General features: G+C 44.5%; 107 protein-coding genes and 1 tRNA gene (2 of these 108 running past the window's edge). 60 read left to right on the forward strand and 48 right to left on the reverse strand.

The window, feature by feature from the left end:
* A protein-coding gene (gene tkt / locus AC6R00_RS02190; RefSeq protein WP_500639194.1) for a transketolase crosses the window boundary here: on the forward strand, window positions 1-1,421 show its 3' portion. 574 nt of this gene lie to the left of the window's left edge; the window shows 1,421 of its 1,995 coding nt (coding positions 575-1,995); its start codon lies off the left edge, out of view; its stop codon occupies window positions 1,419-1,421.
* 121 nt (window positions 1,422-1,542) lie between these two features.
* On the opposite strand, the gene AC6R00_RS02195 is transcribed toward tkt, so the two are convergent.
* Window positions 1,543-1,779, reverse strand: a complete 237-nt coding sequence (locus AC6R00_RS02195; RefSeq protein ID WP_500639195.1) for a hypothetical protein — start codon at window positions 1,777-1,779, stop codon at window positions 1,543-1,545.
* A gap of 199 nt (window positions 1,780-1,978) precedes the next feature.
* Here AC6R00_RS02195 and epd point away from each other — a divergent pair, with 199 nt between their 5' ends.
* The 4 genes from epd (at window position 1,979) to mscS (ending at window position 6,757) form a co-directional block, all read left to right on the forward strand.
* Window positions 1,979-3,019 (forward strand): erythrose-4-phosphate dehydrogenase, encoded by a 1,041-nt coding sequence (gene epd / locus AC6R00_RS02200; protein WP_500639196.1) that lies wholly within the window; start codon window positions 1,979-1,981, stop codon window positions 3,017-3,019.
* Window positions 3,020-3,175: 156 nt separating this feature from the next.
* Window positions 3,176-4,336, forward strand: a complete 1,161-nt coding sequence (locus tag AC6R00_RS02205) for a phosphoglycerate kinase (RefSeq protein WP_038163979.1) — start codon at window positions 3,176-3,178, stop codon at window positions 4,334-4,336.
* 153 nt (window positions 4,337-4,489) lie between these two features.
* Complete coding sequence (fbaA, locus tag AC6R00_RS02210) at window positions 4,490-5,566, forward strand: class II fructose-bisphosphate aldolase (RefSeq protein WP_394145729.1); 1,077 nt, start codon at window positions 4,490-4,492, stop codon at window positions 5,564-5,566.
* 324 nt (window positions 5,567-5,890) lie between these two features.
* Window positions 5,891-6,757: a small-conductance mechanosensitive channel MscS gene (gene mscS / locus AC6R00_RS02215; RefSeq protein ID WP_500639197.1), complete on the forward strand. Its 867-nt coding sequence runs from the start codon at window positions 5,891-5,893 to the stop codon at window positions 6,755-6,757.
* Window positions 6,758-6,802: 45 nt separating this feature from the next.
* On the opposite strand, the gene AC6R00_RS02220 is transcribed toward mscS, so the two are convergent.
* Both AC6R00_RS02220 and AC6R00_RS02225 read right to left on the reverse strand, forming a co-directional pair.
* Window positions 6,803-7,285, reverse strand: coding sequence for a YbaK/EbsC family protein (locus AC6R00_RS02220; protein WP_500639198.1), 483 nt, complete (start codon window positions 7,283-7,285; stop codon window positions 6,803-6,805).
* 7 nt (window positions 7,286-7,292) lie between these two features.
* The gene (locus tag AC6R00_RS02225) at window positions 7,293-7,919 is read right to left on the reverse strand and encodes a LysE/ArgO family amino acid transporter (protein ID WP_500639199.1); all 627 of its coding nucleotides are present in this window, start codon (window positions 7,917-7,919) and stop codon (window positions 7,293-7,295) included.
* Window positions 7,920-8,044: 125 nt separating this feature from the next.
* Between AC6R00_RS02225 and AC6R00_RS02230 the strand changes: the two genes are divergently transcribed.
* From AC6R00_RS02230 to AC6R00_RS02240, 3 genes are all read left to right on the forward strand, one after another.
* Entirely contained in the window at window positions 8,045-8,941 is an 897-nt protein-coding gene (locus tag AC6R00_RS02230; protein ID WP_500639200.1) for a LysR family transcriptional regulator ArgP, read from the forward strand.
* Between the two features lie 118 nt (window positions 8,942-9,059).
* Window positions 9,060-9,755: an oxidative stress defense protein gene (locus AC6R00_RS02235; RefSeq protein ID WP_500639201.1), complete on the forward strand. Its 696-nt coding sequence runs from the start codon at window positions 9,060-9,062 to the stop codon at window positions 9,753-9,755.
* Window positions 9,756-9,879: 124 nt separating this feature from the next.
* Window positions 9,880-11,763 (forward strand): sensor domain-containing diguanylate cyclase, encoded by a 1,884-nt coding sequence (locus tag AC6R00_RS02240; RefSeq protein ID WP_500639202.1) that lies wholly within the window; start codon window positions 9,880-9,882, stop codon window positions 11,761-11,763.
* A gap of 37 nt (window positions 11,764-11,800) precedes the next feature.
* Here the strand turns inward: AC6R00_RS02240 and AC6R00_RS02245 are convergent, their stop codons facing one another.
* Together AC6R00_RS02245 and pykF are read right to left on the reverse strand one after the other, a co-directional pair.
* Complete coding sequence (locus tag AC6R00_RS02245; protein WP_500639203.1) at window positions 11,801-12,469, reverse strand: GntR family transcriptional regulator; 669 nt, start codon at window positions 12,467-12,469, stop codon at window positions 11,801-11,803.
* Window positions 12,470-12,643: 174 nt separating this feature from the next.
* Entirely contained in the window at window positions 12,644-14,056 is a 1,413-nt protein-coding gene (gene pykF, locus AC6R00_RS02250) for a pyruvate kinase PykF (RefSeq protein ID WP_004742539.1), read from the reverse strand.
* 431 nt (window positions 14,057-14,487) lie between these two features.
* Here pykF and AC6R00_RS02255 point away from each other — a divergent pair, with 431 nt between their 5' ends.
* The gene (locus AC6R00_RS02255) at window positions 14,488-15,249 is read left to right on the forward strand and encodes a DeoR/GlpR family DNA-binding transcription regulator (RefSeq protein ID WP_500639204.1); all 762 of its coding nucleotides are present in this window, start codon (window positions 14,488-14,490) and stop codon (window positions 15,247-15,249) included.
* An 82-nt stretch (window positions 15,250-15,331) separates the two neighbouring features.
* Window positions 15,332-17,164, forward strand: a complete 1,833-nt coding sequence (gene glmS, locus AC6R00_RS02260; protein ID WP_004749095.1) for a glutamine--fructose-6-phosphate transaminase (isomerizing) — start codon at window positions 15,332-15,334, stop codon at window positions 17,162-17,164.
* A 61-nt stretch (window positions 17,165-17,225) separates the two neighbouring features.
* On the opposite strand, the gene AC6R00_RS02265 is transcribed toward glmS, so the two are convergent.
* The 7 genes from AC6R00_RS02265 to ispB all read right to left on the reverse strand — a co-directional run bounded on the left by AC6R00_RS02265 (window position 17,226) and on the right by ispB (window position 26,713).
* Window positions 17,226-17,870 carry an HAD family hydrolase gene (locus AC6R00_RS02265; RefSeq protein ID WP_500639205.1) on the reverse strand — a complete coding sequence of 215 codons (645 nt, stop codon included), beginning with the start codon at window positions 17,868-17,870 and terminating at the stop codon, window positions 17,226-17,228.
* A gap of 55 nt (window positions 17,871-17,925) precedes the next feature.
* Window positions 17,926-18,456 carry an MltR family transcriptional regulator gene (locus AC6R00_RS02270; protein ID WP_069667632.1) on the reverse strand — a complete coding sequence of 177 codons (531 nt, stop codon included), beginning with the start codon at window positions 18,454-18,456 and terminating at the stop codon, window positions 17,926-17,928.
* Between the two features lie 59 nt (window positions 18,457-18,515).
* A complete protein-coding gene (locus AC6R00_RS02275) occupies window positions 18,516-19,664 on the reverse strand; it encodes a mannitol-1-phosphate 5-dehydrogenase (RefSeq protein ID WP_500639206.1) in 1,149 nt (382 codons plus the stop codon).
* Window positions 19,665-19,778: 114 nt separating this feature from the next.
* Window positions 19,779-21,731 (reverse strand): PTS mannitol transporter subunit IICBA, encoded by a 1,953-nt coding sequence (locus AC6R00_RS02280; protein ID WP_500639207.1) that lies wholly within the window; start codon window positions 21,729-21,731, stop codon window positions 19,779-19,781.
* Window positions 21,732-22,238: 507 nt separating this feature from the next.
* Window positions 22,239-23,318, reverse strand: coding sequence for a TRAP transporter substrate-binding protein (locus AC6R00_RS02285; protein ID WP_500639208.1), 1,080 nt, complete (start codon window positions 23,316-23,318; stop codon window positions 22,239-22,241).
* A 269-nt stretch (window positions 23,319-23,587) separates the two neighbouring features.
* A complete protein-coding gene (locus AC6R00_RS02290) occupies window positions 23,588-25,348 on the reverse strand; it encodes a bifunctional lysophospholipid acyltransferase family protein/GNAT family N-acetyltransferase (protein ID WP_500639209.1) in 1,761 nt (586 codons plus the stop codon).
* A gap of 393 nt (window positions 25,349-25,741) precedes the next feature.
* The gene (gene ispB / locus AC6R00_RS02295) at window positions 25,742-26,713 is read right to left on the reverse strand and encodes an octaprenyl diphosphate synthase (RefSeq protein WP_069667627.1); all 972 of its coding nucleotides are present in this window, start codon (window positions 26,711-26,713) and stop codon (window positions 25,742-25,744) included.
* A 268-nt stretch (window positions 26,714-26,981) separates the two neighbouring features.
* Between ispB and rplU the strand changes: the two genes are divergently transcribed.
* The 6 genes from rplU (at window position 26,982) to folA (ending at window position 30,905) form a co-directional block, all read left to right on the forward strand.
* Window positions 26,982-27,293 carry a 50S ribosomal protein L21 gene (rplU, locus tag AC6R00_RS02300; protein WP_000271393.1) on the forward strand — a complete coding sequence of 104 codons (312 nt, stop codon included), beginning with the start codon at window positions 26,982-26,984 and terminating at the stop codon, window positions 27,291-27,293.
* A 20-nt stretch (window positions 27,294-27,313) separates the two neighbouring features.
* Window positions 27,314-27,571 carry a 50S ribosomal protein L27 gene (gene rpmA, locus AC6R00_RS02305; protein ID WP_004409945.1) on the forward strand — a complete coding sequence of 86 codons (258 nt, stop codon included), beginning with the start codon at window positions 27,314-27,316 and terminating at the stop codon, window positions 27,569-27,571.
* A gap of 306 nt (window positions 27,572-27,877) precedes the next feature.
* Complete coding sequence (gene cgtA, locus AC6R00_RS02310; protein ID WP_171324753.1) at window positions 27,878-29,050, forward strand: Obg family GTPase CgtA; 1,173 nt, start codon at window positions 27,878-27,880, stop codon at window positions 29,048-29,050.
* Window positions 29,051-29,166: 116 nt separating this feature from the next.
* Window positions 29,167-29,934, forward strand: coding sequence for a threonine/serine exporter family protein (locus AC6R00_RS02315; protein WP_239826785.1), 768 nt, complete (start codon window positions 29,167-29,169; stop codon window positions 29,932-29,934).
* A complete protein-coding gene (locus tag AC6R00_RS02320; RefSeq protein WP_500639210.1) occupies window positions 29,931-30,404 on the forward strand; it encodes a threonine/serine exporter family protein in 474 nt (157 codons plus the stop codon). The genes AC6R00_RS02315 and AC6R00_RS02320 overlap by 4 nt, the downstream gene beginning before the upstream one ends.
* An 18-nt stretch (window positions 30,405-30,422) precedes the next feature.
* Window positions 30,423-30,905, forward strand: coding sequence for a type 3 dihydrofolate reductase (folA, locus tag AC6R00_RS02325; protein ID WP_500639211.1), 483 nt, complete (start codon window positions 30,423-30,425; stop codon window positions 30,903-30,905).
* Window positions 30,906-31,074: 169 nt separating this feature from the next.
* Here the strand turns inward: folA and apaH are convergent, their stop codons facing one another.
* From apaH to lptD, 6 genes are all read right to left on the reverse strand, one after another.
* Window positions 31,075-31,890: a bis(5'-nucleosyl)-tetraphosphatase (symmetrical) ApaH gene (gene apaH / locus AC6R00_RS02330; RefSeq protein ID WP_500639212.1), complete on the reverse strand. Its 816-nt coding sequence runs from the start codon at window positions 31,888-31,890 to the stop codon at window positions 31,075-31,077.
* Window positions 31,891-31,899: 9 nt separating this feature from the next.
* On the reverse strand, window positions 31,900-32,277 hold the full coding sequence (apaG, locus tag AC6R00_RS02335) for a Co2+/Mg2+ efflux facilitator ApaG/CorD (RefSeq protein ID WP_239850798.1): 378 nt from the start codon (window positions 32,275-32,277) through the stop codon (window positions 31,900-31,902).
* A 67-nt stretch (window positions 32,278-32,344) separates the two neighbouring features.
* Window positions 32,345-33,151: a 16S rRNA (adenine(1518)-N(6)/adenine(1519)-N(6))-dimethyltransferase RsmA gene (gene rsmA, locus AC6R00_RS02340; protein WP_171324741.1), complete on the reverse strand. Its 807-nt coding sequence runs from the start codon at window positions 33,149-33,151 to the stop codon at window positions 32,345-32,347.
* Window positions 33,152-33,163: 12 nt separating this feature from the next.
* Entirely contained in the window at window positions 33,164-34,156 is a 993-nt protein-coding gene (pdxA, locus tag AC6R00_RS02345; RefSeq protein ID WP_500639213.1) for a 4-hydroxythreonine-4-phosphate dehydrogenase PdxA, read from the reverse strand.
* Window positions 34,146-35,444, reverse strand: a complete 1,299-nt coding sequence (gene surA, locus AC6R00_RS02350; RefSeq protein WP_500639214.1) for a peptidylprolyl isomerase SurA — start codon at window positions 35,442-35,444, stop codon at window positions 34,146-34,148. The genes pdxA and surA overlap by 11 nt, the downstream gene beginning before the upstream one ends.
* Window positions 35,445-35,497: 53 nt before the next feature.
* The gene (gene lptD, locus AC6R00_RS02355; RefSeq protein WP_500639215.1) at window positions 35,498-37,867 is read right to left on the reverse strand and encodes an LPS assembly protein LptD; all 2,370 of its coding nucleotides are present in this window, start codon (window positions 37,865-37,867) and stop codon (window positions 35,498-35,500) included.
* Between the two features lie 147 nt (window positions 37,868-38,014).
* Here lptD and djlA point away from each other — a divergent pair, with 147 nt between their 5' ends.
* From djlA to AC6R00_RS02410, 11 genes are all read left to right on the forward strand, one after another.
* Entirely contained in the window at window positions 38,015-38,869 is an 855-nt protein-coding gene (gene djlA, locus AC6R00_RS02360) for a co-chaperone DjlA (protein WP_500639216.1), read from the forward strand.
* A 251-nt stretch (window positions 38,870-39,120) separates the two neighbouring features.
* On the forward strand, window positions 39,121-40,260 hold the full coding sequence (locus tag AC6R00_RS02365; RefSeq protein WP_500639217.1) for an HD-GYP domain-containing protein: 1,140 nt from the start codon (window positions 39,121-39,123) through the stop codon (window positions 40,258-40,260).
* Window positions 40,261-40,548: 288 nt separating this feature from the next.
* Entirely contained in the window at window positions 40,549-41,784 is a 1,236-nt protein-coding gene (locus tag AC6R00_RS02370; protein WP_500639218.1) for a site-specific integrase, read from the forward strand.
* A 9-nt stretch (window positions 41,785-41,793) separates the two neighbouring features.
* A complete protein-coding gene (locus tag AC6R00_RS02375) occupies window positions 41,794-42,774 on the forward strand; it encodes a hypothetical protein (RefSeq protein WP_367938034.1) in 981 nt (326 codons plus the stop codon).
* A 214-nt stretch (window positions 42,775-42,988) separates the two neighbouring features.
* Window positions 42,989-43,468, forward strand: a complete 480-nt coding sequence (locus AC6R00_RS02380) for a TetR/AcrR family transcriptional regulator (RefSeq protein WP_367938033.1) — start codon at window positions 42,989-42,991, stop codon at window positions 43,466-43,468.
* Window positions 43,469-43,592: 124 nt separating this feature from the next.
* The gene (locus AC6R00_RS02385) at window positions 43,593-44,471 is read left to right on the forward strand and encodes a hypothetical protein (RefSeq protein ID WP_367938032.1); all 879 of its coding nucleotides are present in this window, start codon (window positions 43,593-43,595) and stop codon (window positions 44,469-44,471) included.
* 506 nt (window positions 44,472-44,977) lie between these two features.
* Complete coding sequence (locus tag AC6R00_RS02390; RefSeq protein ID WP_367938084.1) at window positions 44,978-46,036, forward strand: carbohydrate porin; 1,059 nt, start codon at window positions 44,978-44,980, stop codon at window positions 46,034-46,036.
* Between the two features lie 122 nt (window positions 46,037-46,158).
* The gene (locus AC6R00_RS02395) at window positions 46,159-46,401 is read left to right on the forward strand and encodes a helix-turn-helix transcriptional regulator (protein ID WP_038509602.1); all 243 of its coding nucleotides are present in this window, start codon (window positions 46,159-46,161) and stop codon (window positions 46,399-46,401) included.
* A gap of 228 nt (window positions 46,402-46,629) precedes the next feature.
* Window positions 46,630-48,183 (forward strand): replication endonuclease, encoded by a 1,554-nt coding sequence (locus AC6R00_RS02400; RefSeq protein WP_367938031.1) that lies wholly within the window; start codon window positions 46,630-46,632, stop codon window positions 48,181-48,183.
* Between the two features lie 391 nt (window positions 48,184-48,574).
* Window positions 48,575-48,895 (forward strand): hypothetical protein, encoded by a 321-nt coding sequence (locus AC6R00_RS02405; protein ID WP_171382757.1) that lies wholly within the window; start codon window positions 48,575-48,577, stop codon window positions 48,893-48,895.
* A complete protein-coding gene (locus AC6R00_RS02410) occupies window positions 48,885-49,331 on the forward strand; it encodes a hypothetical protein (RefSeq protein WP_099607692.1) in 447 nt (148 codons plus the stop codon). The genes AC6R00_RS02405 and AC6R00_RS02410 overlap by 11 nt, the downstream gene beginning before the upstream one ends.
* Before the next feature lie 415 nt (window positions 49,332-49,746).
* Here AC6R00_RS02410 and qatD read toward each other — a convergent pair whose 3' ends face one another.
* The 9 genes from qatD to rpsU all read right to left on the reverse strand — a co-directional run bounded on the left by qatD (window position 49,747) and on the right by rpsU (window position 59,416).
* Window positions 49,747-50,478 (reverse strand): Qat anti-phage system TatD family nuclease QatD, encoded by a 732-nt coding sequence (gene qatD / locus AC6R00_RS02415; protein ID WP_099607691.1) that lies wholly within the window; start codon window positions 50,476-50,478, stop codon window positions 49,747-49,749.
* On the reverse strand, window positions 50,475-51,752 hold the full coding sequence (gene qatC / locus AC6R00_RS02420) for a Qat anti-phage system QueC-like protein QatC (protein WP_099607690.1): 1,278 nt from the start codon (window positions 51,750-51,752) through the stop codon (window positions 50,475-50,477). The genes qatD and qatC overlap by 4 nt, the downstream gene beginning before the upstream one ends.
* Window positions 51,749-52,573 (reverse strand): Qat anti-phage system associated protein QatB, encoded by an 825-nt coding sequence (gene qatB, locus AC6R00_RS02425; RefSeq protein ID WP_218963523.1) that lies wholly within the window; start codon window positions 52,571-52,573, stop codon window positions 51,749-51,751. Before qatB ends, qatC begins: the two co-directional genes overlap by 4 nt.
* Window positions 52,574-52,575: 2 nt before the next feature.
* Window positions 52,576-54,423, reverse strand: coding sequence for a KAP family NTPase (locus tag AC6R00_RS02430; protein WP_099607689.1), 1,848 nt, complete (start codon window positions 54,421-54,423; stop codon window positions 52,576-52,578).
* A 269-nt stretch (window positions 54,424-54,692) separates the two neighbouring features.
* Window positions 54,693-54,768 (reverse strand) — tRNA-Ile (locus tag AC6R00_RS02435).
* 151 nt (window positions 54,769-54,919) lie between these two features.
* Window positions 54,920-56,776, reverse strand: coding sequence for an RNA polymerase sigma factor RpoD (rpoD, locus tag AC6R00_RS02440; RefSeq protein ID WP_171324730.1), 1,857 nt, complete (start codon window positions 56,774-56,776; stop codon window positions 54,920-54,922).
* 98 nt (window positions 56,777-56,874) lie between these two features.
* Window positions 56,875-58,632 carry a DNA primase gene (gene dnaG, locus AC6R00_RS02445; RefSeq protein ID WP_500639219.1) on the reverse strand — a complete coding sequence of 586 codons (1,758 nt, stop codon included), beginning with the start codon at window positions 58,630-58,632 and terminating at the stop codon, window positions 56,875-56,877.
* Between the two features lie 98 nt (window positions 58,633-58,730).
* Window positions 58,731-59,174, reverse strand: coding sequence for a GatB/YqeY domain-containing protein (locus AC6R00_RS02450; RefSeq protein WP_500639220.1), 444 nt, complete (start codon window positions 59,172-59,174; stop codon window positions 58,731-58,733).
* Window positions 59,175-59,200: 26 nt separating this feature from the next.
* Entirely contained in the window at window positions 59,201-59,416 is a 216-nt protein-coding gene (gene rpsU, locus AC6R00_RS02455; RefSeq protein ID WP_001145625.1) for a 30S ribosomal protein S21, read from the reverse strand.
* A 229-nt stretch (window positions 59,417-59,645) separates the two neighbouring features.
* Between rpsU and tsaD the strand changes: the two genes are divergently transcribed.
* Both tsaD and AC6R00_RS02465 read left to right on the forward strand, forming a co-directional pair.
* Complete coding sequence (tsaD, locus tag AC6R00_RS02460; RefSeq protein WP_004742576.1) at window positions 59,646-60,665, forward strand: tRNA (adenosine(37)-N6)-threonylcarbamoyltransferase complex transferase subunit TsaD; 1,020 nt, start codon at window positions 59,646-59,648, stop codon at window positions 60,663-60,665.
* Between the two features lie 107 nt (window positions 60,666-60,772).
* Window positions 60,773-61,588, forward strand: coding sequence for an alpha/beta fold hydrolase (locus tag AC6R00_RS02465; RefSeq protein ID WP_500639221.1), 816 nt, complete (start codon window positions 60,773-60,775; stop codon window positions 61,586-61,588).
* A 32-nt stretch (window positions 61,589-61,620) separates the two neighbouring features.
* On the opposite strand, the gene plsY is transcribed toward AC6R00_RS02465, so the two are convergent.
* Window positions 61,621-62,232, reverse strand: coding sequence for a glycerol-3-phosphate 1-O-acyltransferase PlsY (plsY, locus tag AC6R00_RS02470; RefSeq protein ID WP_500639222.1), 612 nt, complete (start codon window positions 62,230-62,232; stop codon window positions 61,621-61,623).
* Between the two features lie 156 nt (window positions 62,233-62,388).
* On the opposite strand from plsY, the gene folB reads away from it, so the two are divergent.
* From folB to rpoS, 11 genes are all read left to right on the forward strand, one after another.
* Window positions 62,389-62,742 carry a bifunctional dihydroneopterin aldolase/7,8-dihydroneopterin epimerase gene (gene folB / locus AC6R00_RS02475; RefSeq protein ID WP_500639223.1) on the forward strand — a complete coding sequence of 118 codons (354 nt, stop codon included), beginning with the start codon at window positions 62,389-62,391 and terminating at the stop codon, window positions 62,740-62,742.
* Entirely contained in the window at window positions 62,739-63,224 is a 486-nt protein-coding gene (gene folK / locus AC6R00_RS02480; RefSeq protein ID WP_500639224.1) for a 2-amino-4-hydroxy-6-hydroxymethyldihydropteridine diphosphokinase, read from the forward strand. The genes folB and folK (AC6R00_RS02480) overlap by 4 nt, the downstream gene beginning before the upstream one ends.
* Before the next feature lie 33 nt (window positions 63,225-63,257).
* A complete protein-coding gene (locus tag AC6R00_RS02485; protein ID WP_500639225.1) occupies window positions 63,258-64,061 on the forward strand; it encodes an undecaprenyl-diphosphate phosphatase in 804 nt (267 codons plus the stop codon).
* Window positions 64,062-64,175: 114 nt separating this feature from the next.
* Window positions 64,176-64,454, forward strand: a complete 279-nt coding sequence (ftsB, locus tag AC6R00_RS02490) for a cell division protein FtsB (protein ID WP_004742582.1) — start codon at window positions 64,176-64,178, stop codon at window positions 64,452-64,454.
* Complete coding sequence (gene ispD, locus AC6R00_RS02495) at window positions 64,455-65,162, forward strand: 2-C-methyl-D-erythritol 4-phosphate cytidylyltransferase (protein WP_500639226.1); 708 nt, start codon at window positions 64,455-64,457, stop codon at window positions 65,160-65,162.
* A gap of 3 nt (window positions 65,163-65,165) precedes the next feature.
* Window positions 65,166-65,642, forward strand: a complete 477-nt coding sequence (gene ispF / locus AC6R00_RS02500) for a 2-C-methyl-D-erythritol 2,4-cyclodiphosphate synthase (protein WP_004742584.1) — start codon at window positions 65,166-65,168, stop codon at window positions 65,640-65,642.
* 53 nt (window positions 65,643-65,695) lie between these two features.
* The gene (gene truD / locus AC6R00_RS02505) at window positions 65,696-66,742 is read left to right on the forward strand and encodes a tRNA pseudouridine(13) synthase TruD (protein ID WP_500639227.1); all 1,047 of its coding nucleotides are present in this window, start codon (window positions 65,696-65,698) and stop codon (window positions 66,740-66,742) included.
* Window positions 66,739-67,497, forward strand: a complete 759-nt coding sequence (surE, locus tag AC6R00_RS02510; RefSeq protein ID WP_367938015.1) for a 5'/3'-nucleotidase SurE — start codon at window positions 66,739-66,741, stop codon at window positions 67,495-67,497. The genes truD and surE overlap by 4 nt, the downstream gene beginning before the upstream one ends.
* 2 nt (window positions 67,498-67,499) lie before the next feature.
* Window positions 67,500-68,126, forward strand: a complete 627-nt coding sequence (locus AC6R00_RS02515; protein ID WP_239850750.1) for a protein-L-isoaspartate(D-aspartate) O-methyltransferase — start codon at window positions 67,500-67,502, stop codon at window positions 68,124-68,126.
* A 2-nt stretch (window positions 68,127-68,128) separates the two neighbouring features.
* Window positions 68,129-69,040, forward strand: a complete 912-nt coding sequence (gene nlpD / locus AC6R00_RS02520) for a murein hydrolase activator NlpD (RefSeq protein ID WP_367938014.1) — start codon at window positions 68,129-68,131, stop codon at window positions 69,038-69,040.
* 69 nt (window positions 69,041-69,109) lie between these two features.
* On the forward strand, window positions 69,110-70,084 hold the full coding sequence (gene rpoS, locus AC6R00_RS02525; RefSeq protein ID WP_004742589.1) for an RNA polymerase sigma factor RpoS: 975 nt from the start codon (window positions 69,110-69,112) through the stop codon (window positions 70,082-70,084).
* Window positions 70,085-70,150: 66 nt separating this feature from the next.
* Here rpoS and AC6R00_RS02530 read toward each other — a convergent pair whose 3' ends face one another.
* Both AC6R00_RS02530 and AC6R00_RS02535 read right to left on the reverse strand, forming a co-directional pair.
* The gene (locus tag AC6R00_RS02530) at window positions 70,151-71,422 is read right to left on the reverse strand and encodes an HlyC/CorC family transporter (RefSeq protein WP_239850746.1); all 1,272 of its coding nucleotides are present in this window, start codon (window positions 71,420-71,422) and stop codon (window positions 70,151-70,153) included.
* A 128-nt stretch (window positions 71,423-71,550) separates the two neighbouring features.
* Complete coding sequence (locus AC6R00_RS02535; protein WP_239850743.1) at window positions 71,551-72,345, reverse strand: cytochrome C assembly family protein; 795 nt, start codon at window positions 72,343-72,345, stop codon at window positions 71,551-71,553.
* Window positions 72,346-72,553: 208 nt separating this feature from the next.
* Here AC6R00_RS02535 and ffh point away from each other — a divergent pair, with 208 nt between their 5' ends.
* From ffh to rplS, 5 genes are all read left to right on the forward strand, one after another.
* Window positions 72,554-73,942: a signal recognition particle protein gene (gene ffh, locus AC6R00_RS02540; RefSeq protein ID WP_004742592.1), complete on the forward strand. Its 1,389-nt coding sequence runs from the start codon at window positions 72,554-72,556 to the stop codon at window positions 73,940-73,942.
* A 207-nt stretch (window positions 73,943-74,149) separates the two neighbouring features.
* Entirely contained in the window at window positions 74,150-74,398 is a 249-nt protein-coding gene (gene rpsP / locus AC6R00_RS02545; protein WP_004742593.1) for a 30S ribosomal protein S16, read from the forward strand.
* 29 nt (window positions 74,399-74,427) lie between these two features.
* Window positions 74,428-74,976, forward strand: coding sequence for a ribosome maturation factor RimM (gene rimM / locus AC6R00_RS02550; RefSeq protein ID WP_004742594.1), 549 nt, complete (start codon window positions 74,428-74,430; stop codon window positions 74,974-74,976).
* A gap of 27 nt (window positions 74,977-75,003) precedes the next feature.
* Window positions 75,004-75,747: a tRNA (guanosine(37)-N1)-methyltransferase TrmD gene (gene trmD / locus AC6R00_RS02555; RefSeq protein WP_004742595.1), complete on the forward strand. Its 744-nt coding sequence runs from the start codon at window positions 75,004-75,006 to the stop codon at window positions 75,745-75,747.
* A gap of 41 nt (window positions 75,748-75,788) precedes the next feature.
* Window positions 75,789-76,142, forward strand: coding sequence for a 50S ribosomal protein L19 (gene rplS, locus AC6R00_RS02560; RefSeq protein WP_004742596.1), 354 nt, complete (start codon window positions 75,789-75,791; stop codon window positions 76,140-76,142).
* 359 nt (window positions 76,143-76,501) lie between these two features.
* Here the strand turns inward: rplS and yacG are convergent, their stop codons facing one another.
* From yacG to nadC, 8 genes are all read right to left on the reverse strand, one after another.
* Window positions 76,502-76,696 (reverse strand): DNA gyrase inhibitor YacG, encoded by a 195-nt coding sequence (yacG, locus tag AC6R00_RS02565; RefSeq protein ID WP_171324696.1) that lies wholly within the window; start codon window positions 76,694-76,696, stop codon window positions 76,502-76,504.
* Between the two features lie 70 nt (window positions 76,697-76,766).
* Complete coding sequence (gene zapD, locus AC6R00_RS02570) at window positions 76,767-77,507, reverse strand: cell division protein ZapD (RefSeq protein ID WP_004742598.1); 741 nt, start codon at window positions 77,505-77,507, stop codon at window positions 76,767-76,769.
* A 34-nt stretch (window positions 77,508-77,541) separates the two neighbouring features.
* Window positions 77,542-78,150: a dephospho-CoA kinase gene (coaE, locus tag AC6R00_RS02575; protein ID WP_239850742.1), complete on the reverse strand. Its 609-nt coding sequence runs from the start codon at window positions 78,148-78,150 to the stop codon at window positions 77,542-77,544.
* Between the two features lies 1 nt (window position 78,151).
* Window positions 78,152-79,021 carry a prepilin peptidase gene (locus AC6R00_RS02580; RefSeq protein ID WP_500639228.1) on the reverse strand — a complete coding sequence of 290 codons (870 nt, stop codon included), beginning with the start codon at window positions 79,019-79,021 and terminating at the stop codon, window positions 78,152-78,154.
* Between the two features lie 58 nt (window positions 79,022-79,079).
* Window positions 79,080-80,303, reverse strand: a complete 1,224-nt coding sequence (locus AC6R00_RS02585) for a type II secretion system F family protein (protein WP_500639229.1) — start codon at window positions 80,301-80,303, stop codon at window positions 79,080-79,082.
* 10 nt (window positions 80,304-80,313) lie between these two features.
* On the reverse strand, window positions 80,314-82,005 hold the full coding sequence (gene pilB / locus AC6R00_RS02590; RefSeq protein ID WP_500639230.1) for a type IV-A pilus assembly ATPase PilB: 1,692 nt from the start codon (window positions 82,003-82,005) through the stop codon (window positions 80,314-80,316).
* Between the two features lie 6 nt (window positions 82,006-82,011).
* Window positions 82,012-82,425 carry a pilin gene (locus tag AC6R00_RS02595; RefSeq protein ID WP_500639231.1) on the reverse strand — a complete coding sequence of 138 codons (414 nt, stop codon included), beginning with the start codon at window positions 82,423-82,425 and terminating at the stop codon, window positions 82,012-82,014.
* Between the two features lie 232 nt (window positions 82,426-82,657).
* On the reverse strand, window positions 82,658-83,545 hold the full coding sequence (nadC, locus tag AC6R00_RS02600) for a carboxylating nicotinate-nucleotide diphosphorylase (protein ID WP_500639232.1): 888 nt from the start codon (window positions 83,543-83,545) through the stop codon (window positions 82,658-82,660).
* A gap of 131 nt (window positions 83,546-83,676) precedes the next feature.
* Between nadC and ampD the strand changes: the two genes are divergently transcribed.
* On the forward strand, window positions 83,677-84,222 hold the full coding sequence (gene ampD, locus AC6R00_RS02605) for a 1,6-anhydro-N-acetylmuramyl-L-alanine amidase AmpD (protein ID WP_500639233.1): 546 nt from the start codon (window positions 83,677-83,679) through the stop codon (window positions 84,220-84,222).
* Between the two features lie 219 nt (window positions 84,223-84,441).
* Here the strand turns inward: ampD and fldB are convergent, their stop codons facing one another.
* A complete protein-coding gene (gene fldB, locus AC6R00_RS02610) occupies window positions 84,442-84,963 on the reverse strand; it encodes a flavodoxin FldB (protein ID WP_004742606.1) in 522 nt (173 codons plus the stop codon).
* A gap of 163 nt (window positions 84,964-85,126) precedes the next feature.
* On the opposite strand from fldB, the gene xerD reads away from it, so the two are divergent.
* From xerD to lpdA, 7 genes are all read left to right on the forward strand, one after another.
* Window positions 85,127-86,023, forward strand: a complete 897-nt coding sequence (gene xerD, locus AC6R00_RS02615; protein WP_239850833.1) for a site-specific tyrosine recombinase XerD — start codon at window positions 85,127-85,129, stop codon at window positions 86,021-86,023.
* A gap of 40 nt (window positions 86,024-86,063) precedes the next feature.
* Window positions 86,064-86,816 carry a thioredoxin fold domain-containing protein gene (locus AC6R00_RS02620; protein WP_500639234.1) on the forward strand — a complete coding sequence of 251 codons (753 nt, stop codon included), beginning with the start codon at window positions 86,064-86,066 and terminating at the stop codon, window positions 86,814-86,816.
* 96 nt (window positions 86,817-86,912) lie between these two features.
* Complete coding sequence (gene recJ / locus AC6R00_RS02625) at window positions 86,913-88,649, forward strand: single-stranded-DNA-specific exonuclease RecJ (protein ID WP_500639235.1); 1,737 nt, start codon at window positions 86,913-86,915, stop codon at window positions 88,647-88,649.
* Window positions 88,650-89,311: 662 nt separating this feature from the next.
* Window positions 89,312-90,079, forward strand: coding sequence for a pyruvate dehydrogenase complex transcriptional repressor PdhR (gene pdhR, locus AC6R00_RS02630; RefSeq protein WP_004742610.1), 768 nt, complete (start codon window positions 89,312-89,314; stop codon window positions 90,077-90,079).
* Window positions 90,080-90,135: 56 nt separating this feature from the next.
* A complete protein-coding gene (aceE, locus tag AC6R00_RS02635) occupies window positions 90,136-92,799 on the forward strand; it encodes a pyruvate dehydrogenase (acetyl-transferring), homodimeric type (protein WP_171324685.1) in 2,664 nt (887 codons plus the stop codon).
* A gap of 19 nt (window positions 92,800-92,818) precedes the next feature.
* Entirely contained in the window at window positions 92,819-94,708 is a 1,890-nt protein-coding gene (gene aceF, locus AC6R00_RS02640) for a pyruvate dehydrogenase complex dihydrolipoyllysine-residue acetyltransferase (protein ID WP_500639236.1), read from the forward strand.
* A gap of 268 nt (window positions 94,709-94,976) precedes the next feature.
* Entirely contained in the window at window positions 94,977-96,404 is a 1,428-nt protein-coding gene (gene lpdA / locus AC6R00_RS02645; protein ID WP_004742613.1) for a dihydrolipoyl dehydrogenase, read from the forward strand.
* Window positions 96,405-96,524: 120 nt separating this feature from the next.
* Here the strand turns inward: lpdA and AC6R00_RS02650 are convergent, their stop codons facing one another.
* Entirely contained in the window at window positions 96,525-97,145 is a 621-nt protein-coding gene (locus tag AC6R00_RS02650) for a LuxR/HapR/OpaR family quorum-sensing transcriptional regulator (protein WP_004742614.1), read from the reverse strand.
* 303 nt (window positions 97,146-97,448) lie between these two features.
* Between AC6R00_RS02650 and hpt the strand changes: the two genes are divergently transcribed.
* Window positions 97,449-97,979, forward strand: coding sequence for a hypoxanthine phosphoribosyltransferase (gene hpt / locus AC6R00_RS02655; protein ID WP_004742615.1), 531 nt, complete (start codon window positions 97,449-97,451; stop codon window positions 97,977-97,979).
* An 81-nt stretch (window positions 97,980-98,060) separates the two neighbouring features.
* Here hpt and can read toward each other — a convergent pair whose 3' ends face one another.
* Complete coding sequence (gene can / locus AC6R00_RS02660; protein WP_004742616.1) at window positions 98,061-98,729, reverse strand: carbonate dehydratase; 669 nt, start codon at window positions 98,727-98,729, stop codon at window positions 98,061-98,063.
* 414 nt (window positions 98,730-99,143) lie between these two features.
* Here can and AC6R00_RS02665 point away from each other — a divergent pair, with 414 nt between their 5' ends.
* From AC6R00_RS02665 to AC6R00_RS02675, 3 genes are all read left to right on the forward strand, one after another.
* Window positions 99,144-100,814, forward strand: coding sequence for a SulP family inorganic anion transporter (locus tag AC6R00_RS02665; protein ID WP_500639237.1), 1,671 nt, complete (start codon window positions 99,144-99,146; stop codon window positions 100,812-100,814).
* A 167-nt stretch (window positions 100,815-100,981) separates the two neighbouring features.
* Window positions 100,982-101,899: an ABC transporter ATP-binding protein gene (locus tag AC6R00_RS02670; protein ID WP_500639305.1), complete on the forward strand. Its 918-nt coding sequence runs from the start codon at window positions 100,982-100,984 to the stop codon at window positions 101,897-101,899.
* A gap of 1 nt (window position 101,900) precedes the next feature.
* Window positions 101,901-102,671: an ABC transporter permease gene (locus AC6R00_RS02675; protein ID WP_004742619.1), complete on the forward strand. Its 771-nt coding sequence runs from the start codon at window positions 101,901-101,903 to the stop codon at window positions 102,669-102,671.
* A 306-nt stretch (window positions 102,672-102,977) separates the two neighbouring features.
* Here AC6R00_RS02675 and panC read toward each other — a convergent pair whose 3' ends face one another.
* The 7 genes from panC to sfsA form a co-directional block, all read right to left on the reverse strand.
* A complete protein-coding gene (gene panC / locus AC6R00_RS02680) occupies window positions 102,978-103,880 on the reverse strand; it encodes a pantoate--beta-alanine ligase (protein ID WP_500639238.1) in 903 nt (300 codons plus the stop codon).
* Between the two features lie 11 nt (window positions 103,881-103,891).
* The gene (panB, locus tag AC6R00_RS02685) at window positions 103,892-104,686 is read right to left on the reverse strand and encodes a 3-methyl-2-oxobutanoate hydroxymethyltransferase (RefSeq protein WP_069667577.1); all 795 of its coding nucleotides are present in this window, start codon (window positions 104,684-104,686) and stop codon (window positions 103,892-103,894) included.
* Between the two features lie 22 nt (window positions 104,687-104,708).
* Entirely contained in the window at window positions 104,709-105,194 is a 486-nt protein-coding gene (gene folK, locus AC6R00_RS02690; RefSeq protein ID WP_500639239.1) for a 2-amino-4-hydroxy-6-hydroxymethyldihydropteridine diphosphokinase, read from the reverse strand.
* On the reverse strand, window positions 105,191-106,558 hold the full coding sequence (gene pcnB, locus AC6R00_RS02695; protein ID WP_500639240.1) for a polynucleotide adenylyltransferase PcnB: 1,368 nt from the start codon (window positions 106,556-106,558) through the stop codon (window positions 105,191-105,193). The genes folK (AC6R00_RS02690) and pcnB overlap by 4 nt, the downstream gene beginning before the upstream one ends.
* Before the next feature lie 81 nt (window positions 106,559-106,639).
* On the reverse strand, window positions 106,640-107,530 hold the full coding sequence (gluQRS, locus tag AC6R00_RS02700; RefSeq protein WP_500639241.1) for a tRNA glutamyl-Q(34) synthetase GluQRS: 891 nt from the start codon (window positions 107,528-107,530) through the stop codon (window positions 106,640-106,642).
* Window positions 107,531-107,600: 70 nt separating this feature from the next.
* Window positions 107,601-108,047 (reverse strand): RNA polymerase-binding protein DksA, encoded by a 447-nt coding sequence (dksA, locus tag AC6R00_RS02705; protein ID WP_171324669.1) that lies wholly within the window; start codon window positions 108,045-108,047, stop codon window positions 107,601-107,603.
* Between the two features lie 139 nt (window positions 108,048-108,186).
* Window positions 108,187-108,900 (reverse strand): DNA/RNA nuclease SfsA, encoded by a 714-nt coding sequence (sfsA, locus tag AC6R00_RS02710; RefSeq protein ID WP_272786292.1) that lies wholly within the window; start codon window positions 108,898-108,900, stop codon window positions 108,187-108,189.
* A 55-nt stretch (window positions 108,901-108,955) separates the two neighbouring features.
* On the opposite strand from sfsA, the gene hrpB reads away from it, so the two are divergent.
* The 3 genes from hrpB to AC6R00_RS02725 form a co-directional block, all read left to right on the forward strand.
* Window positions 108,956-111,409, forward strand: coding sequence for an ATP-dependent helicase HrpB (gene hrpB / locus AC6R00_RS02715; RefSeq protein ID WP_500639242.1), 2,454 nt, complete (start codon window positions 108,956-108,958; stop codon window positions 111,407-111,409).
* Entirely contained in the window at window positions 111,406-113,769 is a 2,364-nt protein-coding gene (gene mrcB, locus AC6R00_RS02720) for a penicillin-binding protein 1B (RefSeq protein WP_500639243.1), read from the forward strand. Before hrpB ends, mrcB begins: the two co-directional genes overlap by 4 nt.
* 87 nt (window positions 113,770-113,856) lie before the next feature.
* Window positions 113,857-115,343 carry the 5' portion of a patatin-like phospholipase family protein gene (locus AC6R00_RS02725; RefSeq protein ID WP_500639244.1) on the forward strand. It continues 802 nt past the right edge of the window, so the window shows 1,487 of its 2,289 coding nt (coding positions 1-1,487); it begins with the start codon at window positions 113,857-113,859; its stop codon lies beyond the right edge, outside the window.

Consider the following 115,343-nt stretch of genomic DNA (forward strand, 5'->3'; position numbering starts at 1 on the left):
AAGTTGAAGGTTGGTTCTCTGACGACACTCCTAAGCGTTTTGAAGCGTACGGCTGGCACGTAATCCCAGCAGTAGACGGTCACGATCCAGAAGCGATCAATGCCGCTATCGTTGCAGCGAAAGCTGACCCACGCCCAACTCTAATCTGTACTAAAACGATTATCGGCTTTGGTTCTCCAAATAAATCTGGCTCACACGACTGTCACGGTGCACCACTAGGCGCTGAAGAAATTGCAGCTACACGTAAAGAACTAGGTTGGGAGCACGGTCCTTTTGAAATTCCTGCTGACGTATACGCAGAGTGGGATGCAAAAGAAGCTGGTGCAGCTAAAGAAGCAGCTTGGAATGCTAAGTTCGATGCTTATGCAACGGCATACCCAGCAGAAGCAGCAGAGCTTAAGCGTCGCCTAAACGGTGAACTACCAGCACAGTGGGAAGAGAAAGCAAACGCAATCATTGCTGACCTTCAAGCTAACCCAGCAAACATCGCATCACGCAAAGCGTCGCAAAATGCGCTAGAAGCGTTCGGTGCTATGCTACCAGAATTCCTAGGCGGCTCTGCTGACCTTGCGCCTTCTAACCTAACTATGTGGTCTGGTTCTAAGTCTGTGTCTGCTGAAGATGCGTCTGGTAACTACATCCACTACGGTGTACGTGAATTCGGTATGACAGCTATCATGAACGGTATTGCTCTGCACGGTGGTTTCGTACCATACGGTGCAACTTTCCTAATGTTCATGGAATATGCTCGTAACGCAATGCGCATGGCTGCTCTGATGAAAGTTCAGAACATCCAAGTTTACACGCACGACTCTATCGGCCTTGGCGAAGATGGCCCAACTCACCAACCGGTTGAGCAAATGGCTTCTCTACGTCTAACGCCAAACATGAGCACATGGCGTCCATGTGACCAAGTGGAATCTGCAGTCGCTTGGAAACTGGCTATCGAACGTAAAGATGGTCCAACATCGCTAATCTTCTCCCGTCAAAACCTTGCACAGCAAGAGCGCAGCGAAGAGCAAGTAGCTAACATCGCTCGCGGTGGTTACATTCTGAAAGATTGTGAAGGCAAGCCAGAGCTAATCCTTATCGCAACTGGTTCTGAAGTTGAATTAGCGGTTAACGCTGCAGCTGAGCTAACTGCTGAAGGCAAGAAGGTACGCGTAGTATCTATGCCTGCAACTGACGCATTCGACAAGCAAGACGCTGAGTACCGTGAAGCTGTACTTCCATCTGACGTAACGGCTCGTATCGCTGTTGAAGCTGGCATCGCTGACTTCTGGTACAAGTACGTTGGCTTCGGCGGCAAGATCATCGGTATGACTACATTCGGTGAATCTGCGCCAGCAGGTGAATTGTTCAAGATGTTCGGTTTCACTGCGGAAAACGTAGTAAAAACAGCAAAAGAGCTTCTTGCTTAATATGCTCTTGATAGTTGAAGCTGCAGCGTAATTGCAGCTCCAATAATTTGAGTAGCTGGACAATGAAAACCGAGCCTAGTGGCTCGGTTTTTTATGCGTTCAATCTGAGGATAAGTAGCGACTACTCAAACTCGTTACCCCAATTATCCTTCTCTTTGCGGCCGCAGATTTTACACGTGACATATCTGTCCATATCATAGTAGTGACCGCCATTAATAAAGGCATGAGCCATCAGTTTGACTCTACCTAACAAAGAAGTATCCGTGTCGTAGCTGCTGGTCTTTCTTACAAGCACTTCACTGTGAGGTGTCTCTTGGTTGCATTTTTTACAAAAGTGAGTTGCTGGGAACCCAGACATAGTTATTTCCTTTGGTTGATGAAACTAGAGAAGAAACAGCTATAAGAAAACAATTGCTCACAGGTCGACTATGCATACAGCTCTCATATTAATCAAGTTTTATAAAATCAAATACTCGGCGCATATCACTAACTTAATGCGATTCTTCTCACTATCGGGTAGTATTTGTGACACGAAAATGATGTAGGGCGATGGAGTTATGCTGAAAGTTGCGATCAACGGTTTTGGACGTATTGGCCGTAATGTTTTGCGAGCGGTATATGAAAGTGGGAAAAACCAACAAATTAAGGTAGTGGCAGTTAATGAACTGGCGCAACCTGATGCTATGGCTCATCTACTTCAATATGATACTAGTCATGGTCGTTTTGGTAGAAAGGTGACCAACGATCAAGAGCATGTCTATATCCACCATGATACTCCTCATCAAGGCACTGGCGAGTTTGATTCCATCCGAATACTTCACCTTAATGATATTGAGTTACTGCCTTGGCGTGATCTTGAAGTGGATTTAGTTCTCGACTGTACAGGTGTATTTGGCACTCAAGCTGATGGTCAGGAGCACATCAAAGCAGGAGCCAAGAAAGTCTTGTTTTCACACCCAGGTGCCAACGATCTAGATAACACTATTATCTATGGCGTCAATCATGAGACGCTCAGAGCGGAGCATAATGTAGTTTCGAATGGTTCCTGTACCACCAACTGTATTGTTCCCATCATCAAAGCGTTGGATGATGCATTTGAGATTGAGTCTGGCACCATCACTACTATCCATTCTTCCATGAATGATCAGCAAGTCATAGACGCCTACCATTCAGATTTAAGACGTACCCGTGCAGCGAGCCAATCGATCATTCCTGTGGACACTAAGTTGCATAAAGGGATTGAAAGAATCTTCCCGAAATTTTCCAACAAATTTGAAGCAATTTCTGTAAGAGTACCGACAGTAAACGTCACGGCGATGGATTTAAGTGTCACAATTAATACAAATGTGAAAGTTAATGACGTAAATCAAACCATTGTTAACGCATCTCAGTGTACATTACAGGGCATTGTTGACTATACTGAAGCGCCGCTCGTTTCGATCGACTTTAATCATGATCCCCATAGTGCGATTGTCGATGGTACACAGACTCGAGTGAGTAATGGCCACTTAGTAAAAATGCTCGTTTGGTGTGATAACGAATGGGGCTTTGCGAACCGTATGTTGGATACAGCGCTCGCAATGCAATCTGCTGAGTAAGTTGTAAAGCAGAAGCTGGGAGAAATGTTTATTTTAACCCTTGAAATAAATATTGAGCATCTCCACTATACCAACAGCGTTTGAAGAATTAATAGGTCTGGCAGGGTTGCCGGGCTACTGAAAACTTTACTTATTGAAAATTTGAGAGGACACAACATGTCTGTAATCAAGATGACTGACCTGGACCTAGCAGGTAAACGTGTATTTATCCGTGCGGACCTAAACGTACCAGTAAAAGAAGGCAAAGTGACTTCTGATGCACGTATTCTAGCGTCTCTACCAACAATCAAGCACTGTCTAGAAGCGGGCGCGAAAGTTATGGTTACTTCTCACCTAGGTCGTCCTACTGAAGGTGAATACGCAGAAGAGTTCTCTCTACAACCTGTTGTTAACTACCTAAACGATGCTCTAGATTGCGAAGTTAAACTAGCAAAAGATTACCTAGATGGCCTAGAGCTAAACACTGGTGAGCTAGTTGTTCTTGAAAACGTTCGCTTTAACAAAGGCGAGAAGAAGAACGAAGAAGAACTATCTAAGAAATACGCTGCATTGTGTGACATCTTCGTAATGGATGCATTCGGTACTGCTCACCGTGCTCAAGCATCTACTCATGGTGTTGGCATGAACGCACCTGTTGCGTGTGCGGGTCCTCTACTTGCTGCTGAACTTGAAGCACTAGGCAAAGCAATGGACAACCCAGAGCGTCCACTTGTTGCTATCGTAGGTGGTTCTAAAGTTTCTACTAAGCTAACAGTTCTAGAATCTCTATCTAAAGTTGCTGACCAACTTGTTGTTGGTGGTGGTATCGCAAACACATTCATCGCAGCTGATGGCCACAACGTAGGTAAGTCTCTATACGAAGCTGACCTAGTTGAAACAGCGCAAAAGCTAATGAAAGAGTGTTCAATCCCAGTAGCAACTGACGTTGCATGTGCGAAAGCATTTGATGAGAACGCAGAAGCTGAAATTAAGCACGTTTCTGAAGTGGCTGACGACGATATGATCTTCGACCTAGGCCCAGAGTCAACAGCGGCTCTAGCTGAAATCATCGGCAACGCGAAAACTATCCTATGGAATGGTCCTGTAGGCGTGTTCGAATTCAAGAACTTCGAAGCAGGTACTAAAGGTATCTCTGAAGCAATCGCTCAGTCTGCAGGTTTCTCTGTAGCAGGTGGTGGTGATACGCTAGCGGCTATCGACAAGTTTGGTATTAAAGCTGACGTTTCTTACATCTCTACTGGTGGCGGTGCATTCCTTGAGTTCGTTGAAGGTAAAGTACTACCAGCGGTTGCGATGCTTGAAGAGCGCGCTAAGTAATTAAACGAAAGCGGGGGAGTGACTCTCCCGCTTTCTTGTTTGCTGCACATCACACTTTTTTGCTAGAATAGCGCGAGTTGTGAGCAAACGTTTGCAAGAATTTAAACTTAACAAGTTTTATTTTTAAAACGACAGATAAATAGGATTAAATCCATGTCTAAGATCTTCGATTTCGTAAAACCAGGTGTTATCTCTGGCGACGACGTACAGAAAGTATTTGAAGTAGCAAAAGAGAACAAATTTGCACTTCCAGCAGTAAACGTTGTTGGTACTGACTCTGTAAACGCAGTACTAGAAGCAGCAGCGAAAGTTAAATCTCCTGTTGTTGTTCAGTTCTCTAACGGCGGTGCAGCTTTCTTCGCTGGTAAAGGCGTTAAACTTGAAGGTCAAGGTGCTCAAATCCTTGGTGCTGTAGCGGGTGCTAAATACGTTCACGCTGTTGCTGAAGCTTACGGTGTGCCAGTTATCCTACACACTGACCACGCTGCTAAAAAACTTCTTCCATGGATCGACGGTCTACTAGACGCTGGTGAAGAGTTCTTCGCTCAAACTGGTAAGCCTCTATTCTCTTCTCACATGCTAGACCTTTCTGAAGAGTCTCTAGAAGAGAACATCGAAACATGTGCTAAGTACCTAGAGCGCATGGCTAAAATGAACATGACAATCGAGATCGAACTTGGTTGTACTGGTGGTGAAGAAGACGGCGTAGATAACTCTCACATGGACGCATCTGAGCTATACACTTCTCCAGAAGACGTTGCTTACGCATACGAGAAGCTAAACGCTGTTTCACACCGTTTCACTATCGCAGCATCTTTCGGTAACGTACACGGCGTATACAAGCCAGGTAACGTTGTACTAACTCCAACTATCCTACGTGATTCTCAAGCATACTGTGCAGAGAAGTTCGGTATTGCACCTAACGCTCTAAACTTCGTATTCCACGGTGGTTCTGGTTCTACTGAAGCAGAAATCCAAGAGTCTATTGGCTACGGTGTTATCAAAATGAACATCGATACTGATACACAGTGGGCAACTTGGGATGGTATCCGTCAGTACGAAGCTGACAACCGTGACTACCTACAAGGTCAAATCGGTAACCCAACTGGCGAAGACGCGCCAAACAAGAAGTACTACGATCCACGCGTATGGCTACGTGCTGGTCAAGCTTCTATGGTTACTCGCCTTGAGAAAGCATTTGCTGACCTTAACGCAGTAGACGTACTATAATTCGTCTTTACTAAGTTAAATAAAAAACCCGCTCCCTGAGCGGGTTTTTTATATTTGTCATTTACTCGCGCTAACCAAGTGAAGTATTAAAACTATGGCACAACAGAGATTTGTTGCGTAACCTGTAATATGCCGATATCAGAGAATTCTGATAAGCTTTTGTTTTTGCTCTCTTTGCATAAACATAGCTTTGCGAATAGTCAAAAATGAGATATCGTGCCAAAAAGCTGACATTGCTTCAGTGAATGTATAGGGATGTTGTTTCTGATTGGTAATTTAAAGCAGTTTGGTTCATAGAATCATTTAATTGAGAGGATAGAAATTATGGCAGGTGAATCAGCAGGGATTGAAACTCCTTTAGTTGATGGTTTAGGTCATGCCGAGCAGTGGTTGACTAACAATTCCGATCTTTTGGTGCAGTATGGCGTGAACATTATTTCCGCTATTCTGATCTTATTTATCGGTAACATTATCGTGAAAGCGGTAGCCAATAGCGTAGCTAAGGTACTGAACAAGAAAAAAATGGATAAGGCGGTTGTCGAATTTATTCATGGCTTAGTTCGCTACCTTCTATTTGTTATTGTGCTGATTGCTGCACTAGGTCGCTTAGGTGTGCAAACTGCTTCTGTCGTTGCTGTTATCGGTGCGGCTGGTCTAGCAGTAGGTTTAGCTCTGCAGGGGTCACTATCTAACTTTGCTGCTGGCGTGCTTATTGTTGCTTTCCGTCCGTTTAAGTCAGGTGACTACGTGGAGATTGGCGGTGTAGCAGGTTCGGTAGATTCAATTCAGATTTTCCAAACCGTTCTGACAACACCTGACAACAAAATGGTCGTCGTTCCTAACGGCAGTGTCATCGGTAGCCCAATTACCAACTATTCACGTCATGAAACACGTCGAATTGATTTGATGATAGGTGTTTCGTACAGCGCTGACTTGCAGAAAACTAAGCAGCTACTAACAAAGATTTGTCAGTCAGATGAGCGCATTCTTAAAGAGCCTGGTGTACAGGTTGGCGTGCATACTCTCGCTGATTCTTCAGTGAACTTTGTAGTACGCCCTTGGGTTAAAACTGCTGACTACTGGAGTGTCTACTTTGATTTGATGCAAGCGATCAAAGAAGGCTTAGATAAAGAAGGTATCGAGATTCCATTCCCACAAATGGATGTTCACATGAACAAAGTGGACGCATAACCTCTAATCGTTGATTGAACAAAGCGAGGCAAACTGCCTCGCTTTTTACATTTCGAGTACTTTATTATTCAGCGAGTTTAAGACGGTTTTTAATTGGTTAGCTGGGATACCGATAGTCACCTCTGGCTTGCCAGGAGTGTAAAGAATCTCATTGTGTTGATACAGTTTGCTATCGACAATAATTTCTACTTCAGTGGGCAAACCGAAAGGGCACACCGCCCCCGGTACACAACCAATTTGCTCGATCATCTCTTCGTTGCTGACTATCGACGGTCGTTTCCCGGTTAGGGCTTTAATCCCTTTGGTGTCCAAGCGGCTATCTTTGTCGGTTAAGAGTAACGCATAACCTGAACCTTTAAACTTGAGAAATAGGCTTTTACTATGGGTGCCTGTCCAACCTAATTGTTCCGCTACCTTCTCGTCGGTGGCAAAATCCAGTATGGGTTCGTGCTGCCATTCTTGATAATCAACGTTTAACTGTTTTAGTAGTTGTTTATTGAATTGATAGATTTCTTCAAGCTTATTCATTCCCCACCTACGCTAATTGATTGAGTAACTCTTTTGCCAGCAATGCGGCAATCACGTACATCATAATCGCAACCACAATATCAATACCTTGTTTGACTCGAGGTTGTGACAATGTCGGCCCCAGTTTTGCCGCGCCAATAGAAAGAGAGAAGAACCACACCAGTGAAGCCATCATGGTTCCGATGGCAAACGCGATTCGATCTTGGCCTTCAAATTGGCCGCCTATTGAACCGAGAATCACCACAGTATCCAGATAGAGGTGAGGGTTAAGTACCGTCACTGCTAGCGCGCCTAGAATGACAGCACGCTTGCCTCTTAGCGTTTGATTGAGCTGAGTTTCTTCCTCTTGAGGTGTAAATGCGCTTTTGAGTGATAATGAGCCATACACTGCAAGAAAAGCAATGCCGCCGATAGTGACCAACATGAGCAAGGTTTCATTTTGTGATAGCAGAGCGCCACCGCCGAAGATCCCCAAAGAAATAAAAACAATATCAAGCACACTGCAGATCGTCGCGGTTGTAAGGTGGTGTTGGCGCTTAATACCTTGATTGAGCACATATGCGTTTTGAGCGCCAATAGGGATGATCATGCTTGCGCCTAGGCCAAAGCCTTGTAGTAATAGCCAAAAGTTCATAGCTTTATCTCCAACAAATTAACTGATATGGCGAGAAGATAAGTAAACTGTCAAAATAAGTATATTTAATAATTTTTATACTATATTAGATCTTCTAATGAAGTGAACATTGAGAGGAATAAAAGATGCGTGGCTTGGATTATCGATGGATAGAGGCTCTAGAGGCGGTGATCAGTAGTGGGAATTTTGAGCGTGCCGCTGAAGCATTGTTTGTCTCTCAATCGGCAGTTTCGCAACGACTAAAACAGCTAGAAAAGTTTCTAGCTCAACCCGTTTTAGTGCGCGAGCAACCACCACGACCTACCCCTATTGGGCAAAAGCTTCTTGCGCTCTACCAACAAGTTCAGTTGCTTGAATCTGAACTGATACCAGAGCTAGATAATGAGACGGCTGAGCGCTTACAAACCGCAGCGATTGCGACTAATGCAGACAGCTTAGCGACATGGCTGCTGCCCGCTTTAGCGCCAATTATGAAGTCACGCCGGGTCCAGTTTGAACTTGAGGTTTATGGTGAAGCGAGAACGTTAGATAAATTGAAAAATGGCGAAGTCTTGGGCGCTTTAAGCATGGAGCCCAAAGCTATGGTCGGCTGCGAGGCGAAATACATTGGTCGGATGGATTATGTGTGTGTGGCAAGCCCAGAGTTTGCTCAGGAGTATTTTCCAGCAGGCGTCACACGAGAAGGGCTAAAACAAGCACCTGCCGTCTCTTACGATCAACATGATGAATTGCATCGTGACTTTCTTAAGCAGCATTTCAATATATCCCCTAACTCTGTGCCGCATCATCATGTCGCAAGCTCAGAAGCGTTTGTAAACTTAGCTTTGATGGGCTGTGCTTACTGTTTGATCCCTAAGCTGCAAATAGAACAGGAACTTGCCTCCGGAAAGTTAGTGGATTTGATGCCGGGCTTTTTTATGAGTTTTCGTATTTACTGGCATCATTGGCAACTTGAAACTGGTCTGCTAAAACAGGTGACGCAGGCGATTGTCGAATACACAGAGGATTTACTGCCGAAATAGCCGATATGTAGCCACGTAAATGCTCAGTTAATTCTCTGTCAGAACTGATGGCGATATCTTGGTGTCTTTTTATTCCATGCCTATGATGTATTGAGTTAATGGCATATGGTAATTGAGTATGAAAGCTATCTCTTCAGTTGTTGCAGCTTTATCGCTGTCTTTAAGCAGTTTTGGCGTGTTGGCCAATAGTCCCGATTTTCCACATTTATCAACAACAGGTTATGGTGAAGTGATCGCCAAGCCAGATATGGCGCAGTTCTCGGTTAAGGTTGTAGAGTCAACCATGACGGCAGAGCAAGCAAAGCAGTCGGTTGATAAAGTTGTCCGTACATTTCTCGATGCATTAAACAAAGAAGGCGTAGAGAAGCAGGATGTGACTAGTTCAAACCTCTATATAACGCCTCAATATCATTATCCTAAAGACGGTAAGCCGGAGCTGGTTGGTTACCGAGCTTCACGCAGTATCACAGTGACGGTCGAAGACTTAGCCGACTTAAATCAATACTTAGATCTGGCCTTAAACTCAGGGATTAATCAAGTTGATAACATTCAACTAAAAGTCAAAGACCAAGCTAAGTATCAACAGCAGGCACGAATGGCGGCCATCAAAGATGCCAACAGCAAGGCTGAGTCGCTCGCAGAGGGCTTTGGTAAAGATCTCAACGGTGTTTGGCGTATTGATTATAAAATGTCTGGTCACCAACCTGTTTTGATGCGCTCTATGGCTATGGATGCGCGTTCAGAATCGAATAGTTACCAAGACTCTACCATTGTTATCCGCGATAGCGTTGATGTGATTTATAAGATCGACTGATCAGACAAACGATTTCATTACTGATCAAGCCGCCCCTATTCTACTTCTTTCGGTAGGGGCTTTAATCCTATTTCGATTAAATGATATACTGCTCAGCCACATCGACCCGAGCCTTTTTCACCTAATGCAGCGTAAATCCGTATTCTCATATCTGTTCATCACTACGCTGATCTTCTTTTCACTTGTCACTATTTACTATTTCAAGAAACATCAACAACTTGAAAAAGATATCATAGCTCAAAATGCTGAGTTGGCGATTCATCAGCTCGCCTACAGTGAGCGTGAATATCAAAGCGTTCGTAGCCAGTTTATCTCAATTATTGAGTTGCTTTCACACAGTCGTAACCTTTATGAGTATGTGCTTGAGCCGACGCAAACAAATAAAGACGTTGTTGAAGAGGTTTGGTCTTCGGTTGCGAGCAATCAAAAGTGGTATACCCAGATTCGTTTTTTAGACGTCAACGGAATGGAGAAGATTCGCTTTAACTACACCAATGGTGACGCTGAGGTAGAGAGCGATAAAAATCTTCAAGATAAGTCACAACGAGATTATTACCAGTATGCCCAAACTCTGAATGAGAATGATATTGGCGTATGGGGAATCGATCTAGAATACGAACATGGCAAACTTGTCGAGCCTTATCAGCCTGCATTACGCTTGCTTACGCCCGTTTATGTTGCCGGAAGCCGCGCTGGATACTTGGTCCTCAATATTGACGTTCGTTACCTTTCATCTCGTTTAAATTACTCACCCGATGAGCGATTTAGCCCTGAGCTCATTGGTGAACAGGGGTTTTATTTAGCAGGTGCAAGCCTAAACGAGTTATATGGTCACCTGGTCAAAGAGCGTAATGAGCATAATTTTGCGCGCACTTTCCCTGTAACCTGGCAGATGATGCAGCACAATAAGTCAGGTTACCTGATGGAGAATGGGGGACTGATTGTCTTCAATCAGATTTACCTTTCGCCGCAGCAGACCTTGTATCTGGTGATCGAGCTTGAAGGGCATGAGCTAGCGACGATAACTAAGCATGAAAGTGAAGCCTTGATGCAAGAGGCGACTTTGGTGTTTGTCTTGATACTTGCGTTTGTGATTCCAGGCACCTTGCTTGTGGTTCACTACCGTAAGCGCAGTATTGAGAGTCAATTAGCCCGTGCAGCACTAAGTGGTATGTCTGCGGTGATTATCTCCGATCGTAATCACCGTGCGATTATGGTTAATGACCAATTTTGTGCGCTCACCGGACTTGCACATCGTGATATTCAATCACGTAATATCATTAAGCAATTACTTGGCGAGGAACAAATTGAGCTCTCGCTAGAGATTTTTGAGCAAGTGGCCCACCAACAGCTATGGGAAGGTGAAATTAGCATTCACAGAACAGGTGATGAGCGAGTTGTCACTGCTTTGCTCAGGGTCCAAAGTGTGTTGGCAAAATCAGGTCGGGTTAGCTATTACATTACTTCAATTGTCGACATTAGTGATCGCAAGGAACTGGAAGAGCGCCTGCGTATTTTAAGCGAAAGAGATGAGCTCACTCAGCTGTGGAATCGCCGTAAGTTTGAGTTAGAGCTGCGTCGTTATGCCCGTCTTATTGAGCGCTATCCATCAACCTCGAATGCCTGTTTAGCTTTACTTGATATCGACTTTTTTAAACGTATCAATGATGAACTTGGTCATGATGAAGGAGATCGTGTGATCACCAACGTGGCTAAGATGCTTGAAGTTGCCTTACGCGAGACGGATTTTGTGGCTCGAATTGGTGGTGAGGAATTTGCGATTATTATGCCGCATACATCGATAACAGAAGCCGAACTTGCATTGGAGCGCTTACGTATAGCGATCGATTTAGCAGTTTATATACCAGTGACGGTTAGTATTGGTGTGACCGATTTTATTGCTGATAGCACACGTTGCTATAAGTGCGCCGATATTGCGTTGTACGACTCAAAGTCTTCCGGTCGCAATCGAGTTTCGGTCTGTTTTAGCTCCGAAGAGGTGGCATAAAAATCGAGCCTATAGGCTCGATTGTTGTTTAGCTTCGTTACGCAGCGACGGCTTGTTGATCAATAATGGCTTGGATTTTTTGTCGATTCTGCTCTAAGTGATTATCTAGTGTCTCAGCGGCCTTTTCTCCATCTTTGGCTAATACCAGCTTCATAATTTGCTCATAGTCATCTAGACAAGATCTGCCATATTCTAAACCGTTAACGATTGCGTAGTAGCGATAACGCTTAATTTGAGTGATGAGATCGCTGAAGAAACCAAGCATGTTTTTCGAACGCGCACCCTCTAGCAGGGAAATATGGAACTGATGCTGACGCTCTTCCCACTCTTGCCAATCAAAGCCTTCTTTAGCGTGTTGTACGCGCGACAATTTATGAAATGACGTCAGTACTTCTAACTCCCAGGCTTCATCGCCAGTTTCAATCGCTTGCATGAGGAGAATGGAAGAGATAAAGCGTAAGCTTTCATAGAGATCGTTCAGTTCATCGATAGAGACAGGCGCAACCCAGCAACCTTTTTGCGGTTGTAAGCTGACATACTTGCTCCAAGAAAGTTGTACCAGCGCCTCCCTGATAGGAGAGGCACCGACGTCGTATCTCTGTTTAAGCTCTGCAACCACCAGTTTCTCATCTGGTTGAAGTTGCCCATTCAAAATATCTTGCACAATCATTTTAGCGACTTTGTCTGTTAACGTCGGGCTAGACACGATGCATTCCTCACTACTTACACTACTGCTAAGACACCACTAATAATTATTAAACGGTATGTGGTACTGAATTTTGGTTGATAATACAGCGTACGGAATGGGTGGGCAAGAAAAATATATAAAAAAAGAGGGCATAAGCCCTCTTTAATAGAATGTGCAATTGTATGCGTTTTATTATAGAACGTGTACAGATGCAGTGTTTGTTGTACCAGAAGCCACAAGTGCACCAGATACCATAACAACGATGTCGCCTTTGTTACCTAGGCCAGACTCTAGAGCAAGTTCTTTACCTGCTACGTAGAACGCGTCTGTGTTCTCGATAGAGTCAACAACAACTGGAGTAACACCTTTAGTTAGAACTAGCTGTGCTGCTGTCTTAGTGTTAGTTGTAAGCGCTAGAATGTTCGCTGTTGGGAAGTACTTACGTACTGAACGCGCTGATTTACCACCTTCAGTCGCAACAACGATTAGAGGAGCCGCTAGCTTCTCAGCTGTATCAACTGCGCCTTTACATACTGCTTCAGTGATGCGTAGACGTGGGCTGTCTAGGCGAGAACCAAGCTCAGCTTTTAGTGCTGAATCAGTACGGTTGGCGATTTGAGCCATGATAGTTACCGCTTCAACAGGGTACTTACCTTTTGCAGTTTCGCCAGAAAGCATCACTGCGTCAGTACCGTCCATTACTGCGTTTGCAACGTCGCCAGCTTCCGCACGAGTAGGACGTGGGTTGTTGATCATAGAATCAAGCATTTGAGTTGCAGTGATAACCATCTTACGTGCACGGTTACATTTCTCGATCATCATCTTCTGAGCGAAGATTACTTCTTCAGCTGGAATTTCAACACCTAGGTCACCACGAGCAACCATGATGCCGTCAGAAAGCTCTAGGATCTCATCGAAGTTATCAACACCTTCTTGGTTTTCGATCTTAGAGATGATGTGGATGTTCTCGCCACCGTTTGCAGCAAGTACTTCACGGATTTCTTGAACGTCAGAAGCTTTACGGATGAATGAAGCCGCAACGAAGTCAACGCCTTGCTCACAACCAAACTTAAGGTCGTTCTTATCTTTTTCAGATAGAGCTGGTAGGTTTACTGAAACGCCAGGTAGGTTAACACCTTTGTTTTCACCTAGTGCACCGTTGTTAAGAACTTTACACTTAACTTCAGTTTCAGAAGTAGCAAGTACTTCCATTTCGATTAGACCGTCGTCTACTAGGATAGTGTTACCAACGTTTAGGTCTGCTGCGAAACCAGCGTAAGTCACTGCTACTTTATCTTTGTTGCCTACAACTGAGATATCAGTTGTGAAAGTGAACTCTTGACCAGCTACTAGATCAACGTCATCGCCGTTTTCTAGTTTGATAGTACGGATTTCTGGACCTTTAGTATCTAGAAGGATAGCAAGCTGCTTACCAGACTCTTCCATTACTTTGCGGAAGTTCGCGATACGAGTGCCGTGCTCTTCGTAGTCACCGTGAGAGAAGTTCAGGCGCATTACATTCATGCCTGCATTTACTAGTTCAGTTAACTTCTCTACAGATTCAGTTTTAGGGCCAATCGTACATACGATTTTGGTCTTTTTCATGGAAGATACTCTCCGGTCGATATAGTTACAATTTGAAAGTCGGTTATTGGTCTGAAACCAAGGCTGTCGAATAGGCATTTTGTGCCTGCCAACTCTTCATGACAGCATTACATCTAGTTGGCTCCAGAACTGAAAGTCTTTCACATAGTTTAGTCATTTTATGACCAACTTAATGCCGTTCAACGCCGTATTTTTGTGACAACACTAGGATATAGTGGCTAGATTGCAAAAAAATAACGGTCAATTCTGTAATTTTTTTTCTTTTAGGGTGCGAATTCTACCACCTAATGATTTCAATATCACTGCTTAAGAATTGTCTTAGGACAAGGTTTTTGCGCTAAATATTAATTTTTTGGATCGAAATAAATGGACATAAATGTTTCGACTTGACTATAATTTCTTTCAGTTCGAAACTTGAATGTATAAATTAAATGTCGAAACGAAACACTCAACTAAGAAGACACGCTATTTCTAATCTAGTTAATGAGAAAGGAGAGGTCAGCGTAGAAGCACTCTCTGTTCAGTTTGAAACCTCTGAAGTAACGATTAGAAAGGATCTCGCTTCGCTAGAAAAAAATGGTCAACTTCTTCGTCGCTATGGTGGTGCGATTGCCTTACCGAAAGAAGTGGTAAGCGATGAAATGAACGAAAATGTTTCGATTCGAAAGAACGAATTGGCGGGGGCGGCGGTCAAGCTGATCCGCGAGCATAACCGTATTGTGATCGACAGTGGCAGTACAACTGGTGCTTTAATCAAAATGCTCGATGGCATGCGTGGTTTGGTGGTGATGACCAATTCTTTAAATGTCGCCAACGCGCTCAATGAGCTTGAGAGCGAGCCGACTCTATTGATGACAGGCGGAACTTGGGATGCTCATTCCGAGTCGTTTCAAGGTCAAGTTGCAGAATCTGTTCTACGCTCATATGACTTCGACCAGTTATTTATTGGTGCAGACGGTGTGGATCTCGAGCGCGGGACCACCACGTTCAATGAGCTCGTTGGCTTAAGCAAAGTGATGGCTGAGGTGTCACGCGAGGTCATCGTCATGGTTGAGTCCGAAAAAATTGGCAGAAAGATCCCTAACCTAGAATTAGCCTGGGATGCCATCGATATATTAATTACTAACAAAGACTTAGACCCAGAGTTAAAAACAAAAATTGAATCTCATGGCGTCAAAGTGCTTTGTGCATAACGTTAAACAAATTTTTTAATCTTACTTCTCCGAATCTGGCCTTTGCTTGCTGCCTATCGGAATCAACAAATTGGAGTTGAATATGTGTGGAATCGTCGGTGCAGTTGCACAACGAGATGTCGCTGAAATTTTAGTAGAAGGATTACGTCGCCTTGAATACCGCGGTTATGATTCTGCGGGTGTGGCGATTGTTGATGGTGAGTCAAACCTAACTCGCGTTCGTCGCCTTGGTAAAGTGCAAGAGCTAGCAGACGCGGTAGATTCGGCACAAGTTGTCGGCGGAACAGGTATTGCTCACACTCGCTGGGCTACTCATGGTGAACCTTCTGAGGCGAATGCCCACCCACATATGTCAGGCGACATCGCAGTGGTGCACAACGGCATTATTGAAAACCACGAAGAACTACGTGAGCTACTTAAGTCTCGCGGTTACGTTTTTGAATCTCAAACGGATACTGAAGTGATCGCTCATATGGTTGAGTGGGAGCTGCGTAGCTCAGAAACACTGTTAGAAGCAGTACAAAAGACCGCAAAGCAACTTGAAGGTGCCTACGGCACAGTGGCTCTGGATCGTAAAGATCCTTCGCGTATTGTCGTTGCTCGTTCAGGTAGCCCAATCGTGATTGGTTTTGGTGTTGGTGAGAACTTCCTTGCCTCTGACCAGCTTGCTCTGCTTAATGTGACTCGCCGCTTTATGTATCTAGAAGAAGGTGACGTTGCAGAAATCACTCGCCGCGAAGTAACTGTATTTGATGCTTCAGGCGAGCGCGTAGAACGTGAGATTACCGAGTCTAACGCTGAACATGATGCGGGTGACAAAGGCCAGTACCGCCACTTTATGCAAAAAGAGATTTATGAGCAGCCAACGGCACTGATCAACACCATGGAAGGCCGTATTACGGCAGACTCTGTAGTAACCGAAGCCATTGGTGTTAACGCGGCGGAAATCCTAAGCAAAGTCGAGCATGTACAAATCGTTGCTTGTGGTACTTCTTACAATGCAGGTATGACCGCTCGTTATTGGTTTGAAGATCTTGCTGGCGTAAGCTGCGACGTAGAAATTGCTTCTGAGTTCCGTTACCGCAAATTTGTGACGCGTCCTAACAGCCTGTTAATCACGCTTTCTCAATCGGGTGAAACGGCTGATACCTTGGCAGCTCTGCGCCTAGCCAAAGAGAAAGGCTATATGGCTGCAATGACTATCTGTAACGTTGCTGGCTCTTCGCTGGTTCGTGAGTCTGATTTTGCCTTTATGACACGTGCTGGCGTAGAAATTGGCGTGGCGTCAACCAAAGCCTTTACCACTCAGCTTTCAGCTTTGCTGATGTTAGTGACTGCGTTAGGTAAACAACAAAACCGTATCAGCAAAGAAAAAGAGCAAGAGATTGTTGAAGCGCTGCATGCGCTACCTAAGCAAATCAACGCTGCTCTGTCTTTTGAGAAAGACATTGAAGAGTTGGCGACAGATTTTGCTGACAAGCACCATACACTGTTCTTAGGTCGTGGTGAGTTTTATCCAATCGCGATGGAAGCCTCGCTCAAACTAAAAGAGATCTCTTACATCCACGCTGAAGCATACGCAGCTGGTGAACTAAAGCATGGCCCACTGGCACTGATTGATGCAGATATGCCAGTTGTTGTGGTCGCGCCAAGTAACGAGTTATTAGAGAAGCTAAAATCGAACGTTGAAGAAGTTCGTGCACGTGGCGGTTTACTGTACGTGTTTGCCGATGCAGATGCTGGCTTTGAAGCTGATGAGACAATGAAGATTATCACTATGCCGCATGTTAGCGAGATCACGGCACCGATTTACTACACTATCCCGATGCAACTACTCTCTTACTATGTTGCCTTGATTAAAGGGACTGATGTTGACCAACCACGTAACTTAGCGAAAGCGGTCACGGTAGAGTAAGAGTCTAAATAACGATATTAAGCCGAGGCAATGTGCCTCGGCTTTTTGTTATTGGTGAAGATTAAAATGAACCAAGCAACGGGATGAGTTGTTCCAAGCTCTCTACTACGGTTATCTTATCGATGATTTCTGTCTGGGGTGGTAACAGATCTGGCACCATGACCACAGGACAACCCGCTGCCAGTGCTGCTTTTACTCCGTTATTTGAGTCCTCTAAAACTAAGCATTCTTCAGCTTTAAAACCGAGACGAGTGTAAGCCATTTGGTAGCAGTCAGGGTAAGGTTTACCGCGCTCTACATCTTCTGCTGTGATGACTAAATCAAATTGAGGCAGGTAGTCGCTGGTGGTGAAATTGTATTTGACCTCAGCAAGGTGTGAGGAGGTGATAATGGCTGTTGCGAGTCCACGTCGCTTAATGTCTTGGAAAAGTTGGTCAAAACCGGGTTTGAAAGCGATGCCATTGGATCTTAAGCGATGAAAATGGTCGTCGCGAACCTGTTTATAGCGAGATAGATCGAGTGAATCTTGAAAGAACTCAGCGAGAATCCGTTCGCATTCAGGGTCTTGAACACCGATGAATTGCTTATAGAAGTCGTCGCTTAAGTCGAGATTTTGTTCACTAGCGGCATACTGCCAGCTCAGTTTGTAGATAGACTCGGTATCAAAGATAAGCCCATCCATATCGAAAAGAACCGCTTTTAACATGATGTCTCCTGTTGTAAGTCAATAGGAGGCTGACAATGGTAAGTCGTCGTTGTTATTAGAATGGGCTCTCTTTGCCGAGTTCATTGCATATCTCGACAATTGCCAGTGAGAGCCCTGACTTTATGATCTGTTGTTGACGTTGAAGCTGTAGCTGGTAGAAATCAAGATCTATGTCGTCATCAGGTTCGGCGACTTCAAGCTGTACCATGCCCATTTTTTTAACCAAGTTGAGCTTTTTGATTGGTTGTAAAACGTTAGGGTCAGTGAACTGATAATCAGCAGCGTCACTGTTAAGTTCATTTTTAATTTTAATGATGTCTTCTATGTCGTGATAGACATCATTAGGTAGAACACCTAAGCCAAACAGTAGCTTCAAGCGGACAGATAAATCGCCTAATGGACCTGAGTCATGGAGCAACGGACCAACAACCGACTGCACCGCAAAGTTGTCTTTCTGAAAGATTCTTTGCATCAGTGCATCAATTGAGTCATTAAATACGTCAACGGCAGCAATAAAAAAGCCGCGTACCGATGGGGCGCTATTTAATCGCTCTATAATGTCGGTTTCATTAATTTTGTCTGCCATATACTGAACTAAAACTTTTTGTTGATAGAGGAGGAGAGTACTCCTCCCCGTATTTGTTGTTATAGTGCCGCGAAGAAGGATTCGATTTGCGCGACTTCTTCGCTGTTTTCATCCAAACCTGTGTACCTTGCTAGCGTGTGGCGAATGCCATGTTCTTGCAAAGAGGTTTGTAGCTCAATTGCTTGCGGATCATCCTCACTCTTATACTTGAGAGCTGCGGCGATACCCTTTAAAAGCGTTTGATTTTCAGTGCCATACTCAATTGTACCTAGTAATGGCTTCACTAATCTATCATTTGCGCCTAATTTGCGAATTGGTTGACGGCCGACTCGGTCAACTTCATCGACCAAATATGGATTAGCGAATCGACTTAGAATTTTTTCGATATAAGCATTGTGTAATTCGCGATCAAAGCCATAGCGACGAATCAGGACTTCACCACTTTCGAACATTGCTTGTTTTACATCCGCTTTAATTTCTGGGTCTTCAATAGCCTGACGAATGGTTTGGTGACCTTTCAAGCAACCTAAATAAGCCGTAATGCAGTGACCAGTATTGAGAGTAAACAACTTACGCTCAACGAAGGCCATTAGGTTATCGGTTTTCTCCATTCCAGAAATGTCGGGAATTTCACCTTTAAACTGCTGCTCGTCAACAATCCACTCGCTAAAGCTTTCAACAGTGACTTCGAGTGGATCATCGTTGGCGGCTTCTGCGGGTGGCACAATGCGGTCAACGGCTGAATCGACAAAGCCAACCAACTCATCAGCTTTACCATGCAGTGAGCTATCTAGGTGTTTGTATACTTCACCTTTGAGGTGAGTGGTGCCACGAACCATGTTTTCGCAGGCGATAATATTCAGCGGAGATTCATTACCAGATTCAAAGCGCTTTGTGATACCTGTTGCGATCGTTTTCGCAATAATATCCAACACATTTGGACCAACGGCTGTGGTGACCAAATCGGTTTTCGCTATACGCTCAATCACATCTTCACTTGCTGAGTTGACCGCTGTCACGTGAGTAACGGTCTCGATTTGGCACTCAGTGCCCACAACTTTAACTTTGTACTCTTGTTTGTGACTGAGTTGATCGACAAGCGGAGTATCAACATCGGCGAACGTGACTTCAACATCCGCGTCAGCAAGTAGCTTTCCAATAAAACCGCGACCGATATTGCCTGCACCAAAATGAACTGCATTTTTCATAATTTACCTACCAAATAAAAGAATAAAAACTAACGACTCTAGGGTGAGGTCAACTGCATAGGGGGTGACAGTCGACCTCGTTTGCTCTCAGGAGCAAAGGTTTCGAGTGAAGGATTAAGCGGCTTGTGGATTCCCTAAAATATTCAGAATCTTAGCCACATCTTGAGTGCTGGTTAGCGTTTCAATCGCTTCAGGCTCATCGAGTGCATTAGTGATGGTAGTGATCACTTGAATGTGTTCATCATTTTTAGCGGCAATACCAATAACCAGTTTGGCGACATCGTCTTGGTCATCAGTAAATTGAATACCTGCTGGATATTGGCAGATGACAATACCGGTTTTCTTTACTTTGTCTTTTGCTTCAATGGTACCGTGAGGGACAGCAATAGACTCACCTAAATAAGTTGGGACCAATTTCTCACGTTCAAACATGGCATCAACGTATTCTGGCTCTACGTAGCCCATTTCAACCAGTTTGTTACCTGCAAAACGAATCGCATCTTCTTTGTTGCTAGCGCTTAAGCCTAGGTGGATGTTTTCTGGTGCGATTTGGAATACAGAAGGTTGCTGCGGCTCATAGCTGTCATCATTGGCTGCGAGGACAGAGGCTTTGACATTTTGATCGTCATTTGCGGCTGCCCCTTTTTGAGCGGCAAGAAGCTTAGTGACAAGTTGGTTGTACATTTCGCTGTCTAAGAAGTTAGTCAGAGAAATATGGTGGGCATTAGGAGCATGCTTGCGAGCACGATCCGTTAGATCTTTGTGGGTAATCACGATATCAGCGCTCTCAGTTAGGCTATTAATGGCTAGATTGTTTACATCAATGTTTAGACCTGAATCTTGGACTTTTTTACGCAGCATGCTCGCGCCCATTGCGCTAGAGCCCATGCCTGCGTCACAAGCGACAATAATGCTAGTTACGTTTGCAAGATCGATGTTGCCTTTGTTTTGAGCGTTGACTGTTGAATCTGATTTTGCGCCAGACTTCATTTCTTTCATTTGTGAAGTGGCTTTTTCTAATGCCGCTTTGTCGCCATCTTCTTCCGTTGAAGTTTGAGTCTTCATCAGCAAGGCAGCAACTGTAAATGAGACACCAGTAGCGGCTGCAATAGAAGCTAATACACCAACGATAGAGCCTTTCTGCGTCATCAACAGGATGGCAAAGATAGAACCTGGAGAAGCTGGAGAGACGATGCCCGCATTAAACATGACGAGTACGAATACGCCTGTCATACCGCCAGCAATTGCGGCTAGGATAAGACGCGGGTTCATTAGGATATACGGGAAGTAAATCTCGTGGATACCGCCAAAGAAGTGAATGATTGAAGCGCCACCTGCAGTTTGACGAGCAGTCCCTTTACCGAAAACCATGTAAGCCAACAGAATACCCAAACCAGGACCTGGGTTTGCTTCGATTAGGAAAAAGATCGACTGACCGGCTTCAGAAGCTTGCTGAATACCTAGTGGTGAGAAGATTCCGTGGTTAATTGCATTGTTGAGGAACAGAATCTTCGCTGGCTCAACAAAAATAGAGGTCAAAGGAAGAAGGTGTGCTGAGACTAGGAAGTTAACGCCAGCCGCTAGGCCACCAGAAAGAACTTTGACAAAAGGTCCAATGAACATGAATGCCAAAATTGCACATAGCATACCGATGATGCCAGCAGAGAAGTTGTTGACCAACATCTCAAAGCCGCTTTTCACTTTGCCATCAATGTAGTTGTCAAATTTCTTAATTGCCCAACCACCGAGAGGGCCGACCATCATCGCGCCCATAAACATTGGTATATCAGTACCAACGATGACGCCCATGGTCGTGATGGCACCAACAACCGCACCGCGATCGCCACCAACAAGTTTACCACCGGTATAACCGATAAGGAGCGGTAGTAAGTAAGTGATCATTGGGCCAACCATAGCTGCTAGCGTTTCATTAGGTAGCCAGCCAGTTGGAATAAAGAGTGCCGTGATAAAGCCCCATGCGATAAACGCACCGATGTTCGGCATTACCATGTTAGACAGAAAACGACCAAAATTTTGTATCTTGATCTTAGCATCTGGTGATATCATAAGAGTTCCCCGTTCGATGTTCTGATGAATATTGTAGTAGTACGGTTCGCCAAAACCGCTTGATTGCTTAGTACCCAATCAATTTACCACACAAATTCACTTTGGAACTGACAACGGGTTTTTTGTGATTAGTCGCAAATAAAACACTTCTACCTAATAGTATTTAAGCGATCTAGTTCAAGTATTTTGGGTGTAACTTTTTTACAAATTAGTACTTGCTCTTTTGTCAATAAATATTAGTCGATCAATGTCTTTTTTTTTATTTTTTGATATCTCAATACTTGGTGATCTAGATCACCTTGTGTCTTCTTTGATTATTCGAATTAACGATTAATGTGATCTTTGTATGATTTTCCCGTGAGGGTGTAAAGGGTTATGTTGTGACTTTGATCGCAATAAGGCGGTTTCTGTAATTAAGTGACACACCAAACCCTCCGTCTAGCCAAGTAAGCTTGTCGTTATTTAAGACAGATTACGTGGCAGAGTCTCCTCTGCCACAAAGTTGCGTTAGTTGGTATCTAGGTAAGCTTTAGAAGAGATGTCAGTCCATGCACGTACTTTAGTTAAGTACTGTTTTTGTGACTCAATAATTTCTTTCGCTAAAGCGTCACTGCTAGCTTGCTGTTCAAGTAATTCGGCGGTTGCCGTTTGCATCGCTTTTAACACTTCTGGTGGGAAGTCCCTTACTTTTATATCTGGGTACTCCGCACTCATTGTCGCCCAGCTATTTGCATTAGCATCGACTGCCTGAGTGTACATATCAAATGCTGCCACTCGGAATGCTGTTTCTAATATTGTTTGTAGGTCTTTAGGTAATGAATCCCACTTCTTTTTATTTACTAAGAACTGGGTTTCCGAGCCTGGTTCATGCCACGCTGTGTAGTAATAAGGTGCGATTTTCTGAAAGCCCATTCTAAGATCAAATGCAGGGCCAACCCATTCTAGTGCGTCAATGGTTCCCCGCTCTAATGAGGTATAGAGTTCACCTGGAGCGATGTTGGTCGGTTTTGCACCTACTTTTGCCATCACTTCACCAGCAAAGCCAGGAATGCGAATTTTAAGTCCTTTTAGATCTGCTACTGAGTTGATCTCCTTTTTAAACCAGCCGCCCATCTGAATGTCAGAGTTACCGCCTGGGAAAGAAAGAAGGTTGTGTGGTGCATAGACTTTTTCCATTAACTCCATACCGCCACCGCGATAAAACCAAGCATATTGCTCAGTAGAGATCATGCCAAATGGCATAGAGGAGAAGTATAACGTGTTAGGTACTTTGCCTTTCCAATAGTAGGAGCTTGAATGGCCCATGTCGTATTGACCAGACTTGACCATATCGAATATCCCTAATGGGGCTTTGTGTTTATTAGCGGAATCAATACGAATTTTTAGGCGACCGTTTGACATCTCTTCGGCAAGCTTGGCCATGTTCTTGGTGGCATCACCTAAGATGGGGGTATTCGGTCCCCAAGTTTCGGCAAGTTTTAAGCGGTAGACTTTTTCTACTGCAAGTGCAGAGAATGAACTAAGAGCAAGTGATAATGTTAGCGTTCCTGCTAATAGTGAGCGCAGTTTCAGCTTGGATGGCAACATAACTAAGCGACTTCCTTATTGTTGTGTTTTGTTATCTCACCTAGCTTTTATCTTGTTGTTTTTTTCGTCAATCTCATTTTTAACTGATCCTGAAAATATTCTTGGGTTTTACCTCTATTACTACATTTTTAACCAGTTTATTTCCCTAGATGTAAAGGTCGTTTCTATTGCAATCGAGCGATTAGTGAGGTGTTGTAAGCAGATAATCTGGATAACAAAAGTGCTGCCTTGGTCACGCAGCACTTAGGGGATAGGGAGGTGATGATTTTCTAGATCTCAATATGATGGGATTTTAAGTAAGCCTCAGCTTGGTTAGCACCCATATATCTCGCTAAGGTTTTGAGTGGAACATCTCTAAGATCAACCATGATCAAGCCATCAAGTGCGTTATTAAAGGCAGGATCAACGTTAAAGGATACTAGCTTTCCATTTAGTCCAAGGTATTGCCTCAATAGAACAGGCACGCCTTTGCCATCATCGATTCTGGCAATGACTCGTGACAAGAGCTGCAGATCGGCAAGGGCTGTGAGCATGCTTGTATTCCAGCTCGGAGCGCAAGTTGATAATGGGTTAGAAGGGGTGACGTACTCGGCTTTTTCGGAGTCATAGTGATGAAGGGTCATGGTCTCTGCGAGTAATTGCCGTGTTTGTTCACTGTAATCATTGCTGATACTGACCGGACCAAACAGGTGAGTATATTCTGGGTTCCTATCTACATAGGCGGCAATGCCCTTCCAAAGCAGCAGTAGTGGCGCCATACTCTTCTGATACTTTTCATCGATTACAGAGCGCCCCATTTCTATTGATTGACTCATGGTATCGATAAAAGGCTGTTCAAAGTTAAACAAGGTTCTTGAGTAAAGCCCCTTAATTCCATGCTTACTAATGAGTTGATCTACCAGCCCTAGTCGATAAGCGCCGACGAGGCTTCGATGCTCTCTATCCCAAATAAAGAGATGTAAGTAATCACGATCAAACTCGTCGAGATCAAGGTCTAGACCTGTTCCTTCCCCAACTTGGCGAAAGTTGTGTTCTCTCAGGCGTCCGATCTCGTGCAGCATTGAAGGGATATGCTCGGCGGTTGTACAGTAGACGTCAAACTCCGCGCTCGAAAGCAACAAATGATCTTCGGGCATGGTGCTGAGATCCGCTTCGAGATCATCAATGGGGAGTTGAGTGGCGATAGGTAGAAATGAGCTAGATGATAAGTTCTGTTTTTGCTGCGTCAGTGTTTTGCTTTGTAATAAGTAGGTGTTTAAGCGCAGGTAGTTGACGATTTGAGTGTCTGTGAGTCCATTGACTTCCTTGTATTTGATCGCCGAGCCAATAGAGATTTGAATCTTCTGATGCGTTTTATTGAGCAACTCTCGGCCAAGCATCAAGGTGCGTAGTAGAGGATGTACTTTCCCCGCGAGATAAAAGCGCTGAGAGTTTTGGCCATCGATAAACACCGGAATGGTGGTTGCTCTTGATTTGCGAATCAAACTACTGACTGAGCGACTCCACTCTTTGTCTTCAAGGCGCTGCGCTTTTCTATCGACTAACTGTGAGACCTCTCCCGCAGGAAATAGCAGCAACAGACCGCCTTGTTCTAAATGCTGGTGGGCTTTACGAAGTGCTTTTAGGTTGGACTTGTGAGCGTTTTGTCCTTCGAATACATCCACACCAATAAAGAGTTCATCAAGTTCAGGAACCGTTTTTAGGTATTGATTGGCGAGGATCTGAACGTCACTTCTTATTTGAAGGAGTAGCTCGGCAAGAATCACGCCTTCGACACAACCTAGAGGATGGTTGGCGACAATCACAGTAGAGCCCGATTGTGGGACATGGCTGAGCGAACCTTTACATACCTGATAGTCGATACAGAGTACTTCAAGAGTGAAGCGAAGAAAGGTTTGGGTATCGCAGCCAGCAGGGCGCTGGGCGTAAAATTTATCGAGCTTATTAAGACCAGTTGCCCACTCAGTAAAGCTCTCTCCTAAGCGAAATGGGGTCTTTTTCGGTAAACGAAACGGACTAGAAACTTCCATAGCATCCTCAAAATGGTAGTGGTTCGAAATGAGGATAGGTATGGGATGTTGCAGAAAGGCTTCAGCGAGATGAGAGTTAGATGATCACCTTATGACGTTTTGATGACCAAAGGCTAATTTGAGAAGGAATTTGCTAAAGCATGTAACAATGAATTATTTAGGTATACTAAAAAAAATATTGCTCACAAAATGTACTAAGGTCATGTTAAAGATCAACCTTTAGTGCTAGGTTTTAATAGCGGGTGAGGTTATTAAAGCTTTGGAGCGCAAAGACTCTAAGCATAGTAACCAGTCAATTTACCTTCGATTTGCTGAGCTGGAACTCTCTAATAAAGAGAGAAACGGGAACCTAAAGGTTCCCGTTGTTGTATGCGCTGCATATTATCGCAAAAATTAGCTCGTGCGATGAACAGCCATATGAGCAAGCGTGACGAGTGCTTGCTTATATTCAGACTCTTCCAATACCTTGAGCTCAGCAATGGCTTTATCTGCTTCTTGGTAAGCTTTTTGGCGTGTGTACTCTAAAGAACCAGTTTGTTCCATCGCTGCGAGAATATCGTTCAAGCGCTCCATGCCATTGGATTTTTCAATCGCTTCACGAATCATCTCCGTTTGTTCTGCACTACCGTTACGCATTGCATAAAGAAGAGGTAAGGTCGGTTTACCTTCAGCAAGGTCATCGCCAACATTCTTGCCCATCTCTTTACCATCAGAAGTGTAATCCATCACGTCATCAATTAGCTGGAATGCGGTTCCGAGGTATTTGCCGTAATTCTGTAAGGCAAGTTCTACCTCTTCAGGTGCTTCATTTAGGATGGCACCAATCTGGGTTGCCGCTTCAAACAAGCGAGCCGTCTTAGAGTAGATCACTTGCATGTAGCTTTCTTCGGTAGTGTCAGGGTCGTTGCAGTTCATCAGTTGTTGAACTTCACCTTCTGCAATGACGTTTACCGCGTCACTCATTAGCTTCAGGATCTTTAATGATCCTAGCTCCGTCATCATTTGGAATGAGCGCGTGTATATAAAGTCGCCCACCAAAACGCTCGCGGCATTACCAAAGGCAGCATTAGCTGTTGCTTTACCACGTCGCATGTCTGATTCATCGACGACATCATCATGTAGTAGAGTCGCGGTATGAATAAACTCAATAAAAGCGGCTGCGGTGGTATGAGCCTCTCCTTTATAGCCAAGTGCTTTAGCTGACAGAACAGCTAAAAGAGGACGTATACGCTTGCCACCACCGCTAACGATGTAGAAACCCAGTTGATTGATTAAAGAGACATCAGAGTTGAGTTGTGCGTGAATTGTTTCATTCACTTTTGCCATGTCATCGGCGGTGAGTGCTTGGATAGCTTTAAAATCCATTGTAATTCCGGCTGAAGTTAGAACTAGTAAGGTATTCTTATCTGTTTTAATTGCTGAATAATACACTAAAAAACGTTGATTAATACATGGTTAAAGGGCATCATCTGGGCACTTTTCATTGGCGATTAGCTTTTCGCCAATTTTTTCAAAATATGGCTTGTCATAGGTGCGACCTTTCTGTAGAATCTGCGCCCTATTGATGATTAGTTTAGCGCACACCCTTGATGCTCAAATAGCATACGGCTGTGCGGAAAAAGCGGAGTAAGATATGTACGCTGTTTTCCAATCTGGTGGTAAACAACACCGTGTAAGCGAAGGTCAAACTCTTCGTTTAGAGAAATTAGACGTTGAAACTGGTGCAACTGTTGAATTTGATAAAGTTCTTCTTGTTGCTAACGGTGAAGACATTAAAGTGGGTGCTCCTCTAGTAGAGGGCGGTAAAGTAGTTGCTGAAGTTGTACAACACGGTCGTGGCGATAAAGTTAAAATCGTTAAGTTCCGTCGTCGTAAGCACTCTCGTAAGCAACAAGGTCACCGTCAGTGGTTCACGGAAGTGAAAATCACTGGTATCAACGCTTAATCGATTAGGAGAGTTTAACAATGGCACACAAAAAAGCTGGTGGTTCTACTCGTAACGGCCGCGATTCAGAAAGCAAACGTCTAGGTGTTAAGCGTTTCGGTGGTGAGTCTGTTCTTGCAGGTAACATCATCGTTCGTCAACGTGGTACTAAGTTCCACGCTGGTACTAACGTTGGTATCGGTAAAGACCACACTCTATTCGCTCTTACTGAAGGTAAAGTGAAGTTCGAAGTGAAAGGTCCTAAAAACCGTAAATTCGTTAGCATCGAAGCTGAGTAATTTAAACCTAGTTTAAATCGCTTATTAGCTTTCAAGCTGAATTCAAAAGCCCTGCCGATTCGGCGGGGTTTTTTATTTATGGTAGCTCAAGAGAGAGCTTTGAAGCGTGGAATCTATACTAAGGCACTTTGAAAAAAGTCCCTCAATATGTATTCCTAGTTAGCAGAACGATCGAAGATCAAGGTGATCGATCTGAAAATGGAATCTGCTAGAATTTATATCATTCACTTCTCCCTAAGAGGTTGGGTGTTTTGAGATGATATTTGCAACGCAGCTACGATAAGTAGCACAAGGGCGGAGTAAGAGATGAAATTCGTTGATGAAGCGGTAGTAAAAGTTCAAGCCGGTGATGGCGGTAACGGTGTAGTGAGTTTCTGGCGTGAGAAATTCGTTGCGAAAGGTGGCCCTGATGGTGGCGACGGTGGTGACGGTGGTGATGTATACATCCAAGCTGATGAAAACCTTAACACGCTAATTGATTATCGCTTCCAGCGCTTCTATGAAGCTGAGCGTGGTGAAAATGGTCGTGGCGGTAACTGTACGGGTAAGCGTGGTAAAGACAAAGTGCTTCGCGTGCCTGTTGGTACTCGTGCCGTTGACATTCACACCAATGAAATCGTTGCTGAAGTTGCTGAACATGGCAAAAAAGTCATGGTGGCGAAAGGCGGTTGGCACGGTTTGGGTAACACCCGCTTTAAATCGTCAGTAAACCGAGCACCGCGTCAAAAGACGTTAGGTACTAAAGGTGAAATTCGCGAAGTTCGTTTAGAGCTGTTGCTACTTGCTGATGTGGGTATGCTTGGATTGCCGAATGCAGGTAAGTCGACATTCATTCGCTCAGTATCTGCAGCGAAGCCAAAAGTGGCAGACTACCCATTTACGACTCTTATCCCGAGTCTAGGTGTAGTGAGTGTTGTTCCAGAGAAGAGCTTTGTTGTTGCGGATATTCCAGGCTTGATTGAAGGTGCTGCTGATGGTGCTGGCCTTGGTATCCGTTTCTTGAAGCACTTAGAGCGTTGTCGCGTTCTGCTGCATATGATCGACATTATGCCTATTGATCAAAGCGATCCTGTGCAAAATGCCCTAACCATCATAGATGAGCTAGAGCAGTACAGTGAGAAACTGGCAGACAAGCCGCGTTGGCTGATCTTCAACAAGGTTGACCTGATGCCTGAAGAAGAAGCGAACGAAGTGATCCAAAACATTATCGATGCTTTAGGCTGGGAAGAGGATTACTACAAGATCTCTGCAGTGAATAAACAGGGCACCAAAGAGCTTTGTTATAAACTGGCTGATTTTATGGAAAGTCTACCGCGTGAAGAGGAAGAAATCTCTGAAGAAGAAAAAGTCGACTTCATGTGGGATGATTACCATAAAGATGCGATCGCAGGTGATGATGTTATCACTGAAGATGATGACGACTGGGATGATTGGGACGATGAAGAAGATGACGGCCACGTTGTCTATGTCCGTGAATAACAGTACATAAAATTGGTAGCCGCAATATCTATTGCGGCTTTTTTGTGTCTAAATCAAATCACTACAGCAAATTTCTCTGCACAATAAAGAGCATTCTAAAGGAGTAGGATAGAATCATGGCATCTAAACAACGGGCGGTGTCTCGTTTAATCGCCCAAGCAGGGCAAATGCTTTTGGCGCATGGTGCTGAAAGTACCCTCGTTGGCGATCTTATGCGCCGCTTCGGTTTCGCCGCTGGCATGGATGAAGTCGAAGTTTCATTATCTGCAAGTTCATTAGTCGTCACCACCGTTTACCAAGAACACTGTATTACCACCGCCCGTCGTTGCCCTGATCGCGGTATTAATATGCGAGCAATTACTCAGGTGCAACGAATCTGCATTATGCTCGAACGTGGCATTATCGATTACTCTTTAGCGCAGCAGCAGCTGGATAAGATTAGCCCTGAACGATACAACCGCTGGTTAGTTGTGTTTATGATCGGGTTGTCATGCGCTGCATTCAGTCATTTAGCTGGTGGTGACTGGGTTGTGTTTGCGATGACTTTTATTGCTTCATCGGTCGGCATGGTGGTAAGACAAGAAATTGGTCATCGCCATTTCAATCCATTGATGAACTTTACCGCGACGGCATTTGTGACCACTGTAGTTTCAGCGCAAGCTGTTATCTACGAGCTGGGTAACTCTCCCTCATTGGTGATGGCCTCTTCGGTTTTGATGCTCGTTCCCGGTTTCCCTCTAATTAACTCAGTCGCAGATATGCTTAAAGGCTATATTAACATGGGCATAGCACGCTTTGTGATGGCCAGTTTACTGACTTTGGCGACAAGTCTCGGTATCGTCGCAGCGATGAGTTTAGTTGGTGTATGGGGGTGGGTGGCATGATCTTATTCGATCTCATGTTGGGCTTACTCAATGACATGTTGTTTGCTGCTATCCCAGCAGTAGGTTTTGCCTTGGTGTTTAATGTTCCACAAAAGGCCTTAGTCTATTGCGCTTTAGGTGGAGCCATTGGTCATGGCTCGCGTTATTTGATGATGCATTTTGGTATTCCCATTGAATGGGCAACTTTCTTTGCGGCTATGATCGTGAGTATGGTCGGTATTCATTGGTCAGCGCGCTTTTTGGCTCACCCGAAAGTGTTTACTGTCGCGGCTCTGATTCCAATGGTACCTGGTGTATTTGCTTTTAAAGCGATGATTGCCTTGGTTGAGCTGAATCATCGAGGGTACAGTCCTGAGCTTGTGGCGATGTTGATGGAAAATTTCCTTAAAGCAATGTTCATTATCGCAGGATTAGCAGTTGGCTTAGCCATGCCAGGGTTGCTATTCTATCGCCGCAAACCTATCGTTTAGAATCCAAGGAGTTATTCAATGATCATCAGCATGATCGCCGCAATGGCCAATGATCGTATTATCGGCAAAGACAATCAGATGCCATGGCACTTACCGGCTGACTTCGTTTGGTTTAAGCGCTCAACAATGGGTAAACCAGTTGTGATGGGACGTAAAACCTATGACTCGATTGGACGTCCGCTGCCAGGTCGACAAAATATTGTGATTAGCCGTGATGCATCTTTAGAGATTGAAGGCGTTGATACGGTAACTTCTATTGAAGAAGCACTGCAAGTGGCAGGGGATGTTGAAGAGGTGATGATCATTGGTGGCGGTACTATCTATGAGGCTTGCCTGCCTAAAGCCAATAAGTTGTATGTCACTCATATTGAAGCAGATATTAAAGGCGATACCCAGTTCCCATCATGGGGTGATGAGTTCTCTGTAACCTACTCAGAAAGCTATGCAGCGGATGAGAAGAATGCTTACGATATGCGTTTTGTAATTCTAGAGAGAAATTGATAGGAACGGGCTACGCCCTGCGAGATGCGAGAACGCTTTGCTCCTAGATCGGGCTTCGCCCTTCGAGAGGAGTGAGTCGAAAGTTTCAGGTAGTGCAGGCTGCTATCTGACATTAACTAACTGAATTTAAAAAAGGTTGGCAACCTACATTGTGCCAACCTTTCAAGGATTAATCGTTACTTGCTAACGATTTTTGAGAGAAAAACTGCTTATCTTCCCATCGCAGCATAGTCAGATGACCGCCCCAGACACAGCCGGTATCTAAACCAACCACCTCTTCTCCGGCATAACCTTCAAGCGCTGCCCAATGACCAAATAGTACTGTTTTTTCGAGCTGCACTCTGTCTTTCACTTTGAACCAAGGCACGAGATTGTCGTTATTTATTTCGCTCGGTGGAAGTTTGCAGTCCATATCTAATCGGCTATCAGCCGAGCAAAAACGCATCCGGGTAAAGGCATTAATAATGTATCGATAACGCTCGATACCTTGTAAAGAGTCTTGCCAAAGATCAGGTCGATTGGAGTACATGTTTTCAATCAGCCAAGGCCATTTTTCGCTACGCAATATGGTTTCCACTTCACTTGCTGCTTGGCGTGCTTGCTCCAAAGACCACTGGGGGGAGATGCCTGCATGACACATAACAAACTCATCGTGCTCGGCTAACAGAGGTTGCTCTCTTAACCAGTCAAGCAGTTGTTGTTTATCATCGGCAGCAAAAATAGGTGCAGTTTTGTCTTTGTTTTTAACTTTGAACAACCCTAGCGAGACTGCAAGAAGATGCAAATCATGGTTGCCTAAAATGACCTTAGCAGACGAACCTAAAGAACGAACAAAGCGCAATACCTCAAGCGATTTTGGCCCTCTGGCAACGAGATCGCCAGCAATCCACAGCGTATCTCGCATCGAGTCGAAGGCGACTTTATCTAACAGTAGTAAGAGCTCATCAAGGCAACCTTGTAGGTCACCGACAATGTATGTGGCCACGGATGTACCTTAGTTAAGAATATTGGGGATGGCGAGCCTAAATGGTTCAATCTCAGCGATGAACTCATTGCCATCTTGGTCATGCATAATGTATTGACCTTGCATCACGCCAACAGGAGTCTCGATAACCGTACCACTGTTATAAGTGTACTCGTCACTAGCTGAGATGACGGGTTGCTGGCCAACCACACCTTCCCCTTCAACGGTCATTTGTTTGCCATTGGCATCAGTAATCAGCCAGCGTCGGCTAATAAGTTGTACGGTTTGTTGGCTGAGGTTTTTGATCGTAATGATGTAGGCAAAAACGTAGCGTTTTGCATCGGGTTGAGATTGGTCGGGAATATATTTGGTATGGACTTGGACTTTAATACAAGGGGTAGCTTCCATGTAAACTCCTATGCAAAGCCAAAAAAGGGTGATAAATCTGCGATTTATCACCCTTAATATATAGCGCTTATTTGTGGTTGGCGTCTAGCCAGTTTGCCATATCGACAAATTGTTCTAGGGTGAGATTCTCTGGACGCATACTTGGGTTAACTCCGAGTTGCTCAAGAATCTCAGCACTAAGTAGTGCTTTATAACAGTTGCGAACTGTTTTACGGCGTTGGTTAAAGCCTTCACGACACACGCGATCAAGCCATTTTAAGCTTGTCACTGGGTGAGGGATCTCCTCGTAAGGAACAAGGCGTACCACTGCGGAATCTACTTTTGGTGGCGGAACGAATGCAGTTGGTGGTACTTCTAGCACCGGAACAACCTTACAGAAGTATTGAGCCATCACAGTTAAACGGCCGTAAGCTTTAGTTCCAGGGCCTGCTGCTAAACGGTTAACTACCTCTTTTTGCAGCATAAAGTGCATGTCTTGCACATCTTTATGAAACTCAAATAGATGGAACATCAATGGCGTAGAGATGTTGTACGGTAGGTTACCAAAAATACGCAGCTTGTTGTTTGGCTTTACTAGCTGAGTGAAGTCGAATCGCATTGCATCGCCTTCATGAATAGTCAGCTTGTCACCTAAATCAGGGTGGTTGCGTAGACGTTCTGCCAGATCGCGGTCAAGCTCAATAACCGTAAACTTGTCGACTTCTTTACCTACAGGCTCAGTTATAGCACCTAGACCAGGACCGATCTCAACTAGGTTCTGACCAGGTTTTGGGTTGATTGCAGAGACAATTCCATCAATGATGTAAGGATCATTTAGGAAGTTTTGACCAAAGCGTTTTCTTGCTTTGTGTCCTAAGTGGACATCGTTTCTCATAGTATTCTCAAATTAATTCGATTTCTTATCGACTAGCTCTATCGCATGAGCCAAAGCCGTTCTAAAGCTTCCTGTATCCGCATTGCCAGTCCCTGCAAGGTCAAGTGCGGTGCCGTGATCAACGGAGGTCCTTATAAACGGCAAGCCCAAGGTGATGTTCACCGAGCGGCCAAAGCCTTTATATTTTAATACAGGAAGTACCTGATCGTGATACATCCCGAGCACTGCATCGGCATCTTGCAAATATTTTTCATTGAAGATGGTATCTGCAGGTAGTGGGCCAATGAGGTTGATACCTTTCTCTTGGCGCAGTCTGTTTAGGGTTGGGGTGATGGTTTCAATCTCTTCCATGCCGAGCACACCATCTTCTCCTGCATGCGGGTTCAAGCCACATACGTAGATTTTAGGCGAAGATATCGCGAATTTTTCCACCAAATCCTTGTTTAGGATGTTGATGATCTTCTCTAATCTTTCTTTTGTAATTGCCTGCGATACATAAGCAAGTGGGATATGCGTGGTGACCAAGGCCACTCTGAGCCCTTCGGTCGCTAACATCATTACCACAAGTGGTGTGTTGGATTTCTCAGCGAAGAATTCTGTATGGCCGCTAAATGCTACACCAGCGCGATTTATCACCCCTTTATGCACAGGGCCGGTGACAATAGCATCAAATTCATTATTCATACAGCCTAATGCGGCTCTTTCTAATGTTTTTAATACATATTGGCCGTTAGCTTCATCGAGCTGACCTGCAATGGCAGGGTTAGCTAAAGAGATATGGTCAACCACTAGTGTTCCAGCTCTTTGAGCGACTACTTCACTATCGGCTTGATAGTCGATCAGTTCGACACAAATACCAAGCTGAGCAGCGCGCTCAGCTAGCATCTGTTTGTCTGCGCAGACCACGATTTGATGGCTCCAATTTTCTTTGGAAAGAGCAAGAACCAAGTCGGGCCCAATGCCTGCAGGTTCACCTGCAGTAACAATAATGCGCTTAACGGTCATCTTGATCGTCTTCCTCAACCACTTCGACGAAGGCACTTGCTCGAATCTCTTGCAGCCACGCACTCGCTTCTTCATTGAACTTGCGGTTAAACAGAATTCGGTAAGCTTTGTTCTTTAGAGCTGAGTCAGTACGGTCAACCTCACGGCGATCGATAACTTCAACAATGTGCCAACCATGAACCGTCTTAAATGGTTCACTAATCTGGCCGACAGGTAAAGTATCAACTTGGTGTTTAAACTCAGGGACGTAGAGATCAGAAGTTTGGTAGCCTAGCTCACCATCTTGAGCAGCAGAACCAGGATCTTGGCTGTATTGTTGCGCCATTTCACCAAAGGTTGTTTCACCAGCTTTAATGCGACGGATTATCTCGTTGAGATCGTTTTGTACTCCCTCATCGCTAAGAATGACGGTTGGCTTGATAAGAATATGGCGGGCATTGACTTCAGTGACAGCAACAGTTTCTAGACCTTTAACATCTTCGATCTTGATGATATGGAAACCAACGCCGCTTCGAAATGGACCAATAATGCTGCCTTTGTTTTGTAGATTAATTTGATCAGCAAAGATGGTTGGCATTTCTTCTTTACGCATCCAGCCCCAATCACCACCTTGCAGTGCTTTAGGGCCTTTTGAGTAGGTGTAAGCCATAGTGCTAAAATCAGCGCCGTTTTTCAGTTCATCTACTAGCTTATTGGCTTCTGCTTCAATCGCTGATTTATCGTCACCATCATTTACACGTAGTTGAATGTGACCGATCTTGTATTGAACCGTTGCATTAGTTTCTTGAGCAAGAATATTCGCTAGGTTGTCCACTTCCGCAGGTAAGATATTAATGCGGCGACGTACCAGTGCATTACGTGCTTCACTGGCCGCGATTTCTTTACGAATTTGTTCCCTAAATTCCGCGTAGCTTAAGCCCTCTTCTGCAATCGAAGCGCTTAGCTGTTCAACTGTTTGATTGTTGTTCTTAGCTATCTCAGTGATCGCTTCATTGAGGCGGTTGTCATCGATGCGTACACCAATACGTTCCGCTTCCTGTTGTTGAATCGTATCAACGATAAGCTTCTCGGTAACTTGCTCGATCAACACATCTTCATCAGGCAGCTGTTGGCCGTTCTTCTTTGCATTGGCTTTGAGCGTTTTAATTGATACATCGATATCACTTTGCAGTACCACGCCTTCGTTAACGATCACCGCCACTTTGTCTAGAGGAACAGGCTCGGCGTGTACTGGGCTGATTGCACTCGCCGTTAGCAGGGTAAGTAAAGTGTGTTTCCAAAATTTCATTGAAAATCCTATAAAGTAAATAGCTCGCTTGGGTTAGACTGCGAGCCAATCAATTAGTTGTTTAAGAAGAATGGGCGTCCGTAACCAAGGGAATTACCTGCATCATCAAGCCCTGCTAGACCAGAACCCGCTCCAATTCTTGTACCGAAGCCAATAATACCAAAGTTTAAGGTGAAATTATTCTCATACTGCGGTTGTGGGGGGCTTGATATCAGCCCACCTTGAAGTTTATTGCTGTAGGTAAAGCCTATATACCAACAATCTGAGGTGTAATTTATTCTACCTAGCCACTCTAAAGAGTTGTCAGTTGTTAGATCATAAAAGTATTGCGCGCTGGCGTTCCACTTACTGGTAAATTGGTAGCCTGCTAAAAGGCCTGCTTGGGAGATGCCGTCCTTAGTAATACTATCTAAATCACCAATACTATTACCCAAAGTACTTTCAATATACTTTCTTGTTACGTATCGGTAATTGCCTTGAATATATCCGCTACTAAAGCGATATTCTATAGTACTGTTCCCGAGTTGGAGTTCGCTAGAATCAATATCGTATTGGATACCACCATGATAAAACAGGTAATCTGCAAAGTTAAAGTCCATCTCCACGGCCCATGCTGAGTAGTTAGATGGAGATGAATTGTTGCTATCGCTAATCGAGGACTGGTTCTTAGTATCTTTATCGAGATAAAAAATCTGACCAAATGAGATATTTAGGCGTTCCTTATAGGCGCTGTCGAAAAAACGTGTTGAAGCTCCATAACTAAATTGGTTTGCTGCTGCTATCTCATCTACGCCACTATATTTTCGGCTTCGGAAAAGACCATAGTAGTCTGTTTGAAGTAGAGTAGTATCGTATTTACCGATATTAGACTGATCTTTTTCTGGTACGTAAAGATATTGAATTTGTGGTTCTAAAGTTTGGGTGTAGTCATCAAATACGACGGTGCCGCGTTCTAAGACAATACCAGCATGAGATCGAAACTCTGGTATTAGGCGAGATACGCTTTCCTCTAAACCTTGGTATGGGTTAGTGGAACCGTCGTTTAAAGTGGCTGAGCTAGTATCTACTCCTTCTAACTCTTGCTGATAGTAGGTGCCTAATAAGCGTGCTTCAGTAGTCCAAGTTCCCCAAGTAGTGCCTACAGGGATCTTAATTCCGGGCTCGATGTGAACGCGAGTGGCTGACGGCTTTCCTTTCCCATCAGTATCAAAACGAGAAATATGGCTTATCATATTGAAGTCTAGGTACCTCATTAGCTCTGGAGTATAGTAATTAAACTCAACTTGAGGCAACAAACGATATGGTGTACTACCTACAGATAAAACTTGGAAATCACGAGCTAGTAGTGATACATCCCAGTTATCAGAGCGGTAAGATGCGCGACCTTCTTGGATTAGCTGACCATCTTCTTGTTTACCAATGCTGGAGTCCATGTCAGCAAAATAGCTGATATCACTAACTTTTGAGTAGTCAATTTCAAATTTCCAGTTTTGCTGGAAAATGCCTGAATGTTGCCATTGAAAACCCCAACGGTCGCCAAGCTCTGGCTTTTTCTTATCATCGATCAGGTATTCAGACTTAATCGTGCTATAGCCCAAGTCTGATAAATAGCGGAACTCACTATCTATTTGGTTACCGCGATTTTGCATATGTTTGAAGGTGGTTTTTAAATCGTAATTAGGCGCTAGGTTCCAGTAGACTGGAACCTCCATCTCAAAGCCATCTTTTGAACCGTAGGAGACTTTCGGGTATAGGAAGCCCGTTTTACGTGTATCACCAATCGGCACTGTTAAGAAAGGTAGATAGAAAACTGGGACATTGACGATCTCAAATCTCGGATTGTAGAAAATCGCTTCTTCTTCATTTTGGTCGATATCGATGCTCGATGCACGCATTCGCCATGAGCTATCCCCTTCAGGACAAGAAGTTATAGTGCCATCTTCAATTTCGTATACTGCTTTGCCCGTTTTCGCAACGTATACTGCTTCACCGCGACCCGGTTCACATAGGAACTTATAGTTGGTATTTTCTAGCGTGACTTCTTCGGTGTTGAGGTTATTGGTGGCTTTCTCTGAGATGGTTTTAACTTCACCATCACTAAAGGTTACGTTCCCTTCTGCGACAACAATGTTTTCTTTTTGATGCATGGTGACATTATCAGCCAACATGCGTTTTTTGCCTTGAACGACAACCACATTGCCACGATAGGTCGCTTTGTCGCCGTTAATGGCTTCTAAGCTGTCTGCTTCAACGTTAACAGGCAGTTGATTTGGATTTTCTGCTTCAGGTTCGTTGATCAAACATTGATCTATAGTGGGCAGTTCCTGCACACTATCGTCTGATATAGTTTCTGCTTGAGTCTGAGGCACTACGAAAGCTGCACTGATTGAAGCGGCTAGCAAGGTGCGGGGAAAACGTAACATCGAGTTTTACTATCCTGTTGAACTTGATATATCCGGTGAATAGGGACCGAACGTAAAATAAATCGGCCCTTATAATAAAGTAATTTACAGCTTACGGCACTATCAGACCGCGACACGAAGAAAAAATTCAGAGATTGAGAGCACATAATGCATATTTTTGGCAAAATTCTCGGCACATTCTTTGGTTTCCTATTTGGAGGCCCATTTGGTGCTGTATTCGGTTTATTTATAGGCCACCAATTCGATAAAGCGCGCCGTTTACGTCAAGCTGGCTTTAATTCCAGCTTTGGCAACGGGCCAAGTCAGGCTGAGCGACAGGAAGAGTTTTTTAAAGCTGCATTCGCAGTGATGGGCCATGTCGCAAAAGCGAAAGGGCAAGTGACGCGAGAGGAAATACAGCTTGCGACAACTATGATGGAGCGCATGAATCTGCATGGTCAGCAGCGAAAAGCTGCTCAAGATGCTTTCAGAGAAGGCAAAGAAAGCGACTTCCCGCTTGAGACTGTATTGGACAGAGTGCGAATTTCATCCGCTGGTCGATTCGACCTTATGCAATTCTTCTTAGAACTACAAATTTCTGCAGCCTTCGCCGATGGTGATATTCACCCAAGTGAGCGTAATGTACTGCATAAAATTGCTCGCGGGCTTGGCTTTTCCTCAGAGCAACTTGAGCAACGTTTACGTATGCAGGAAGCGGCGTTCCGATTCCAACAAGGTGGATTTGGTGGTCAATCGGGGGGCGGACACTCTCATCACTCAGGGAGCAGTTGGCAACAAGCTTCTACCGCAGATCAACTCAGCGATGCCTTTAAGTTGCTGGGCGTGGACGGCAGTGCAGATTCGAAAACAGTTAAACGAGCGTATCGTAAGCTGATGAATGAACATCACCCAGACAAACTGATGGCAAAAGGTTTACCACCTGAGATGATGAATGTTGCTAAAGAAAAAGCGCAAGAAATTCAGAACGCTTATGATTTGATTAAGAAAGCGAAAGGCTTCTGAACGCTGCTAGTTTATACTCATAAAATGCCCCCAGAGAGTACGAATTAGTACTCTCTTGTTCCCTTCCTCACAGTAATATCGTCGAATATACAGATGTTTTAATCGGTTAGATGGTTAGTTATTGAAACTGTTTCTATGACGCTTTTTGTGTTGGATCAATTTAGTCTAAGAATTGGCAATATCTTCTTGGTAAGGAGCAGAAAACTGCATCTACACTTACCTTTGAATGGAAGTTAGAGCGGTTAGAAACAATGGAAGTTACATCTAGGGAAGTCGAGGCAAACATCACTTGTCATCACCTGCTTAATCGGCAGTTAGCTCACATCCAGGAGCGAATAAAAGTCCATCTACCAAAATTAGATAAAATCTGTTTTGCGCTTTATGATACTCGAGAGCATCTGCTTAGAAGTTATGCCGATAGTTCTTCTCTGTCGTTGAGCTTGATACATTTTGAAGCTCCACTGAGTTCACTACCGTATCTTAAGCAGTGTATAGAAAGTAGAACAGCGACGATCTTGCCTGACATCGATTGTTTGCGTTCTTCCCCTTATATCAATTCACTTATCGAAGACGGTTATCAATCTTCAGTCGCTATCCCTACGTTTAATGCTCAGCAATTTAGAGGCTTTGTGTTCCTTAACTCTCATTACAAAGACGCATTTAATGAAAGTGGGATTGAAGCTGTTAAGCCTTACCTTAACATGCTTGAAGCGACCATATTTTCAGAGTATCAGCTAGTTGACCGGTTAGTTGAAAAAGCTAACAAGCTGGTGGCACGCTCTCCTGTGTATCAAAGAGAATCAATTAGCCATAAACAGCGTGTTTCAAGCTACGCTAATGTCATTGCTTTAGAGTTGGCGGATAGATATGACTTTGACGATGAGTTTGTAGAGCACTTAACTTTGCTCTCTCAATATCATGACTTGGGTAAAGTGATGATATCACCTGAATTACTTTGTAAGCAGCAAGCGCTTGCAGCGGAAGAAGTCGCTGAGTTACGTCGCCATGTTATCTATGGTGAAGATTTAGTAGCGAAATTTATCACTGAGCTTGAAGCAGAGAATCACCGCAGTGCTCAGTTGTTTCGCGATATTGTTTCTTTTCACTACGAATTTTTAGATGGAAGCGGTTATCCTCATCAATTGTGTGCTGGAGCGATTCCTATCAGTGCGAAGATAGTGTGTGTTGCTAACATATTTGATGCCCTTACTACCCATAAACCCTATAAACAGGCTTGTTCCGTGCCTTACGCTCTTTTAGAGCTGGAGAAAATGGTTTTTGATAGCAAGCTTGATGCGGACTGTGTTAATGCTCTACGTAAGCACCAAATCCAACTTGATACGATCATCCAGCGTTATCCTGAGAGAGACCCATTAGAAGGGCTGTATTAGAGAATGGTACTTACTGGAAAAATGAAAAAAGGCGTAGTAGGAATTAACCTGCTACGCCTTTTCTAATATGGTGGCCCCTCGCAGACTTGAACTGCGGACCAATCGATTATGAGTCTATAATTTAGCGAAATTACGGTGAACGACCATGTTACATGGTGATGTTTAACGTGTTGTTTTTGCTTTTGTTTTTTATAAATTAATATTCATTAGTATTCACTGAAGTACATCACTTTTTATTATTTCTGCTACATATTTGCTACACAGAAAACGTGTCCAAGGAGTAGTTGCATGGTGATGAACCAGAAAATTACTACAAAAACGATTAAGGAGCTTAGTCCTGAAGATAAGCGTCTTAACGATACAGTGGTTAGTGGTTTTCACGCCAGAATTTCAAAAAGTGGTGCTGTTAAATATTATCTCTACTATCGAATACAAGGAAGACAGGTAAATTACTTTCTTGGCCCAGCCTCAGTTTTGACTCCAACACAAGCAAGAGATCTTGCAACAGAAAAGTTAGCCGAGGTTGTCAAAGGGGTTGATATTCAACGTCTAAAATTTGAAGAGAAAGCGATTCTAAACCAAAAGAGAGTTCTAAAGTTAAGTAGCTTTCTCTCTGAAAGGTATCAACCATTCCTGCTCACACGTAACTCAAAGACCGCAGAGAAAATTATTAAAGATATCCGCTCCTCTTTCAGAGATTTCCTCGATAAAGAGCTGACAGCTATTACTGCATGGGACATTGAATTGTGGCGGAATAAGAAAACCAAACAGGGTAGAGCTCCTGCAACAATCAACTATGCAGTTAACTCTTTGAAAGGTGCTTTATCAAGGGCTGTTGAATGGCAGATTATTGAAAGCCACGAGTTAACGAAAGTTAAGTCTCTGAAGTTTGATAATACGAGAATTCGCTACTTATCTGTTGAAGAAGAGATGAGGCTCTTATCTGCTATCCAGCTACGAAATGAAGAGATCGTTAGAAAGCGCGAGTCAGCGAACCAGCATAGAAGCATTCGAAGAAAGAAACTATTTCCACCTTTTAACGCTCAAGAGTTTGTTGATTATGTTGAACCTCTGGTTTTAACCGCGATGAATACAGGACTGCGAAGAGGAGAGCTATTACAACTCGTCTGGAGTGACATTAATTTGGAGCAGCGATACCTTTCTGTAGCGTCTAAAAACTCCAAAAGTAAGAAGACTCGTATTGTCCCTCTTAATGACTCGGTCTATTCAGCATTGATGCAATGGCGTAGCCAAAACCTCAACAAAACTTTTGTTTTTCCAAGCCACGTTGATGCTCCACTGAGCGACATCAAAAAACCATGGCTGCGATTGCTTAACAAAGCTCAGATATCAGATTTTAAGTTTCATGATTTGCGGCACCATTTCGCAAGCAAATTGGTAATGGCAGGAGTGGACTTGAATACAGTTCGGGAACTGTTGGGGCATTCTGATCTCAAGATGACATTGAGGTATGCCCACCTAGCTCCCGAACATAAACATGCTGCTGTAAACCTAATAGGTTGAGAGGCTACGATGAGAAACAGAGCTTACTATCGAATTGATGAGTTATCAGATGTTGCCCAGATAACATTGGGCGACTTGAAGCATGCAGTAGAGAATGAAGGGTTATCTCTTCATGCATGGATAAAAGCGGAAAACTTAGGCTACGTCCATTTCTGGACTAAGAAAGGAGTAGGCCAAAGTGTGGTACTTCGAGGTCACTTCACATACAAGGGGTTAATCAAGCTAAGTGCAGAAAACTCATTTGATCTATTAGTTCGTGAGAAAAAATCACGTGTTAAGTATTTTTTAATTGAAGAACCTTGGCGTTGCTCAAGCTTCAGAAAGCCGTATTTAGCCCTTGAGGAATACTCTAGATCTGATTTTGAATTTGTTCAGGATAATTATTTATTACCTGAAGAGCCCTTTTATGCATGTGGAGAAGTTCAGGTTGGTAAAGATTTGTTCGGCGCTCTTAAACGTGCGACTAAAAAGCCAGCAGGGACATTTAGTGATTTTTTCGAAAACGTAAATACTGATGATAAGCAGTCTGTTCATATAATGCAGATGGTTTTAGAACCGCAAAACCTTCGCTTTAAACTAGATGAGTTAACCGAGCATTTCGGTTTAGACATAGGTTTAGTTAATGGTTTAGAAACCGACCACCTTCGGTTAACTAACCGTTTAACAAGTAGTTTATTAACCGAAGATAAGCAGTTACCAAACCTAAAAGGTTCTGAGGAAAGAATTGTCACGAATCCGATAGAGCAGATCATGGTGCGTATTCTCAAGGATAAAGGTAAGGACTTGTCGTCAGATCAGGTATGGAGATGTTTGAGGGTTGATGTCAAAAATGAGGATGAGCGGATTTACGACACTGACTTTGTTATAGAGTGCATGGATCAAAATGAGATTGTAAGGCGCTCTTTGGATGGAGAAAGTACTGTTACTACAGGTAGGAGACGATTTAGAAATTTACTTGTGGAAGTGAAGAAAAATTTTAAGTTCTACTAGGTCAATCAAAAGCTGGCAGCGTTGATATTGCATGGTGGTCTAATGTACGCAATTCAATCCGGTATAACTTCCAGTTAACCCACTATTGTCCAATAGTTTGCTATTCTGTCACATTACAACAGGCATGATTATTTATTGAATAAATGTACTAGGACTTCACAATGAAGACCATTTTTTATACTGTTGCGTACAAGTATGAATGTAGGAGTTTGAAATGGCGTATATATCTTCTGAGCAGAGGGAAGCAAACAAGCAAAAGTATGATGAAGTTGTTTATCAAATTTTCATAACAGAGGGTTGGGATGCCGTCACATACCAAAATGTAGCAAACAAGTTGAGTGAGGGCGGAAAGAAACTGCCTAGGTCAACGCTACAGCGCTATTACCCATCGCGTATTGATTTCGGTCGCTCGTTGCAGGGAAAGGTTGCCCCCCACTTAATCAAACAACTAGATCTATCCTCGAAGGAGGCTTTTATTCAATCATGGATGAAAGCATTGGATGATAAGTTGTTTATGATGGTCGTTCGTATGTTAATTGAGAATGCCTTTGCATCAGGAGAAAAACAAGGTGCAAAAATTGGTGTAGGGAACTTTATGAGGTTGATGTCAGAGAGAATATCAAAAGAAGAAGTACAAGAAGCATTAGAAATTTGTCTAGGAAAATCAATACTGTATGTATTGGAGAAAAAATAATCAAAAAAAAGCTTGCGTACATGTATGAATTAAGTAAGATGCGCTATGTCGAAGGGGAGCTGCAAAGCAAGCGGTTCCCCAAAATTTTAAACTTTATGCGTACATGTATGCAGCGGTGGGTGTGATGAATAAATCTCTTTTTGCTTTAGCATTTCTTTCTGTATCTTCACTATCGATGAGTGCAGACCTTAAAACAACAGAGACTGTCGGTGAGTTTGGTAGTGAGGGCTGTCCAACTGCCACTTATTACACAGACGTTTGTTACGCTCTCGTAGGTGAAGAGTTAATTGCATACAATGCTAAAGGTTCGCTTGTTTTTCCTATGAGTATTTCTGATAACAATTCAAGCGACAAAGCTAGGTCTAAGCCAAAGCCAACGTTACCTGTACCAGTTCAGCCAGGTCTACCGAATGACCCAGAACTGCCACCGCGTGAAGAAATTATAGTGGGAATCGTAAAGGGGTACGTAAAGTTAAACAATGGAGATGTAGGTGGTGTTCCACTTGAACACGAACTAGATCTAAAACCTCTTTTGTCAAAAAAAGACAAAGAAGCATATGAACAGTTAGCAGATTTGGGTTGGGATGTAACTCGCGTTCAAGAGTTTCATGACATTATGGAAAAGCAGGGTGAGTATGCTGATCCAAATGTTGATCGCAATGCAGCGCTTAAGGAGCTAATGCAGGGCTTACAAAAAGACATTAGTTCTATGTCCAGCGGTGACAAAATCAAAGCGTTTGGCGCTCTGAACAACATTAGTGTTAACAATAAATATGGTGGTTATGATTCAGTCCTAGACCAATTGGTTAATGGTTGGGGGTTAGGTACTAAGGAACAAAAAACAAAGTTCAACACGTTTAATGATATGTCGGGTAAACAAAAGGCTAATGCAATCAAAAATAGTGACTACGCAAAAAAACGTGATAAATCACTCGATGGCAAACGTGTTTCAAAGCAAACTCGCGAACGCATAAAACGTGAGTACCTAAAACGCAACGGTTAATCTCTAGAAATTTAAATCCAGAGTCTCGACGATAGAACTCCAATCAGAAATGGTTGGTGTTCTGTTGAACGTCATTGAACTGAAATTAGTAAATTTAACCACTCAACTAGGGTACTTCCCAACACTTGACTTTATTTGTGTATTGCTAAGTTAGTAATGTACCTAGAGTGCTTACGCCTAGTACCTAGCTAGCCGAAATTTTAAAAATAGAAGATTATTTTCTTAAACAACTCCAATAGAGCCCTGCAAAAGCCTTTTATAGATATCGTTAAACTCTGATGAACCCCGATGATTAATTATGAATTAATTAAGGGATTTACGCGCCTATCCAAATTCTAATGTTCTCTCCTTTTGCTCGTTTGCAAAATGGTCCTCCTTTTTATTCAAACAATACGGTTGAGCTAAGTCGTACAACTCAGTAGCTAATATGGGAAGCTATTGAAATGAGAGAATATTTATTGTCAAAGCCGCAGTTGCTGACGACCTTCATAGCTGCAAGTGCGCTAATGATTTCCAATGAAACTTATTCCTCGGAGCATAAAACAGTCGATGTTACCGGTGATTACTACGTATTTGGATTAACGTCCAATGAGACTCTTTCAGGAAAAGATAGTAGTGCCGCGGCTGGTATTGCTCGGGTAACTATCGATTGGTGGGCTTATCAGGATGAAACTGACTTAGATACAGGGTCATTAAGGTTGAGGGTCGATCATAAACATGATTACACCGACGATGCTCCCTCTAAGTTTGTAATGGGGAATATCGGTGGGTTTGGCTTAATACAGCCCGCCTTTAGTGATATAGGTTTAAGGCTTACCAACCTATATTGGAAGCAGGAGTTTAATGCGCAAGATACAGAAATGATGGTCGGATTTTTAGATAGCACAGACTACATTGATACTTACGCTCTTGGTAATCCGTATTCTGGCTTTTCTAACATACAGTTTAGTACGGGCTCTGGTTCTATTGCTATTCCTGACGAATCGACACTCGGGGTTTCTGTTCGGCACATGATGTCCGAAAACTATTACGCCTACTTAAGTTTCTCTGATGCGAAAGCAGACTCAACTGAACCGTTTGAAGGGTTCGAAAACTTCTTTAGCGACAACCAGTATTTTAAATCACTCGAAATAGGGTGGGTGCCCAGCAAAGATTCATTTTATATGCAGAACTCTCACTTGACGGTTTGGCATAGTGACGGGCCTAAAGCTCAATCCACTGAGAACTATGGGGCCAATTGGTCAACGATTTATAAAGTGGGGAATTGGGTTCCCTTCTTCAGAGCAGGTGTTGCAAAAGGGCCAGAAGCGCTCTATAAATCGTCTGTTGTAGCTGGGACGGGATATCTGGGGTTAGGACCGGGTACTCTTGGCTTTGCAGTCGGTTGGGCTAAGCCCAATGCACAGTTTGATAACACTTATAATTCAGAGCTTTATTATCGATTGAAGTTTGGACCTTTCTCGGTAACACCCAATGTTCAATATCTAAACACACTTCCGTTCAACTCTCAGGCGGATAGTGCTTGGGTATTTGGTATCCGAGGAAACATCAAAATGAGTATCTAAGCGCTAGTTTTTAGCTCCCAAGTAACTCAAAGAAAAAAATGTCACGCTGAGGGTCACGCTCAGCGTCACGTGACGTTTTCAATGTTCTAAGGTGTCTTTCGTAGTCAAACGGAGGACACATTATGACAACTATCAACTTAGATAAGCGTGTATTAAACGAAGAAGAAACTTCGGAATATATTGGCATGAGCCGTTCCTATCTGCGCCAAGCAAGAATGGAAGGTGTTAGGAAGAATCGTAAGATTGCCCCACCATTTATAAAGATAGGACGAGCAGTCCGATATCTGCGTGAAGACCTTGATCAATGGTTAAGCGAGCAGGTTAAGTTGCAGCACCTCCCATGCAATGGAGGTGAGCATGCTTAGTCCTAAACAGCAAGCCATCTTAATTTGGCTTCAAAAGGGAAACTATTTTGAAGTTTGTAGTGAACATTGCAGTCATTGGGGAAAACTTTATTGTTCTTCTCCACCTCCTCATAGAATCTTTGAAAAGACACGATGCAAACTCATCAAAGAAGGTTTTGCTGAATACACCACTCAAAGAAAACACGGCATAAGGTGGGATAGGTTTTCCCTGACAGAAAGGGGAAGAGCATGGAAAAAGTAGCAATTCTGTTAGCTCAAGTTGATTGGGATGATAAGGGGTTTGTTCGAGACATGATCAATCCATTTCCCCAAGAGTTAAGGCTCTTGTTACTCAAAGAGTATCTTTCTATAGCTAACAAGTTCGAGCGTAATTGTCATTTGAGAGAAACGATTCGAGCCATAGAAAGTAAACTAACCCTGCCTTTGAAAGAGCTCTCACTGGATTGGTCAGAAGAAGAGCTACGAAAAGAAGCAAAAAGGTGTGTTGATACATGCCTTTCTCTTCGACGTTTATACTCTGACGGTAGTGACTTGTTATTTCAGGGAATCACGGCCCTTCTTCGCAAAAAGGGAATTCCTGCGAAAAAGTTGGAAAGCTTTTCCCATAGAGGTCAGATAGGAAGGCTATCTGATGAGCAATGGTGGTTAAGACAGATTCGACGAACTCAGAGAAGGCACGTTGAAACGGTTTTCCATCTCATGAACCAAATTAGTCGGATTAAAGGGCTATATTGCTCGCGGCATACACTTCGTGCTCGAATTAGACAAAAGGAGTTTCAAAAAGAATTTTTAGGGGCCTCTTATGTTACTAACCAGTTCGGGCAAACTTTTTCCTTGCTCGAACTATCTGAAAAGAATGTCTCCAATCCTAAGTTACGTAAATCAGAGCTTATGGTAAGAGCGAGAGGCTTTGAAGATTTAGCGAAAGAGCTCGGACACATGGCGACGTTTTTAACTATCACATGCCCGTCCAAATACCATCGGTGTTATTCATCGAGTGGTGATATGAACCCTTCATGGGACGGTATGAATCCACTAGATGGGCAAAACTACCTAAATACGCTTTGGCAGCAAATACGTGCGAAGTTAGATCGGCTTAAAGTTCGATTTTATGGCTTTCGTGTCGCCGAACCACAACATGACGGTACGCCTCACTGGCATTTGTTACTTTTCGTTGAGCAAGAAAACTATCAAAAGCTGGTGGAAGTTATCCGGCATTACTCATTGCGCGAAGACCGTGAAGAATTAGGTGCTAATGAGCATCGATTCAAGGAAGTGAAAATAGATCCAGACAAGGGTTCGGCTACAGGTTATATCGCTAAATATGTCTCGAAGAATATTGATGGTGAAGGGTTAGATTTTGGAGTGTATGGAGAGGATCCAACTGATGCTGCGGCTAGAGTTGACGCTTGGGCTTCGTGTTGGGGAATAAGGCAGTTCCAGCAACTAGGCGGTTGTTCAGTAACAGTTTGGAGAGAGCTACGACGACTCAGAGAACTTATGCAGCTACCAGAGCCAGCTCGTAAGGTAGTTGAGGCTGCTGATAAAGGTGATTGGTGCGAATTCACCAAAGGCATGGGAGGAGTATTTTGCCTTCGAAAACAACAACTATTCCAACCGTATTATGAGTTATCGGTTGATACAGACACTGGGCTCGTTAAAACCTCTCGTTACTGTTCAGAAGAACTCATACGTTCTTTAAAAGGCGTTGTAGTTGGTGGCTTGGAGTTAATGACAAGAATGTTTGAGTGGCGCGAGTGCATACAACGTGAAGCTCTATAGGCACCTAAGTGCGATAAATAATAATTACTTATTAGTTTTATATGCACTCTAGCTCATAAATGGTTTGGTCAAAGGTTTAGTATTTTATCGTTCATGTAATGTAGGAACGGTGAAAAGTTATGACTGTAGCAAAGAGAGCTTCAGAGCGGGTCGCTTTTAGTGCGCAATACCTACCACTTGCTTGGTTTGTTCTTCTCGTTGTCTTCCATTAACTACGATTGGTTAGACCATAAATATAAACACCCCGCATCATTGATGAGGGGTGTTTTACTTGGAGTTCTGTGAATAAGTGTACGTACGCATTGTGAGCTATAGCCAAGGAATAATAGCTTATATGCAACTAGATTTGCTTTCGTAGTATTGTCTACGCAAAGATTAATAAGGAGTCACAATGGCTTGTAATTTTAACGTTAAGTTTGGTTCTGATAGCAAGAGAGCTATCAGAGAGATTCAAGATAAACAAGACATGGCAAATGTTTTGTCAGGTTTACTCGGGATGTCCGTAATGCTCGACATTTTTGCTCGTAATGGTGTGATTGGGTCGTCGTACAAGGTAGTTACTACAGATTTTGAATTACTAGGTAAATCGATGCATTCAAGTAATCCTATATTGGTTCGTCAGGTAGAAAATATCGCCTATCGCATGGCTACTCATTCTTCCATAACAAACCAAGAGAGAATGTTTTGGAGGTGTTTGTACAATGAAATGTAATGCTAAAGCGATATTCGTATCGGCCCTTTTAATGACTTTGTCTCAAGTTGTATTTGCCAATAGTTATGAGGAATATAAGGTCAAAGTTAAAGAGTGTATCGCAGTGGAAGAGCAAAAAGCCCCATTGACCGTCAGTGATATTAGTGATCTTAGCGTTGATGATGTCGAAAAGTATGTATTGTTTCTAAAAGATATTCGAATCCAACGTTGCTCTGCCAATGAAGAATTAGCCGCTTTAGCTGACGAAATCAGTTCAACGGAATTGGTGGAGTCTAAGTTGATGGAACAAAGATACTTATCGGTTTATCTGAAAACACAGATGCATGGCCTCTCATCTGAAGAAAAGCTTAAGCTAACTCAGCTAGATAGTCGTCTTCAGCAAAAGGGGTTAGAAGTAAATATGTTGAAAATCGTTGATGAGTTAAAAAATCAATAGTGCAGCTGCGAAAGCCACAATTATTCCCGATACACCAATGCCCCTAATCACTGATTCGGGGTACTTTTCTAAATAATGGGGAAAGATGCAGAGTAAGTATGAGGCTGTTGGGACTCCGATATAGAAGCTCCCTATTCTGGAACTATAGGGTAAGTCTAAAAAGCAGTTAATTGTAATTGAATATGCGATATAGAGTAGTGTGACTAACCATTCGTTTCTACCAAACTGCCGATAGCAGAGAAATATTACTATTAAAGGGGAGAAAATAAGTTCCAAACTGTACCTCAGGGCTTAATTAACTCAAAATAATCATACATCAATGAGAGATAGCTCCCTTATTCACAAGAACGTTACTACGTAATAATCAACAAGTACTAGTGGTATTTGTTGAGTTCATTTCAAGCGGCCTAAATCTCTACACAGAAGATACTAATGTTTTCAAGTTTTCATGTACTTGAGTATTTGCAGTGTTAAAGTCTACTTTCCAAATTTGAGATAGTTTTTCAACCACTAAGTTCGAATCCCACGGCATTAGTACGTTATTGTTTAACTTGGCAAATGGGCCATCTGTCTCTGGTAAAACTCTATTTTTAGGTAGCATTGAGATCAGTTCGACGGATTTCTTGGAGTTAAGCATAGCTGGTCCAATGCTGAACCAGCAGCCTATGTTTATAGCCGCGCGTAATTGACTCTTTGTACCGGAAAACCAGTGCAAAACAGGCTTTCCAGCATCAGGCTGCCTTTGTAAAAGGCCTACAACTTCAGAGGCAGCTCCACGGCTGTGTATAGACATTATTTTTCCACCAGAGCTTTTACAAGTTTGTAAAATTGTATCAAAGACTACTGATTGTTTTTTATAGTGCTGACGAAACTCTTTTGAACCATCTAACCCAATCTCTCCTACATACCTAGTATCAGATATGTATTTTTCAAATATTGGTAGCTCACTAATTCGTTCATGCGCTAACTGGGGATGTAGCCCTAAAGCAGTTCTTATTCTACTGTTATTTCCTTCTAACAACTTGGTTCCCACATATGCGCTAGGCGTAGTGGTTACTGACAGAAGATAGATTTGTCTTTTTCTAACTTCATCTGCAACTTGATTAAAACTAGTGTACAGATCTAAGTGGTTATGAAAATCAATCACTTTGCATTGAGCTTAATAAGTAGTGCTTCAATTTCTTCTAACCCTCTTTCTATCATATGAGCTAGATCTTCTTTACTCTGAATTCGAGGAGAGCTTAGAGCAGAGCTTAGCCATCGTTTAGTTCCTTTCTCTCTTCGTTCATAGATAGCTATCAATGCTGATCTCACATCATCGTAACCAGAATGCTCATCGTTTTTGATTCCTAGATTATGGTATTTATATATAGTTAAATCTTTTTGATTCCATGCGTTAAATGCAGCTCTTCGAACCATACATGGAACACAGCGCCCACAATGTTGATGTCCATGGATTAAGTACCTACCACAACTGGTTGTATCAGGAGCTAGTTGTTTGAGCTTGCTTTGGTCTGCGCACTCTCGTAGCATCTCGCCTTTTGTCTTGTGTTTGTATGGGTTTTCAACTAATACTCGAATTCCTGCATCATTTAAAATTTCTTGAAAAAGAGAAAGGACAACTGGATGGGTTGTTCTAGTGCTAAGGCTACCCAATCTAATTTGTGTCAGGGGAGGGTTTATCGAAATGAAGCCATTTTCACATACATACAACTTTACCTCCTCACCTTCATGATATTTTCTTAAAGAGGTTGCTATAAGCACTCCATAAGCTAGAAAAATGATCGAGCGCGCTCTTTGAGATGAAGGTGTCTCTGGTTTTGGTACCGTTGCGTTGTGGTTGGCCTTGAATTGACGTAGGCCATCGCCTATTGATGCTGCGAACGTTTTTTGTTGATACCCGTCTCCACGGACAGTCTGAGTAACAACAAAAGGTAAATGCCCATTTGTAACTAAGTCAATATTACCTATTAAACTATCCAATCCGCCAGAAAGTAAAGCTACACAATCTTCATCAGGTAATTGCTTATCTTCTGCTGATATGGGATTAAAGCCGCCATCAATGAAATTTAATCTCCATATATCTGTCGTTAGAAAAGAGAGTAAAGATTGAAGCTTTTCTGCATGTAAGTTCCAAAAAGTACTATCGTTAACTGCAATGTCGACTTCAAAGCTCCTCGTCCAACCGTCAGGGCTTTTCTTTCGATGTCCTGCTAAGTCTGCGCAGATGACCGAAAGTGCTATTGAAAGTAAGTCCCAAGCTTTAGTACATGGAGCCAGCTTCTGTTTCTTTATTGCTTCATAAACAGCAGCTCCTGCGAAGCCATGTTTATCTGCATCTGCTTTCCCGAATAGTAAAACGTTGAGAGTATCGTACTCAGAACTAAAGCCTGACTTGGTAGGAGTACAATTTAGCTTCATGATCCGTATGCCTCAAATATTTCGAAAGTATCTCTAATAGTATTTTTAGCGATATTGTTTATTGTTTTTGATGATATAGCTTGCCCGCTTTCTTTAATTTTTCTGAAGGATGCGAATATGGTTTGTTTCACGTAGTCCTTAACTTCTTTGAGTCTTTTCATACCAGTAGAAGCATTTGGAGCACTCTCTCGAATGTCCTTTCCTAAATCCAAATCGATACGTCGGAACACATCTCCCGCCATAAAGTGCATTATAGCTAGCTCTCTTTGCTCTCCAGATAACTGCATTAAATCAGCTTGAGGGTTTTCGTCTAATACCTCGGACAAAGCATCTTTTATGGAAGCTCTACTCGATTCTGCATCTAAAGTGCCATCTATAGGGCTAACGGCTTCTACAATAGCGTCCATAATTTCATCTGCAGAGCGCCCAGAAATTAAAACAGGATCAAGTGGTCCACCTGTTTCTGTAAGTGGATTTTGATTTCCCGGAAGCAATGCTGAATAAAGAGCTCCTGCTTTAAGAACAGTGCCCCCCATTCTTTTCGTAGCACCTTTACTACCGCCATATCCTCTCTTTACATAGTGCTTTAAACCGCCATCTCGATTTGAACTACCACCCTCGGAAGCGTATTTATTTAAGCTACTTCTTGCAGGTTTAAAGCGACCTTGTGGCGCTAATGATGGGGGGACGCTAGGTTCGGTTGCAGGTGATTTGTCATTATCTAACTGCAAGTCATCGGTTTCTGGATTAACGTCAGGTACCCAAGGCGGAACCATAGGAACTCCAGAAGGAGAGCCATTGCTTGATTGTGAAGTTCCCACTTTTAATTCTCCAAATGTTTTCGTACGGCTTTTCTAACTGGACCACTAACTTCTTCATCATCACTCCAATAGTCGAAGACACTCTTGGACCAGTATTCATCGGAGATTTTAGGTATGATGCTAGGCTGTATTTGTGAGCCTGGGCGGTCTTTGAGGAAGCTAGCAATCCTTTCCCCTTGTGAAGCATCGACTTGCGAAAGAACTATACAAGCGTCTAAAATTTTTGGGGCTCCCCACTCTTGCTCTTGTCGAGCTTTATCTAGAGTTCTATCCATCATCACTGAAATCTCGCTTCTTGGTAAAGCTGATAGCTTTTCCTTGTAACTAGAGGCCATTTCAGGCAGCTCAAGTAGCGCTTGGAGCATATCTATTGCCTCTGGTGACAACTGATCCTCAGGTAGTATCAGAGGGGCGTGCTCCCGGCTTACATATAACGCTCCCCTGAGGTCAATTCCACCAACTAATGGAGGGAGTTTAAGCCACTGAACTATAAAGTCTTGATCCCATGGTTGGTCGAGAGCTGTATGTATGCCTGAAGAAACTTGCTCCTCTAGATTTGCAATCAAGTTAGACTTTCCATCCTCGCTTTCAGTAACTGTTCTAACTAATTCTGCGTAAGCTTTCGGATTTCCACATCTTTCAAAAAGTAGAATTTTTGCCAAAACTGATTCGTCTACACCAACTCCTTGCGTTCTTGACATGGCCATTCTTATAGAAAGAGCATTTAGGAATCTTTTGATTAACCTAGGGTTCCCAGATATACCAGAGGCCGTTGTCATAAGAGGGGCTAGCCTATCTGCTGTATTCAATTGATTGATTAGACTTTCGGGTAGCTCTGAATCTTCTTGACGAACAAATTTAAGATCCACTCGACAACCTTGCCAGCTTTTGCTGAGCTGTTTAGCTACAGCTAATCTGATAGATTCTTTTCTTTCGTCGGATATGTCACTATTTTGTATAAATAGGAGCATCATGTATGAACGAACTTCTTGAGTACCCAGTGGTGGGACTCGGATAGGTACTTGAATCAGCTTGTCAAAGTAACTAGTAACCAGATCATCTTCTACATTGTGAAAATGCTTTTTCACGGCGTGCTTAATCATTTGATCATCGGCGGCGATGACGAAGGCCGTATTTTTTAGAAACAGAAGCAACCTAATGGCTTCGAGGGTTGAAATAGTAGTTTCGGGCAAACATCTATCAAGATCATCAATTAAAACAACTAGAGTTACGTTCATCTCTCCGAGTATGCTTTCAAAACTTTTCCTAAGCTCTTCAATTTCTTTAGGTGGGGTTTTGTTTGTCGGAGCCAAAAGGCCTTGAGTTTGTTTAGAAGCTCGCTTGCTAATCTGTTGGGCGTTGTCGAAGTCCTCTTGAGTGATTTCACCATCTCCCAAACGTTTTGCAGCGCCGTATATTTCCGATAAAAGCCCTGTTGGAGGTAGCCCAAAAGCCAAAGATGCCGTAGTGGAAGCAGTTAGCTTTAGTGCTCTAAACCAATTAACTCTGTCCATAAGAGAAGAGACTTTATCTAGGCAAGTCTCTCGCTTTTTAGCTTCCTCCGCTAAGGTTGAGGCCACAACTTCAATTAATGCAGCTCTAGCGTCATCGTAACCTTGATAGAGCCACGCATTGAATTTTACGAATAAATATTTGTTGTTATCTTCTGAATCTCTGTTTTGCAGGTCGTTCTCAATTAGTTTGATCATAGAAGACTTACCTACACCCCAAGCTCCTGATACTCCAATTGAGATAGGGCGAGAGTTAGCCTGGACTATTATCTCTGAAACGGTTTTAGCTACGCTTCCAAAGTTTAAGTAGTCCTTTTCTGCTTCATTATCTGTCCACATACAACCCTCCGTATAAGCAATTGATTTTATACAAGTCGGTTTTCTAAGAAGGTGATTGAAGTCCTATTAATAGATATTGTCCATAAGGTATTTATGGATATTTTCTTACGTTATGAGAAACAAGGTGTTGAAGAGAACATTTTGAGGGGAAAAGTATATGAGGGCTTTTCTTGATGAGATTTAGTAAAAATCTGCTACATATTTGCTACACAGAGGCTGAAAAAGCAAAAGGCCTGAGAAGCGGATTCGCTCTCAGGCCTTTCTGTATATGGTGGCCCCTCGCAGACTTGAACTGCGGACCAATCGATTATGAGTCGACTGCTCTAACCACTGAGCTAAGGGGCCGTGTAGGGCAATGATTATAGGGGATGCAGATCTAGCTGTCTAGACGCGATCTAGGGTAAATGCGCTTAGATTTTATCCACTTAAATCGATAGGCAATAAAAAAGGTGAGCCAGTGCTCACCTTTTCATCAATCTTAGCAAAGCTGAAGAGTTTACTCGTCTAGGAAGCTGCGCAGAGTTTCTGAACGGCTAGGGTGACGAAGTTTACGTAGTGCTTTGGCTTCGATCTGACGGATACGTTCACGTGTTACGTCAAATTGCTTACCCACCTCTTCTAGAGTGTGGTCAGTGTTCATATCGATACCGAAACGCATGCGTAGTACTTTCGCTTCACGTGGTGTAAGACCCGCAAGAACGTCTTTGGTTGCTACTTTTAGACTGCCTGCAGTTGCAGAGTCTAGTGGTAGCTCAAGCGTCGTATCTTCAATGAAATCACCTAGATGCGAATCTTCGTCATCACCGATTGGTGTTTCCATTGAGATCGGCTCTTTGGCGATCTTGAGCACTTTACGGATTTTGTCTTCCGGCATTTGCATGCGTTCAGCCAACTCTTCCGGTAGCGGCTCACGACCCATCTCTTGCAACATTTGACGAGAGATACGGTTAAGCTTGTTGATCGTTTCGATCATGTGTACTGGGATACGAATCGTACGAGCTTGGTCTGCGATTGAGCGAGTGATTGCCTGACGGATCCACCATGTCGCGTAAGTCGAGAACTTGTAACCACGACGGTATTCGAACTTATCTACCGCTTTCATCAGACCGATGTTACCTTCTTGGATCAGATCCAAGAACTGTAGACCACGGTTGGTGTATTTCTTCGCGATAGAGATTACTAGACGTAAGTTCGCCTCAACCATCTCTTTCTTCGCACGGCGAGCCTTTGCTTCACCGATAGACATACGACGGCTGATGTCTTTGATGTTCTGAACCGTTAGTGATGTCTCTTCTTCGATCACTTTCAGTTTCGCGATAGAGCGACGGATATCGTCTTCGCTACGACGAATCTTTTCAGCGTATGGCTTATCAGAAGATAGGATTTCGTCTAGCCATGCTTCGCTTGACTCATTGCCAGTGAATAGAGTGATGAACGATTTCTTCGGCATCTTGCCGTACTCAACAGACGCTTTCATTATTAAGCGTTCTTGAGTACGTACACGTTCCATAGAAGTGCGTAGCTCTTCAACTAGGTAGTCGAACTGTTTAGGCGTTAGACGGAACTCTTTGAAGACGTCGATAACCATCTCATGAGCCAGTGTCGCTTTCGGGCTTTCATTGCCGTACTCGTTACAAGCAAGCTGGTAGTTCTGGAATGTGTTACGTAAAGCCGTGAACTTCTCTAGAGCAAGCTCAGGATCGATGCCTGTATCTTCCTCTTCTTCTTCATCGTCTTCAGACTCTTCCGCGTCTTCTTCTTCAGCATCTTCATCTTCAAGATCTGATTCAGCAAGCTCAGAACCGATGTGAGTTGCTGTTGGAGCAGCCGTCTCATCAGCATCTGGGTCTACGAAACCTGTAATAAGGTCGGTAAGACGTAGCTCTTCAGCCTGAACTTTATCAAATTGCTCAAGGATGTATGGGATAGTGCCTGGATACTCAGCTACTGAGTTTTGAACTTGGTTAATACCGTCTTCAATACGTTTTGCAATATCGATCTCGCCTTCACGAGTCAATAGCTCAACGGTACCCATTTCACGCATGTACATACGTACTGGGTCAGTAGTGCGGCCGATTTCGTTCTCTACGCTTGAAAGCGCAGCAGCAGCAGCTTCAGCTGCATCTTCATCGGTAATTGTATCGTCATCGTTCAGCGCTAGATCATCAGCATCTGGAGCAGTTTCTACTACTCGAATGCCCATGTCATTAATCATCTGAATGATATCTTCGACCTGCTCTGAATCTACGATTTCTGCTGGCAGGTGGTCGTTTACTTCTGCGTAGGTCAGATAGCCTTGTTCCTTGCCTTTAATGACAAGTTGTTTTAGCTGTGACTGCGGATTTTGATCCATAGACGGTATCCAACTTAGTATCTGGTGAAGGAATTAGTATGCGAGTTGCAAACCACACATCTTAACAAATTTATTTATTGCTGACTATTCGAACAGGGTTACGCTTTTAAATCTAGCATCAAAGCTAGCAGCTCCCTTCTTTCTTCGGTTGATAAACCGACACTTCTTTCTCTGGCCTGCAGGTTTTCAATTTGCTTTTCGACGCATTGGGCAAGAATCTTGTCCAATGAATCTAAAAATATATCTTGTTCATTATCTTCGTCGAGGGGGATTTCCCACCCAGCGAGACGAGATAAAAGTGCCTCATGGCTACTATTTCGCCAGCGTTCTAATAACTGACCCGTAGTGATATTGGGATGCTGATGACAATAATCAAGCACCTCAACAAATAAACTTAGTCCCGGTACTGTTAACTCTCTCACAGTAGAGAGGTCTGGTACCATTTCAGCATAGCTCGGATTTTGAATAAGCAAAGCGATCACTTCGCGCATAGGCGTACGTTTGATCTCTTTATGCGGTTGAGGTCGAGTTTCGCTGGTTTTCTTACGTGTCTGGCGTAGACGATTGTCAAAGCCAGTACGCTCATCCAATAGTTTTTCGAGCAGTTCTTGGAAGTAAGGATCAGGAATTTTATCAATCAATGCACTGGCGTGAGCTCGAAGTGCGGATTTACCTTCATTGCTTCCAAGATTCAGATTGTGAATTTCAATCAAGTTGTCGAACAAGTAGCTCGAAAGCGGCGTCGCTTGTTCTATTTGTTGTTCAAACGCTTCTTTGCCGTACTTACGAACATAGCTGTCAGGATCTTCGCCATCAGGTAAGAACAAGAATTTAAGCGTATTGCCGGTTTTTAGGTATTGCAGTGCGTTCTCTAACGCTCGCCATGCGGCTTCTTTACCTGCTCGGTCACCATCGTAGCAACAAACCACAGTATTGGTTTGACGGAACAACAGCTGAATATGATCACCTGTGGTTGAAGTACCCAATGAGGCAACTGAATAGTCGACGCCATATTGCGCCAACGCAACCACGTCCATGTAGCCTTCCACAACAAGGACTTGCGTAGGCTCGCGGTAGGCTTGCATAACTTCATACAAGCCATACAGTTCTTTACCTTTGTGGAAAATAGGCGTTTCAGGAGAGTTAAGGTATTTTGGTGTACCGTCACCAATCACTCGACCACCAAAGCCAATCACTCTACCGCGACGATCACGGATAGGGAACATCACACGACCACGGAAACGGTCGTAGCGGTTACCTTTGTCATTCTCAATCAGCATACCGCCAGAGACTAACATCTCTTGCGTTTGCGGTGTTTGACCAAAGTTCTTGCGTACAAGGTCCCATTCATCGGCTACATAGCCAATTCCAAACTTCTGTACGATTTGACCAGACAAGCCACGCTCTTTGAGATAATCAATCGCGACTTTGCTTTTAGGCTGCTTAAGTTGGTCACGGTAGAACTGACCAATGCTGCCCATTAAGTCATACAGATTACGTTTCTGCTCAGAGTTTGCTTTGGGTTGGTTGGATTGAAAACTGCCACCTTGGCGCTGCTCTCGCGGAACTTCTAAGCCCAGGTGAGAAGCCAGTTCTTCAATCGCTTCAACAAAATCGAGTCGTTCATACTCCATCATAAAGTCGATGGCGTTACCGTGTACGCCACAGCCAAAACAGTGATAGAACTGCTTTTCTTGAGAAACGCTAAATGATGGAGTCTTTTCGTTATGGAATGGGCAACAAGCGCCGTAGTTTTTGCCTTTTTTCTTAAGTTTTACGCGAGCGTCAATAATGTCGACGATATCAAGTCGAGCAAGGAGATCATCAATGAAACTTCGAGGGATGTGTCCTGCCATAAAACCTTAGAAAAATGCACTAACAATAAGAAAGGGTAGATACAAACAAGCCGCGCATTCCGAAGGATAGCACGGCTTGTTGCAATTGGGTTGGGTTATTAAGCCAGTTTAGCGCGAACTAAACCGCTAACTTTACCCATATCTGCGCGCCCTTGAATTTGAGGCTTAAGAACGCCAATCACTTTACCCATGTCTTGCATGCCCGCAGCACCAGATTCAGCAATTGCACTATCAATTAGCGCAGCGACTTCTTCGTCAGTAAGCGGTTGAGGCATAAAGTCCTCAAGTACAGTGATTTCAGCCTTCTCAGCATCTGCAAGATCTTGACGACCTGCTGATTCAAATTGAGCCACAGAGTCGCGACGTTGTTTAACCATTTTGGTCAACACAGCAAGAATGTCATCTTCGCCCAGAGTGATCCGTTCGTCGACTTCACGTTGCTTAATTGCTGACAGAGCTAAACGAATAGTGCCAAGGCGCATTTTGTCCTTGGCTTTCATCGCTAATTTTTGCTCTTCTTTGAGTTTGTCAATCAGAGCCATAACTATAATCCTTTAGGACTTAGTTATTAGTACAGGCGAACGCGACGAGCGTTTTCGCGAGCTAGCTTCTTAGCGTGACGCTTTTGAGCTGCTGCTTTAGCGCGTTTGCGAACTGTAGTTGGTTTTTCGTAGTGCTCACGACGACGCACTTCAGAAAGGATACCTGCTTTTTCGCAAGAGCGTTTGAAACGACGTAGAGCAACGTCGAACGGTTCGTTTTCACGTACTTTAACTACTGGCATATGCCTTTCACCTCAGGGGTTAATTCGTTAATGCTGACTTCACAGTACTTAGCTTAGCAGCTAGGTCTACAATCAGCTTGATCAAAAATGGTGCGGAATTTTAATCTGATCACACTGGCTTTGTAAAGTATTTTGTTGGGTAGAGTTTGCACAAAATTTGTTTGAGAAGCGAAGGCGCGGTAAGATTGCGCCAATTTTGAATACTAGACAGAGACATCCAAGGTAAACCATGCGCATTATTGGTATCGAAACCTCTTGTGATGAAACAGGAATTGCTATTTACGATGATGAGAAAGGACTGCTTTCGCATCAATTATATAGTCAGGTAAAACTGCACGCTGATTATGGTGGTGTAGTGCCAGAACTGGCTTCACGCGATCACGTTAAAAAGACGATTCCGTTAATTAAAGCGGCAATGGCGGAAGCGAATCTGACGCCAAAAGATATTGATGGCGTCGCTTATACCGCAGGTCCTGGTCTTGTGGGTGCCCTGTTGGTTGGTGCCACCATAGGCCGCAGTATCGCTTACGCTTGGGGTGTGCCTGCGGTGCCTGTCCATCATATGGAAGGGCATTTATTAGCACCAATGCTTGAAGACAATCCACCACCTTTCCCGTTTGTTGCGGTCTTGGTTTCTGGTGGTCACTCGATGATGGTTGAAGTGAAAGGTATTGGTGAATACAAGATCCTTGGCGAGTCTATTGATGATGCGGCTGGTGAAGCATTTGATAAAACTGCTAAGTTAATGGGCTTAGATTACCCGGGCGGCCCTTTGCTGTCTAAATTAGCGGAAAAAGGTACGCCTGGTCGCTTTAAGTTCCCACGTCCTATGACGGACCGACCTGGACTTGATATGAGTTTCTCAGGTCTAAAGACGTTTACTGCCAATACGATTGCCGCCAATGGTGATGATGAGCAGACCCGCGCGGATATCGCGTTGGCGTTTGAAGAAGCCGTATGTGCGACTCTAACGATCAAATGTAAGCGAGCGCTAGAGCAAACAGGTTTTAAGCGTATTGTGATTGCTGGGGGAGTGAGCGCCAACCGTCGTCTGCGCGCTGATCTTGAGCAGCTAGCAAAGAAAATTGGTGGCGAAGTTTACTACCCACGCACGGAATTCTGTACAGATAATGGGGCAATGATTGCGTATGCAGGTATGCAGCGACTAAAAAATGGTGAAGTGGCCGATCTTTCGGTTCAAGCGACACCACGTTGGCCTATCGATCAACTAGAACCAATTGCCGAATAAGAGCAGAGTCGCCCAGTAAGGCGACTTTTTTGTATCTAAGCTCCGAGCTGTTAACGATGTAAAAAGTGCTACGCTTTGGACTTTATAAAACAAATGGATAAATAGAGATGAATAAGTTTGCGATCGACGGGCGTGAAATGGCGTACCAAGATATTGGTCAAGGTCCAGTGATTGTTCTCGGCCACAGTTATCTTTGGGATAGCGAGATGTGGGCGCCACAAGTCGCTGCATTGAGCCAAGATTACCGCTGTATCGTTCCAGAGCTATGGGCGCATGGCCAATCAGACTTTGCACCAGAGTCGACGCGTTCTTTAACGGATTACGCTAAGCAGATAGTGGCATTGATGGATCATCTTGATATCGAATCCTTCTCAATTGTTGGTCTGTCGGTGGGTGGAATGTGGGGCACTGAAGTGGTTAGCCTAGTACCACAACGCGTTCAGTCGCTAGTATTGATGGATACTTTTGTTGGTCTTGAGCCTGAAGTTACCCATGCCAAATACTTCGGTATGCTTGATACCATCAGGCAGCTACAAGCAGTACCAGAACCATTGGTTGAAGCGGTAACGCCACTGTTTTTTGCCAATAACGCACAGCAAGATAACCCTGAATTGGTCAAGATATTCACTGAATCTTTGCGCAGCTTAAAAGGTGATAGAGCGGTTGAAGTCGCTCGTGTAGGGCGCATGGTATTTGGTCGTCGCGACCAAATTGAAGAGATCGAAAAATTCGCTCTACCCGTTTTGATTGCGGTAGGCCAAGAAGATAAACCTCGCCCAGTTCTAGAGTCATACCTGATGCACGATACAATTTCAGGTTCTGAACTCATTCAGATTCCGAAAGCGGGTCATATCTCTAACCTAGAGCAAGCGGATTTTGTTACCGAGATGCTTAAGAGCTTCTTAGAGCGCGTATATTCTTAATTAGACTAGAAAACCTCTATAAAGCCTCATAACTATGAGGCTTTATTCAACCCATCCTTCTTTTCACCCACTTTAGGTTCCGTTCCTTCAAATAGGCGCTTAATGTTTTGGTGATGACGGAAAATAATCAAGCAGCACAGCATGGCTACTGGCAGTGTGTATTGCGGTTTGACCATCCACGTATAGAACGGGGCAAGCAACACAGTGACAATCGCGGCCAAGGAAGAGTAGCGGAATAAAAACGCCACACTTAGCCAAGTTGCGATGATCATGCCCGTCAGATCTAATCCAATCGGAGCAATGGCGCCCAAGGCAGTCGCTACCCCTTTGCCGCCCTTAAAGTGAAAGAACAGCGGGTACATATGACCTAAGCAGGCCGCAATCGCGATAACGCCAAGAATGATCGGATCAATATCAAGGAAGTAACCGCCCCAGACAGGAATGGTGCCTTTCAACATGTCACATAGAAGAACTGCAACCGCTGCTTTCTTTCCGCCAATTCTTAATACGTTGGTCGCGCCAGGATTGTTTGAACCAACACCACGAGGATCTGGTAAACGCAGTACACGACAAATAAGCACAGCACTCGATATCGAGCCTAGCATATAGGCAAAGATGATCATGATCAGTGCTAGTGGGGTCATAGTAGAGTAACTCGTCCGAAACAGGTGTTAGCCAAGCAAGTAACTGATATCATATCGCGCCTGACGCTCTCAAACTACAAAATCAGTCTAGTTTGAGCTGCAAATAGTACGACTTTTTACTTAAATTGGGTATCCGACCTCTAAAGGAAGCAACAAATGGATAAAGTATTTATTGAGCAACTCGAAGTGATTACTACGATTGGAGTGTACGATTGGGAGCAAGAGATTAAGCAAAAATTGGTGCTTGATATCGAAATGGCTCACGATAACCGTCCTGCGGGTAAAAGCGATGATGTGGTTGATGCGCTTGATTATGCTCAGGTTAGCCAAGCGGTGCTGTCTCATATTGAAGGTGGTCGTTTCCTGTTAGTAGAGCGTGTTGCCGAAGAAGTCGCTGAACTGATTATGTCTCGCTTCAATGTACCTTGGATCAAGGTTCGTTTAACTAAGCCGGGAGCAGTCCCTCAGGCAGCAGGTGTGGGTGTGGTGATCGAAAGAGGCGCTGCATGATCACCACCTATATAGGTATTGGTTCGAACATTGACAGGCGAAAACATATCCAAGCTGCCATTACTGAGTTGGGCGCGCTCGGTTGCGATATTCGTCTATCGACGATTTATGAGTGCGAGTCTATTGGCTTTAAGAGTAATGCTTTTTACAACCTTGTCGTAGAAATGAAAACATCGTTAACTTTAACGGAATTTTCGCGACAGCTGCGTAAAATTGAGCTCAAATGGGGGCGAGCTGAGAACGCTGGCAAGTTTGAGCCTCGTACTGTCGATCTCGATATTATCTTGTTTGGTGATCAAACCTGTTCATCTAAGCCTGAGATACCGCGTGGTGATATTTTTAAATATGCCTTTGTACTTAAGCCACTGTTTGAGCTTTGTCCACAATTGGTGGTCCCTCAAGATGGACGGACGATTGAACAAATTTGGCAGCAGACCTCGTTTGATACTGATTTAGAAGCCATTCCCTTATGGTTTAACTAAGGTCACAAGACCTGAAGACGTTATGAGATTTTAATGAGTTATTTTGAAGCTTTTGTTCTTGCTTTGATTCAAGGACTAACCGAATTTTTGCCTATTTCTAGTTCTGCGCATTTGATTCTACCGTCGGCTGTTTTGGGTTGGGAAGACCAAGGGCTAGCGTTTGATGTCGCAGTGCACGTTGGTACTTTAGCTGCGGTGGTGATCTATTTCCGCAAAGAAGTGATCAGCTTACTCTCAGCATTCTTAGGCTCTATTTTTAAAGGCGAGCGAAGCAAAGAAGCTAAGTTAGCGTGGATGATTATCTTGGCGACCATTCCTGCCTGTGTGTTTGGCTTGCTGATGAAAGACATTATCGAGCTGTATTTACGTAGTGCTTGGGTTATTGCGACGACCACTATCGTCTTTGGTTTACTGCTTTGGTATGTCGATAAAAATTCTAAGTTGGGCGATGATGAGTATCAAGCAGATTGGAAGAAAGCGTTGTTTATTGGTATCGCTCAAGCAATGGCAATGATCCCTGGCACGTCTCGCTCTGGTGCTACTATCACTGCGGCTCTGTATCTTGGTTTTACCCGTGAAGCGGCGGCACGTTTTTCTTTTCTAATGTCGATTCCAATCATTTTGTTAGCGGGCGGTTATCTAGGTCTTAAGCTGGTGACGAGTGGAGAACCTATCCACTTAGGCTTTTTACTGACAGGGATTGTGACTTCATTTATTAGTGCTTACATCTGTATCCACTTCTTTTTGAAGCTTATTTCGCGCATGGGCATGACACCATTTGTTATCTACCGTTTGATTTTAGGTGTCGGCTTGTTCGCGTTTTTAATGATGAACTAAGTCTTTCAAACAGATACACAATCTTTACCTAGACCACATAGTCCAATCTCGCTTGAACCGCGACATTGTGATATATATGTGGTCTTTCTTTATCTCTCTTCTTTGATTGACGGTATGCGGATTTTTGCACTGACCCTAACCTTAGTTTTAGGCTGGCTACAATTTGAACTGTGGTTCGGCAAAAATGGTATTTCCGATTTTCAGGCCGTGAATGCTGAAACCCAAGTTCAGCACCAAGTTAATGGCAACTTAAAAACTCGCAATGATGAAATGTTTGCGGAGATTGATGATTTACGCCAAGGGCTTGATGCGATTGAAGAACGCGCTCGCCATGAGCTTGGTATGATCAAAGAAGGGGAAACTTTCTATCGTATCGTTGGAGAGGACAATTAAATGTCTTCGACCTCACAAATGTCTGTGGTAGCTGTTGTCCCCGCCGCTGGTGTGGGGAGTCGCATGAAAGCGGATCGTCCTAAGCAGTACCTCAAGATCCAAGGTCATACAGTATTAGAGCATACTGTTGAAAAACTTTTGCTCCATCCTATGGTCAATAAAGTGGTCGTCGCTATCACAGACAGTGACCCATACTATCCAGAGCTTTCTTTAGCAGATCACCCGAATGTCATTCGAGTATCAGGTGGTAAAGAACGGGCAGATTCCGTGTTATCCGCTTTGCAGTACATCGAGCAAAATCAACTCGCCGAATGGGCGTTAGTACATGATGCGGCGCGGCCATGTTTCGCACTAGAAGATGTCGATCGTTTGATGAGAGAAGCTGATAACAATCAGTTAGGTGCTATTCTCGCGGCGCCAGTGCGAGATACGATGAAACGAGCGGATAGTGAGCAAAATATTGATCATACTGTCGAAAGAGAAGCATTGTGGCATGCACTTACTCCACAACTGTTTAAAGCTCAGCCGCTAACAGAAGCATTGACGAAGGCGCTCGCTAGTGGTGTTGCTATCACAGATGAAGCGTCAGCAATGGAATGGTTAGGAGAAAAGCCCGCCTTAGTTCAGGGACGCGCTGACAATATAAAAATAACCCAACCAGAAGATTTAGCGTTAGCTGAGTTTTATCTAAATAGAAACAAAGGATAACTCATGATTCGAATTGGCCACGGCTTTGATGTGCATAAATTTGGTGGCGAAGGCCCTGTTATAATTGGTGGTGTTGACGTTCCTTATGAGCAAGGGCTGATTGCCCACTCGGACGGTGACGTCGCTCTGCACGCATTGTGTGACGCATTGCTAGGTGCAATCGCTGCCGGTGATATTGGTCGTCATTTCCCTGATACTGATGACAAGTGGAAAGGAGCCAATAGCCGAGATTTATTACGCGATGTTTACCGTCGAGTACGAGAACAAGGCTATATTCTTGGTAATGCTGACGTTACGATCATGGCGCAGGCACCTAAAATGGCGCCGCATATTGAGTCTATGTGTCAGGTGATTGCCCAAGATCTGGAAACAGATATCGGTAATGTGAACGTGAAAGCAACGACGACTGAGCGTTTGGGTTTCACTGGGCGCAAAGAAGGTATTGCAACTGCAGCGGTTGTGGTGCTGATTAAAGAATAAATAGATTACTGGTTGGCTTGAATTGTTTTGGCTGCCAAGTAACGGAAAAAACTATGTCTGATATTTTATCTCCATTGGCTTACTTAAATGGTAAGCCAGTAGCAAAGGGCAAACTAAAAGTTGAGCCTGAGCATTTTCAAGTCAACGAAAATTTAGGTTTTGACTTCACTGGTAGCGGCGAACACCTTATGGTGCGTATCCGTAAAACGGGTGAAAATACTAGCTTTGTCGCTAATGAATTGGCCAAAGCATGCGGTGTCAAATCTAAAGATGTTAGCTGGGCTGGTCTTAAGGATCGCCACGCAGTTACAGAGCAGTGGCTGAGTGTCCATTTGCCAAAAGGAGACACACCAGACTTTAGTGCTTTTCTCGCCCAATATCCGAGTATTGAAATACTGGCAACAAACAGACATAACAAAAAGTTGCGCCCGGGTGACTTGGTTGGCAATGAATTTACTCTGACCATCACAGAAGTGAGCAATGTTGAAGATGTAGTGTCACGTTTAGAGTCTGTGGCGAAAACAGGGGTGCCAAACTATTTTGGTAGCCAACGCTTTGGTAATCAAGGTAATAACCTTAACGAAGCTCGTCGTTGGGGGCGAGAAAACGTCCGCACTCGCAACCAGAACAAACGTAGCCTCTATTTGTCTGCTGCACGATCTTGGATCTTCAACACGATTCTATCAGAGCGCATTGAGAAAGACCTTTTCGCTCAGCCAGTGATGGGTGACATCGTTTTGCAAGGTGATGAGCGAGTGAGTATCACTCAGGACAATCTAGCCAGTGTGACGGAGCAATTGAGTTTTGGCCAAGCGCAAATTACTGCCGCAATGGCGGGCGACAATGCTTTACCGACTCTAGAACAAGCACTTGAGCTTGAGCAACCGCATTTGGATGCAGAGCCTGACTTAATGGCTTTGATTCGCGGTAATCGCATGCGTCATGAGCGACGTGAGATTTCACTAATGCCTCAAGACCTCACTTGGGAAGTTAATGGTGACCAAGTGACTTTGAAGTTCTCCTTAGATGCAGGCTGTTTTGCGACTGCCATTGTTCGAGAGCTAATTGAAGAGGTCGAAGTGGAGCGTCACTATCAATGAATGATAAGCCACTAAAAATCCTAATTAGTAACGATGATGGTGTTCATGCTGAAGGGATTCATGCCTTAGCCGATTCGTTAAGAGATATGGCAGAGGTGACGATCGTTGCGCCTGACCGTAACCGCTCTGGTGCTTCTAACTCATTGACGTTAGAGCAGCCCTTGCGCGTGACCGAAATTTCACCGAAAATTTTTTCAGTCCAAGGGACACCAACAGATTGTGTCCACTTTGCACTCAATGAGTTGATGAAAGATGATTTGCCAGATCTCGTGCTAGCAGGAGTGAACCACGGTGCAAACTTGGGTGATGATGTACTTTACTCGGGGACTGTCGCCGCAGCAATGGAAGGTCACTTTCTCGGTGTGCAAGCGATAGCATTCTCGCTGGTGGGCAAACACCATTTTGTAACCGCAGCGACCATTGCGCGCGAGTTAGTCTCTCAGCATGCAGCTAAACCTATTCCAACCAACAGGCTTCTCAATGTTAATATTCCGGATGTTGAGCTTTCTCAGTTAAAGGGAACTCAGGTAACTCGACTGGGTGCGCGCCATCACGCTGAAGCAATGATTAAGCAGAAAGATCCACGTGGTCATGATATTTATTGGTTAGGCCCCCCAGGGAAAGAACAGGATGCCGGAGAGGGGACGGATTTCTTCGCGATTGAACAAGGCTACGTATCAGTTACACCACTGCAAGTTGACCTGACTGCACATGAATCTCTGACAAGTATGGATCACTGGTTAAAGGAACAATAAGAATGGTAAACCCACATGCTGACAGATTAATCGACTTTCTTGTCGCGAGTGGCATTCAAGATCAGAAAGTACTCGATGCTATCTATCGTTTACCTAGAGAGCAGTTCGTCTCTCAAGCGATGATGCATCAAGCTTATGACAACAATGCATTGCCAATTGGGCAGGGGCAAACCATCTCTCAGCCATATATTGTCGCTAAGATGACCGAGATATTAGGTCTGACGAGGCAGAGTAAAGTCCTTGAAGTTGGCACAGGTTCTGGTTATCAGACTGCTGTGTTGGCCCAACTAGTTGAGCATGTGTTTTCAATTGAGCGGATTAAAGCGTTGCAATGGGAAGCAAAGCGTCGTCTAAAGCAGCTCGATATCTACAATGTTTCGACTAAGCATGGTGACGGATGGCAAGGGTGGGCTGCAAAAGCGCCATTTGATGCGATTATTGTTACCGCAGCAGCTGAATCAGTACCCGCGGCATTACTTGCTCAATTAGCAGAGGGCGGTGTTATGGTGATTCCTGTAGGTAACGAAGAGCAGCAGTTATTGAAGATTACCCGCAATGGTGATGAATATCTTTCCGAAGTGGTAGAGATGGTAAGGTTTGTTCCTTTAGTTGCAGGTGATCTGGCGTAAAGATGAAGCAGCAGTCTTATTTTCTTCTGGTGTTGGCCTTGTGCAGTGCATTGATAGGATGTGCGGCGCATACTCCTGCGCCAGTGACCGGACTGAAAAAAGACTACAGCTCAGTTTCAAGGGGAAGCTACAGAGGTAGCTTCTATGAAGTTGAAAAAGGCGATACGCTGTATTTTATAGCCTATGTCACAGACAAGGATGTAAAAGAAATCATTAGTTACAATGGGTTAAAAGCACCTTATACCATCTACCCAGGGCAAAAATTGAAGTTATGGCAGCCTGCTTATACCGCACCGGCGTACGGTGGCACTGGGGCGGGCGCTGTTGTCGCTGCTACAAGTACTCCATCTACCTCAAGCAATAAGTCAAGTTCGAGTAAAAACTCGAATCAAAAGGTTAGCTCAACTCAGGCTAAGAAAGATCACAAAACGGTGAAAAAAGATCCACCTAAGAAGGTTGATCAATCGAAATCAAAGGAGTATGTTGGTTCTACAGGTAAACAAAATGTTAACAAAACTGTTAGCAAACCAACTACCAACAACAATAAAATTTCCAAGTGGTTATGGCCAACAAAAGGGAGAGTAATCAAAAACTTTTCTGCTGGAGATCAAGGGAATAAAGGTATTGATATCGCAGGACAGCGAGGTCAATCCATCGTATCGACAGCAGGTGGCACCGTCGTTTATTCAGGCAATGCGCTACGTGGTTACGGTAATCTTGTGATTATAAAACATAACGACAATTACCTCAGTGCATATGCACATAATGATCGGTTGCTAGTACACGAAGGACAAAGTGTAAAAGCAGGCCAAAAGATTGCAACAATGGGCAGCTCAGGAACAAGCAGCGTTCGTTTGCACTTTGAAATTCGCTATCAAGGTAAGTCAGTAAATCCAAAACGCTACTTACCGTAAATTTACTGTTAGGTAAAATAGCGACATTAGACGTAGTAATGTCTTGCTAGCTCGCCAGGGGGAGGCGCTATGAGTATCAGCAATACAGCAACGAAAGTCGAAGAATTCGAAATCGGTCAAGAAACAACGGAAACGTTTCAAGCCGTAGAATCCGCAAAACCCGCACAAGAAACCAAAGAAGAGTTTGATGCATCGACCAAAAGTCTTGATGCTACCCAGCTTTACTTAGGTGAAATTGGTTTTTCTCCACTACTTACCGCTGAAGAAGAAGTTCTGTATGCGCGTCGTGCCTTGCGAGGTGATGAAGCTGCGCGTAAACGAATGATCGAAAGTAACCTTCGCTTAGTAGTGAAAATCTCACGTCGATACAGTAACCGTGGCCTAGCGCTTCTTGATCTTATTGAAGAAGGGAACCTAGGATTGATCCGTGCGGTTGAGAAGTTCGACCCAGAGCGTGGTTTCAGATTCTCTACCTACGCAACATGGTGGATTCGTCAAACTATTGAACGTGCATTAATGAATCAAACTCGCACGATTCGATTACCTATTCACGTCGTCAAAGAGCTTAATATTTACCTGCGTACTGCTCGTGAACTTTCACAGAAACTTGACCATGAGCCTACTGCAGAAGAGATAGCAACTCAACTAGACAAGCCAGTCGATGATGTGAGTAAAATGCTCCGCCTTAATGAACGTATCAGTTCTGTTGATACACCCATTGGTGGCGATGGTGAAAAGGCTCTGCTTGATATCATTCCAGATATTAATAACTCAGACCCTGAAGTTTCAACGCAAGATGACGACATCAAAAACTCTCTAATCCATTGGTTGGATGAGCTTAATCCAAAGCAAAAAGAAGTCTTAGCGCGTCGCTTTGGCCTTCTTGGCTATGAGCCATCGACTCTTGAAGAGGTCGGTCGCGAGATTAACCTTACTCGTGAACGTGTTCGTCAAATACAAGTAGAGGGCTTACGTCGCCTACGAGAGATATTGATCAAGCAGGGACTAAATATGGAAAACCTATTTAGTGTCACTGAAGATTAATCTTCAATCTGATAGCAAAAAGCCTTGGAATTCCAAGGCTTTTTTGATCGACCAGTCTAGAACTAGCTACTGAGTTTTGAGAACAGGAAATACTTTTACTAGCTTGATGCGGTTCTCTTCAAGCTCAACGATTTCCATCGGATGACCAGAGACTTGCACACTGAGGTGGCTTTCCGGGATATCTTCTAAGTGTTCGAGAATCAATCCGTTCAGCGTTCTTGGCCCGTCAGTAGGCAATGTCCACTTGAGCCCTTTGTTGATGTCTCGAATATTGGCACTGCCCTCAATGAGGAAGCTGCCATCACCTTGTGGGGTAATTTCATCAGACAAGCTCGGTGCAATAGAGGTGGTAAACTCTCCCACGATCTCTTCCAAAATATCTTCTAGAGTAATCAAGCCGATAATATCGCCGTACTCATCAACGATTAAACCAATGCGCTCTTTGTTGCGTTGGAACTTAAGTAGTTGCACGTTGAGCGGGGTACTTTCCGGAATGAAATAAACTTCATCAGCAGCACGGAGCAAGGTTTCCTTGGTAAACTCGTTCTTCTCGAGCATTAATCGGTATGACTCTCGTAAGCGCAGCATACCAACCACTTCATCAATCTGGTCGCGATATAAAACCACTCGTCCATGCGGGGAGTGAGTTAACTGACGTACGATAGATTTCCAGTCGTCATTGATATCAATACCGGTAATCTCATTACGTGGCACCATGATGTCGTTTACCGTCACATGCTCTAAATCGAGAATGGAGATCAACATATCTTGGTGGCGACGTGGAATCAGGCTCCCCGCTTCATTGACGACAGTACGCAATTCTTCAGAGCTTAAGTGATCGTCACCACCATGATCGGCTTTGATTCCAAGAAGGCGGATGAAACCGTTGGTGATAAAGTTAACCAAGATAACCAGCGGAGAAAGAACCTTCATCAAGATAGTCAGTACAACGCTGCTCGCGTATGACACTCTCTCAGGATAGAGGGCTGCAAGGGTTTTTGGGGTGACTTCGGCGAAGACCAGAATGACTAAGGTGAGCGTACCAGTTGCAATGGCGACACCTAAGTTACCAAACAATCGCATACCCAGAATGGTGGCAATTGCAGAAGCAAGAATATTGACGAGGTTGTTGCCGATGAGGATCAAACCTATCAAACGATCGGGGCGATCGAGTAGTTTTTCAACACGTTTAGCACCTTTGTGACCTGTGTTGGCTAGGTGCTTTAGGCGGTATCGGTTCAGAGACATCATCCCTGTTTCTGAGCCTGAAAAATATCCTGAAATAACAATAAGACACGCGAGTAGCGCAAATAAGATACCCGTTGATATGTCGTCCAAAGCTTATCTTTTCCTTGTTATGTTTGGTTAATTTATGACCTAATTTCTGGGTTAAGTCAATTTCAAAAAGAGAACTGAATATTGTAAAAGAAAGGTGCATTCGATGCACCTTTGTTGATACTAGTTAGCTAGCGAAGAATGATTTCTCGTACAAATCGGCTGCCAAAATAAGCTAGGGTCAGTAAAGTGGCACCTGCCACGGCAAACCAAGTCACTTTCCTGCCGCGCCAGCCTTTCTGGTAGTGTCCCCAAAGCAGTACTGAATAGACAACCCACGCAATAAACGAAAGGATGCCTTTATGCGCTTTCCCTTGAGCAAACATATCTTGGACAAAGATAAAGCCAGTCAGTAGTGTCCCTGTCAGTAGTAGATTACCAATTAAGATGATATTGAATAGCTGACGTTCAACCATTAATAGTGGTGGTAAGTTGGGGTTTATCGCCAAGGCTTTCTTGGTTTTGAGTTTATGGTCAAGCCATGCCAACTGTAATGCGTACAAAGCGCCAATGGTCAAAGTCGAGTATGAGAACAGTGCCAAGGAAATATGGATCAGCAGCTTAGGGTCTTGTTCTAGATGAGTAATAAAAGTGCTTGGCAAAAATGCAGCCGCAACAAGATTCATTGCGGAAAAGCTGTACACCACAGGCAGTAAGAACCAGAGGCGAGTTTTTAACATCGCGCCACTCATGACTAAAGAGATAATAAAGCCGATTAATGAGGCGACATTCAGAATACTGAGGTTTTGCCCGGAGCTGCCTAAAATAAGATCGCTTAGCAACCACGCATGAAAAGTCAGCGCTAGAATGGCACTAACGAAGACTGTTTTTACGCGGATCCCTGTTTGATGTACAAGTCCCGGAACGATGGTTGCAATCGCTAATAGATAAAGTATGGCTGCAACAACGGCGATTAGGTTATCCATTATTCTCTAGAGCTGGTGAATTTTTAACAAATTATACCTTGCATCAACGGCTTGAGCTATGACTTATCTCGCTCATTTGCGTGACTTGAGATATCAAAAGTTATCTAGGCAGTGTCAAGCATGGGTTGGCTAAGGTATACTCATAGTAATTTTTCGCCAATATTGACGGGCGAGCCTCCTTGCACACCGTCTGGGTAAAGAGACTAAGATGTTTGAGAATTTAACGGATCGCTTATCCAAAACGCTGAAAAACATCAGCGGTAAAGGTCGTCTGACCGAAGACAATATTAAAGAGACGTTGCGTGAAGTGCGTATGGCGCTTCTTGAAGCTGACGTTGCTCTTCCGGTTGTACGTGAATTTATTAAGCGTATTAAAGAGAGCGCCGTTGGGGTAGAGGTTTCGAAATCTCTAACACCAGGCCAAGAGTTCATTAAGATCGTTCAAGCTGAGCTTGAAGCGGTGATGGGTGAGTCCAACGAAGCGCTTAACCTAGCGGCTCAGCCACCTGCTGTTGTATTAATGGCTGGTCTGCAGGGTGCAGGTAAAACGACTTCTGTTGGTAAGCTTTCAAAGTTATTAAAAGAGCGCGATAAGAAGAAAGTGCTGGTTGTATCTGCCGACGTTTACCGTCCTGCGGCGATCAAACAGCTAGAAACACTGGCTTCAGATGTTGGTGTTGATTTCTTCCCATCTTCAGCTGATCAAAAGCCGATTGATATCGCTAATGCCGCTATCGACCATGCGAAGAAGAAATTCTACGATGTACTTCTTGTCGATACGGCGGGTCGTTTAGCTGTTGATGAGCAGATGATGGCTGAGATTCAAGAGCTGCATACTGCGATTAACCCTGTTGAGACTCTGTTTGTTGTCGATGCGATGACAGGTCAAGATGCGGCGAACACGGCCAAAGCTTTCGGTGATACGCTGCCTCTAACGGGTGTGGTTCTGACCAAAGTAGATGGTGATGCACGTGGTGGTGCAGCGCTGTCGGTTCGCCATATCACTGGTAAACCAATCAAATTCCTCGGTGTTGGTGAGAAAACCGACGCACTAGAACCGTTCCACCCGGATCGTGTCGCATCTCGTATTCTTGGTATGGGTGACGTCCTGTCGCTTATCGAAGATCTGCAACGTAATGTTGACCAAGATAAAGCAGAGAAGCTGGCTAAGAAGTTTAAAGAGAAGAAAGGCTTTGACCTTGAAGACTTCCGTGAACAGCTTGGTCAGATGCAAAACATGGGCGGCATGATGGGGATGATGGACAAGCTACCAGGCATGAGCAATTTACCGGACAACGTGAAAGACAAAGTTGACGATAAGATGTTCAAGCAGATGGAAGCGATCATCAACTCGATGACGATGAAAGAGCGTCAGCGTCCTGAGCTCATTAAAGGCTCACGTAAGAAACGTATTGCCGCAGGTTCTGGTACCCAAGTACAAGACGTTAATCGCCTGCTTAAACAGTTCACTCAGATGCAGAAGATGATGAAGAAAATGCAGAAAGGTGGCATGAAAGGCATGATGCGCAACATGCAAGGCATGATGGGTGGTATGGGCGGAATGGGAGGCGGTGGCTTCAATCCATTTGGACGCTAATTTCACCCAGCAACAAAAAATTCAAGGTGTTAGCTAAGTCACAAACTTAAATCTCATTTTATGGTGGTGAAAAAGTAGCTAAATACCTTGCATTGCTCCGGAATAAGAGTAAAATTCCGGAGCTTTATTTTGGCACGAGCCCCAAACTGTTTAGCGATAAATGGTTTCTGGGGTTAATTTTATTTTTGAGAAAGCAAAGAGGACGACATGGTAACCATTCGTTTGGCACGTCACGGCGCTAAGAAGCGTCCATTTTATCAAATCGTAGTAGCGGACAGCCGCAATGCAGCAACTGGCCGTTTCATCGAGAAAGTTGGTTTCTTTAACCCAACTGCTCAAGGTCAAGAAGAAGGTCTACGTCTAGACCTAGATCGCGTTAACCACTGGGTTGGTCAAGGCGCATCTGTATCTGACCGCGTAGCTAAGCTAGTTAAAGACGCTCAAAAAGCGGCTTAATTCTTATTTTAAGAAGTAGAAATTAGCTTATGTCGATGAAAGGTAAAGAAACAATGAGCGATGACAAGATTGTTGTAGGCAAGTTTGGTGCTACTTATGGCATTCGCGGTTGGCTCAAGGTTTTTTCCTACACAGACAATACTGAAAGCATATTTGATTACGCACCTTGGTTTATTAAGCAAGGTGAAAAGTGGGTCGAGTACAAAGTAGAAAGCTGGAAGCGCCATAACAAAGGTTTGGTGGTAAAGCTGGAAGGTCTTGATGTGCGTGAAGAAGCGCAGCTCATGACTAACTTTGAAATCTCAATTGACCCTGCGGTATTACCAGAATTGCCATCAGACGAGTTCTATTGGCGTGATTTGATTGGTATGCAGGTAGTAACCGACAAAGGTTACGATCTAGGTGTCGTTTCCGACATGCTAGAAACTGGCTCCAACGATGTTCTCGTAATTAAAGCAAATCTAAAAGATGCTTTCGGACAAAAGGAACGATTAATTCCGTTCCTTGAAGAGCAAGTGATCAAAAACATTGATCGTGAAGCTCAACGGATCGAAGTTGACTGGGATCCTGGATTCTAAACTCCAAATTACCAGAGCGAGATAAACATGTGGGTTGGCGTAATTAGCCTATTTCCTGAAATGTTCCGTTCTGTTACTGATTTTGGAGTAACAGGTCAAGCGGTTAAAAAAGGTCTTTTGTCGATTGAGACTTGGAATCCTCGTGATTTCACGCACGACAAACATCGCACTGTTGATGATAGACCTTACGGTGGCGGCCCTGGCATGCTTATGATGGTTCAGCCTTTGCGCGATGCTATCCACGCAGCCAAACAAGCGTCACCAGGTAAGACGAAAGTCATCTACCTTTCTCCTCAAGGTCGAAAACTTGACCAACAAGGGGTAGAGGAACTGGCAACAAACGAGAACTTGCTTCTTATCTGTGGCCGTTACGAAGGGGTAGATGAGCGTATCATTCAATCTGAAGTTGACGAAGAATGGTCAATTGGGGATTTTGTGATGACGGGTGGTGAAATACCAGCCATGACGTTGATTGACTCGGTGTCTCGGTTTGTTCCGGGTGTACTAGGAGATTTCGCGTCAGCAGAAGAAGACTCTTTTGCTAATGGCTTGCTAGATTGCCCTCACTATACGCGCCCTGAGGTGTTAGACGATAAAGAAGTACCTGCGGTACTCAAGTCTGGTAACCATAAGGACATTCGTCGCTGGCGACTAAAACAGTCGTTAGGCCGTACTTGGCTAAGAAGACCAGAGCTCCTGGAAAACCTAGCTCTGACTGACGAACAGGAACAATTACTGGCCGAGTTCATTAAAGAGACCCGAGCTAAGTAACCTATTAAATTTAGTATCAGTTTATTCTAGGAATATTGAAAATGAGTAACATCATCAAGGCTCTTGAAGAAGAGCAAATGAAAAAAGACCTACCTAACTTCGCACCTGGTGACACAGTTGTTGTTCAAGTTAAGGTAAAAGAAGGTGACCGTGAGCGTCTACAGGCTTTCGAAGGCGTTGTAATCGCAATCCGTAACCGTGGTCTACACTCTGCATTCACTGTACGTAAGATTTCTAACGGTGAAGGCGTAGAGCGTACGTTCCAAACTCACTCTCCAATGGTTGATAGCATCGAAGTTAAACGCCGTGGTGCAGTACGTCGTGCCAAGTTGTACTACCTACGTGAGCGTTCTGGTAAGTCTGCTCGTATTAAAGAGAAACTTGCTAAGAAGTAATGCTATAACTAGCGTTCTCATATTAAACGGAGCCCATGTGGCTCCGTTTTTTTGTTTGGAACGGACTTCGCCCTGCGAGATTCGAGAACGGACTTCGTCCTATGGAGCGCTTCGCTTTTGGAAAGCGGGATCGGGCTTCGCCCTTCTCGAAGCGCATGTTGAGTGTTGACAGAACTTACCCCTAAAGAGAGACAATCAACCAGCTCTCCAGCTCTCCAGCTCTCCAGCTCTCCAGCTCTCCAGCTCTCCAGCTCTCCAGCTCTCCAGCTCTCCAAAAACAAAAAAGCCGATGCTCTAATCACATCAGCTTCTCTTTACTCTCACATCTCAAAGCGTAGCGCTCTCGCTTCTCGAATCTATTAATACTGATCTTCCGACCAGCCGTCAGCATCAGACATATCCGGTGCGCCGGGGATCGTGTTCTCTTCGTCAGCCCATTCGCCGAAATCAATCATCTGACACTGCTTACTGCAAAACGGGCGGAAAGGGCTCTGCTCGCCCCATGTAACATCTTGGCCGCATTGAGGGCATGGAACGATGGTAATCTTAGACATGGTGTTTCTCTGAACTTAAACAAAGGTGAGGGCTTAGTATAGCTTGAATACGGAATCTATTGTTAGCGACTTAGCTACACACAGCGAGTTTGAACTCAACGTTAGCTACCGATGCTTGACCCGATTCAAACTCAATGAATTTTATCGCGAAGCGGTTCTTATGCCCTGAAATCATAGGGTAGACGCCAAAGTGCATCGGGATTTCTAAGCGAAGAATGTTAGCTTCATCAGCGTCACTTTGATAGAAACCTGAATTGGCTTGAATTGCTCGGAAGTGACCCGTTTCACGTGTGAGTTTAAGCCAAAGCTTGAGGGCTTCAGCGAGTGGTCTTAGGGTTGAAAGCCACTGAGATGCATCGGCTTTTTTATTTTCAAGTGGTAGGTGTAGCCAGTGATGAAGTGCTGGTAGGTCAAAGCAGCATGAACCGCCTGGGAGATTGAAACGTTGCCTAATCGCGCTTAGGAAGCGGTCTTCCTTAAGACTTTGTCCGAAACGTTCAGCACCCATTAGATCACTGTGTACCGCGTCGACTTCATTTAAGATATTCTGCAGCATATCTTGATCAACTCCCTCGACATTGAGCCAAGAGCGGTACGTTAATCTTTGCTTTTCGATATCTTTGGCTAGCTCGCTCTTGAGCTGAATTTGCTCGAAGATTTCAAGCAGATCAAACAAGGAGCGATAGAAAATTAGATGCTGCATATCATCACTAAACTGAGCTGCTACATCTAGTTGATTCAGCAAGGCTTCAACTCGGAGGTAAATTCGAGTTTTCTCGTTCAGTGGATGTTCAAAATAATGCGTGGTCATCAATATGCGGCTCTGTATTCTTCAACCTTTATTCTCACCGATTTTCCCTACTGATTTCTAGGAACTTTTTATGTAATTCTGTGATTTGAGGCAAAAGTTTTTGGTTTTCTGTATTATTTTTAATCACATAATCCGCTATGGCCAATCTCTGCTCTCGCGTTGCTTGAGAAGAGAGAATAGCTTTCGCTTGAACGGCATCAACTTGGTCTCGCTCAACGGTGCGCTGAATTTGCGTTTGTTCTTCAACATCAACCACTAGCACCTTATCTGCGAGTGCCTGCAGGTTGTTCTCTACCATTAAAGGGATGACCAGCAAGGCATAGTCCGATTGCACTTGAGCAAGTTCAGCAAGCATTCTAGTTCTAATCATAGGATGAAGAAGATTGTTCAACCATTCCTTTTGGCTCGGATCGCTAAAGATGATTTCTCTTAGTGTTGCACGATCTAATGTTCCATCTTGTTGAATAACGCTTTGACCAAAGTGTTGCTCAATGGCCTTTAAGCCTTGGCTTTTGGGCTCAACCACTTGCCTAGCAACAATGTCAGCATCCACAATCTCAATACCAAACTCTTGATGGAATAGGTCTGCAACCGTTGTTTTACCACTGGCTATGCCACCAGTCACACCAATAACTAGTGCCATGTTAGATTCCTAAAAAGTTACTTAAATACCAATTGAGAATGTCATTTCCCCACATCATGCTCAACCAACCTGCAATAGCTAAATAAGGACCGAAGGGGAAGGCTTTGTCGATTCCTTGGCTTTTCAATTTGAGCTGAATGAGACCAAAGATTAAGCCAACTAAAGAAGAGAGCAAAATGATCATTGGCAAATACTGCCAACCAAGCCAAGCGCCCAAGGCGGCAAGCAATTTAAAGTCTCCGTAACCCATTCCTTCTTTGCCTGTGGCTAGCTTAAACAGCCAGTAAACTGACCATAAAGCAAGATAGCCAGCCATTGCACCGATCACCGCGTCTTGTAGAGATACAGGGCTAATCCCAAACAGTGCGAGTGCAATTCCTGCCCAAGTTAGAGGAAGTGTGAGTTGGTCTGGCAGCAGCATGGTATCGAGATCAATAAAGGTCGCCGCGATAAGAGTAAAGGTGAAAAACAGTAAGGCAATCGAGAAGTAGCTCAACGCAAACTGATTGGCGATAGCAAAGCATAAGCCTGCTGATAGGACCTCAATTAAAGGGTAGCGTATGCTTATTTTATTATCGCATTGACGACATTTCCCTTTCAGTATCAGCCAACTAACAACAGGAATGTTGTCAATCATGCGAATGGGGGTATCGCATTTGGGGCAAGTTGAATTTGGAACGCTGAGGTTGTAAGTCCCTTTTGGAGGCGATATCTGGTATTCAGGAAAGCTTTCCGCACATTCGGCTCGCCATTCACGTTCCATGATGATCGGTAGGCGATGGATAACCACGTTTAAAAAGCTGCCTACGATAAGACCAAACAATGTTGCTAGTGTAGGAAAAAGCCAAGGGTAATAGTCAAAAACGTCCATAAAGTAGGTACAGCTCTTTAAGTAAAAGCATTCAGTTCAATTAGATAAGCCTTGTATCTTATCCTAAGACACTCATCAAATTAAAGATAGGTAAATACATTGCGACAATCAGACCACCGACAACAATACCTAGAAAGATGATAATCGTAGGCTCTATGATCTTACCAAGATTATCAACCGTGTCACCGATCTCAAACTCATACACATCGGCAACTTTGTGTAGCATTTCTCCGAGCCGACCTGACTCTTCACCTATCATTATCATCTGCAAAACCATTTCGGGAAAACAGTCACAGTTGCGCAGTGAAAGATACAGCGGCATGCCCGCTGTGACATCGAGCAAAGCCGCTTTGATTGCTTGATGATAATGCTGGTTACCAACCGTTTTAGCGGAGGCTCTTATACCTTCTAGAATTGGGATTCCGGCGTTAAAGCTAGTGGCAAGTGTCCGGCTAAATTTAGCAATTGCCGCTTTAGTCAAGATGTTGCCGAGGAGCGGGATCTTGAGTAGGGTACGACTAAACAGTAATTGAAGTCGGTATGATTTTGTTAAACCGAGCTTAATGACCCCTGATATCAGCATTAATCCAATTAAGCTAGGTCCCGAATAGGTTTGTAACCAAGCGGATAAGGCCAGTACTTGTTGGGTAAGCCAAGGTAACTTGGCACCAAACCCTGCAAACATCGCTTCAAATTGAGGTATCACCATTGTTAGCATTAGATACGTAACAGCGAAAGCTGTGGTCATCACCATAGTGGGATAGATGAGCGCTTTGGTTACCTTGGCGTTAAGTCTTTGCGATTTTTCCCGATAGTCAGCAATACGTTGGAGTACTTTCGCTAAGTTGCCAGACTGCTCTCCAGTGGCAACGAGGTCGGTATAGAGGCTATCGAATAGTGGGCTAGCGGCGCCTAAGCTCTGAGAGAGCGGATTTCCTGATTCTACCTCTTTGCTGATGTAGCTTAAGATCGATCTCATCTCAGCTTTGGGGTGGTTAAGAGTAATAAGCTTGAAAGCTTGAAGAAGTGGCACTCCGGTCGCAAGCATGGTGCTCAATTGTCTAGTGAGTAGAGTGATGTCTTTCTTTTTAACGCTTTGCGTTAGGCGAGTAACGAGAGACAGAGACTTTCTTCTTAGAGATTTAACACGGATCGCTTGCTCACTCAGTCTAATCTTTACTTCGTTGTCAGTTAAGGCAAGAGTTGAGCCAGAGACGATCTTTCCTCTTTGATTAACTCCCTTCCAGCGATACTGTTTGAGCTGATGAGATGCTGCTTTCATTTCAGATCACCTACAAATAAAGAACACGTTGTAACTCTTGGTAACTGGTGACTCCTGCGAGCAGTTTCTCCGTTCCAGACTCTTTAAGCGTCTGCATGCCTTGCTTTATCGCGACCTTTTCGATGGCTTTAGCATCCGCATCTTGATTGATGGCTTGCACCAACTCGTCGTCTATCTGCATTACTTCATAGATTCCGGTTCGCCCAAAATAGCCTTGATTGCATTCACTGCACCCTTGCTCATTCGCAGAAAAAACCACGCTGTTGTTTGCTAGTTCCAGTTGTTGGCAGTGTGTATCGGGCAAGGTTTGCTGCTGCTTACAATGGTTACACAGCTTTCGTGCCAAACGTTGGGCAATGATTAAGCTCAGTGATGAAGAGACATTGAATGGGGAGATGCCCATATGTTGCAAGCGAACGACGCTTTCGGCAGCCGAGTTTGTATGCAAAGTAGATAGCACTAGGTGACCTGTTTGTGCTGCTTTGACCGCGATTTCAGCCGTTTCGAGGTCGCGTATCTCACCGACCATGACAATATCTGGGTCTTGGCGTAGAAAGGCGCGTAACGCTTGGGCGAAGTCTAATCCAATTTTGGGGTTGATTTGAACTTGGTTAACGCCCGCTAAATTAATTTCCACTGGGTCTTCTGCGGTGGCGATGTTCACTTGTGGGGTATTGAGCATGTTTAACCCCGCATAAAGTGAGACTGTCTTACCGCTGCCTGTTGGCCCTGTCATCAAAATCATGCCTTGGGGTTTGCTCAGTGCTTTTTGATACAAAGCTCGTTGGTGTTGGTTGTACCCTAGTGATTGAATGTCTAACTCGGCACTGCTGCTATCAAGAAGACGTAGCACGATCTTCTCGCCCCATAGGGTTGGTAGGGTTGAAATACGAATATCGACAGCGGTACTTGCACTGAGTTGAAGCTTGATGCGCCCATCTTGAGGTAAGCGGCGCTCGGCAATATCGAGTCTGGCGATGATCTTTAGTCTTGCGGATAAACGACGACTTAATGTATGGCTAGGCTGTTGAGTCTCAATCAAAATGCCATCACAGCGAAAGCGCACACGATAAGAGGCTTCATACGGCTCAAAATGAATATCAGACGCCTGCTTCCTAACTGCATCTAGTAAGATTTGATTGATATAACGACTGACCGGTGAGTTATCATTACTCAAGTCTTCGACTGGGTTAATCTCATCATTAGAGAGCTCGACTAAGCTGACGAGCTCTTGTTCGCTCAGCTCTTTTGCATGACTCGCTTTTTCACCACAGATCGCACTGCCATACAAGTGACGTACCGCGCCATTGAGCTGCTTTACGTCAGCTAAAACTAACTCAATCTGCTTCCCGGTCGCAAAGCGAAACTCTTCTTCGATTGAGATATTGGTCGGGTCGGTAACGGCGATAAGCAGTTGATGTTCACTCTGCCTAATAGGTACTGCGCGGGAGCGGGTGATCAGTTCGCGCACGCCTAAGTTGTGGCATACCGTTTGATAGTCGTAATTGGCGAAGTCGATGATGGGTAAGGCAAAAATTCGCGAGAGTTGTGAGGCTAGCTCTGCATGGGTGAGCCAACCTCGCTCTATTATCGCTTCGGCTACAGTAAGATTTGTGTCCTTAACCATTTCCACCAACTGAGCTTCTTGAACAGGGTCAAGGAGCTCAGCTTGGCGCAAAATAGAGGGTAGGTTGGTTAGCATCGTCTATTAAATACCACTGGCATAATCACAGCCAGTTACGTCAACATCGTTGCTATTGTGATGGCAACTCCAGACTCCATTAGTGGCTCTGGAGAGTTTTATCTTGCTACCGCTTCCCGCTCCCTCATTCACTGTAGCGAGAATACTATTCGATGAGCTTACCGCTCCTGAAGTTGCCGATATTGTACCAATCCCAAATGCGGCTGAAATGGCTGGGAACTCATTGTTGAAGGCAATGCTATCTTCAGCTTGTGTTTTATAAGCAGATGCAGAAGCTAACGCTGTACCAAGAGCACTTTTTTTAACGTAGCCTTGATATTGAGGTACTGCAATTGCTGCTAGAACGCCAATAACGGCAACCACAATCATCAACTCAATTAAGGTAAAGCCTTTGGTTTTGCGGCTTTGTAAACTTTGCATATTTCTCTCCATAGATAAAAGACGAATTGTCCGGAGAGAGTATTGAATGGGCTGCTAAGCAGAAATGTTGGTACAGGTTGTTTCCGAGTAAGTTAGGAAAAAATAGTCCTTAGTTTCATATCAAGTACAATTTGATCCGAGCTAGGGCATGAGTTTAGGTAGGTTAAATACAAAAATAGAGGCTTGGAGCCTCTATTTTTCTTTGATAATGCGTCTGTTCTTCAGCTGATAGCTACTTAAAGCGCATGGATAAATCCATTGCTTTTAGGTGTTTAGTCAGAGCGCCAACCGAGATGTAGTCAACGCCAGTCTCAGCGTATTCGCGAATAGTCTCTAGTGTCACATTGCCCGAGTTTTCTAGTGCAGCGCGGCCTGCGTTAATTTTTACTGCTTCACGCATCATATCGGTGGTGAAGTTATCGAGCATAATGATATCGGCACCTGCTTCAATCGCTTCTTGCAGTTCTTCAAGGCTCTCTGTTTCGACCTCAACCGGCTTGCCTGGGTTGAGTTCTTTGGCCGTTTTAATGGTTTGAGAAATACCACCGTTAGCAATAATGTGGTTCTCTTTGATTAGGTAAGCGTCAAACACACCGATACGATGGTTAAAGCCACCGCCACAGGCAACAGCGTACTTTAATGCACTACGTAGACCAGGAATGGTTTTGCGGGTATCAAGTAGGCGACAACCAGTGCCTTCAATTTTTTCAGCATATTCAGCTACGGCCGTAGCACAACCAGAAAGCGTTTGGATAAAGTTCATTGCATTGCGCTCACCAGTAAGAAGAGCACGAGAAGGGCCTGAAAGCGTACACAGTACTTGGTTAGGCGCTACTTTATCACCATCTTCCACATTCCACTCAATCTGTACTTCGCCGCCTAGCTGTTTAAACACTTCGTTAGCCCAAGCTTTGCCGCAAAAAACACCATGTTCACGAGTGATAATGGTTGCTTCGTTATGTGCATCTGCTGGGATTAGACTTGCGGTAATATCAGCGGCAGGGTCTAGAGTACCACCCAGATCTTCCTTGATGGTATCCGCGACAGCGCGGGAGATCTCTAAAGGAAGTTGCTGTTTCAAATATTCGAGACGTTCTTGGCTATTGTGTGTGTTTTTCATCGCAAATCTAATACGCAGTTGGACAAGAGGTGGGCATGATACGCTGACTGAGTGTGAAATTCAGCCATTAATCTCGCATTTCATCGCCAAAGGGATAAAATCAGAGAGTTAGTCATGATAATGAGCCGCTTATGATCGATGAAAATGGTTGGTACAACAAAGCTAGACAGGTGCCATCACCTTTTTTTGACCACAGAACAGACGCTACAGACATTTCTCTTTTGGTTGTGCATAACATCAGCTTACCGCCGGGTCAGTTTGGTGGTCCGTATATTGAACAGTTTTTTACTGGGCAACTAGACCCGAATGAACATCCGTTCTTTGAAGTGATCCATAATATGGGTGTTTCGGCTCATTGCTTGATCAGACGTGATGGGGAAGTGGTTCAGTTTGTGCCGTTTATTGCCAGAGCATGGCACGCAGGTGTCTCGAGCTTTGCCGGGCGAGATAAGTGCAATGACTACTCTATCGGCATTGAGTTGGAGGGTAGCGACTACGTTGCCTACACTGATGCGCAATACCAAGCTCTAACGGAGTTAACCAAGCAGATTCAAGTCAGCTACCCGAAAATCACCTTACCGCGCATTACTGGCCACCAATACATTGCGCCACTGCGCAAAACCGATCCAGGCTTGGTATTTGATTGGGGGAGATTTAGGGGCGGGCTGCGTCCTTAGAAATAGGAACGAGCTTCGCTCTTTGAGAACACTGCGTTCCGAGAATCGAGACCGGACTTCGTCCTTCGAGAGTTATTAGTTCCCACATCCCGATTCCATAAGCGAAGCGTTCCTAAATAAAAAGGATTGACACATAGTGCCAACCCCTTAATTTTTCTCGCTTCTCGCTTCTCGCTTCTCGCTTCTCGCTTCTCGCTTCTCGCTTCTCGCTTCTCGCTTCTACAGCGTCTCTTGATACTCAACCAGAATCTGCTCAACCCAAGTGGCGATACGTTCATCGCTCAGTTCATATTGGGAATCTTCATCAAGTGCTAAGCCGACAAATTGACTGCCATCTTCGGTTAGGGCTTTTGAGGCTTCAAACTCGTAGTTCTCGTCGTTTGGCCAGTAACCAACAAAGTTAGCTCCGGTCTTTTTCAGCTCGTGGTGCAAGAGTCCCATTGCATCCAGATACCACTCGCCATAGCCTTCTTGATCGCCTAAGCCGAATAGTGCGACGGTTTTGCCATTTAGCGATACGCCATCGATTTGATCCCATAACTCATTCCAGTCTTCTTGGATCTCACCAAAATCCCAAGTCGAAATGCCGATAATCAGAAAATCATAATCTTCCATCAAAGAGAGTGGTGACTCTTTAACGTTGTGAATATCAACAAGGTCTTCACCAATGATAGCGCGGATTTTTTCTGCCGCCATTTCGGTGTAACAAGTTGTTGAGCCGTAAAATAGACCGATTTTCATAGCATTGTTTTATATTTTGAGAATTGATGGTGAATTCTAACCACAAAATGGCGAGCTTTGCAGCGAATATCCACTTTCACTAGCAATTTTTATAGCTTTATTGTTTTGTGGCACTTACATTTGACCGCAGAAAAAATTTTTGAGGTTTGCCGTGTCACAACAAATGTCGCCTGACCAAGGGCTAGTGGAACAGTTTTTAGATGCGATGTGGATGGAGCGGGGCTTATCTGAAAACACCCTTGCCTCATACCGAAATGATCTCTCAAAGCTAATCCAGTGGATGACCGCCAATAATTATCGTCTCGACTTTATCAGTTTGTCTGGGCTGCAAGACTATCAGACTTGGTTGGTTGATGAAGGTTATAAGCAAACTTCACGAGCAAGAATGTTGTCCGCGATTCGACGCCTGTTTCAGTACTTGCATCGTGAGAAAGTTCGCAGTGATGATCCGAGTGCGCTACTGGTAAGCCCAAAACTACCGAAACGCCTACCTAAAGATCTGACCGAAGAACAAGTGGATGCGTTGCTTAATGCACCGGATCCGAATGATCCGATGGAGCTACGTGATAAAGCCATGCTTGAACTGCTATATGCGACCGGATTGCGAGTCACTGAGTTAGTCAGCCTGACAATGGAAAACGTCAGCTTGCGTCAAGGCGTTGTTCGGGTAACAGGTAAAGGTGGTAAAGAGCGTTTGGTGCCGATGGGAGAAAATGCCGTTGAATGGATTGAAACTTTTATCCACCAAGGCAGGTCTGAGTTACTTGGAGAGACAACCTCTGATGTGGTGTTTCCAAGCAAACGCGCACGACAAATGACTCGCCAGACATTTTGGCATCGTATAAAGCACTACGCGGTGATAGCTGGAATTGATACCGAACTACTTTCTCCTCACGTGCTAAGGCACGCTTTTGCGACCCATTTGTTGAACTACGGCGCAGACTTACGTGTAGTACAGATGCTTTTGGGGCATAGTGACTTGTCTACAACACAAATTTATACTCATGTAGCAACTGAACGATTGAAACAGCTACACAGTGAGCATCACCCAAGGGCTTAAGCGCTCATGGTTATAACTAAATCGATTTAAGGTGAATTGAATGAGCGTATTACGCCGAATGACTCTACTTACATTGCCATTTCTACTTGCTACACAAACCGTATCTGCAGGCGAGGTGAAATTTGATAAAGCTCAGCTAGAAGAGCATTTTGCCAAGCTTGGATTGGAAGTGAAGAACGTTGTTCCCGCTGATATTGATGGCTTAGTTGAAATACAAACCAGCGGTGGAATCCTGTTTTCTTCACCAACCGGTGATTATTTTATCACGGGTACCTTGTACAAGCTGGACTCAAATGGCAAGTACGAAGATGTGCTGGCTAAACGCCAAGCGCCAATCAATGCGGCGAAAATTGAAGCCTTTAAAGACAGCATGATTGAGTTTAAAGCCAAAGATGAGAAGTACGTGATCTCTGTGTTCACTGATATTACATGTGGTTACTGTGTTCGACTTCATAGTCAGATGAAAGACTACAATGATCTAGGCATTACTATTCGTTACCTTGCTTACCCTCGTCAGGGGGCGACAGGCTCAGTCGCTGATCAAATGGCATCGATTTGGGGCGCAGAAGACCCACAATCCGCGATGCATAACGGTAAGGTAAAGCGTGAGTTCCCTGAAAAGAGTAAAGACTTTGCTAAGTATCAACAGATTATTCAGGACCACTATGCGTTAGGCCGTGAACTGGGAATCAGTGGTACGCCAGCGATCTTCTTACCTAATGGTGAGATGGTGGGTGGATACTTGCCACCAGAGCAGATGTTGCAACGCCTGCAACAAACTCCAAAGTCGTAACTTAAACGAATCAAGTAACCAAACTAAATATCCTCAGTTTAGTTTGGTTGCTGCTATGATTGTCCCACTTAACTTATCATCATCCGATCTATTGCCATGATTGAAATCCAACGTCGTCCTGAACCTGATTTATCCTCTCTGCCAGATACTATTGCGCCTTTACTTAAACGTATCTACGCCAGTCGAGGTATCACATCGCAGCAGCAACTTGACACCACAGTGCGTGCGTTGCATTCCTATCAAAAACTGCATGGCATTGAAGCGGCGGTTGAGCTGTTGTTTGAGTCTATTCAGCACAACAAGCGGATAATCGTGGTGGGTGATTTTGATGCGGATGGGGCGACAAGTTCGGCTTTGTCTGTGTTGGCGCTTAGGATGTTAGGTTCGAATAATGTCGACTACCTAGTCCCAAATCGTTTTGAAGATGGCTATGGCCTAAGTCCTGAGGTTGTTGATCAAGCGATTGAGATTGGCGCTGAAGTGATTATGACCGTCGACAATGGGGTCTCTTCGATTGATGGTGTGCGCTATGCGAAAGAACAGGGATTGAAGGTATTGGTGACTGACCACCACTTGCCTGGTCATGAGCTGCCGAATGTTGATGCCATGGTCAATCCCAACCTCCAAGAGTGCGCGTTTCCCTCCAAGGCTTTAGCTGGCGTTGGCGTTGCCTTTTACTTGATGATGGCGCTTTGCGTTCATATGCGTAAAACCGGCTGGTTTGCTGAGCAAGGGATGGCAGAACCTAAGTTAATGGAGTTGATTGACTTAGTGGCACTCGGTACGGTTGCCGATGTTGTACCTCTAGATGAAAACAATCGTATTTTGGTTCATCAGGGTTTGCAGAGGATTAGAGCAGGTAAAGCGCGTCCGGGTATTCAAGCGCTGATAGAAGTAGCGAAGCGAGATTCACGTCGCTTGGTGGCTTCTGATTTTGGTTTCGCGTTAGGGCCACGTATCAACGCCGCAGGTCGTTTGGATGATATGTCGTTTGGTGTTGAGCTATTAATGGCAAACAATATTCATGCTGCACGCCGTATGGCGAGCGAGTTAGACGGCTTGAACCAAACTCGTAAAGAAATTGAAGAGGGAATGAAGCAAGAAGCGATGGCTTTTTGTGAACGTCTGCAGTTCGGCGATCAAGATATGCCTCACGGCTTAGTGCTTTTTCAGCGTGATTGGCATCAAGGCGTGATTGGTATTTTAGCCTCACGCATCAAAGAGAAGTTTCACCGTCCTGTGATTGCTTTTGCTGATGGTGGTGAAAGTTCGATTAAAGGCTCATGCCGCTCGATACCGGGTCTGCATATGCGTGACACCTTAGATCGCATCGATACCCAGAACCCAGGTTTGATACTCAAGTTCGGTGGGCACGCGATGGCAGCGGGTCTAACCATTTTGGAGAAAGATTTTGAACGCTTCTCTAAACTGTTTGATGAAGCAGTAAAACAGGACTTAGATGAAGCGGCACTGAAAGGTGTGATTTTGTCTGATGGCGAACTCAAGCCAGAAGAGTTCTCTATGCATGTTGCCGAGATGCTTCGTGCTGGTGGACCTTGGGGGCAAGCTTTCCCAGAACCTCTGTTTGACGGTGAATTTAAAGTGCTTCATCAGAAGCTAGTTGGCGAAAAGCACCTGAAACTTATGCTAGAACCTCTACACAAAGGTCATCCAACCAATATCATGATTGATGGCATTGCATTCAACGTTGATCTGCGCCGCTGGCCTGATGCTTCAGTGAAAACGGTGCGTTTAGCCTATAAGCTCGACATTAATGAGTTCCGCGGCAATCAATCGTTGCAGTTGATGATTGATCATTTAGAGGCGAAATAGAGTACGGGCATAGCCCTACAGAACGCGTTGCTCCGAGATCGGGCTACGCCCGCGAGAATCAGGAACGTGCTCCGCCCTTCGAGAAAGGAGTGCTGTAAGTAGCTCGATTCTTCTGCTGGGTTATTCCATAGAACGACGAAAGAGCGAGTAGGGAATCTTTATGTTCTCGACTCGCTATCATAACCCTCAACTCACTCGTCCCTTGTTCTTGAGGAGGAAAGTTCTAAATAAAAGTAAAAGGGTTGACGAACAAGCCTCGACCTTCAAAATCAATCTCGTTTCTCGTTTCTCGTTTCTCGTTTCTCGTTTCTCGTTTCTCGTTTCTCGTTTCTCGTTTCTCGTTTCTCGTTTCTCGTTTCTCGTTTCTCGTTTCTCGCAACTTCCCATCTTTTCACGACATATTCTGTTCATATTCCTTTAAAACTTACCAATTAAACTGTGATACCTAGCACGGTTTATTCCCATCTGTTTATATTTTGTAATTGGTCAGACCAATTTGATTGCTGTTTTAATCAGCTATTGTTATCAAAGTGTTGGTACATGACTCGTTCTATGATTTGGGTCAATTTTTGTCTGGAACTTGCGTTTTAATTATGTTAATTTTCTCGCCAACTTAAAATTGGTATTACCAATTGACTGCAAAGAGTAGAAGAAAAACAACTATGGCTTATCAAAGGATTCGTCAGCCAAAACTTTCTGATGTGATTGAACAAGAGTTAGAAAGGCTGATTGTGGAAGGAACATTGTCTCCGGGGCAGCAGCTGCCTCCAGAGCGCGAACTGGCAAAACAGTTTGATGTTTCCCGTCCTTCAATCCGAGAAGCGATACAACGTTTAGAAGCTAAACGTCTTCTTACTCGCCGTCAGGGTGGTGGCACTTTTGTTAGCGAGAACATCTGGACCAGCTTTTCAGATCCTCTGCTAAATTTATTGTCTAGCCACTCCGAAACTCAGCTGGATTTACTGGAAACGCGTCATGCGATGGAAGGTATAGCCGCTTACTTTGCAGCAGTTCGTGGTACCGAGGAAGACTTCGCTCGTATTCAGGCTTGCCTGAAAAACATCAGTGAAGAGCAAACTAAGAAGAATGTCGAAGCAGAATCAGCTGCGGTTATGCAGTTTTTGATCGCTTTAACTGAAGCCGCCCATAACGTGGTACTTCTGCACATTGTTCGCAGCCTTGCCCCTTTGCTAGAGCAGAATGTCTTGCAGAATTTAAAGCTCTTACATCGCCGCGATGAAGTGGTCGAAAAAGTAAGTAAACACCGAGCTAATATTGTGGATGCGATTGTTTCTGGTCAGCCTGAAAAGGCGCGTGAAATGTCTCACTCACACTTAGCTTATATTGAAGAAACATTGTTGGATTTGACTCGTGAAGAGTCTCGCAGAGAGCGTTCTTTGCGTCGAATTCAGCAAGGTAACGATTCTTAAAACAAGAAACGGTTACTTTAAATAAGTAGATCCAACCAATAGAAGGATAGATCGCCATGTCTGATATGAAGCATGACGTAGATGCACTGGAAACTCAAGAATGGCTACAAGCACTTGAGTCAGTTGTACGTGAAGAAGGTGTAGAACGTGCTCAGTTCCTACTAGAGCAAGTTCTAGACAAAGCACGTCTAGACGGTGTTGATATGCCAACAGGTATCACAACGAACTACATCAACACGATTCCTGCAGATCAAGAACCAGCTTACCCAGGTGACACAACTCTTGAGCGCCGTATTCGTTCCATCATCCGTTGGAACGCAATCATGATCGTTCTACGTGCATCTAAGAAAGACTTAGAGCTAGGCGGCCACATGGCGTCTTTCCAGTCTTCTGCTGCATTCTACGAAGTATGTTTCAACCACTTCTTCCGCGCTCCAAACGAGACGGACGGTGGCGATCTAGTATACTACCAAGGTCACATCTCACCAGGTATCTACTCTCGTGCATTCGTTGAAGGTCGTCTAACTGAAGAGCAGCTAGATAACTTCCGTCAAGAAGTAGACGGTAAAGGTATTCCATCATACCCGCACCCTAAACTGATGCCTGAGTTCTGGCAGTTCCCAACAGTTTCTATGGGTCTAGGTCCTATTTCTGCGATCTACCAAGCGCGTTTCCTTAAGTACCTAGACGGTCGTGGTATGAAAGATACTTCGGCTCAGCGTGTATACGCGTTCCTAGGTGACGGTGAGATGGATGAGCCAGAATCACGTGGTTCACTATCTTTCGCTGCGCGTGAGAAGCTAGACAACCTATGTTTCCTAGTAAACTGTAACCTACAGCGTCTAGATGGCCCTGTAATGGGTAACGGTAGCATCATCCAAGAGCTAGAAGGCCTATTCAAAGGTGCTGGCTGGAATGTTGTTAAAGTTATCTGGGGTAGCAACTGGGATGCACTACTTGCTAAAGATACGTCTGGCAAGCTTCTACAGCTAATGAACGAAACTGTAGATGGTGACTACCAAACATTCAAATCTAAAGACGGTGCTTACGTACGTGAACACTTCTTTGGTAAGTACCCAGAGACAGCTGCACTAGTTGCAGACATGACTGATGACGAAATCTTCGCACTTAAGCGTGGTGGTCACGAGTCTTCTAAGCTGTACGCAGCATACAAAAACGCGGCAGAAACTAAAGGTCGTCCAACAGTAATCCTAGCTAAGACTGTTAAAGGTTACGGCATGGGTGAAGCGGCTGAAGGTAAGAACATCGCGCACCAAGTTAAGAAGATGGACATGACTCACGTACTACACCTACGTGATCGTCTAGGTCTTCAAGACATCCTAACTGACGAAGCGGTTAAAGAGCTTCCGTACCTGAAACTTGAAGAAGGTTCTGCGGAATACGAATACCTACACGCTCGTCGTAAAGAACTAAAAGGTTACACGCCACAGCGTCTACCTAAGTTCACTCAAGAATTCAAAGTACCTGAGCTAGAAGAGTTCGCACCGCTACTAAGTGAGCAAAAGCGTGATATCTCTACAACTATGGCTTACGTTCGTACTCTTAACATCCTGCTTAAGAACAAGAACATTGGTAAGAACATCGTTCCTATCATTTGTGACGAAGCACGTACGTTCGGTATGGAAGGTCTATTCCGTCAGATCGGTATCTACAACCCGCACGGTCAGGAATACACACCAGAAGATAAAGGCATTGTTTCTTACTACAAAGAAGCAACATCTGGTCAGGTACTACAAGAAGGTATCAACGAGCTAGGCTCTATGGCATCTTGGGTTGCTGCTGCTACTTCTTACAGCACAAACGATCTACCAATGATCCCGTTCTACATCTACTACTCTATGTTCGGTTTCCAACGTGTTGGCGACATGGCGTGGATGGCTGGTGACCAACAAGCTCGTGGTTTCCTACTAGGTGCTACTGCTGGTCGTACAACGCTAAACGGTGAAGGTCTACAGCACGAAGATGGTCACTCGCACATCATGGCGAACACAGTACCTAACTGTATCTCTTACGATCCAACATTCGCATACGAAGTTGCAGTTATCATGCAAGACGGTATCCGTCGCATGTACGGTGAGAACCAAGAGAACGTGTTCTACTACCTAACTGTGATGAACGAAAACTACGCAATGCCAGCAATGCCAGAAGGCGCTGAAGAAGGCATCCGTAAGGGTATCTACAAGCTTGAGTCTTACGCAGGTGACAAGTCTAAAGTTCAGCTAATGGGCTCTGGTACTATCATGAACGAAGTACGTAAAGCAGCGACTATCCTAAGCGAAGAGTACGGCATCGCTTCTGACGTGTTCTCTGTAACGTCGTTCAACGAGCTAACTCGTGACGGTCAAGACGCAGAGCGTTACAACATGCTTCACCCAGAAGGCGAAGCAAAAGTACCTTACATTGCACAAGTAATGGGTACTGAGCCAGCTATCGCAGCGACTGACTACATGAAGAACTACTCTGAGCAAGTTCGCGCGTTCATGCCTTCTGAGTCATACAAAGTGCTGGGTACAGATGGTTACGGCCGTTCTGATAGCCGTGAGAACCTACGTCGTCACTTCGAAGTTAACGCAGGCTACGTAGTAGTTGCAGCGCTAACTGAACTAGCTAAGCGTGGTGATGTTGAGAAGTCAGTAGTAACTGAAGCTATTGCTAAGTTCGACATCGACACTGAAAAAACTAACCCGCTATACGCTTAATTAAGAAGGTAAATAAGAAATGGCAATCGAAATTAATGTACCAGACATCGGTGCGGATGAGGTTGAAGTTACTGAAATTCTTGTAAGCGTTGGCGACAAGGTTGAAGAAGAGCAGTCTCTTATCACAGTTGAAGGCGATAAAGCTTCTATGGAAGTTCCTGCTTCTCAAGCGGGTATCGTTAAAGAAATCAAAGTTACGGAAGGTGACTCTGTTTCTACTGGTTCTCTAATCATGATTTTCGAAGCCGAGGGTGCAGCTGACGCTGCACCTGCTCCTGCGGCAGAAGCAGCTCCAGCAGCGGCTCCAGCTCCAGCAGCAGCGGCAGAGCTTAAAGAAGTTCACGTACCAGATATCGGTGGCGATGAAGTTGAAGTGACTGAAATCATGGTTGCAGTTGGCGACAGCATTGAAGAAGAGCAATCTCTTCTAACGGTTGAAGGCGACAAAGCTTCTATGGAAGTACCTGCACCATTCGCAGGTACGCTAAAAGAGATCAAAGTAGCAGCAGGCGATAAAGTTACGACTGGCTCGCTAATCATGGTATTCGAAGTAGCAGGCTCTGGCGCTCCAGCGGCACCTGCAGCAGTAGAAGCTCCAGTGGCAGCGGCTCCAGCAGCATCAGCAGCGAAAGAAGTTAACGTTCCTGATATCGGCGGTGACGAAGTTGAAGTAACTGAGATCATGGTTGCAGTTGGCGATACAGTGGAAGAAGAGCAATCTCTAATCACTGTTGAAGGTGACAAAGCGTCAATGGAAGTTCCTGCTCCATTTGCTGGTACAGTTAAAGAAATCAAGATTGCAGCAGGCGACAAAGTGTCGACTGGCTCGCTAATCATGGTCTTCGAAGTGGTGGGTGCAGCACCTGCTCCAGCAGCAGCCCCTGCTCAAGCGGCGGCACCTGCAGCAGCTCCAGCTCCTAAAGCAGAAGCTCCAGCGGCACCTGCAGCAACAGGTGATTTCCAAGAGAACAATGAGTACGCACACGCGTCTCCAGTTGTTCGTCGTCTAGCTCGTGAGTTTGGCGTTAACCTTTCTAAGGTTAAAGGTACTGGTCGTAAGAGCCGTATCCTAAAAGAAGACGTACAGTCTTACGTTAAAGATGCGCTTAAGCGTCTTGAGTCTGGCGCAGGTGCTGCGGCATCTGGTAAAGGCGACGGCGCGGCTCTTGGCTTACTACCTTGGCCAAAAGTGGACTTCAGCAAGTTTGGCGAAACTGAAGTTCAGAAGCTTTCTAAGATCAAGAAGATCTCTGGTGCTAACCTGCACCGTAACTGGGTAATGATCCCTCACGTTACACAGTGGGATAACGCTGACATCACTGAGCTAGAAGCATTCCGTAAAGAGCAGAACGCTATCGAAGCGAAGAAAGACACGGGTATGAAGATCACGCCACTAGTGTTCATCATGAAAGCTGCAGCGAAAGCGCTAGAAGCCTTCCCAGCGTTCAACTCTTCTTTATCTGAAGATGGCGAAAGCATCATTCTGAAGAAATACGTGAACATCGGTATCGCAGTCGATACGCCTAACGGTCTAGTTGTTCCTGTGTTTAAAGATGTGAACAAGAAAGGCATCTACGAGCTATCTGAAGAGCTAATGGCTATTTCTAAGAAAGCACGTGCTGGTAAGCTAACTGCTGGTGATATGCAAGGCGGTTGTTTCACAATCTCTAGCCTTGGTGGTATCGGCGGTACTGCGTTTACACCAATCGTAAATGCTCCAGAAGTTGGTATCCTAGGTGTGTCTAAGTCTGAAATGAAGCCAGTGTGGAACGGTAAAGAGTTCGAACCACGTCTACAGCTTCCACTATCTCTATCATACGATCACCGTGTGATTGATGGTGCTGAAGGTGCTCGCTTCATCACGTTCTTGAACGCAGCGCTATCAGACATTCGTCGTCTAGTTCTTTAATTAAAGATTAGATGATTTAGAGGCGGCATTAGAGCCGCCTCTACTACTAATAATTATCAAACAATTTGATTGCAGACCTTAGAGTGAATAAGGTTTTCTCAAACGAATTGTTGTCTAGCTCACAGGCTAAATTGATTTACTTTTCACACCATTAACATCTCTGTAAACTGATGGCGGTCTGAAAACAACTGTTTAAAATAAACTGACTTGAACATATAGAATCAATACCCACTCAGCCTGTTAGGGATAATGACTACAAGAGGTCAAAATGAGCAAAGAAATTAAAGCCCAAGTTGTAGTACTTGGTGCAGGTCCTGCTGGTTACTCTGCCGCTTTCCGTTGTGCAGACTTAGGTCTAGAAACGGTTCTTATCGAGCGTTACAGCACTCTTGGTGGTGTGTGTCTAAACGTGGGTTGTATCCCATCTAAAGCACTACTTCACGTATCTAAAGTTATCGAAGAAGCAAAAGCACTTGCTGACCACGGTATCGTATTTGGTGAACCTCAAACGGATATCGACAAGATCCGTAAGTGGAAAGAGAAAGTAATTAACCAACTAACTGGCGGTCTTGGCGGTATGGCTAAGATGCGTAAAGTTAACGTGGTTAATGGTTTTGGTAAATTCACTGGTCCTAACACTATCGAAGTGGAAGGCGAAGAAGGCAAAACTGTTGTTAACTTTGACAACGCTATCGTTGCAGCGGGTTCTCGCCCAATCAAGCTACCATTTATCCCACATGAGGACCCACGTATTTGGGACTCAACTGACGCTCTAGAGCTGAAGGAAGTTCCAGGAAAACTTCTAATCATGGGTGGTGGTATCATCGGTCTAGAAATGGGTACGGTTTACCACTCTCTAGGTTCTCAAATCGATGTTGTTGAAATGTTCGACCAAGTTATCCCTGCTGCGGATAAAGATATCGTGAAGGTTTACACTAAGCGTATCAAGAACAAGTTCAACCTAATGCTTGAAACGAAAGTAACAGCAGTTGAAGCGAAAGAAGACGGTATCTACGTTTCAATGGAAGGCAAGAAAGCACCAGCAGAAGCTGAGCGCTACGATGCTGTTCTAGTTGCTATCGGTCGTGTGCCAAATGGTCAACTTCTTGATGCAGAAAAAGCGGGTCTAGAAGTAGACGAGCGCGGTTTCATCAACGTTGATAAGCAAATGCGTACTAACGTTCCTCACATCTTTGCTATCGGTGATATCGTTGGTCAACCAATGCTTGCTCACAAAGGTGTGCATGAAGGTCACGTTGCTGCTGAAGTTATTGCTGGTAAGAAGCACTACTTCGACCCTAAAGTTATTCCTTCAATTGCTTACACTGAGCCAGAAGTGGCATGGGTTGGTAAGACTGAGAAAGAAGCAAAAGCGGAAGGCATCAACTACGAAACGGCTACATTCCCATGGGCAGCTTCAGGTCGTGCAATCGCGTCTGACTGCGCAGACGGTATGACTAAGCTAATCTTCGACAAAGACACTCATCGTGTAATTGGCGGTGCAATCGTTGGTACTAACGGTGGTGAACTACTTGGTGAAATCGGTCTAGCGATCGAGATGGGCTGTGATGCTGAAGATATCGCACTAACAATCCACGCTCACCCAACTCTACACGAGTCGGTAGGTCTAGCGGCGGAAGTGTTTGAAGGTACAATCACTGACCTCCCAAACCCTAAAGCGAAAAAGAAGAAGTAATCCACTCTTCTAGCTGAATCTAAAAACCGCTGAGCTCTCTCAGCGGTTTTTTTATGCTCTGCATACAACAAAGCCTGCTCGTTGAGCAGGCTTTGTCTTAGTGTGCGTCAGGCTTTTAGGTTACGCGTTTTTCGCGTGCTTGTAGATGCACAGCATGTCTAAGTAGCTTTCAGTTAGCTTCTTCATGCCGTCTTCATCTTGAGTACGGTTTGCTTGCACAAACAGTGAGTAGAAGATACCGTGGAACAGAGTCGCTAGTTCAGCAGGCTCATGCTCTTCACATACCTCACCACGTTCAATTGCCTTAACAAACATATTCTGCACCAAGAGTTGGTTAGTACGGTTTGTTGAAACAAACAGTGGCCATACTTCATCACGAGTTGAGGCACTCCATTCGAACCACACTTTAAGCCAGTGGCAATCGTTAAGTACCAGTTCAACCATTGCTGAAGTTAGGTTATTTAGGTTTTCTTTCGCATGAATATCTAAGTCGATATTGTCTGATAGGAAGTTCGAGAATTGACGAACAACGTAGTTTAGTACGTCATCAACCAAATCTTCACGAGTTGGGAAGTAGTTGAAGACAGTTGCAACAGAAACTTGCGCAATTTCTGCAATGTCAGCATGACCACCGCGGCCGATGCCACGACGAGCGAACACTTCCAGTGCGATTTCCATTAGTTGCTGTTTTCGTTTTTGCGGTGAAAGACGCGTGCGCGGTCTTTTAGCAATTGAGTCCATAATTAATTTCCTTGCCAAATGAGTTGTTTATATTTGTTTGGGCTTTTTGCCCTATTTATTAATTTATAATTTGCTGACGCCCTATGAGTGTAATGGTGCATATAGTTAAGGTCAACGGTTTCAGTCTATTTTATAATCACTTTTGTTAATATCGTGCTAAAGATCAATAAGAAATAATCCTGTGTTTCATGAATTATTTAGGCAAACGTTTTTCCTTGGCGCATGCTGGTGGTAAACTACGCGCCTAAATCTTGAGTGACTATAATTACGCTCTATACAGCTAACGTGAAAAACGAGATTGGTATGAAACATACAGTAGAAGTAATGATTTCTGAGCAGGAAGTCAGTGAACGAGTTAAAGAGCTAGGCAAGCAAATTAGCGAGCACTACAAGGGCAGCGAAGATGTGGTTCTAGTGGGGCTTCTGCGTGGATCATTTGTATTCATGGCTGACTTAGCGCGTGCCATCGACCTGACTCACCAAGTGGATTTCATGACCGCTTCTAGCTACGGCAATACAATGGAAAGCTCGCGAGATGTTCGCATCTTGAAAGATCTCGATGATGATATTAAAGGCAAAGATGTCCTGCTCGTCGAAGACATTATCGATACAGGTAACACTTTGAACAAAGTAAAAGAGATTCTGAGCCTTCGTGAGCCTAAGTCGATTGAAATCTGTACGCTACTAGACAAGCCTTCTCGTCGTGAAGTTGCGGTTGATGTGAAGTGGATTGGTTTTGAAATTCCAGATGAATTCGTTGTTGGTGTCGGTATCGACTACGCACAAAAATACCGTCACTTGCCTTACATTGGTAAAGTAGTTCCTCAAGAGTAACTCAACTCTTAAAGCTAGATACAGTAAAACGCCCGCTAACTTAGCGGGCGTTTTTTTATTGAATAGAGGATAGGTAGTCGCTTAACGGCACAGAAGTTTGTGTTGCGGATTGAGGACGCTTTCCATCGCTTTTTGGTAAGAGCTTTCGACGCTTTCACGAGAATTAGAACGAGCGCCTAAGTACTCTAACTTACCATCACCGATGCCATAGACCACGCCATGAATCTCAATATCTTGTCCACGTTCCCAAGCGTTTTGCATAATGGTTGAGTTAGCAAGATTATAAACCTGCTCAACGACATTGATTTCGCCGAGTTTGTCCGCGCGATCTTGTTCAGGCATGGTTTCTAGGTAATCACGATGCTTGAAATACAAATCGCGAATATGCAGTAACCAGTTGTTGATCAAGCCTAGCTGAGGGTTATCAATTGCCGCTTTTACGCCCCCGCAGCCATAGTGGCCACAGACAATGACATGTTTTACTTTAAGAACGTCTACTGCGTACTGCACGACCGATAGGCAGTTAAGGTCGGTATGGATAACTTGGTTTGCGACGTTACGGTGAACAAACAGTTCGCCTGAGTAGAGCCCAGTCAAGCGTTCTGCAGGTACTCGACTGTCTGAACAACCAATCCATAAAAAGCCAGGGCTTTGTCCTTCTTCCAATTTGGCAAAGTATTCAGGGCGTTCCGCCTTGATTGACTCGGACCATTTCGAATTGTTCTCAAATAACTGTTTAATTTCCGGCATCTTACTCACGACCCTTAATAAAATCTTGCATCACTATACACAATGTTACAATTTCCTTCCCGTCAAAATTGGGTAAAACGGTACTCATCTGACGTGTTTGAGCGCCAAAAATCATAAACTTAGTCACTATCCTAACTATTGGTTATAACCTATGAGTGATGAGATGTAATTAACACTTATCTCTTTCAAGTAACATTTGTTAAGGTGATGGAGTTAGCTACATTTCGCAGCAAGTTTATTACATTTCGCGTGATATTTGGCTACAAAAACTAAGGTTATTTTTTAAACTTCTCTTAATAACCAGAATAACCTAAAACCAGTATGTTGTGACTAGGTCCAAATCAAATCTCTGTTGGTCTCTGTCGAGCAGCCGAAACCTTTTGGACTATGACGTGTTAGACATGGAGTAACGTTTTGTTTGTTAGTCGTTTTGAAGATATGAATCTCAAAGGAGATTTATTTGGTGGTGTCACCACGGCTATTATCTCGTTGCCTTTGGCGCTAGCCTTTGGCGTGGCTTCCGGTGCAGGAGCTGAAGCGGGTTTGTGGGGCGCGATCATGGTCGGTCTGTTCGCTGCTCTGTTTGGTGGGTCAAACACATTAATCTCTGAGCCTACAGGTCCAATGACGGTTATCATGACCGCGGTGTTGACTAGCATGATGGCTAAATACCCTGAAACAGGGATGGCGATGACCTTTACTGTCGTCATGATGGCCGGGGCATTTCAGGTTTTATTAGGGACACTAAAGTTAGGAAAGTACGTAACTTTGATGCCATATAGCGTGATATCTGGCTTTATGTCAGGAATTGGCGTTATTTTAATTATACTGCAAATATCACCACTACTTGGGCAAGCGGCCCCTGCTGGTGGCGTTATGGGAACCCTGTCAGCGATCCCCGAGATTGTCGCTAACATGAAGTTTAGCGAGCTGTTTTTAGGCTTGTTAACGCTTGGTATTCTATTTTTCTTCCCCAAAAAGTATCGCCGCTATGTACCTGCACAGTTGGTCGCTTTGGTCGCGGTTACCTTACTGTCGGTCATCATCTTCGATACAGAGTCTATTCGTCGCATAGGTGAAATTCCAGCAGGTCTGCCATCACTGGTGATCCCGCATATCGATGCTGCGATGTTTACCGAGATGGTCATTGATGCCTTGGTGCTTGGCACACTGGGCTGTATTGATACCTTGTTGACTGCGGTAATTGGTGACTCTTTGACACGTAAAGAGCACGACTCCGACAAAGAGCTGCGCGGGCAGGGGCTAGCAAATATCATCTCTGGTCTATTTGGCGCTTTACCGGGAGCAGGTGCGACCATGGGAACAGTCACCAATATTCAAGTCGGTGCTCGCTCTCCTCTATCTGGCGTGGTTCGTGCCTTAATGCTTGCTTTGGTGGTACTGGTTGCCGGTGGGCTAACAGAACCTATCCCAATGGCTGTACTAGCCGGTATTGCGGTGTACGTAGGCTTTAATATCCTAGACTGGAGTTTTATCCAACGTGCTCACAAGGTTAGCTTTGCGGGCATGGCCGTGATGTACGGCGTAATGCTGCTGACGGTATTCGTTGATTTGATTGTAGCGGTTGGCCTTGGTGTATTTATCTCAAATATCATCATCATTGAACGTTTAAGTCGCGAACAAGCTCGTCAGGTTAAAGCCATCAGTGACGCGGATGAAGATGATGTGCCGTTGACTGATAGCGAGCGTGGATTATTGGATATGGCGAATGGCAAGGTGTTGTTCTTCTATCTTTCTGGGCCAATGATCTTCAGTGTTTCAAAAGCGATATCTCGTCAACATACCAGCATTTCAGATTATGAAGTGATGATCTTAGACCTGACTGATGTGCCTATGATTGATGTGACGGTTGGCTTGGCACTTGAGAATGCGATTAAAGATGCACTGGATGCCAATTGCCAGGTTTATCTGCTGTGCCCGAATGAAAAAACTCGCCAGCAGTTAGAGAAATTCCACGTAATAGACTTAGTTCCTCAAGACAATACCTTCAAGTTCCGTTACGAAGCGCTTAGAGCTGCAGTCAAGCACGTTGATACCGATGAGCATCAGTTAGAAGCTGTATAAGCAACGATTTATATTAAAAATTTGACGCCACTAGATGAAACTTTAGTGGCGTTTTTTATTTCGATAAAGTTCATTTCTAAAATATTCGAAAGGTTTAATTGTAATCATCGTTATTCAACGATAAACTGATTTACAAATAAGATGTAGCAATGGCAACCGTAAATATTATGTATGCATTAGAAATTGAGCAGCTGCGTAAAACCTATGCTGGTGGGTTTGAAGCGCTTAAAGGCATTAGTTTAAATGTCGCCAAAGGGGATTTTTACGCCTTGCTTGGGCCAAACGGAGCCGGTAAGTCCACCACTATAGGTGTGATCTCTTCGCTAGTGAACAAGACTTCAGGCCAGGTTAAGGTGTTTGGCTATGACATCGACAAAGATTTAGAGCTAGCTAAGCAAAATCTTGGCTTAGTGCCGCAAGAATTTAACTTTAACCAATTTGAAACCGTCGAACAGATTGTTCTGCAACAAGCGGGTTACTACGGCGTTCCTAAACAACTCGCTAAAGAAAGAGCTCAAAAGTATCTAACTAAGCTTGATCTTTGGGAGAAACGTAGTGAACGTGCAAGAAACCTTTCTGGTGGTATGAAACGCCGTTTGATGATTGCTCGCGCGCTCATGCATGAACCTCAACTGCTTATTCTCGATGAGCCGACCGCTGGTGTTGATATCGAATTGCGTCGCTCAATGTGGGAGTTTTTGAAAGAGATTAACTCACAGCAAGGTATCACCATCATCTTAACTACCCACTACCTAGAAGAAGCGGAAATGCTGTGTCGTAACATCGGCATCATCAATAAAGGTGAGCTGATTGAAAACACCACGATGAAGGATCTGCTCGGTAAACTTCATGTTGAGACGTTTATCCTCGACTTAGCGGAAGGTAGCTCAGAACCACAATTATCTGGGGTAAATAGCCAGACATTTGCTAACGGATCTTTGGAGATTGAGATTGAAAAGACGCAAGGTTTAAATGCGATCTTTACCCAACTTACCGAGCAAGGTGTTCAAGTCTTGTCTATGCGCAACAAAGCAAACCGTTTAGAAGAACTGTTCGTCAGTATTGTTAGAGAAGGAGAGCAGTAGGATGTATCAGCTATATTGGACAGCTTTTTGTAGTCTGCTGACAAAAGAGGTCAATCGATTTACTCGTATTTGGGTTCAGACCTTAGTTCCGCCTGCGATTACGATGACACTTTATTTCATTATTTTCGGTAGCCTTATCGGCTCGCGTATCGGTGAGATGAACGGCTTTAGTTATATGGAGTATATTGTGCCGGGTTTGATTATGATGTCAGTGATCACCAACTCATACTCCAACGTCGCGTCGTCATTCTTCAGTGCCAAATTCCAGAAGAACATTGAAGAGTTGCTAGTTGCACCTGTGCCAAACTATGTGATCATTCTTGGCTTTGTTATGGGGGGCGTAGTGCGCGGCCTGCTTGTTGGCACCATCGTTACCTTCGTTTCGCTTTTCTTTGTTGATCTTCAGGTTGATCATTGGGGCATTATTATTGCGACGGTATTTATGACCTCGGTCGTGTTCTCGCTCGGTGGCTTGATCAATGCTGTGTATGCCAAGACCTTTGATGATATTTCGATCATCCCGACATTTGTTCTGACACCACTTACGTATTTGGGTGGCGTGTTTTATTCAATTAGCTTGTTGCCTGAGTTCTGGCAAGGTGTGTCTAAGATCAATCCGATCGTCTACATGGTCAATGCTTTCCGCTACGGTTTTTTAGGGGTATCTGACGTCGGTATTGTGACTTCGTTTAGCGTGCTGGGTGTGTTTGTCGTTGCTTTGTATGCGGTAGCCCATTACCTAGTGACTCGCGGAATAGGGTTGCGTAGTTAGTAGCGGACTGCGTCCTAGAGATCGGGCTGCGCCCGCGAGAATCGAGAACGGGCTTCGCCCTTCGGGATTAATTGTCATTCCCTAGACTGACGAAGGAAGGAGTAGGGAATCTCTTACAGCGAGTCGGTAGCTTGATGAGATCCCCAACTCGTTCGTTCCTTACTCTTGAGGATGACCATAAAAACAAAAAGGGTTGATACTTTCATATCAACCCTTCAAACTTTTCTCGCTTCTCGCTTCTCGCTTCTCGCTTCTCGCTTCTCGCTTCTCGCTTCTCGCTTCTCGCTTCTCGCTTCTCGCTTCTCGCTATTCTGCGCTTTCTGATGGCGCTTCAGCGGTTTCTTCTTCTTTTGATTCAACCACCATTTCGACAACTTGGTTATCGATCAGACGAGCTTTACCTAAGAAAGCAGACATTAAAATGACCGCTTGAGTGGTATCGGCAGTGATCGCTTGCAGGGTGCGGGCATCGCGAATAAAGATCTCATCAGGCTGCAGGCCTGCTGCGCGTAGCTGATCATTCGCATCTTCAATCACAGATGCGTAGTCATCGCGTCCGCCTCGCATAGCGCTGCTAATCCAACGCATAGTACGAGCCAAGACTGGAGCACGTTGACGCTCATCAATGGTTAGAAGGCCGTTACGTGAGCTCATTGCTAAGCCATCCATTTCACGCACTGTCGGTACACCGATGATTTCGATATCCATGGCCAAGTCTTCGGTCATCTTGCGAATCACCGCTAACTGTTGGAAGTCTTTCTCACCAAAGCAAGCGACATCAGGCTGAACAATATTGAAAAGCTTGCTCACCACAGTGGCGACACCACGGAAGTGACCTGGGCGAGAGGCACCTTCAAGGATGTTAGATAGACCCGGAACCTCCACAGAGGTTTGATTCTCTACCCCGTTTGGATAGATGATATCAGGCGTCGGCGTAAAGACAATTTCAACACCTTCACCGCCTAGTTTGGCCAGATCATCTTCCAAGGTGCGAGGGTAGTTATTGAGATCGTCCGCACGGTCAAACTGCATTGGGTTAACAAAGATGCTCACCACAACAATGTCGGCGTGCTCACGCGCTTTACGAACTAAGGTTAAGTGGCCTTCGTGTAGGTTGCCCATGGTTGGAACAAAAGCCACCTTGCGTCCATCTCGCTTGTACTGCTTAATCTGCTCTCTAAGAGCGGCAATTTCAGCAAAAGTTTGCATGACTATAATCCTTACGCGATGGTATGTGCGTCGCCAGGGAAAGCTCCGCTTTCGACGTCTTCCTTGTATTTAGCTACAGCTTTACGCATGTCGCCAGTTTCAGCAAGGAAGTTTTTCGAGAATTTTGGCATGTAGTTCGCTGCAATACCGAACATATCGTGCATAACTAGGATCTGGCCGTCAGTGACATTTCCGGCACCAATACCAATCACTGGTACATCACATACTTCGGTGATGCGTGCGGCGAGTTCTTTTGGAACACATTCAAGCAAAATGATTTGTGCGCCTGCTTCTTGCAGAGCAAGTGCATCACGAACCATGCGATCGGCTTTATCTTGCTCGCGACCTTGTACCTTGAAACCACCAAAGATATTCACTGATTGTGGAGTCAGCCCTAGATGGGCACACACGGGTACAGCGCGCTCCGTAAGCATTTTCACAGTGTCGACTAGCCAGTCGCCACCTTCAATTTTTACCATGTTTGCACCAGCACGCATCAGAGTTGCGGCATTTTCACATGCTTGCTCTGGTGTGGCATAGCTCATAAATGGCATATCAGCCATCAATAAACAGTTAGGGCTACCAGCACGAACACAGCGAGTATGGTAAGCAAGTTCTTCAACCGTCACTGGTAACGTTGAAGTTTCACCTTGAAGCACCATACCTAGCGAGTCGCCTACTAGCAGTACTGGCATCTCTTGGCTTTCGAATAGCTGAGCGAAGCTCGCATCGTAAGCGGTAGAAGTTGCAAATTTACGACCTTCTTGCTTCCATTTCATTAGGTCGTTGATAGAAATTTTTTTCATGATTTTTCCTTACAGGAGTTGGCTATGATTGCCAAATACGCAGACCGTTTTGCTCAACGACTTTGAGTAAGTCTTCCAGTCTGGTCCCACATGGGAGGGTTAAATTTGGTGCGATTTCTGCGAGCGGGTAGAGTACGAACTCTCGCTCTTTCATTCCGTAGTGAGGAACGACTAGGCGCTCGGAATCCATCACCTCATTGCCATAAAGTAGAATATCGAGATCTAAGGTTCTTGGACCCCAACGCTCTTCTTTACGGACGCGCCCTTGCTCTTGTTCAATAGCTTGAGTGCTATCAAGCAGTTCAAGTGGCGTTAATTCTGTTTTTAGTTCAACCACGGCATTGATGTAGTCAGGTTGATCTTGAGGGCCCATCGGTGTACTGCTGTACAAAGATGAGCTACGCACGAACTCTGACTTAGGAAGTTGTTTTAATGCATCAATAGCCGCATTGGCTTGAGAGACAGGATCGCTAAGATTGCTGCCTACAGCGATAAAGACCGTGATCATGACGATGCCTTAGGCTTTTTCTTACGGTAGTTCTTGCGGCGACGCTGCTTTGGTAGGCCTTCGGCTGAAGAATCTAAGTCGGCAACCATTGCTTGACGCATATTGCGACCTGCATTTTGGAAGGTTTCCCACCATTTGGCTAATAGCTCGGTATCACCTTGTTCAACCTCACCGCGCATCTCAAGGAAATCGAAGCCAGCACGGAATTTGTTGAGTTCCATTAGGCGGAAAGCGCGTTTACCGTTGCGACGGGGCATACGAAGCTGCAATTGCCAGATTTCGCGAATCGTTGCCGTATGGCGGCGTGGAATGGCGATGGTGCGTACCTGATCATCAAGTACGTAGTTACTGGCTTCCATGATCGCGTCATAGAAAGAGAGCTTACGCTTCTCCATCAACTGGTTAGCTTTCTCTTGCAGTGGGTACCACAGCATAGCAGCGAACATAAATGCAGGGTTAATGCGTTTACCTTCTTCGATGCGCTGATCGGTAGAATCTAATACCAAATCAAGCATCTGCTCGGTTTGCGAAGAGTAATCTTCAGTAAAGAACTCTGAAATCGTTGGGAACAACTGTTGGAACAAGTTGTATTCACGCATCAGGTGGTAAGTTTCTAGACCATGACCTGATTGCAGCATCTTTAATGATTCCTCATAAAGACGTGCTGGTGGAATGTCTTGAAGTAAGGTTGAAAGCTCTTCAATCGGCTCTGCGGTATCTTCTTCAATATCGAAGTCGAGTTTAACCGCAAAGCGAATCGCACGCAGCATACGCACTGGGTCTTCGCGATAGCGCGTTTCAGGGTCACCGAGTAAGCGAATCAGTTTGTCTTCTAGATCTTCAATGCCACCGGCGTAGTCGTGAATGGAGTAGTCTCCGATGCTGTAATACATCGCGTTGACAGTAAAGTCACGACGTTCTGCGTCTTCATCAATGGTGCCGTAAACATTATCACGTAACAGCATGCCTTCTTTTGACTGCTGAGAGACATTCTTGCTTGGTTCTTGGTGGTGACCACGGAATGTTGCCACTTCAATGATGTCGCGGCCAAACATAATGTGGGCGAGGCGGAATCGACGACCAATCAAACGGCAGTTTTTAAATAGCTGCCTGATCTGCTCTGGGGTAGCATTGGTTGCAATGTCAAAGTCTTTAGGTGCTTGACCAAGCAATAAGTCTCGAACACCACCGCCAACAAGATATGCGTCGAAGCCTGCACCATGAAGACGGTATAGCACCTTCAATGCATTATCACTGATTTTTTTGCGCGAGATGTTATGCTCTTGGCGAGTAATAATATTTAAATCGAGTTCTGTAATTGCTCGAGATTCGCTGGGTGTATAGTCGTTTTTATTCATGTGCATTTGGCAATAATTGGTTAATCCAATTTTGCTTGAGTTTAGTTTCTTAGGCCCGCTAGGGGCGAATTTGCGGCTAATAATAGCCTACAGCGAGCGGTTTGAGAATAATGGTGTGATCTCAGTCGATGAAGGCAGTTGAGTTAGGTGCCAATTTTGTACCCCCCACTCTATGATTTCATCTATGCTCGAATGTCGAATTTCTTCCTTAATATCAAACCCTAAGAATGTCATCGCATCAAGCAATGCAGGTTTCGGGTTTTCGTTATCAATCGCTTTCGCATGGTTCTGTTTGGATAACTTCTGACCATTTGTATCAAGTGCTAACGGAAGATGTAAATAGCCTACAGGGGCTTTATTTAGCATTTGATAAAGACTGATTTGTCTGCCAGTCGGCTCAATCAAATCTGCCCCGCGCACTACTTCAGTAATTCCCTGCTCGATATCATCCAATACTACTGCAAGGTTATAGGCAAATAACCCATCGCGGCGCTTTATAATAAAATCTTCATCTGCCAATGCGTTTGGGATGTGCAAAGTGCCATGACGTTTATCTTCAAACTCGTACACCGGTTTCGTCATGCGTAATCGAATTGCGCACTGCTGATGATTGGTGAGGCCAAGGTCACGACAAGTGCCCGAGTAGAAACCACCAAGCGCTTTTATTTGCTTACGTGTGCACTGGCAGTAATACGCTTGTCCGCTTGCTAACCAACGTTCAATTTGCGCTTGATATAAGTCGTGTCGTTGACTCTGGTACACCACCTCACCATCCCAAAACAGACGGTATGCTTCTAAGGTTTGTAAAATTAAACAAGCTGCACCGGGCATTTCGCGTGGTGGATCTAAGTCTTCAATTCTGACCAACCATTGACCATGATTTGCTTTCGCTTGGAAATAACTGCCTAAAGCGGCAATCAAGGAGCCAAAATGCAGTGGGCCGGATGGAGATGGAGCGAAGCGACCAATATAACTCATACTATTTTTATGCCGTGATACAAACCAAAAAGGGAGCCAAAGCTCCCTTCAATAGTCATTGCAAGAGTGATTAACCCTGCATTTGCTTCTCTTTGATTTCTGCAAGAGTCTTACAGTCAATACAAAGGTCTGCGGTTGGACGAGCTTCTAGACGGCGAATACCAATCTCGATGCCACAAGATTCACAAAAGCCAAAGTCGTCTTCTTCAATCTTGTTAAGCGTCTTTTCGATTTTCTTAATCAGACGACGCTCACGGTCACGGTTGCGCAGCTCTAAGCTGAATTCTTCTTCTTGAGAAGCACGGTCAACTGGATCTGGGAAATTTGCTGCCTCGTCCTGCATGTGGTGTACAGTGCGATCAACTTCTTCCCTGAGCTGGTTGCGCCAAGCTGATAGAATTTTTGTAAAATGAGCCAACTGCTCAGGTGACATGTATTCTTCACCTGCTTTTTCTTGGTATGGCTCAACCCCTGCAATGGCTAGGATGCCTAGCGCTTTTTTCTTTGAGTCTGGCATGCAGCATCTCCTACTAACACCTAGTCAACTGCGCTCGCAGTTATTTTTAAGGCGGGTATCTATAGCAAAAAGAATCTTTGGAGGCAAATACTTGAGGTTAAACTTACTGTCAATGTGAAGGTCACATCATTTTTTGCCGTTAATGGCTAAATTCGAGTGACTTGACCAGTTTAATCTCATCGCTTGAAAGCTCTGCCTTGTAGCACAGTACTTCCACCCCTTGTTCTTGAGCGTATTTCAGTAATTGTGAATATTTGGCGTCTATATGGAGTGCTGGAGCGACTTTTTCAATCCCTGAATGTAAAACAGTGAATAAAAGTACTGCTCTGCTTCCAGAATGCACCATTTCTGTGAGCTCTCTCAGGTGCTTTTGTCCACGAGTAGTGACTGCATCTGGGAAATACCCTTGGCCTTGTAAATCCTCATCCAATAAGGTGACGCTTTTAACCTCTATATAGCATTTTGGTTGATTTTCTGATTTGAGCAAGATATCAATCCGGCTATTTTCATTGCCATACTTCACTTCAGTTTGAAGTTGGTCATAACCTTGCAGCTCACTAATCACACCTGTTTCTATCGCTTCCACAGCTAGCTGGTTCGCGCGTGCGGTATTTATGCAGATGCGATGACCTTGACTGGTCTCCGATAATTCCCAGCTATTCGGGTACTTACGCTTAGGGTTATCCGACGTTGAGTACCAAACTTTATTTCCTGGCGTAGCGCAGCCTGTCATTGCACCTGTATTGGCACAGTGGATAGTGCGCTCACTGCCATCCGGTAAAGTAATGTCGGCGAGAAAGCGCTTATAGCGTTTGATTAATGTGGCCGATTCTAATGATGGTTCAAACTTCATTTAGCACTGTTTTTATGTACAATAGTTGCCAACATTACACCACAAGGTTTCTCCTTTGTCACAATTGCCTATTCAGGGCGTGATGCCAGAGCTCATCTCTGGTGTACGCAACAATTCACAGCTCATTCTTAAAGCAGCCCCAGGCGCGGGTAAATCAACCCATTTTCCGCTGCAACTGATTAAGCACAATGTGGTTAAAGGCAAGATTATTATGCTAGAGCCGAGGCGACTCGCCGCGCGTAACATTGCCCGTTACCTTGCCGAGCAACTTGGAGAGAAGGTTGGGCAGCGAGTGGGTTATCGTGTTCGTGGAGAAAACAAAACCAGTCAGCAGACCCAGTTGGAAGTGGTGACCGAAGGTATTCTGACTCGCATGATTCAATCCGATCCGGAATTGACCGGCGTCGATCTGGTGATCTTTGATGAGTTTCACGAACGCAGTATTCATGCTGATACTGCGCTCGCGTTTTGTTTGGAGATCCAAGAAGCGCTGCGCGATGATCTTAAATTAGTGGTGATGTCAGCGACATTAGATCAACTCGCTCTATCTCGTTTGTTGCCTGATGCTGAATACGTTGAATCTCAAGGTAGAAGCTTTCCAGTTGAGCACAGATATGTCCCAGCTAAGCCAAATGAACGCTTAGAAGAGCAGATGGCGAAGCAGATTACCTCGCTGATAGAAAACGAATCCGGTTCTTTATTGGCTTTTCTACCGGGAGTGGCGGCAATCAAACGTGTTGAAGAGCGATTGCAGCACCTAGCGAGTGGTGTTCAGATTTGTCCTCTCTATGGGCAGCTAGACTTTGCTCAGCAGCAAGCCGCAATCCAACCGGCTAAAAATGGCGAGAGAAAAGTTGTATTGGCCACCAATATTGCAGAAACCTCGCTAACCATAGAAGGGATTAGGCTAGTTGTTGACTCAGGCTATGAGCGCGTAGCGAAGTTTGATCTGAAAAGTGGTGTCACTCGTTTAGAGCAAACTCGGATTGCTCAATCATCTGCTGAGCAAAGAGCGGGCCGTGCAGGGCGTTTGGAGCCTGGTATTTGTGTGCGGTTGTATTCTGAAGGGCAGCTCAATCAACAGCCTTATGTGCCTTCACCGGAAATACTGCATTCAGATTTGTCGAATCTGGTATTGGAGCTTGCTCAGTGGGGAGCACAAACGCCTGCTGATTTAAGTTGGCTAGATATACCGCCTGAAAGTGCGATATACCAAGCCAGAGCCTTGCTTGTGCAGCTTGGGCTACTGGACAGCAAAGGGCAGCTAACAGAGGCCGGTAAACTGGCCGCGAAGCTGGGCTTAGAGCCAAGAGCTTGCGCTATGCTTGCCAAAGCGAAAGACTCAAGCGAGACCGCTGCGGCAATTATCGCCCTATTGGAGGAGCCTGAACGCAACACATTGGACTTTATACACAGCGTGCACCGTTTAAAGCTGGGTAAACACAGCAAGCAAAAACTGGTGATTGAACGCGCGCGAACCATTGCCAAGCGCATCGGTAGCGATTTCTTACTAACTAGCATCGACGAGTCATCAGTTGCCTGTTTGCTGGCGCTGGCTTTCCCTGATCGAATTGCTCAGGCTCGTAGCAATCAGTTAGGATGTTTCTTACTCGCCAATGGACATGGGGCGCAGATAGAAGACAGCCAAAGACTCGCTGCTTGCGATTATATTATCGTGATTGACTTGATGCGCGGTCAATCGGAATCCTCACAAATATTTTCTGCCTTGGAACTTGATCTCGCGGCGTTGCAGAAGCGTTCTCCAGAGCTGTTTACATCGATAGAGTTGGTTGATTGGGATGAACAAAAAGGTCGTCTGATTGCTGAATGTCAGACAAAACTTGGCCGCTTAATCATTGAGAGAAAAGTGCTTCCGGAACCTCCACGTGAAAAAATGACGCAAGCTTTACTTAATTTCGTTCAACGTAAAGGGCTTTCAGTATTAAATTGGACACCGCAAAGTATCGATCTTCTAGAACGTATGCGCTGTGGGCAGGAGTGGTTACCGGAACAAGAGTGGCCCCAGTTAGATGAGACGGGGCTATTGCACCATTTGTCTGATTGGTTAGAGCCATACCTAAACGGTATCGGTTCGGTAAAAGCGTTGGCAAAGGTGGATTTGAGCGCGGCGTTATTGGCTTATTTAGGCTGGCCGTTAAATCAAGAGATAGACAAGTGGCTGCCAACACATTACCAAGTGCCAACGGGAAGCAAGAAGAAAATTCGCTATCAGCAAGGGCAGGAGCCAGTCTTGTCGGTCCGGATGCAGGAAGTGTTTGGTGAACAGGCTTCACCTGAAATTGCTCAAGGTAGGAAGCGTTTGGTGTTAGAGCTACTTTCTCCTGCGCAAAGACCACTCCAAGTGACTCGAGATCTGGCGAGTTTTTGGAGTGGCGCATACAAAGAAGTGCAGAAAGAGATGAAAGGGCGCTACCCTAAGCACGTTTGGCCGGATGATCCAGCTAACCATGTGGCGACAACGAAAACCAAAAGACAGCTAAACTCATGACCAAGAAATCAACGTCGGCAGGCACTAAAAAGACAACCAATAAGCCTGTGCGCAAACGCGCGACCAAATCCCCTAAACGGAGCCCAAACAAGAAACAGAAACGTTCTTGGTTAAAGGCTATTTGGAGCTTGACTTGGAAGCTTGCTTTAGCCGGTATCGCTGTGTTGCTAGTGGTCGGCATCTATCTTGATACTTTGGTGAAACAGCGCTTTGAAGGACAGCTTTTCGACCTACCGACAGTGGTCTACGCACGTATTCTTAACTTAGCTCCAGGCGACTCAATTACCATCCAAGAAGTACGCAATGAGCTGGATGTGCTTAACTATCGTAAGGTGCGCCAACCTCGTTATCCCGGTGAGTATTCCTCGTCGTCAACTAAGATTGAGCTTATACGCCGTCCATTTGAGTTTAGCGACGGCCCTGAGCCAGATCGCCGCGTGATGCTCCACTTTTCGAAAAACAATCTTGAGCGAATTCAATCGTTAGAGAAGAAAGGCGATCTAGGTTATTTGCGCATTGAGCCTAAAATGCTAGGAATGTTAGAGAAAAACCACGATGAGCAAAGGCTGTTTGTTAAGCGCGAGCAATTTCCCGAGGTGATGATCGATGCCTTGCTGACTACTGAGGACCGTGATTTCTATCAGCATGATGGCGTGTCACCATTAGCGATAGCTCGGGCTCTGGTCGCGAATGTTAAGGCTGGAAGAACAGTTCAAGGGGGAAGTACTCTCACACAGCAATTGGCGAAGAATATCTTCCTATCGAGTGATCGCACCTTGTGGCGAAAAATCCGAGAAGCGTATATTGCGTTAATTCTCGACCATCGGTACAGCAAAGATCGAATCTTAGAGGCGTATCTTAATGAAGTGTATCTAGGACAAAGCCGCGGACAAGCGATTCATGGTTTTGGCTTAGCGGCTCGGCTTTATTTCGGTCAACCTATTCAAGAGCTACGCATCGATCAGTTGGCTTTGCTAGTTGGTATGGTGAAAGGACCGTCTTATTACAACCCTGTTCGCTTCCCTGAGCGGGCGAAAAAACGTCGCGATTTAGTGCTTCGTTTGATGATGCAACACGATATTCTCACTGCGCGTGAATATGATATGGCTGCCAGTCGACCGTTGGACATTCAAGATAATCCACAGATAGCCAGTCGTCAGCCTGCGTATTTCCAACAGTTGAAAATAGAGCTGAGGGATAAAGTAGGTGAAGCTTTCCAGTCCGACGTCGGTTTGAAAGTATTTACCTCACTAGACCCAGTCTCTCAGCATGAACTAGAGCAGGCGATTGCCACGAAAATTCCGCAACTTGCTAGCGTCGCGGGTAAGTCTTTAGAAGGTGCCGCTGTTGCCGTTGATCGTCATAGCGGAGAAATTCGCGCTATGGTTGGCGGTAAACGCACTGGCTATGACGGTTTTAACCGCGCGCTGAATGCGAGCCGCCAAATCGGTTCTCTGGCTAAGCCGGCGGTTTATTTAACAGCGCTTGAGCAGCCGAATAAATACCACCTCGCCACCACCTTGCACGATAAACCAATAAGTCTAAAGGGCAGCAAAGGCAACGTTTGGTCGCCACGTAACTATGATCGTAAATTTCGAGGTGATGTGCCTTTGTATATTGCTTTAGCGAAATCACTGAACGTACCGACCGTTGAACTGGGCATGCGACTAGGCATTCCAAGTGTGGTGAAAACCCTAGAAAAACTTGGCGTCGATAAAAATGAGATTCGCCCTGTACCGTCGATGTTCCTTGGCTCATTCACATTGACCCCCTTCCAAGTGGCACAGATGTACCAAACTCTGACCAATTCGGGTAAGCAAGCAAGGTTGTCCGCGCTACGCTCAGTGATCGACTTAGACGGCAATGTCTTGTATCAGTCACTACCAAGAGTGTCACAGACCGTTGACCAACAGGCGGCATGGCTAACCACTTATGCGATGAAGCGTGGGGTACTTGAAGGGACTGGTCGCTACCTTAATAGCCAATTTGGCTGGGCGGCATTGGCAGGTAAAACGGGCACCAGTAACGATACTCGTGATAGCTGGTTTGTCGGTGTTGATGGGCGTGAGGTGACAACCATATGGTTAGGTCGAGATGACAATAAACCGACTAAGCTGACAGGCTCTAGTGGTGCACTGAGGGTCTATGCTGAGTACCTAAAACACCGAATCCCAGAGAAATTAACCCTGCCTTGGCCACAAGGTGTCAGTACATTAGGTTTTGCAAAAACTGCGCAGGGTAGTTTAGATCTTGATTGTTCCAATCAGTTTAAATTGCCTGTTTGGGATGTTGGTGGAAGCCTGAAAGAACAGTGCGAGAGTCAACCAAAACAGTGGATCAAAGAACTATTTAGTTGGTAGTAATCATTGTGTGGAATATTAATACTTTACGACGATCGAGTCTGCCAGTATAAACACAACATAAAGCTCTAGAAAGGAACTCGAATCGTGAGAACACTCATTGGCTTCCTAGCATGTGTTATTGGAAGTGTGGCATTTAGTGCCGTGGCTCAGACTGAAGCGCAGCAAGAAACAAGACCTAAAGTCGCACTTGTACTCGCGGGTGGTGGTGCAAAAGGTGCCGCGCATATTGGCGTGTTAAAAGCACTAGAAGAGCTAAGAGTTCCGGTCGACATCATTACTGGTACAAGTATGGGCTCTTATGTGGGGGGCTTATACGCCACGGGTATGAGTGCCGATGAAATAGAGTCTTTTATCTACACCGTTGATTGGAATAGCGGTTACCGCGATCGAGTTGATCGCAGCCAGCGTAAAGTTCAAGACAAAGAATACGAAGACAGATATCAACTCACTACCGACTTGGGGCTTCGCTGGGGAGAAATTCGCGGAAAACGCGGCCTAGTTCAAGGTCAGGGAATGCTCAAGCTTTTGCGCGAAACCGCAGGCAATCTACCCCCTTTTGAGTCTTTCGATGAGCTTGCCATTCCTTATCGCTCTGTCGCTACGGATATTCTAGAGCTAGAACCTGTGGTTATCGACCATGGCTACTTAGTCGATGCAATGATGGCGAGCATGTCGGTACCCGGGGCTTTGCCACCATACAATCTCAACGGTCGTCTCTTGGTTGACGGTGGGGTAACCAACAACATGCCAGTGGATATTGCCCGAGACCTCGGTGCTGATATCGTGATTGCTGTCGATATAAGTACTGAGTACAAAAGTGAAGAGGACTTCACCACCCTGTTCACCGTCGCCGATCAGTTATCTAACTATCTTGTGCGGAACACGACCAACCAACAGGCTGAACTTCTCTCTGAGCAAGATCTCTACTTACGCCCAGAAGTAGGGGGGATGGAAACGACTGAATTTCACAAAATGCCAGATGCTTTTGACAAAGGCTACCAAGTGACAATGCAAAGCAAAGATTTGCTAAAGCAATTCAGCCTTTCATCAGCAGGCTATCAAGATTATGTGGATCATAAAGAAGATGTTCGTCGTGGCCTACGTTACGGCGATGAAATCACGATTCAAAACGTGGTGATAAATAACAACTCGCACTATGCAGATGAGTTACTTGCAAAGCGACTGAATCTTGAAGAAGGTAACAAGTATAGTTTGTCTCAAGTTGAGAAGAGTGTTCAGGATTTATATGCGTTAGACCGATTTGAATTGATCAAATACCGCTATGATGAAGTGGATGGACAAGATACGCTGATTGTCGATGTGAATGAAAAGTCCTGGGGGCCAAATTACGTTAATTTCCGCTTTTTCCTCGAAGATGATTTTTCGACTGACAGCCAGTACTCACTAGGTGTATCGAGCAACTTTACCGATCTCAATGATTATGGTGCAGAGCTAAGAACAGATTTTGAGATAGGTACGGATAAACGCTTTGAAGCTCTGTTTTATACGCCTTTTTTCTCGAGCCAAAAGTCCTTTACCACTTTTGGTGTGACTTATAGCGATGAGAAGCG

It is taken from the genome of Vibrio sp. R10-SF1-ISO8 (assembly GCF_059833805.1).

Coding starts and splice junctions, on each gene's coding strand:
- AC6R00_RS02195 (WP_500639195.1), bottom strand. CDS start 1,779: ATGTCTGGGTTCCCAGCAACTCACTTTTGTAAAAAATGCAACCAAGAG.
- epd (WP_500639196.1), top strand. CDS start 1,979: ATGCTGAAAGTTGCGATCAACGGTTTTGGACGTATTGGCCGTAATGTT.
- AC6R00_RS02205 (WP_038163979.1), top strand. CDS start 3,176: ATGTCTGTAATCAAGATGACTGACCTGGACCTAGCAGGTAAACGTGTA.
- fbaA (WP_394145729.1), top strand. CDS start 4,490: ATGTCTAAGATCTTCGATTTCGTAAAACCAGGTGTTATCTCTGGCGAC.
- mscS (WP_500639197.1), top strand. CDS start 5,891: ATGGCAGGTGAATCAGCAGGGATTGAAACTCCTTTAGTTGATGGTTTA.
- AC6R00_RS02220 (WP_500639198.1), bottom strand. CDS start 7,285: ATGAATAAGCTTGAAGAAATCTATCAATTCAATAAACAACTACTAAAA.
- AC6R00_RS02225 (WP_500639199.1), bottom strand. CDS start 7,919: ATGAACTTTTGGCTATTACTACAAGGCTTTGGCCTAGGCGCAAGCATG.
- AC6R00_RS02230 (WP_500639200.1), top strand. CDS start 8,045: ATGCGTGGCTTGGATTATCGATGGATAGAGGCTCTAGAGGCGGTGATC.
- AC6R00_RS02235 (WP_500639201.1), top strand. CDS start 9,060: ATGAAAGCTATCTCTTCAGTTGTTGCAGCTTTATCGCTGTCTTTAAGC.
- AC6R00_RS02240 (WP_500639202.1), top strand. CDS start 9,880: ATGCAGCGTAAATCCGTATTCTCATATCTGTTCATCACTACGCTGATC.
- pykF (WP_004742539.1), bottom strand. CDS start 14,056: ATGAAAAAGACCAAAATCGTATGTACGATTGGCCCTAAAACTGAATCT.
- AC6R00_RS02255 (WP_500639204.1), top strand. CDS start 14,488: ATGTCGAAACGAAACACTCAACTAAGAAGACACGCTATTTCTAATCTA.
- glmS (WP_004749095.1), top strand. CDS start 15,332: ATGTGTGGAATCGTCGGTGCAGTTGCACAACGAGATGTCGCTGAAATT.
- AC6R00_RS02265 (WP_500639205.1), bottom strand. CDS start 17,870: ATGTTAAAAGCGGTTCTTTTCGATATGGATGGGCTTATCTTTGATACC.
- AC6R00_RS02270 (WP_069667632.1), bottom strand. CDS start 18,456: ATGGCAGACAAAATTAATGAAACCGACATTATAGAGCGATTAAATAGC.
- AC6R00_RS02275 (WP_500639206.1), bottom strand. CDS start 19,664: ATGAAAAATGCAGTTCATTTTGGTGCAGGCAATATCGGTCGCGGTTTT.
- AC6R00_RS02280 (WP_500639207.1), bottom strand. CDS start 21,731: ATGATATCACCAGATGCTAAGATCAAGATACAAAATTTTGGTCGTTTT.
- AC6R00_RS02285 (WP_500639208.1), bottom strand. CDS start 23,318: ATGTTGCCATCCAAGCTGAAACTGCGCTCACTATTAGCAGGAACGCTA.
- AC6R00_RS02290 (WP_500639209.1), bottom strand. CDS start 25,348: ATGGAAGTTTCTAGTCCGTTTCGTTTACCGAAAAAGACCCCATTTCGC.
- ispB (WP_069667627.1), bottom strand. CDS start 26,713: ATGGATTTTAAAGCTATCCAAGCACTCACCGCCGATGACATGGCAAAA.
- rplU (WP_000271393.1), top strand. CDS start 26,982: ATGTACGCTGTTTTCCAATCTGGTGGTAAACAACACCGTGTAAGCGAA.
- rpmA (WP_004409945.1), top strand. CDS start 27,314: ATGGCACACAAAAAAGCTGGTGGTTCTACTCGTAACGGCCGCGATTCA.
- cgtA (WP_171324753.1), top strand. CDS start 27,878: ATGAAATTCGTTGATGAAGCGGTAGTAAAAGTTCAAGCCGGTGATGGC.
- AC6R00_RS02315 (WP_239826785.1), top strand. CDS start 29,167: ATGGCATCTAAACAACGGGCGGTGTCTCGTTTAATCGCCCAAGCAGGG.
- AC6R00_RS02320 (WP_500639210.1), top strand. CDS start 29,931: ATGATCTTATTCGATCTCATGTTGGGCTTACTCAATGACATGTTGTTT.
- folA (WP_500639211.1), top strand. CDS start 30,423: ATGATCATCAGCATGATCGCCGCAATGGCCAATGATCGTATTATCGGC.
- apaG (WP_239850798.1), bottom strand. CDS start 32,277: ATGGAAGCTACCCCTTGTATTAAAGTCCAAGTCCATACCAAATATATT.
- rsmA (WP_171324741.1), bottom strand. CDS start 33,151: ATGAGAAACGATGTCCACTTAGGACACAAAGCAAGAAAACGCTTTGGT.
- pdxA (WP_500639213.1), bottom strand. CDS start 34,156: ATGACCGTTAAGCGCATTATTGTTACTGCAGGTGAACCTGCAGGCATT.
- surA (WP_500639214.1), bottom strand. CDS start 35,444: ATGAAATTTTGGAAACACACTTTACTTACCCTGCTAACGGCGAGTGCA.
- lptD (WP_500639215.1), bottom strand. CDS start 37,867: ATGTTACGTTTTCCCCGCACCTTGCTAGCCGCTTCAATCAGTGCAGCT.
- djlA (WP_500639216.1), top strand. CDS start 38,015: ATGCATATTTTTGGCAAAATTCTCGGCACATTCTTTGGTTTCCTATTT.
- AC6R00_RS02365 (WP_500639217.1), top strand. CDS start 39,121: ATGGAAGTTACATCTAGGGAAGTCGAGGCAAACATCACTTGTCATCAC.
- AC6R00_RS02370 (WP_500639218.1), top strand. CDS start 40,549: ATGGTGATGAACCAGAAAATTACTACAAAAACGATTAAGGAGCTTAGT.
- AC6R00_RS02375 (WP_367938034.1), top strand. CDS start 41,794: ATGAGAAACAGAGCTTACTATCGAATTGATGAGTTATCAGATGTTGCC.
- AC6R00_RS02380 (WP_367938033.1), top strand. CDS start 42,989: ATGGCGTATATATCTTCTGAGCAGAGGGAAGCAAACAAGCAAAAGTAT.
- AC6R00_RS02385 (WP_367938032.1), top strand. CDS start 43,593: ATGAATAAATCTCTTTTTGCTTTAGCATTTCTTTCTGTATCTTCACTA.
- AC6R00_RS02390 (WP_367938084.1), top strand. CDS start 44,978: ATGATTTCCAATGAAACTTATTCCTCGGAGCATAAAACAGTCGATGTT.
- AC6R00_RS02395 (WP_038509602.1), top strand. CDS start 46,159: ATGACAACTATCAACTTAGATAAGCGTGTATTAAACGAAGAAGAAACT.
- AC6R00_RS02400 (WP_367938031.1), top strand. CDS start 46,630: ATGGAAAAAGTAGCAATTCTGTTAGCTCAAGTTGATTGGGATGATAAG.
- AC6R00_RS02405 (WP_171382757.1), top strand. CDS start 48,575: ATGGCTTGTAATTTTAACGTTAAGTTTGGTTCTGATAGCAAGAGAGCT.
- AC6R00_RS02410 (WP_099607692.1), top strand. CDS start 48,885: ATGAAATGTAATGCTAAAGCGATATTCGTATCGGCCCTTTTAATGACT.
- qatC (WP_099607690.1), bottom strand. CDS start 51,752: ATGAAGCTAAATTGTACTCCTACCAAGTCAGGCTTTAGTTCTGAGTAC.
- AC6R00_RS02430 (WP_099607689.1), bottom strand. CDS start 54,423: ATGTGGACAGATAATGAAGCAGAAAAGGACTACTTAAACTTTGGAAGC.
- rpoD (WP_171324730.1), bottom strand. CDS start 56,776: ATGGATCAAAATCCGCAGTCACAGCTAAAACAACTTGTCATTAAAGGC.
- dnaG (WP_500639219.1), bottom strand. CDS start 58,632: ATGGCAGGACACATCCCTCGAAGTTTCATTGATGATCTCCTTGCTCGA.
- AC6R00_RS02450 (WP_500639220.1), bottom strand. CDS start 59,174: ATGGCTCTGATTGACAAACTCAAAGAAGAGCAAAAATTAGCGATGAAA.
- rpsU (WP_001145625.1), bottom strand. CDS start 59,416: ATGCCAGTAGTTAAAGTACGTGAAAACGAACCGTTCGACGTTGCTCTA.
- tsaD (WP_004742576.1), top strand. CDS start 59,646: ATGCGCATTATTGGTATCGAAACCTCTTGTGATGAAACAGGAATTGCT.
- AC6R00_RS02465 (WP_500639221.1), top strand. CDS start 60,773: ATGAATAAGTTTGCGATCGACGGGCGTGAAATGGCGTACCAAGATATT.
- plsY (WP_500639222.1), bottom strand. CDS start 62,232: ATGACCCCACTAGCACTGATCATGATCATCTTTGCCTATATGCTAGGC.
- folB (WP_500639223.1), top strand. CDS start 62,389: ATGGATAAAGTATTTATTGAGCAACTCGAAGTGATTACTACGATTGGA.
- folK (WP_500639224.1), top strand. CDS start 62,739: ATGATCACCACCTATATAGGTATTGGTTCGAACATTGACAGGCGAAAA.
- AC6R00_RS02485 (WP_500639225.1), top strand. CDS start 63,258: ATGAGTTATTTTGAAGCTTTTGTTCTTGCTTTGATTCAAGGACTAACC.
- ftsB (WP_004742582.1), top strand. CDS start 64,176: ATGCGGATTTTTGCACTGACCCTAACCTTAGTTTTAGGCTGGCTACAA.
- ispD (WP_500639226.1), top strand. CDS start 64,455: ATGTCTTCGACCTCACAAATGTCTGTGGTAGCTGTTGTCCCCGCCGCT.
- ispF (WP_004742584.1), top strand. CDS start 65,166: ATGATTCGAATTGGCCACGGCTTTGATGTGCATAAATTTGGTGGCGAA.
- truD (WP_500639227.1), top strand. CDS start 65,696: ATGTCTGATATTTTATCTCCATTGGCTTACTTAAATGGTAAGCCAGTA.
- surE (WP_367938015.1), top strand. CDS start 66,739: ATGAATGATAAGCCACTAAAAATCCTAATTAGTAACGATGATGGTGTT.
- AC6R00_RS02515 (WP_239850750.1), top strand. CDS start 67,500: ATGGTAAACCCACATGCTGACAGATTAATCGACTTTCTTGTCGCGAGT.
- nlpD (WP_367938014.1), top strand. CDS start 68,129: ATGAAGCAGCAGTCTTATTTTCTTCTGGTGTTGGCCTTGTGCAGTGCA.
- rpoS (WP_004742589.1), top strand. CDS start 69,110: ATGAGTATCAGCAATACAGCAACGAAAGTCGAAGAATTCGAAATCGGT.
- AC6R00_RS02535 (WP_239850743.1), bottom strand. CDS start 72,345: ATGGATAACCTAATCGCCGTTGTTGCAGCCATACTTTATCTATTAGCG.
- ffh (WP_004742592.1), top strand. CDS start 72,554: ATGTTTGAGAATTTAACGGATCGCTTATCCAAAACGCTGAAAAACATC.
- rpsP (WP_004742593.1), top strand. CDS start 74,150: ATGGTAACCATTCGTTTGGCACGTCACGGCGCTAAGAAGCGTCCATTT.
- rimM (WP_004742594.1), top strand. CDS start 74,428: ATGTCGATGAAAGGTAAAGAAACAATGAGCGATGACAAGATTGTTGTA.
- trmD (WP_004742595.1), top strand. CDS start 75,004: ATGTGGGTTGGCGTAATTAGCCTATTTCCTGAAATGTTCCGTTCTGTT.
- rplS (WP_004742596.1), top strand. CDS start 75,789: ATGAGTAACATCATCAAGGCTCTTGAAGAAGAGCAAATGAAAAAAGAC.
- yacG (WP_171324696.1), bottom strand. CDS start 76,696: ATGTCTAAGATTACCATCGTTCCATGCCCTCAATGCGGCCAAGATGTT.
- zapD (WP_004742598.1), bottom strand. CDS start 77,507: ATGACCACGCATTATTTTGAACATCCACTGAACGAGAAAACTCGAATT.
- coaE (WP_239850742.1), bottom strand. CDS start 78,150: ATGGCACTAGTTATTGGTGTGACTGGTGGCATAGCCAGTGGTAAAACA.
- AC6R00_RS02580 (WP_500639228.1), bottom strand. CDS start 79,021: ATGGACGTTTTTGACTATTACCCTTGGCTTTTTCCTACACTAGCAACA.
- AC6R00_RS02585 (WP_500639229.1), bottom strand. CDS start 80,303: ATGAAAGCAGCATCTCATCAGCTCAAACAGTATCGCTGGAAGGGAGTT.
- pilB (WP_500639230.1), bottom strand. CDS start 82,005: ATGCTAACCAACCTACCCTCTATTTTGCGCCAAGCTGAGCTCCTTGAC.
- AC6R00_RS02595 (WP_500639231.1), bottom strand. CDS start 82,425: ATGCAAAGTTTACAAAGCCGCAAAACCAAAGGCTTTACCTTAATTGAG.
- nadC (WP_500639232.1), bottom strand. CDS start 83,545: ATGAAAAACACACACAATAGCCAAGAACGTCTCGAATATTTGAAACAG.
- ampD (WP_500639233.1), top strand. CDS start 83,677: ATGATCGATGAAAATGGTTGGTACAACAAAGCTAGACAGGTGCCATCA.
- fldB (WP_004742606.1), bottom strand. CDS start 84,963: ATGAAAATCGGTCTATTTTACGGCTCAACAACTTGTTACACCGAAATG.
- xerD (WP_239850833.1), top strand. CDS start 85,127: ATGTCGCCTGACCAAGGGCTAGTGGAACAGTTTTTAGATGCGATGTGG.
- AC6R00_RS02620 (WP_500639234.1), top strand. CDS start 86,064: ATGAGCGTATTACGCCGAATGACTCTACTTACATTGCCATTTCTACTT.
- recJ (WP_500639235.1), top strand. CDS start 86,913: ATGATTGAAATCCAACGTCGTCCTGAACCTGATTTATCCTCTCTGCCA.
- pdhR (WP_004742610.1), top strand. CDS start 89,312: ATGGCTTATCAAAGGATTCGTCAGCCAAAACTTTCTGATGTGATTGAA.
- aceE (WP_171324685.1), top strand. CDS start 90,136: ATGTCTGATATGAAGCATGACGTAGATGCACTGGAAACTCAAGAATGG.
- aceF (WP_500639236.1), top strand. CDS start 92,819: ATGGCAATCGAAATTAATGTACCAGACATCGGTGCGGATGAGGTTGAA.
- lpdA (WP_004742613.1), top strand. CDS start 94,977: ATGAGCAAAGAAATTAAAGCCCAAGTTGTAGTACTTGGTGCAGGTCCT.
- AC6R00_RS02650 (WP_004742614.1), bottom strand. CDS start 97,145: ATGGACTCAATTGCTAAAAGACCGCGCACGCGTCTTTCACCGCAAAAA.
- hpt (WP_004742615.1), top strand. CDS start 97,449: ATGAAACATACAGTAGAAGTAATGATTTCTGAGCAGGAAGTCAGTGAA.
- can (WP_004742616.1), bottom strand. CDS start 98,729: ATGCCGGAAATTAAACAGTTATTTGAGAACAATTCGAAATGGTCCGAG.
- AC6R00_RS02670 (WP_500639305.1), top strand. CDS start 100,982: ATGTATGCATTAGAAATTGAGCAGCTGCGTAAAACCTATGCTGGTGGG.
- AC6R00_RS02675 (WP_004742619.1), top strand. CDS start 101,901: ATGTATCAGCTATATTGGACAGCTTTTTGTAGTCTGCTGACAAAAGAG.
- panC (WP_500639238.1), bottom strand. CDS start 103,880: ATGCAAACTTTTGCTGAAATTGCCGCTCTTAGAGAGCAGATTAAGCAG.
- panB (WP_069667577.1), bottom strand. CDS start 104,686: ATGAAAAAAATTTCTATCAACGACCTAATGAAATGGAAGCAAGAAGGT.
- folK (WP_500639239.1), bottom strand. CDS start 105,194: ATGATCACGGTCTTTATCGCTGTAGGCAGCAATCTTAGCGATCCTGTC.
- pcnB (WP_500639240.1), bottom strand. CDS start 106,558: ATGCACATGAATAAAAACGACTATACACCCAGCGAATCTCGAGCAATT.
- gluQRS (WP_500639241.1), bottom strand. CDS start 107,530: ATGAGTTATATTGGTCGCTTCGCTCCATCTCCATCCGGCCCACTGCAT.
- dksA (WP_171324669.1), bottom strand. CDS start 108,047: ATGCCAGACTCAAAGAAAAAAGCGCTAGGCATCCTAGCCATTGCAGGG.
- sfsA (WP_272786292.1), bottom strand. CDS start 108,900: ATGAAGTTTGAACCATCATTAGAATCGGCCACATTAATCAAACGCTAT.
- mrcB (WP_500639243.1), top strand. CDS start 111,406: ATGACCAAGAAATCAACGTCGGCAGGCACTAAAAAGACAACCAATAAG.